At 61.9% G+C, this 115,343-nt stretch carries 104 protein-coding genes and 2 pseudogenes (1 of these 106 running past the window's edge); 69 read left to right on the top strand and 37 right to left on the bottom strand.

Features of this window, described 5'->3' with window-relative positions; genetic code table 11:
• The 6 genes from C266_RS00525 to C266_RS00500 form a co-directional block, all read right to left on the bottom strand.
• Positions 1-717, bottom strand: partial view of a formyltransferase gene (locus C266_RS00525; RefSeq protein WP_010803812.1) — the 5' portion only. It extends 189 nt beyond the left edge of the window; only the first 717 of its 906 coding nucleotides appear in the window; the start codon lies at positions 715-717; the stop codon falls past the left edge of the window.
• Positions 714-1,736 carry a glycosyltransferase gene (locus C266_RS00520; protein ID WP_010803813.1) on the bottom strand — a complete coding sequence of 341 codons (1,023 nt, stop codon included), beginning with the start codon at positions 1,734-1,736 and terminating at the stop codon, positions 714-716. Before C266_RS00520 ends, C266_RS00525 begins: the two co-directional genes overlap by 4 nt.
• Positions 1,733-2,899, bottom strand: coding sequence for a DegT/DnrJ/EryC1/StrS aminotransferase family protein (locus C266_RS00515; protein ID WP_010803814.1), 1,167 nt, complete (start codon positions 2,897-2,899; stop codon positions 1,733-1,735). Before C266_RS00515 ends, C266_RS00520 begins: the two co-directional genes overlap by 4 nt.
• An 85-nt stretch (positions 2,900-2,984) precedes the next feature.
• On the bottom strand, positions 2,985-3,356 hold the full coding sequence (locus C266_RS00510) for an SMR family transporter (RefSeq protein WP_010803815.1): 372 nt from the start codon (positions 3,354-3,356) through the stop codon (positions 2,985-2,987).
• A 141-nt stretch (positions 3,357-3,497) separates the two neighbouring features.
• On the bottom strand, positions 3,498-5,264 hold the full coding sequence (locus C266_RS00505; protein ID WP_144265660.1) for a glycosyltransferase family 39 protein: 1,767 nt from the start codon (positions 5,262-5,264) through the stop codon (positions 3,498-3,500).
• On the bottom strand, positions 5,261-5,647 hold the full coding sequence (locus C266_RS00500) for an Mth938-like domain-containing protein (RefSeq protein WP_010803817.1): 387 nt from the start codon (positions 5,645-5,647) through the stop codon (positions 5,261-5,263). Before C266_RS00500 ends, C266_RS00505 begins: the two co-directional genes overlap by 4 nt.
• A gap of 332 nt (positions 5,648-5,979) precedes the next feature.
• Between C266_RS00500 and C266_RS00495 the strand changes: the two genes are divergently transcribed.
• From C266_RS00495 to moaE, 6 genes are read left to right on the top strand one after another with little or no spacing between them, the layout of a single operon-like run.
• A complete protein-coding gene (locus C266_RS00495) occupies positions 5,980-7,206 on the top strand; it encodes a pyridoxal phosphate-dependent aminotransferase (protein ID WP_010803818.1) in 1,227 nt (408 codons plus the stop codon).
• Between the two features lie 37 nt (positions 7,207-7,243).
• Positions 7,244-8,554 (top strand): homoserine dehydrogenase, encoded by a 1,311-nt coding sequence (locus C266_RS00490; RefSeq protein WP_010803819.1) that lies wholly within the window; start codon positions 7,244-7,246, stop codon positions 8,552-8,554.
• 55 nt (positions 8,555-8,609) lie between these two features.
• On the top strand, positions 8,610-10,076 hold the full coding sequence (thrC, locus tag C266_RS00485; protein WP_010803820.1) for a threonine synthase: 1,467 nt from the start codon (positions 8,610-8,612) through the stop codon (positions 10,074-10,076).
• Between the two features lie 41 nt (positions 10,077-10,117).
• Positions 10,118-11,329 (top strand): gephyrin-like molybdotransferase Glp, encoded by a 1,212-nt coding sequence (glp, locus tag C266_RS00480; protein ID WP_010803821.1) that lies wholly within the window; start codon positions 10,118-10,120, stop codon positions 11,327-11,329.
• 39 nt (positions 11,330-11,368) lie between these two features.
• Complete coding sequence (gene moaD / locus C266_RS00475; protein WP_010803822.1) at positions 11,369-11,626, top strand: molybdopterin converting factor subunit 1; 258 nt, start codon at positions 11,369-11,371, stop codon at positions 11,624-11,626.
• A 54-nt stretch (positions 11,627-11,680) separates the two neighbouring features.
• Positions 11,681-12,163 (top strand): molybdopterin synthase catalytic subunit MoaE, encoded by a 483-nt coding sequence (gene moaE, locus C266_RS00470; RefSeq protein WP_010803823.1) that lies wholly within the window; start codon positions 11,681-11,683, stop codon positions 12,161-12,163.
• 65 nt (positions 12,164-12,228) lie between these two features.
• Here moaE and C266_RS00465 read toward each other — a convergent pair whose 3' ends face one another.
• Positions 12,229-12,639, bottom strand: a complete 411-nt coding sequence (locus C266_RS00465; RefSeq protein ID WP_246831122.1) for a group III truncated hemoglobin — start codon at positions 12,637-12,639, stop codon at positions 12,229-12,231.
• Between the two features lie 349 nt (positions 12,640-12,988).
• Here C266_RS00465 and clpB point away from each other — a divergent pair, with 349 nt between their 5' ends.
• The 4 genes from clpB (at position 12,989) to C266_RS00445 (ending at position 18,464) form a co-directional block, all read left to right on the top strand.
• Positions 12,989-15,616 (top strand): ATP-dependent chaperone ClpB, encoded by a 2,628-nt coding sequence (clpB, locus tag C266_RS00460; RefSeq protein ID WP_010803825.1) that lies wholly within the window; start codon positions 12,989-12,991, stop codon positions 15,614-15,616.
• Between the two features lie 282 nt (positions 15,617-15,898).
• A complete protein-coding gene (locus C266_RS25950; protein ID WP_010803826.1) occupies positions 15,899-16,444 on the top strand; it encodes a DUF2306 domain-containing protein in 546 nt (181 codons plus the stop codon).
• 5 nt (positions 16,445-16,449) lie between these two features.
• A complete protein-coding gene (locus C266_RS00450) occupies positions 16,450-17,613 on the top strand; it encodes a sensor histidine kinase (RefSeq protein WP_051126082.1) in 1,164 nt (387 codons plus the stop codon).
• A 26-nt stretch (positions 17,614-17,639) separates the two neighbouring features.
• Positions 17,640-18,464: a LytTR family DNA-binding domain-containing protein gene (locus tag C266_RS00445; protein ID WP_010803828.1), complete on the top strand. Its 825-nt coding sequence runs from the start codon at positions 17,640-17,642 to the stop codon at positions 18,462-18,464.
• On the opposite strand, the gene C266_RS00440 is transcribed toward C266_RS00445, so the two are convergent.
• Positions 18,427-19,326 (bottom strand): helix-turn-helix domain-containing protein, encoded by a 900-nt coding sequence (locus C266_RS00440; protein WP_010803829.1) that lies wholly within the window; start codon positions 19,324-19,326, stop codon positions 18,427-18,429. The genes C266_RS00445 and C266_RS00440 overlap by 38 nt on opposite strands.
• Before the next feature lie 297 nt (positions 19,327-19,623).
• Here C266_RS00440 and C266_RS00435 point away from each other — a divergent pair, with 297 nt between their 5' ends.
• Positions 19,624-20,070 (top strand): gamma-glutamylcyclotransferase, encoded by a 447-nt coding sequence (locus C266_RS00435; RefSeq protein ID WP_051126095.1) that lies wholly within the window; start codon positions 19,624-19,626, stop codon positions 20,068-20,070.
• 47 nt (positions 20,071-20,117) lie between these two features.
• Here C266_RS00435 and C266_RS00430 read toward each other — a convergent pair whose 3' ends face one another.
• Positions 20,118-20,921 carry a VUT family protein gene (locus C266_RS00430; protein ID WP_168162848.1) on the bottom strand — a complete coding sequence of 268 codons (804 nt, stop codon included), beginning with the start codon at positions 20,919-20,921 and terminating at the stop codon, positions 20,118-20,120.
• 5 nt (positions 20,922-20,926) lie between these two features.
• Complete coding sequence (locus C266_RS00425) at positions 20,927-21,691, bottom strand: 7-cyano-7-deazaguanine reductase (protein ID WP_010803832.1); 765 nt, start codon at positions 21,689-21,691, stop codon at positions 20,927-20,929.
• 342 nt (positions 21,692-22,033) lie between these two features.
• On the opposite strand from C266_RS00425, the gene C266_RS00415 reads away from it, so the two are divergent.
• The gene (locus tag C266_RS00415) at positions 22,034-22,945 is read left to right on the top strand and encodes a DMT family transporter (RefSeq protein ID WP_036661014.1); all 912 of its coding nucleotides are present in this window, start codon (positions 22,034-22,036) and stop codon (positions 22,943-22,945) included.
• A gap of 379 nt (positions 22,946-23,324) precedes the next feature.
• Positions 23,325-24,647: an isocitrate lyase gene (gene aceA / locus C266_RS00410; RefSeq protein ID WP_010803834.1), complete on the top strand. Its 1,323-nt coding sequence runs from the start codon at positions 23,325-23,327 to the stop codon at positions 24,645-24,647.
• Between the two features lie 235 nt (positions 24,648-24,882).
• On the opposite strand, the gene C266_RS00405 is transcribed toward aceA, so the two are convergent.
• A complete protein-coding gene (locus C266_RS00405; RefSeq protein ID WP_010803835.1) occupies positions 24,883-25,320 on the bottom strand; it encodes a universal stress protein in 438 nt (145 codons plus the stop codon).
• Positions 25,321-25,795: 475 nt separating this feature from the next.
• Between C266_RS00405 and pip the strand changes: the two genes are divergently transcribed.
• Positions 25,796-26,863: a prolyl aminopeptidase gene (pip, locus tag C266_RS00400; RefSeq protein WP_174979564.1), complete on the top strand. Its 1,068-nt coding sequence runs from the start codon at positions 25,796-25,798 to the stop codon at positions 26,861-26,863.
• A 112-nt stretch (positions 26,864-26,975) separates the two neighbouring features.
• On the opposite strand, the gene C266_RS00395 is transcribed toward pip, so the two are convergent.
• On the bottom strand, positions 26,976-28,754 hold the full coding sequence (locus tag C266_RS00395) for a DEAD/DEAH box helicase (protein ID WP_010803837.1): 1,779 nt from the start codon (positions 28,752-28,754) through the stop codon (positions 26,976-26,978).
• On the opposite strand from C266_RS00395, the gene C266_RS27175 reads away from it, so the two are divergent.
• The 5 genes from C266_RS27175 (at position 28,743) to C266_RS00375 (ending at position 32,626) form a co-directional block, all read left to right on the top strand.
• Entirely contained in the window at positions 28,743-28,979 is a 237-nt protein-coding gene (locus tag C266_RS27175) for a hypothetical protein (RefSeq protein WP_144265658.1), read from the top strand. The genes C266_RS00395 and C266_RS27175 overlap by 12 nt on opposite strands.
• A 204-nt stretch (positions 28,980-29,183) precedes the next feature.
• The gene (tsaB, locus tag C266_RS00390) at positions 29,184-29,945 is read left to right on the top strand and encodes a tRNA (adenosine(37)-N6)-threonylcarbamoyltransferase complex dimerization subunit type 1 TsaB (protein WP_010803838.1); all 762 of its coding nucleotides are present in this window, start codon (positions 29,184-29,186) and stop codon (positions 29,943-29,945) included.
• On the top strand, positions 29,945-30,424 hold the full coding sequence (rimI, locus tag C266_RS00385; RefSeq protein WP_010803839.1) for a ribosomal protein S18-alanine N-acetyltransferase: 480 nt from the start codon (positions 29,945-29,947) through the stop codon (positions 30,422-30,424). Before tsaB ends, rimI begins: the two co-directional genes overlap by 1 nt.
• A 37-nt stretch (positions 30,425-30,461) precedes the next feature.
• Complete coding sequence (locus C266_RS00380) at positions 30,462-31,478, top strand: uracil-DNA glycosylase family protein (RefSeq protein ID WP_371257012.1); 1,017 nt, start codon at positions 30,462-30,464, stop codon at positions 31,476-31,478.
• Positions 31,439-32,626 (top strand): DUF1853 family protein, encoded by a 1,188-nt coding sequence (locus C266_RS00375; RefSeq protein ID WP_010803841.1) that lies wholly within the window; start codon positions 31,439-31,441, stop codon positions 32,624-32,626. The genes C266_RS00380 and C266_RS00375 overlap by 40 nt, the downstream gene beginning before the upstream one ends.
• Positions 32,627-32,647: 21 nt before the next feature.
• Here the strand turns inward: C266_RS00375 and thiD are convergent, their stop codons facing one another.
• Both thiD and lplT read right to left on the bottom strand, forming a co-directional pair.
• Positions 32,648-33,472, bottom strand: a complete 825-nt coding sequence (gene thiD / locus C266_RS00370; protein ID WP_010803842.1) for a bifunctional hydroxymethylpyrimidine kinase/phosphomethylpyrimidine kinase — start codon at positions 33,470-33,472, stop codon at positions 32,648-32,650.
• 1 nt (position 33,473) lies between these two features.
• Entirely contained in the window at positions 33,474-34,766 is a 1,293-nt protein-coding gene (gene lplT / locus C266_RS00365) for a lysophospholipid transporter LplT (RefSeq protein WP_010803843.1), read from the bottom strand.
• Between the two features lie 338 nt (positions 34,767-35,104).
• Between lplT and alr the strand changes: the two genes are divergently transcribed.
• Both alr and radA read left to right on the top strand, forming a co-directional pair.
• Positions 35,105-36,175, top strand: a complete 1,071-nt coding sequence (gene alr / locus C266_RS00360) for an alanine racemase (protein ID WP_010803844.1) — start codon at positions 35,105-35,107, stop codon at positions 36,173-36,175.
• Positions 36,176-36,194: 19 nt separating this feature from the next.
• Positions 36,195-37,568, top strand: coding sequence for a DNA repair protein RadA (gene radA, locus C266_RS00355; protein WP_010803845.1), 1,374 nt, complete (start codon positions 36,195-36,197; stop codon positions 37,566-37,568).
• 100 nt (positions 37,569-37,668) lie between these two features.
• On the opposite strand, the gene C266_RS00350 is transcribed toward radA, so the two are convergent.
• The 7 genes from C266_RS00350 to dapC all read right to left on the bottom strand — a co-directional run bounded on the left by C266_RS00350 (position 37,669) and on the right by dapC (position 45,895).
• A complete protein-coding gene (locus C266_RS00350) occupies positions 37,669-39,609 on the bottom strand; it encodes an ATP-binding cassette domain-containing protein (RefSeq protein ID WP_010803846.1) in 1,941 nt (646 codons plus the stop codon).
• A 174-nt stretch (positions 39,610-39,783) separates the two neighbouring features.
• The gene (gene cls, locus C266_RS00345; RefSeq protein ID WP_010803847.1) at positions 39,784-41,211 is read right to left on the bottom strand and encodes a cardiolipin synthase; all 1,428 of its coding nucleotides are present in this window, start codon (positions 41,209-41,211) and stop codon (positions 39,784-39,786) included.
• A gap of 119 nt (positions 41,212-41,330) precedes the next feature.
• Positions 41,331-42,227 carry a 50S ribosomal protein L3 N(5)-glutamine methyltransferase gene (gene prmB / locus C266_RS00340; protein ID WP_010803848.1) on the bottom strand — a complete coding sequence of 299 codons (897 nt, stop codon included), beginning with the start codon at positions 42,225-42,227 and terminating at the stop codon, positions 41,331-41,333.
• A 19-nt stretch (positions 42,228-42,246) separates the two neighbouring features.
• Complete coding sequence (dapE, locus tag C266_RS00335; RefSeq protein ID WP_010803849.1) at positions 42,247-43,398, bottom strand: succinyl-diaminopimelate desuccinylase; 1,152 nt, start codon at positions 43,396-43,398, stop codon at positions 42,247-42,249.
• Between the two features lie 4 nt (positions 43,399-43,402).
• Positions 43,403-43,750, bottom strand: coding sequence for an ArsC family reductase (locus C266_RS00330; protein WP_010803850.1), 348 nt, complete (start codon positions 43,748-43,750; stop codon positions 43,403-43,405).
• Positions 43,751-43,840: 90 nt separating this feature from the next.
• Positions 43,841-44,668, bottom strand: coding sequence for a 2,3,4,5-tetrahydropyridine-2,6-dicarboxylate N-succinyltransferase (gene dapD / locus C266_RS00325; RefSeq protein WP_010803851.1), 828 nt, complete (start codon positions 44,666-44,668; stop codon positions 43,841-43,843).
• A gap of 24 nt (positions 44,669-44,692) precedes the next feature.
• Positions 44,693-45,895 (bottom strand): succinyldiaminopimelate transaminase, encoded by a 1,203-nt coding sequence (gene dapC / locus C266_RS00320; protein WP_010803852.1) that lies wholly within the window; start codon positions 45,893-45,895, stop codon positions 44,693-44,695.
• Positions 45,896-46,242: 347 nt separating this feature from the next.
• Between dapC and C266_RS00315 the strand changes: the two genes are divergently transcribed.
• From C266_RS00315 to def, 5 genes are all read left to right on the top strand, one after another.
• Entirely contained in the window at positions 46,243-47,229 is a 987-nt protein-coding gene (locus tag C266_RS00315; RefSeq protein ID WP_010803853.1) for a DMT family transporter, read from the top strand.
• 122 nt (positions 47,230-47,351) lie between these two features.
• Positions 47,352-50,867 carry a chromosome segregation protein SMC gene (gene smc, locus C266_RS00310; protein ID WP_010803854.1) on the top strand — a complete coding sequence of 1,172 codons (3,516 nt, stop codon included), beginning with the start codon at positions 47,352-47,354 and terminating at the stop codon, positions 50,865-50,867.
• A 39-nt stretch (positions 50,868-50,906) separates the two neighbouring features.
• Positions 50,907-52,412 (top strand): cell division protein ZipA C-terminal FtsZ-binding domain-containing protein, encoded by a 1,506-nt coding sequence (locus C266_RS00305; RefSeq protein WP_010803855.1) that lies wholly within the window; start codon positions 50,907-50,909, stop codon positions 52,410-52,412.
• Positions 52,413-52,585: 173 nt separating this feature from the next.
• A complete protein-coding gene (gene ligA / locus C266_RS00300; protein ID WP_010803856.1) occupies positions 52,586-54,679 on the top strand; it encodes an NAD-dependent DNA ligase LigA in 2,094 nt (697 codons plus the stop codon).
• Between the two features lie 16 nt (positions 54,680-54,695).
• The gene (def, locus tag C266_RS00295; protein WP_010803857.1) at positions 54,696-55,229 is read left to right on the top strand and encodes a peptide deformylase; all 534 of its coding nucleotides are present in this window, start codon (positions 54,696-54,698) and stop codon (positions 55,227-55,229) included.
• Between the two features lie 103 nt (positions 55,230-55,332).
• Here def and C266_RS00290 read toward each other — a convergent pair whose 3' ends face one another.
• The 3 genes from C266_RS00290 to map form a co-directional block, all read right to left on the bottom strand.
• Positions 55,333-57,093 carry a pseudouridine synthase gene (locus C266_RS00290; RefSeq protein ID WP_010803858.1) on the bottom strand — a complete coding sequence of 587 codons (1,761 nt, stop codon included), beginning with the start codon at positions 57,091-57,093 and terminating at the stop codon, positions 55,333-55,335.
• Entirely contained in the window at positions 57,090-59,654 is a 2,565-nt protein-coding gene (locus tag C266_RS00285; RefSeq protein ID WP_010803859.1) for a [protein-PII] uridylyltransferase, read from the bottom strand. Before C266_RS00285 ends, C266_RS00290 begins: the two co-directional genes overlap by 4 nt.
• A 79-nt stretch (positions 59,655-59,733) precedes the next feature.
• Entirely contained in the window at positions 59,734-60,561 is an 828-nt protein-coding gene (map, locus tag C266_RS00280; RefSeq protein ID WP_010803860.1) for a type I methionyl aminopeptidase, read from the bottom strand.
• A 518-nt stretch (positions 60,562-61,079) separates the two neighbouring features.
• Between map and rpsB the strand changes: the two genes are divergently transcribed.
• From rpsB to C266_RS00200, 16 genes are all read left to right on the top strand, one after another.
• Complete coding sequence (rpsB, locus tag C266_RS00275; protein ID WP_010803861.1) at positions 61,080-61,829, top strand: 30S ribosomal protein S2; 750 nt, start codon at positions 61,080-61,082, stop codon at positions 61,827-61,829.
• Between the two features lie 154 nt (positions 61,830-61,983).
• Complete coding sequence (tsf, locus tag C266_RS00270; protein ID WP_010803862.1) at positions 61,984-62,865, top strand: translation elongation factor Ts; 882 nt, start codon at positions 61,984-61,986, stop codon at positions 62,863-62,865.
• Between the two features lie 97 nt (positions 62,866-62,962).
• On the top strand, positions 62,963-63,676 hold the full coding sequence (gene pyrH, locus C266_RS00265; protein WP_010803863.1) for a UMP kinase: 714 nt from the start codon (positions 62,963-62,965) through the stop codon (positions 63,674-63,676).
• Positions 63,677-63,762: 86 nt separating this feature from the next.
• A complete protein-coding gene (gene frr, locus C266_RS00260) occupies positions 63,763-64,323 on the top strand; it encodes a ribosome recycling factor (RefSeq protein WP_010803864.1) in 561 nt (186 codons plus the stop codon).
• Between the two features lie 65 nt (positions 64,324-64,388).
• Positions 64,389-65,171 carry a polyprenyl diphosphate synthase gene (uppS, locus tag C266_RS00255; protein ID WP_010803865.1) on the top strand — a complete coding sequence of 261 codons (783 nt, stop codon included), beginning with the start codon at positions 64,389-64,391 and terminating at the stop codon, positions 65,169-65,171.
• Entirely contained in the window at positions 65,171-65,980 is an 810-nt protein-coding gene (locus tag C266_RS00250; protein ID WP_010803866.1) for a phosphatidate cytidylyltransferase, read from the top strand. Before uppS ends, C266_RS00250 begins: the two co-directional genes overlap by 1 nt.
• A gap of 2 nt (positions 65,981-65,982) precedes the next feature.
• On the top strand, positions 65,983-67,182 hold the full coding sequence (gene ispC / locus C266_RS00245; RefSeq protein WP_010803867.1) for a 1-deoxy-D-xylulose-5-phosphate reductoisomerase: 1,200 nt from the start codon (positions 65,983-65,985) through the stop codon (positions 67,180-67,182).
• 45 nt (positions 67,183-67,227) lie between these two features.
• Complete coding sequence (rseP, locus tag C266_RS00240; protein ID WP_010803868.1) at positions 67,228-68,619, top strand: RIP metalloprotease RseP; 1,392 nt, start codon at positions 67,228-67,230, stop codon at positions 68,617-68,619.
• Positions 68,620-68,690: 71 nt separating this feature from the next.
• Complete coding sequence (gene bamA / locus C266_RS00235) at positions 68,691-70,994, top strand: outer membrane protein assembly factor BamA (protein WP_010803869.1); 2,304 nt, start codon at positions 68,691-68,693, stop codon at positions 70,992-70,994.
• A gap of 124 nt (positions 70,995-71,118) precedes the next feature.
• Entirely contained in the window at positions 71,119-71,583 is a 465-nt protein-coding gene (locus C266_RS00230) for an OmpH family outer membrane protein (protein WP_051126094.1), read from the top strand.
• Between the two features lie 14 nt (positions 71,584-71,597).
• Positions 71,598-72,668, top strand: coding sequence for a UDP-3-O-(3-hydroxymyristoyl)glucosamine N-acyltransferase (lpxD, locus tag C266_RS00225; protein WP_010803871.1), 1,071 nt, complete (start codon positions 71,598-71,600; stop codon positions 72,666-72,668).
• The gene (gene fabZ, locus C266_RS00220) at positions 72,665-73,123 is read left to right on the top strand and encodes a 3-hydroxyacyl-ACP dehydratase FabZ (protein WP_010803872.1); all 459 of its coding nucleotides are present in this window, start codon (positions 72,665-72,667) and stop codon (positions 73,121-73,123) included. Before lpxD ends, fabZ begins: the two co-directional genes overlap by 4 nt.
• A 17-nt stretch (positions 73,124-73,140) precedes the next feature.
• Positions 73,141-73,932 carry an acyl-ACP--UDP-N-acetylglucosamine O-acyltransferase gene (gene lpxA / locus C266_RS00215; RefSeq protein ID WP_010803873.1) on the top strand — a complete coding sequence of 264 codons (792 nt, stop codon included), beginning with the start codon at positions 73,141-73,143 and terminating at the stop codon, positions 73,930-73,932.
• 3 nt (positions 73,933-73,935) lie between these two features.
• Complete coding sequence (gene lpxB, locus C266_RS00210) at positions 73,936-75,111, top strand: lipid-A-disaccharide synthase (protein ID WP_036660868.1); 1,176 nt, start codon at positions 73,936-73,938, stop codon at positions 75,109-75,111.
• Between the two features lie 110 nt (positions 75,112-75,221).
• The gene (gene rnhB / locus C266_RS00205) at positions 75,222-75,857 is read left to right on the top strand and encodes a ribonuclease HII (RefSeq protein WP_051126093.1); all 636 of its coding nucleotides are present in this window, start codon (positions 75,222-75,224) and stop codon (positions 75,855-75,857) included.
• Positions 75,854-76,633, top strand: coding sequence for an RNA methyltransferase (locus tag C266_RS00200; protein WP_010803876.1), 780 nt, complete (start codon positions 75,854-75,856; stop codon positions 76,631-76,633). Before rnhB ends, C266_RS00200 begins: the two co-directional genes overlap by 4 nt.
• 95 nt (positions 76,634-76,728) lie before the next feature.
• Here C266_RS00200 and C266_RS00195 read toward each other — a convergent pair whose 3' ends face one another.
• Positions 76,729-77,574 (bottom strand): pyruvate, water dikinase regulatory protein, encoded by an 846-nt coding sequence (locus C266_RS00195; protein ID WP_010803877.1) that lies wholly within the window; start codon positions 77,572-77,574, stop codon positions 76,729-76,731.
• Positions 77,575-77,872: 298 nt separating this feature from the next.
• Here C266_RS00195 and ppsA point away from each other — a divergent pair, with 298 nt between their 5' ends.
• The 3 genes from ppsA (at position 77,873) to C266_RS00180 (ending at position 82,022) form a co-directional block, all read left to right on the top strand.
• A complete protein-coding gene (ppsA, locus tag C266_RS00190; RefSeq protein WP_010803878.1) occupies positions 77,873-80,263 on the top strand; it encodes a phosphoenolpyruvate synthase in 2,391 nt (796 codons plus the stop codon).
• Between the two features lie 155 nt (positions 80,264-80,418).
• The gene (locus C266_RS00185) at positions 80,419-80,853 is read left to right on the top strand and encodes an NfeD family protein (protein ID WP_010803879.1); all 435 of its coding nucleotides are present in this window, start codon (positions 80,419-80,421) and stop codon (positions 80,851-80,853) included.
• A 185-nt stretch (positions 80,854-81,038) separates the two neighbouring features.
• Positions 81,039-82,022, top strand: coding sequence for an SPFH domain-containing protein (locus tag C266_RS00180; RefSeq protein ID WP_010803880.1), 984 nt, complete (start codon positions 81,039-81,041; stop codon positions 82,020-82,022).
• A 43-nt stretch (positions 82,023-82,065) separates the two neighbouring features.
• On the opposite strand, the gene C266_RS00175 is transcribed toward C266_RS00180, so the two are convergent.
• Both C266_RS00175 and smpB read right to left on the bottom strand, forming a co-directional pair.
• Positions 82,066-83,394, bottom strand: a complete 1,329-nt coding sequence (locus C266_RS00175; protein ID WP_036660865.1) for an IS4 family transposase — start codon at positions 83,392-83,394, stop codon at positions 82,066-82,068.
• Positions 83,395-83,565: 171 nt separating this feature from the next.
• Positions 83,566-84,015, bottom strand: a pseudogene (gene smpB / locus C266_RS00170) (SsrA-binding protein SmpB); the annotation flags it as partial.
• A gap of 154 nt (positions 84,016-84,169) precedes the next feature.
• Here smpB and C266_RS00165 point away from each other — a divergent pair.
• Both C266_RS00165 and C266_RS00160 read left to right on the top strand, forming a co-directional pair.
• On the top strand, positions 84,170-84,604 hold the full coding sequence (locus C266_RS00165) for a type II toxin-antitoxin system RatA family toxin (RefSeq protein ID WP_010803883.1): 435 nt from the start codon (positions 84,170-84,172) through the stop codon (positions 84,602-84,604).
• Complete coding sequence (locus C266_RS00160) at positions 84,594-84,929, top strand: RnfH family protein (RefSeq protein ID WP_010803884.1); 336 nt, start codon at positions 84,594-84,596, stop codon at positions 84,927-84,929. Before C266_RS00165 ends, C266_RS00160 begins: the two co-directional genes overlap by 11 nt.
• Before the next feature lie 30 nt (positions 84,930-84,959).
• Here C266_RS00160 and C266_RS00155 read toward each other — a convergent pair whose 3' ends face one another.
• Positions 84,960-85,889 (bottom strand): DMT family transporter, encoded by a 930-nt coding sequence (locus C266_RS00155; RefSeq protein WP_010803885.1) that lies wholly within the window; start codon positions 85,887-85,889, stop codon positions 84,960-84,962.
• A gap of 284 nt (positions 85,890-86,173) precedes the next feature.
• On the opposite strand from C266_RS00155, the gene guaB reads away from it, so the two are divergent.
• The 4 genes from guaB to C266_RS27980 all read left to right on the top strand — a co-directional run bounded on the left by guaB (position 86,174) and on the right by C266_RS27980 (position 91,256).
• Positions 86,174-87,634, top strand: coding sequence for an IMP dehydrogenase (guaB, locus tag C266_RS00150; RefSeq protein ID WP_010803886.1), 1,461 nt, complete (start codon positions 86,174-86,176; stop codon positions 87,632-87,634).
• A 6-nt stretch (positions 87,635-87,640) separates the two neighbouring features.
• Entirely contained in the window at positions 87,641-88,333 is a 693-nt protein-coding gene (locus C266_RS00145) for a hypothetical protein (RefSeq protein WP_010803887.1), read from the top strand.
• A complete protein-coding gene (gene guaA, locus C266_RS00140) occupies positions 88,308-89,891 on the top strand; it encodes a glutamine-hydrolyzing GMP synthase (RefSeq protein WP_010803888.1) in 1,584 nt (527 codons plus the stop codon). Before C266_RS00145 ends, guaA begins: the two co-directional genes overlap by 26 nt.
• 171 nt (positions 89,892-90,062) lie before the next feature.
• Entirely contained in the window at positions 90,063-91,256 is a 1,194-nt protein-coding gene (locus C266_RS27980; protein WP_010803889.1) for a serine hydrolase, read from the top strand.
• A 135-nt stretch (positions 91,257-91,391) separates the two neighbouring features.
• Here the strand turns inward: C266_RS27980 and C266_RS00130 are convergent, their stop codons facing one another.
• Positions 91,392-92,111, bottom strand: coding sequence for a peptidase E (locus C266_RS00130; RefSeq protein ID WP_010803890.1), 720 nt, complete (start codon positions 92,109-92,111; stop codon positions 91,392-91,394).
• 205 nt (positions 92,112-92,316) lie between these two features.
• Positions 92,317-92,670: a helix-turn-helix domain-containing protein gene (locus C266_RS00125; protein ID WP_010803891.1), complete on the bottom strand. Its 354-nt coding sequence runs from the start codon at positions 92,668-92,670 to the stop codon at positions 92,317-92,319.
• A 91-nt stretch (positions 92,671-92,761) separates the two neighbouring features.
• On the opposite strand from C266_RS00125, the gene C266_RS00120 reads away from it, so the two are divergent.
• Positions 92,762-93,511: an SDR family NAD(P)-dependent oxidoreductase gene (locus tag C266_RS00120; RefSeq protein ID WP_036660861.1), complete on the top strand. Its 750-nt coding sequence runs from the start codon at positions 92,762-92,764 to the stop codon at positions 93,509-93,511.
• A 234-nt stretch (positions 93,512-93,745) separates the two neighbouring features.
• Here C266_RS00120 and C266_RS00115 read toward each other — a convergent pair whose 3' ends face one another.
• Both C266_RS00115 and C266_RS00110 read right to left on the bottom strand, forming a co-directional pair.
• Positions 93,746-94,768: a polysaccharide deacetylase family protein gene (locus C266_RS00115; protein WP_010803893.1), complete on the bottom strand. Its 1,023-nt coding sequence runs from the start codon at positions 94,766-94,768 to the stop codon at positions 93,746-93,748.
• Between the two features lie 14 nt (positions 94,769-94,782).
• On the bottom strand, positions 94,783-95,340 hold the full coding sequence (locus tag C266_RS00110; protein ID WP_010803894.1) for an ester cyclase: 558 nt from the start codon (positions 95,338-95,340) through the stop codon (positions 94,783-94,785).
• Between the two features lie 130 nt (positions 95,341-95,470).
• Here C266_RS00110 and C266_RS00105 point away from each other — a divergent pair, with 130 nt between their 5' ends.
• Positions 95,471-96,397: a LysR family transcriptional regulator gene (locus tag C266_RS00105; RefSeq protein ID WP_036660859.1), complete on the top strand. Its 927-nt coding sequence runs from the start codon at positions 95,471-95,473 to the stop codon at positions 96,395-96,397.
• Here the strand turns inward: C266_RS00105 and C266_RS27170 are convergent.
• Positions 96,380-96,454: pseudogene (locus tag C266_RS27170) on the bottom strand (isochorismatase family protein); the annotation flags it as partial. The gene C266_RS00105 and the pseudogene C266_RS27170 overlap by 18 nt on opposite strands.
• 235 nt (positions 96,455-96,689) lie before the next feature.
• Between C266_RS27170 and C266_RS00100 the strand changes: the two are divergent.
• The 4 genes from C266_RS00100 to C266_RS00085 all read left to right on the top strand — a co-directional run bounded on the left by C266_RS00100 (position 96,690) and on the right by C266_RS00085 (position 100,181).
• Positions 96,690-97,436, top strand: a complete 747-nt coding sequence (locus C266_RS00100) for an SDR family oxidoreductase (RefSeq protein ID WP_010803896.1) — start codon at positions 96,690-96,692, stop codon at positions 97,434-97,436.
• Positions 97,437-97,593: 157 nt separating this feature from the next.
• On the top strand, positions 97,594-98,448 hold the full coding sequence (locus tag C266_RS00095) for a DJ-1/PfpI family protein (RefSeq protein ID WP_010803897.1): 855 nt from the start codon (positions 97,594-97,596) through the stop codon (positions 98,446-98,448).
• A gap of 49 nt (positions 98,449-98,497) precedes the next feature.
• The gene (locus tag C266_RS00090) at positions 98,498-98,962 is read left to right on the top strand and encodes a DUF4440 domain-containing protein (RefSeq protein ID WP_010803898.1); all 465 of its coding nucleotides are present in this window, start codon (positions 98,498-98,500) and stop codon (positions 98,960-98,962) included.
• Between the two features lie 172 nt (positions 98,963-99,134).
• Complete coding sequence (locus C266_RS00085) at positions 99,135-100,181, top strand: SDR family oxidoreductase (RefSeq protein WP_010803899.1); 1,047 nt, start codon at positions 99,135-99,137, stop codon at positions 100,179-100,181.
• Between the two features lie 150 nt (positions 100,182-100,331).
• On the opposite strand, the gene C266_RS00080 is transcribed toward C266_RS00085, so the two are convergent.
• Positions 100,332-101,279, bottom strand: coding sequence for a GlxA family transcriptional regulator (locus C266_RS00080; protein WP_010803900.1), 948 nt, complete (start codon positions 101,277-101,279; stop codon positions 100,332-100,334).
• A gap of 207 nt (positions 101,280-101,486) precedes the next feature.
• On the opposite strand from C266_RS00080, the gene C266_RS00075 reads away from it, so the two are divergent.
• A complete protein-coding gene (locus tag C266_RS00075; protein ID WP_010803901.1) occupies positions 101,487-101,906 on the top strand; it encodes a Rid family hydrolase in 420 nt (139 codons plus the stop codon).
• 33 nt (positions 101,907-101,939) lie between these two features.
• On the opposite strand, the gene C266_RS00070 is transcribed toward C266_RS00075, so the two are convergent.
• Entirely contained in the window at positions 101,940-102,683 is a 744-nt protein-coding gene (locus C266_RS00070; protein WP_010803902.1) for an SDR family oxidoreductase, read from the bottom strand.
• Between the two features lie 99 nt (positions 102,684-102,782).
• On the opposite strand from C266_RS00070, the gene C266_RS00065 reads away from it, so the two are divergent.
• A complete protein-coding gene (locus C266_RS00065) occupies positions 102,783-103,694 on the top strand; it encodes an AraC family transcriptional regulator (RefSeq protein WP_010803903.1) in 912 nt (303 codons plus the stop codon).
• Between the two features lie 253 nt (positions 103,695-103,947).
• On the opposite strand, the gene C266_RS00060 is transcribed toward C266_RS00065, so the two are convergent.
• Both C266_RS00060 and C266_RS00055 read right to left on the bottom strand, forming a co-directional pair.
• Entirely contained in the window at positions 103,948-104,652 is a 705-nt protein-coding gene (locus C266_RS00060; protein ID WP_010803904.1) for an SDR family oxidoreductase, read from the bottom strand.
• 214 nt (positions 104,653-104,866) lie between these two features.
• A complete protein-coding gene (locus C266_RS00055; RefSeq protein ID WP_010803905.1) occupies positions 104,867-106,018 on the bottom strand; it encodes an MFS transporter in 1,152 nt (383 codons plus the stop codon).
• Between the two features lie 219 nt (positions 106,019-106,237).
• On the opposite strand from C266_RS00055, the gene C266_RS00050 reads away from it, so the two are divergent.
• The 10 genes from C266_RS00050 to alc all read left to right on the top strand — a co-directional run.
• Positions 106,238-107,176: a LysR family transcriptional regulator gene (locus tag C266_RS00050; protein WP_010803906.1), complete on the top strand. Its 939-nt coding sequence runs from the start codon at positions 106,238-106,240 to the stop codon at positions 107,174-107,176.
• A gap of 19 nt (positions 107,177-107,195) precedes the next feature.
• Positions 107,196-107,810, top strand: coding sequence for an LON peptidase substrate-binding domain-containing protein (locus tag C266_RS00045; RefSeq protein ID WP_010803907.1), 615 nt, complete (start codon positions 107,196-107,198; stop codon positions 107,808-107,810).
• A gap of 147 nt (positions 107,811-107,957) precedes the next feature.
• The gene (locus tag C266_RS00040; RefSeq protein WP_010803908.1) at positions 107,958-108,830 is read left to right on the top strand and encodes a hypothetical protein; all 873 of its coding nucleotides are present in this window, start codon (positions 107,958-107,960) and stop codon (positions 108,828-108,830) included.
• Positions 108,831-108,832: 2 nt separating this feature from the next.
• Entirely contained in the window at positions 108,833-109,504 is a 672-nt protein-coding gene (locus tag C266_RS00035) for a GntR family transcriptional regulator (protein WP_051126079.1), read from the top strand.
• 187 nt (positions 109,505-109,691) lie between these two features.
• Positions 109,692-110,495, top strand: coding sequence for a 2,5-didehydrogluconate reductase DkgB (gene dkgB / locus C266_RS00030; protein ID WP_010803910.1), 804 nt, complete (start codon positions 109,692-109,694; stop codon positions 110,493-110,495).
• Positions 110,496-110,845: 350 nt separating this feature from the next.
• The gene (tadA, locus tag C266_RS00025) at positions 110,846-111,391 is read left to right on the top strand and encodes a tRNA adenosine(34) deaminase TadA (RefSeq protein WP_081636094.1); all 546 of its coding nucleotides are present in this window, start codon (positions 110,846-110,848) and stop codon (positions 111,389-111,391) included.
• Positions 111,388-112,320 carry a muramoyltetrapeptide carboxypeptidase gene (gene ldcA / locus C266_RS00020; protein WP_010803912.1) on the top strand — a complete coding sequence of 311 codons (933 nt, stop codon included), beginning with the start codon at positions 111,388-111,390 and terminating at the stop codon, positions 112,318-112,320. The genes tadA and ldcA overlap by 4 nt, the downstream gene beginning before the upstream one ends.
• A 347-nt stretch (positions 112,321-112,667) precedes the next feature.
• The gene (gene puuE / locus C266_RS00015) at positions 112,668-113,612 is read left to right on the top strand and encodes an allantoinase PuuE (RefSeq protein WP_010803913.1); all 945 of its coding nucleotides are present in this window, start codon (positions 112,668-112,670) and stop codon (positions 113,610-113,612) included.
• Between the two features lie 138 nt (positions 113,613-113,750).
• Complete coding sequence (gene uraD, locus C266_RS00010; RefSeq protein ID WP_010803914.1) at positions 113,751-114,284, top strand: 2-oxo-4-hydroxy-4-carboxy-5-ureidoimidazoline decarboxylase; 534 nt, start codon at positions 113,751-113,753, stop codon at positions 114,282-114,284.
• 97 nt (positions 114,285-114,381) lie between these two features.
• Positions 114,382-115,343 (top strand): allantoicase (gene alc / locus C266_RS00005; RefSeq protein ID WP_010803915.1); only part of this gene is annotated, 962 nt, incomplete at its 3' end.

Genomic DNA, 115,343 nt, shown 5'->3' with positions numbered 1-115,343 from the left:
GTCCGCTGCGTCGGTAAATGCGCCGGGATAGGGCGGCGCAACGGCGCGAATCAGGTTATAGACATCTTGTGCCGGCTTCGACCAGTCGATACGGCCGTCTTCCGGCTTGCGTCCGCCGAAGTAGCTGCCCGCGCTCAGATCGTTGAGATGACGCGGTGCCGTGCCGGCGATCAGGCCGGGCAGGCAGCGCCAGAGCGTCTGCTCGGCCGCGACCGTCACTTTCTCGAACACTTCGCCGGCCGTGTCATCCGGCAGGATCGGCACCGCCGTCTGGTCGATGATCGCCCCGGCGTCGGGCTTGGCGGCCATTTCGTGCAGTGTGGCGCCCGTTTCTATTTCGCCCTTCAAAACCGCCCAATTCACCGGTACGCGGCCACGATACTTCGGCAGCAACGAACCGTGCATGTTGAAGGCGCCTCGAGGGGCGACTTCGAGCACCGCCGGGGGAATCATGTGGCGGTAGTAGAACGAGAAGATGAAATCCGGCGCAATGGCACGAATTTGCTCGGCAAGCGCGGGATCGGCGGGATCGTCGGGGGTGACGACCGGGATGCCGTGCTCGGCGGCGACACTGGCGACACTGCCGAACCAGATGTTCTCGTTCGGATTGTCCTGATGCGTGACGACGAGTGCGACGTCGACGCCGCGCGCGAGCAGCACCCGAAGGCAGCGCACGCCAACGTTGTGATAGGCGAAAACGACGGCTTTGGCGCTCATGAGGCGTGCGATCCCAGTTCCGTCGCGCCGGTGGTCCGGCTGGCGCTTGAGGGGCCGCCGGCGGCGTTCTCCGAACGGCCCGACGGGTGTTCTTCAAGCACCGCCTGAACCAGATAGCGCGGGCGCTGACGAACCTGCTGATAAATGCGGCCGATGTATTCGCCGAGCAGACCCATGCCGAACAGAATCACGCCAAGCAGGCAGAACGTGACGGCGAACAGCGTGAACACCCCCTGGACTTCCGAGCCGAAGAGGAAGCGGCGGGCGATCAGCACAATGAACAACAGGCCGGAGGCGGCGGACAGTGTGATGCCTACGCCCGAGAGCCATTGCAGCGGCACCACCGAGAAGCCGGTGACGAGGTCGAAATTCAGACGAATCAGGCTATAGAGCGAATACTTCGACTCGCCCGCAAAGCGTTCCTCGTGAGCCACATCCACTTCCGTGGGGTTTTGCGCGAACGTGTAGGCCAGCGCCGGAATGAACGTGTTGATCTCGCGGCACTGATTGACCGTGTCGACGATGTGACGGCTGTAGCCGCGCAGCATGCAGCCCTGATCGGTCATGCGAATACGCGTGATGCGCTCGCGCAGGCGGTTCATGGCACGCGACGCATGGCGGCGGAACCATGTGTCCTGACGGTTCATGCGCACCGTACCGACATAGTCGTGACCTGCGGCCAACTGCTCGACGAGCTTGCCGATTTCTTCGGGCGGATTCTGCAGATCGGCGTCGAGCGTGATGACCCACTCGCCGCGCGTGTGCTCGAAGCCGGCCAGAATGGCCATGTGTTGTCCATAGTTGCCGTTGAACAGCACAACGCGCGTCACATCCGGACGCGCGCGGTACTGCTCGGCGAGCAGCGCGGCAGAACGGTCGCGGCTGCCGTCGTTGACGAACACCACTTCGTAAGTCACGCCCAGTTGGTCGAGCGCCGGGTACAGCCGGTCGAAGAGGGCGGCAAGTCCTGCCTCTTCGTTATAAACCGGGATGACGACGGAGAGTTGTGGACAATTCATTTTTGATGATCAGCGCAAATGGCATTAACGGCTTCGCAGACGCGCGCAACGTCGGCATGGGTCATGGCCGGGAACAGCGGCAACGTCAAGAGCGTGCGGCCGAGGCGTTCCGTATGCGGGAACTGCCCCTCATGGAAGCCGAGTGAACGATACATTGTAAACAGGTGGATAGCAGGGTAGTGGACGCCGCTGCCGATACCGCGCGCCTTGAGTTTTTCCATGACGCCGGCACGGGTGATCGTGAGCCGCTCCAGCGGCAACTCGACCTGGAACATATGCCAGTTCGAGTTCGTGAAGTCGGCATGCGGCAGACCGAGGCCCAACGCCACTGCGGGGCCTCCCGCGAGCGTATCGAAGTACAGGCGGACCAGTTCCTTGCGACGCGCGTTGAATGCCGCCAGGTGCGGCATCTGACCGAGGCCGACGCGGGCGGCGACATCCGTCAGGTTGAACTTGCCGCCGAGCACGTCGACGTCCATGCCGTCGAAGCCGGTGCGGGTCACGCCCTGCAGGCGGTACTTCTCGGCCAGACGTGCCTCGTCCTCATTGTTGAAGACGAGGGCGCCGCCTTCGATGGACGTCAGATTCTTATTGGCGTGGAAGCTGAACGACACGAGATCGCCCAGGGCGCCGATGCGCTCGCCGCGCCACGTCGATCCCATCGCTTGCGCGGCATCTTCGATCACGCGCAGGTTGTGACGGCGTGCAATGTCGTACAGCCGGTCCATATCGACCGGCAGTCCGGCGAGATAGACGGGGATAATGGCGCGCGTCTTGGGCGTGATCGCCTTTTCGAGCAGATCGAGGTCGATGTTGCGCGTGACCGGATCGACGTCGACAAACACGGGCGTCGCGCCGACTTCCAGAATCACGTTGGCCGTAGCGACCCACGACAGCGACGTGGTGATGACTTCGTCGCCGCCTTGGACGCCGGCGAGGCGCAGGCCGATCTCGAGCGTCGCGGTGCCGGAGTTGAAGGCGCGCACAGGGCGTCCGCCAAAAAACTCGGACAGCGCTTTCTCGAAGGCCTGCACTTGCGGGCCCGAGGTGATCCAGCCGGAACGCAGCACCTCGGCGACGCCAGCAATGGTGGCGTCGTCGATGCTCGGCCGCGTGAACGGCAGGAACGGTTGATTCGATTGGGAGGTTGCCGAGTCGCTCATGATGTAAGACAAAGCCTCAGGTAAGCATTGGGGGATGCGTCAGCACTTGATGCGGCGCACGCGTCGATTCCATCGGCTCACAGCCTTAGCTGCGCGCCAGAATATAAACACCGATCAGAATGATGCCGATAGCCACGACACGTTGCATCGACAGCGTCTCGCCAAACAGGTACCAGGCGGCGACCGCGTTCACGACATAACCGAGCGAGAGCATCGGATAGGCGATCGAGACTTCGACGCGCGAGAGCGCCAGAATCCAGACGACCACGCTAATGGCATAGCAGACGAGCCCACCCATGATCGGTACTTGTGTGGCGAGCTTGATGCCGATGGGGACGATATTGGCGCGCGTGAATTCGAGCGCGCCAATCGAGCCGGCACCGGCCTTGAGCAACAACTGGGCGCACGCGTTGAGCAGCACGCCCGTGAGAATAAGGGAAAACGTAGCGAGATTCATGGAACGTTTGTGAACGTTTGTGAACAATTATGGATGTTGCAAATTGGCTGGCGCTTAGCCCTGCTAAGCCTCCGGCCTCGTAATGCTGCCGCTGTGCGGCGCGAATGATCGGGGAAGCAAGTCAATCGACGGGCAAGCGCGCTATTTTACGTTGTCTCCCGGCTGCGGTTTCGAGATCACTATGCGGCGACTGTCACGCGCGATGATGTGCATCGGCAGATGTTGCGCTTCGAGCTGACCGAACGTGCCCGGGTCGACCAGCGCGAGGGCTTTGGGGTCGGCCCGCCAGCGGGCGTAGAAGTCATCAAGCGTCGGCAGCCACTTCTGCGGCTCCTGCGTCACGCCGAATTCGAGTTCGTCCGGATGCTGCACCATGATCATCGTGCGGCCGAGGTAATACGGCATGGTGTGATCGAGCACATTCACGGAATAGAAAGGCACGTTCGGCCCGAGACGCTGCATCTCCGACTCGATCGCCGGCACGAGCAGTACGCCCGAGCTTTGGCGGCCGAACACTTCATGCCCCATGCCGCCGACCATCACAAGCAGCAGCATGGCGCCGGCAAAGGTGAGCAGGGCGCGACGTGCGCTGTGCCGCGCCAGCCGCCAGGCCACGAGGGTTCCCGCCAGACCGATGCCGAGTGCGAAGTACAACCAGATCTGGAAGGCTTTGTACAACTCGTTCGGGTTGCGCACGCTGCCTGCGCGCCCCACGAAGATGGCCACCATGACCAGCGCTGCGATCAGGAAGATCGCGTAACCGGCCAGATGCAGGCGTACCGTTTCGCGGCGCAACTGTGCCAGATACAGGCCGAAGAGCAGGGCCATGGCGGGTGCGATGGGCAGCAGATACGAAATCAGCTTCGAGTGCGAGGCGCTGAAGAACGCAAAGATGAACAGCGACCACACCCAGAGCATCAGCGCCGGGGCAAAGCCGTTGGGCTGGCGCGGCATGCGCAGCGTGGCGCGCACGGTACCCGGCAGCACCGACAACCAGGGCAGGAAGCCGACGATGAACACGGGGACGAAGTACCACGGCGCGCCATCGCGATTGTGGCCCGCCATCGCGAAGCGGCGGAAGTGCTCGTTGATGAAGAAGAAGTCGAAGAATTCCGGATTGTGAATCTGCACGAGCACGAACCACGGGGCCGCAATCGCAAAGAAGACGATCAGGCCGCTGCCCAGATACAGGCGCCGCCACAAGGCCCAGTCGCGTGCGACGAACGTGTAGATGACGAGCACGCCGCCCGGCAGCACGATGCCGACCAGCCCCTTGCTCAGCACGGCGAGCGCCATGGCCGCCCAGCACAGCCACATCCAGCCGCGCACGGCGGCGCGCGCCAGCCCTGGGCGCTGGGCCAGCAGCAGTGCGCACAGTGAAAGGCCCATAAAGAACGACAGGCCCATGTCGAGCACGTTGAAGTGCCCGAGCAGCGACCACAGCGGCGCGCAGGCCAGCGCTGCGGCGGCGAACAGGCCGACACGCGCATTGAACACCCGGCGGCCGGTGAAGCCAACCATCAGCACACCGGCAAAGCCGGTGAGCGCTGTCCACAGCCGGGCTTGCCATTCGCCGAGTCCGAAGGCGACAAAGGTGAGCGCGTTCATCCAGGTTTGCAGCGGCGGCTTCTCGAAATATTTGTAGCCGTTGTAGCGCGGCGTAATCCAGTCGCCGGTGACCCACATTTCGCGTGCCATTTCCGCATAACGCCCTTCGTCGCTCGCAATCAGATGGCGATAATCGAGCGCGCCGAACCACACAAGCGCGAACGCCACAAGAAGCAGCCAGAAAGCAGCGGGGGACAGCGGATAGGACGAGGGGGGCGCGTTGGAGGCGTTGGACGCTGAGAGCGGAGGTGGAGCGAGGGGTTCGGCCGATAGGCCGGAGGCGAGCGGGCGGCGGCTCACTCAGCCGCCTCGGTCTCGATGAGCAGCGCGAGCACGACCCGGCGTCCTTCGCTCATCAGAATGTTGTAGGTGCGGCAGGCCGCCTGGGTGTCCATGGAGTCCACGCCGATACGGGTGCTGGTGAGCGTGCTGGTCAGCCGGGGATGGGCGAAGCGCAGGCGATTGCCGCTGCCGAAGATGACGACCTCGGGGTCGAGGGCGCGCAGCTTTTCGAAATGGGACGGATCGAGCGCGTCGAAGCGCGACACCGGCCAGGCCTGAATCTCGCCCTCGGGCGCAATGATCACACTTTGTTCGTGACGAACCTTGTTCACCTCGACGTAGCCGGGGCCGTAGCCGGTGACAGTGTTCAATGCTTGCGACGGGTCTTGATGCAGTTTCACTTTCGGAGATTCCCTACCCATGGGGTTAACCAATGGTTATCCAGTGGTCGACGAGCGTCGGCGGGTCGTGCAACGGTCGGGCATCTTGCCTCGCGTGGCGCAAACCGTCAATGATGCATTGCCGAACTCTGTCATAATTGGCTAAATTATAGCTTTTTGCCGTACGCAGCACGGCAAAACCGTTGCAGTGCGGCATTTGCCACGCCGAAACCGGGGGGGACGCGGTGTCATGTGCGCTTCGCGCACACGCTTGCGGACCGCCGGTCCGCCGTGCGTCCCGCCTGCTGCCGGCCCGTTCGGACGCTGCGCCGCCCGTCAAGACCACTACCGCCGTGAAACCGATCCTCAAATCGCAGAAATTGCAGAATGTCTGTTACGACATTCGTGGGCCCGTGCTCGAACATGCCAAGCGCATGGAAGACGAAGGTCATCGCATCATCAAGCTGAACATCGGTAATCTCGCGCCGTTCGGCTTCGAGCCGCCCGACGAGATCGTGCAGGACATGATCCGTAATCTGCCGAATTCGGCCGGTTATTCGGATTCGCGGGGCGTGTTCGCGGCGCGCAAGGCGATCATGCACTACTGCCAGCAAAAGCGCATCAAAGATGTGCGGCTCGACGACATCTACCTCGGCAACGGGGCGTCGGAGCTGATCGTGATGGCCATGCAGGCGTTGCTCAACGACGGCGACGAAGTCCTGGTACCTGCCCCCGATTACCCGCTCTGGACGGCTGCGGTCAGCTTGTCGGGCGGCACGCCGGTGCATTACCTCTGCGACGAGCAAGCCGACTGGCAGCCCGATCTGGCGGATATCCGCAAGAAGATCACCCCGAATACGCGGGCGATCGTCCTCATCAACCCGAACAACCCGACCGGGGCGCTGTATTCGGACGAACTCCTCAAGGATATCGTCTCGCTCGCCCGCGAGCACAAGCTCATCATTTACGCCGACGAGATTTACGACAAGATCGTCTACGACGGCGCAGAGCACACCTCGATCGCGTCGCTTTCCGAGGATGTCCTCACCATTACGTTCAACGGCCTGTCCAAGAGCTATCGCGCTTGCGGCTATCGCTCAGGCTGGATGGTGGTGTCGGGCGACAAGCGTCCGGCGCGCGACTACATCGAAGGGCTGAACATTCTGGCCTCGATGCGTCTGTGCCCGAATGTGCCGGGCCAGTACGCCATTCAGACGGCGCTGGGCGGCTATCAGAGCATCAATGACCTGATCGTGCCGGGCGGGCGCCTGTACGAGCAGCGCGAGATCGCCCACCGTATGCTCACCGACATTCCCGGTGTGACCTGCGTGAAGCCGAAGGCGGCGCTGTACTTGTTCCCGCGTCTCGATCCTGCGGTGTATCCCATCGCCAACGATCAGGACTTCATCCTCCAGTTGCTGCTCGAAGAGAAGGTCCTGCTGGTGCAGGGCAGCGGCTTCAACTGGATGCATCCCGACCATTTCCGCGTGGTGTTCCTGCCTCACGAGGGCGACCTGGAAGACGCCATCAGTCGCATTGCCCGCTTCCTGGACGGTTATCGCCGTCGCCACGGCAAGTGATGCGCGCCAACCGATTTCGACTTTTGAGTAAAACTGCATGAAACCGATCAAATTGGGCCTGCTCGGCCTTGGCACGGTGGGCTTCGGTGCCTTCCAGGTACTCGCTCGCAACCAGGAAGAAATTCAACGTCGCGCCGGCCGGGGCATCGAGATTACGAAGGTCGCGGTGCGCAACGTCGAACGCGCCCGCGGCCTCGTCGGCGATGCGGCCGTCGTGACGGGCGATCCGTTTGAGGTGGTCAACGACCCGGACATCGACGTCGTGGTCGAAACCATCGGCGGCTACGACCTCACCAAGGAATTGGTGCTCAAGGCGATCGAGAACGGCAAGCACGTGGTCACGGCCAACAAGGCGCTGCTGGCCGTCTATGGCAACGAGATCTTCGCCGCCGCGCGCAAGGCCAACGTGATGGTCGCTTTCGAAGCGGCAGTCGCCGGGGGGATCCCCATCATCAAGGCGCTGCGCGAAGGCCTGACCGCCAACCGCATCCAGTGGATCGCCGGCATCATCAACGGCACCACGAACTTCATTCTTTCGGAGATGCGCGACAAGGGCATCGACTTCGACGTGGCGCTGGCCGACGCGCAGCGTCTGGGCTACGCAGAAGCCGATCCGACCTTCGACATCGAAGGTGTGGACGCCGCGCACAAGCTCACGCTCATGAGCGCGATCGCTTTCGGCGTGCCGGTGCAGTTCGATCGCGCGTATATCGAAGGCATTACCAAACTGTCGGCACTCGACATCAAGTATGCGGAAGAGCTGGGCTATCGCATCAAGTTGCTGGGTATCACGCGTCACGTGGAGGCGGGCATCGAGCTGCGCGTGCACCCGACGCTGATTCCGGCCAAACGTCTCATCGCGAACGTGGAAGGGGCCATGAACGCCGTGCTGGTGCAGGGTGACGCCGTGGGCGCCACGCTGTATTACGGCAAGGGAGCAGGCGCCGAGCCGACCGCCTCGGCCGTGGTGGCCGACATCGTCGACGTGACGCGTCTGCAAACGGCCGATCCGGAGCATCGCGTGCCGCATCTGGCCTTCCAGCACGACGCGCTGTCGAATACGCCGGTGCTGCCGATCGACGAAGTCACCACGAGCTACTACCTGCGCTTGCGCGTGGTCGACCGTGCTGGCGTGATGGCGGCGCTCACGCGCATCCTCGCCGACCTGGATATTTCCATCGATGCGCTGCTGCAAAAGGAATCGCGCGAAGGCGAGCACCAGACCGACATCATCCTCCTGACGCACCAGACCCAGGAGAAGCACATCAACTCGGCGATCGCAAAGATCGAGGCCATGGAAACGGTGCTCTCGAAGGTCACGCGCATCCGTATGGAAGCGTTGAGCTGAGCGCCTGGGCGCCGGCGTCTGGCCACATGAACCGATACGACAGGACACGACCCACATGAAATACATCTCCACGCGCGGCGCGGGCCTGACCTCGGGCGAGCCGCAATCGTTTTCCAGCATTCTGCTCGGCGGTCTGGCACCGGATGGTGGCCTGTATCTGCCGACGCAATACCCGCAAGTGACTGCCGACGAGTTGCGCGCCTGGCGACAGTTGTCGTACGCCGATCTGGCCGCCAAGGTGCTGACCAAGTTCGCGGGCGATATTCCGGCTGAAACGCTGGCGGACCTGACGAAGCGCACGTACACCGCCGAGGTGTACTGCAACGTGCGTCCGGGGGAGGACGCCGCCGAGATCACGCCGCTGCTGCCGCTAGGTGTCGAGAAGGACTCGCAACTCTCGCTGCTGGCGCTCTCGAACGGCCCGACGCTCGCGTTCAAAGACATGGCCATGCAGTTGCTGGGCAACCTGTTCGAGTACGCACTGGCGCAGCATGGCGACGCGCTCAACATTCTCGGCGCGACGTCGGGTGACACGGGCAGCGCGGCCGAGTACGCCATGCGCGGCAAGGAAGGCATTCGCGTCTTCATGCTCTCGCCTGCGGGCAAGATGAGCGCGTTCCAGACGGCACAGATGTACAGCCTGCAAGACCCGAACATCTTCAACCTCTCGGTCGAAGGCGTATTCGACGATGCGCAGGATATCGTCAAGGCGGTCTCGAACGATCATGCCTACAAGGCGCGCTACAAGATCGGCACGGTCAATTCGATCAACTGGGCGCGTGTCGTGGCGCAGGTCGTGTACTACTTCAAGGGGTATTTCGCGGCCACGGGCGGCAAGGCAGGGCAGGACGGCGAAGTGTCGTTCACGGTGCCGTCGGGCAACTTCGGCAACGTTTGCGCGGGCCATATCGCGCGCATGATGGGCCTGCCGATCCGCAAGCTGGTCGTGGCGACGAACGAGAACGACGTGCTCGACGAATTCTTCCGCACGGGCCGTTACCGCGTGCGCAAATCCGCCGAAACGTTCCACACGAGCAGCCCGAGCATGGACATCTCGAAGGCATCGAATTTCGAGCGATTCCTGTTCGATCTGCTGGGTCGCGATGCCACGGCGACCGCCGGGCTGCTGTCGAAAGTGGAGCGCGAAGGCGGCTTCGATCTGTCGGGTACCGAGGCGTTTGCCCGAGTGGCGCAGTTCGGTTTCGTTTCAGGCCGCAGCACGCACGCCGATCGCGTGACGACGATTCAGGACGTGGCCAAGCGCTACGGCGTGGTCATCGATACGCACACGGCCGATGGCGTAAAGGTGGCTCGCGAAGCCCTCGAGCCCGGTGTGCCGATGGTGGTGCTCGAGACCGCGCAGCCCGCGAAGTTTGCCGAGACGATTCGCGAGGCGTTGCATCGTGAGCCGCCGCGGCCTGCCGGGTTCGAGCAGCTCGAATCGCTGCCGCAACGTTTCGAGACCGTGCCGAACGACGTGGCTCGCGTGAAGGCCTACATCGCGGAGCACACCGGCCTGTAAGCCGGCGATTGCTCTGTCCTCTGACTTCCGGGCCATTCGTCATGCTGAGTACACAAGAAGCGCTTGATGCCGTGCTGGCGGCCGCCCGCCCGCTCGATCGGAGTGAGACGGTCGACACGCTGGCGGCCAACGGCCGCGTGCTGGCGGCCGACGTGATCGCCACCCTCGACGTGCCCCCCATGGACACGAGTGCCATGGACGGTTACGCGGTGCGGGTGGCCGATTTGCCGGGGGGCGAGACGGTGTTGCCGGTCTCGCAACGCATTCCGGCGGGGCAGGCGCCCGAGCCGCTCGCCGGCGGTACGGCGGCGCGCATCTTCACGGGGGCGCCGGTGCCGCAAGGTGCCGATGCCGTCGTTATGCAAGAGCAGTGCGAGGCTCGCGGCGATGGTTCGGTCGTCATTCGTCATACCCCGGCCGAAGGTGAATTCGTCAATCGGCAAGGGGCGGATATTCGGCGCGACAGCGTTGTGCTCGCCGCAGGCATGCGGCTGCGGGCGCCTGCGCTGGGGCTGGCTGCCTCCATCGGTATGGCGAAGCTGCAAGTCGCACGCCGCCTGCGTGTGGCGGTGTTCTTCACCGGTGACGAACTGACGATGCCCGGCGAGACGTTGCGCGCGGGCAGCATCTACAACTCCAACCGCTTCGTGCTGCGTAGCCTGTTGGAGAATCTGGGTTGCGAGATGACCGATTACGGCATCGTCCCGGACAATCTGGCTGCCACGCGGGCGATTCTGCGCGACGCCGCACGTGCCAACGACCTGATCCTCACGTCCGGCGGTGTGTCGGTGGGGGAGGAAGATCACGTCAAACCGGCGGTGGAGGCCGAGGGCCGCCTCAGTCTGTGGCAGATCGCCCTCAAGCCGGGCAAGCCGCTGGCGTACGGTGAAGTCAATCGTGCGGGCGGCGAGACGGCGCACTTCATCGGCTTGCCGGGCAATCCGGTGTCGAGCTTCGTGACATTCCTGCTGTTCGTGCGTCCGTTCATCTTGCGATTGCAGGGTGTCACGGACGTGGCGCCGCGTCGCATCGCCATGCGCGCCGATTTCACGCAGACGAAGGCGGATCGCCGCAACGAGTTCGTGCGCGCCCGGATCAATGCTCAGGGCGGCCTTGACGCCTTTCCCAACCAGAGTTCGGCGGTCCTCACGTCGACCGTGTGGGGCGACGGCCTCATCGACAATCCCCCGGGCCATCGCATCGAAGCCGGGCAGACAGTGGCGTTCCTGCCGTTCTCCGACCTCCTATATTGAGAGACAGGCCCGTTGCATTTGCGGTGGGCCAGCCAGACTATGCAGATCGATCTTCGCTTTTTCGCCAGCGTCCGTGAGGCGCTGAATGTCGCTGAGGAGCGCGTCGAGGTTCCGGCCGGGATTGCCACGGTGGGAGACGTGCGTCAGTGGCTGTGCGGTCGCGGCCCGGTCTGGGCCGAGACGCTGGGGGCGCAGCGCTCGCTGCGCATGGCGCTAAACCATACGATGGTGCCGGCCGCCACGCGCCTGACCGAGGGGTGCGAAGTCGCGTTCTTCCCGCCCGTCACGGGCGGTTGAGCCGCAATCGCTTACCCGCCATAGCGAAACACTGAACAAGGAGACACCGCCACCATGCCGATTCGCGTACAGACGGAGGATTTCGACCTGTCGGAGGAGATTCGCCAACTGCGCGCGGGCGATCTGCGTGTGGGGGCTGTGGCGAGCTTTGTCGGCACGGTGCGTGATCTGAACGACGGCAAGGATGTTTCGCGCATGACCCTCGAGCACTATCCGGGCATGACGGAGAAGGCGCTGGAGGCGATCGTCGTGCAGGCCCGCGAGCGTTGGCGCCTGTTCGACGCGCTGGTGATCCACCGCTACGGCGATCTGGGGCCGGGCGATCAGATCGTGCTGGTCGCTGTCACGTCGGCCCATCGGGGGGATGCCTTCGCCGCGTGCGAGTTCATCATGGACTATCTGAAGACCGAGGCGCCGTTCTGGAAGAAGGAATCGACGCCGCAGGGCGAGCGCTGGGTCGATGCGCGCGAGACCGATACTGCTGCGCGGGACCGCTGGGTGACGGCCGAAACGTCTGGCTCGGCGGAAAATCGCTGATTTTCTGTTTTTTGCTAAAAAACGTCGGCAAACGTTCGGAATTTTCGCCGATCAGGTCATGCGAGTCATGCGTGGGGCTGCGTCGGTCTTGCCTGCTTCACGCTGTCGAGTAGCGCCTTCTGCGCCGGGGGCAGCGTGTACTCCCATCCGAACAGATTCAATTGAAGGCTCTCCGCGATACGGATGGCCGGCTCCGCAAAGGCGAAGGCGGCCTGCGGCTCGAACAGGTTATCCAGCGTATCGAAGAATAGGGCGAGCCAGCGGCTGAAATGCGCTCCGCTCAGGTGACCAAAGGGCTGGTGAGCCTGCGTCACGTTGCCGCGGTACCGTTTTGCGCCGAGCACGATGCTGGACCAGAACCCCACCATTTTTTCCAGATGCATGTCCCAGCGGCCTTCGAGCGCTTGCCGGAAAACCGGCCCGAGCATGTCGTCGTCGCGAATCCGCCCGTAGAACGTGTGGACGAGCAGGCGCACGGCATCTTCGTCAATCTCCGCGAGGCGCTTTTCGGGCCATTCGCCGGGTGTTTGGTGGGATGTTTCAGCAGGCATTGGGGGGAATCACCGGGGTGGGCGCCCGCGCCACTTCTCGTGTTTCGGCGCCGGAACGACGCATGGTGCGGCACGCTAAAAGTGGCTATTATGAGCTTCAAACCTGGGCGTGTCCTGCGGTTGTTTCACGCTGCCGAACCCTCCCGTCGCAAGCCCTGATACCGGCTTTCACCGGCGTGGCGCGAAATGTCAATCGTCGCGCTGTAATGCCCCTTGAAACCCCAGGGGATTGTCCGCACATCCGATCCAGAAAGATTTCTAACCGGAGCACTAGATGCGACAAGACAAATTCACCACGCAGTTCCTGGAAGCGCTGGCTGATGCCCAAAGCATGGCAGTCGGTCGCGATCAGCAGTACATCGAGCCGCTGCATCTTCTCGCGGCGCTGATCGCAGAGCCCGAGGGCGCTGCGCGCTCGTTGCTGCAACGCGCAGGCGTGCAGGTCCAGCCGTTGGCGCATGACGTCGAGACGGCCATTGCGAAGCTGCCGCAGGTGCAGGGCACCGACGGCAACGTGCAGGTCAGCCGAGAACTCGCGGGCCTGCTTAATCAGGCCGACAAGGAAGCGCAGAAACATGACGATAGCTATATCGCCACCGAAATGTTCCTGCTGGCGCTCGCCGACGACAAGGGCGAAACGGGCAAGCTCGCCCGCGCTCGTGGCCTGACGCGCAAGTCGCTGGAAGCGGCCATTCAGGGCGTGCGCGGCGGGCAGTCCGTGAACAGCCAGGAAGCCGAAGGCCAACGCGAAGCCCTCAAGAAATACACGCTTGATCTGACCGAACGCGCTGCCCTCGGCAAGCTCGACCCGGTGATCGGCCGCGACGACGAAATCCGCCGCACGATCCAGATTCTGCAACGCCGTACGAAGAACAACCCGGTACTCATCGGTGAGCCGGGCGTGGGCAAGACCGCCATCGTGGAAGGCCTCGCTCAGCGTATCGTCAACGGCGAAGTGCCGGAGTCGCTCAAAAACAAGCGCGTGCTCGCCCTCGACATGGCGGGGCTGCTCGCCGGCGCGAAATTCCGCGGCGAGTTCGAAGAGCGCCTGAAGAGCGTGCTGAGCGACATTGCCAAGGACGAAGGCCGCACGATTCTGTTCATCGACGAGATTCATACGATGGTCGGTGCCGGCAAGGCCGAAGGCGCGATGGACGCCGGCAACATGCTCAAGCCCGCGCTCGCGCGTGGCGAACTGCATTGCATCGGCGCGACCACGCTCGACGAATACCGCAAGTACATCGAGAAGGACGCCGCTCTGGAGCGTCGTTTCCAGAAGGTGCTTGTCGACGAGCCGAGCGTCGAGGCAACCATCGCCATTCTGCGCGGCTTGCAGGAAAAGTACGAACTGCACCACGGCGTGGAGATCACCGACCCGGCCATCGTGGCGGCGGCTGAACTCAGCCAGCGTTACATTACCGACCGGTTCCTGCCGGACAAGGCCATCGATCTGATCGACGAGGCGGCCTCGAAGATCAAGATGGAAATCGATTCGAAGCCGGAAGTGATGGACAAGCTCGACCGTCGTCTGATCCAGTTGAAGATCGAGCGTGAAGCCGTCAAGAAGGAAACCGACGAAGCGTCGCAAAAGCGCCTGGGGTTGATCGAGGAAGAGATTTCACGCCTGGAGCGTGAGTACGCCGACCTCGAAGAAATCTGGACGGCCGAAAAGGCTGCCGTGCAAGGCAGCGCTCAGGTCAAGGAAGAGATTGACCGGGTGCGTGCCGAGATCACGAAGCTGCAACGCGAGGGCAAGCTCGACAAGGTGGCCGAGCTGCAATACGGCAAGCTGCCGCAGCTCGAAGCGCAGTTGAAGGATGCCGCTGCCGCAGAGGCGGCGGGCCAGCAGGCGCATCCGCGTCTGTTGCGCACGCAGGTGGGCACTGAAGAAATCGCCGAAGTGGTCTCGCGAGCCACGGGCATCCCGGTCTCGAAGATGATGCAAGGCGAGCGCGAAAAGCTGCTCAATATGGAAGCCAAGCTGCATGAGCGCGTGGTGGGGCAGGACGAGGCGATTACCGCCGTGGCCGACGCCATCCGCCGTTCGCGTGCGGGGCTTGCGGACCCGAACCGTCCGTATGGGTCGTTCCTGTTCCTCGGGCCGACCGGTGTGGGCAAGACCGAGCTTTGCAAGGCGCTGGCGATGTTCCTGTTCGATTCGGATGATCACCTCATCCGTATCGACATGAGCGAGTTTATGGAGAAGCACAGCGTGGCGCGTCTGATCGGTGCGCCTCCGGGCTATGTCGGTTACGAAGAGGGTGGCTACCTGACGGAAGCCGTGCGTCGCAAGCCGTACAGCGTGATCCTGCTCGACGAAGTCGAAAAGGCTCATCCGGACGTATTCAATGTGCTGCTGCAAGTGCTTGACGATGGCCGGATGACCGACGGGCAGGGCCGTACCGTGGACTTCAAGAACACGGTGATCGTGATGACGTCGAACCTCGGTTCGTCGATGATCCAGTCGATGGTCGGCGAGCCTCAGGAGCGGATCAAGGACGCGGTGTGGACGGAGATCAAGGATCACTTCCGTCCGGAGTTCCTGAACCGGATCGACGAAGTCGTGGTGTTCCACGGGCTCGACCAGAAGCATATCGAGTCGATTGCCACGATCCAGATCGAGATCCTGCGTCAACGTCTGGCCAAGCTGGACATGACGCTCGAGGTCAGCAAGGCGGCACTCATGCACGTGGCGCGCGAAGGCTTCGACCCGGTGTTCGGGGCACGGCCGCTCAAGCGGGCGATTCAGCAGGAGATCGAGAACCCGGTCGCCAAGCTGGTGCTCTCAGGCAAGTTCGGGCCGAAGGACACCATTCCGGTCGACTGGCGCGACGGGCGCTTCACCTTCGAGGGCGAAAGCGCTCCGCAGGTGAGCAACGAGACCGAAGCCACCGCCGGGTAAGCCTGAGTAGGACAAACCTGATCGATCCCCGTGCTCCGAGAGGAGCGCGGGGATTTTTTTGTCTATTTTTTTACGCGTGACACCTGGCATCGTCGTGTCACAATCATCGGCGAAAATGCGCGGCCGCAGCACGTCACCGCGCGATGCCCGCCGCCCGTCGCTTGCCGTTCGCGCCGGCCGTTCGCCGTTGGCGGCGTGTTGACGCCATTCGTCGCAAGACGGCTGCGTGCGTCGGGACAGGTTTTTATCGTAGCGCCATGATCCGTACACAGCGAGGACGTCATGGCGACGATGGTGGGAATGCACTTGGGGGCTGCGGTAGCGGCCGTACTGTTGGGCGTCGGTATTCTGCTCATGCGACGCGGCACATCGCGGCACCGTTGGGTCGGCCGGTTGTGGGTGGCGGCGATGGCCGTGACGGCAGCGACGAGCTTCGGGATCCGTGAACTCGGCGGGGGCCATCTGTCGTGGCTGCACGCACTCTCGGCTTACGTGCTGACCGGTCTGGTGCTGGCGGTGGTGGCGATACGGCGGGGTAACGTGAGCGCACATCGCCGGCAGATGCTGGGCCTGTACGCCGGGCTAGTGATCGCCGGCGGCGCTGCCGTCCTGATGCCGGGGCGGGTGCTCAACAGCGCGCTGACGCAGATGTGGCACCATGAGGCAACCGCCGCGCCGGGGGGCGCAGGTGGGGCGAGCGGCACCGAAACGTCGGTCACCCGCAACGGCAGGAACAGCGATAAGCAAGCAGGGGCACTAAAACAAACGCAAAGGGCGCCAGAAGCCGGGCCAGGCTCGCTCGCCATGACAGGCGGGGCAGGCGCATGAAACGCATGTCGACGATGAGACAACCGCAATCCGTTGAGCGCGCACACGCAGGCCCCGTCAAAGTGACGAGAGGCCTGTGGCCGACGTTTTTTCGCGAACTCGTGGGTGTGGGGCTCTTCAACACGGTCATCGCCCTGATCCTCTTTTTTGTCGGTTTCGGTGGCACCTTCGTACAGAATTTCGTTTTCAGTCAGTGCATCGGCATTTCCATCACCGCGTTTGTCGACGGTGGACGGCGCGCGATCTGGCGTGACGGCGCGCCGGCGACGGCGCCGTTCCTGCTGCTCGTGGCGTTCGGTTGTGCGGCCGGGCTCGTGTCAGGCATCGCCATCGGTACCGCGCTGCTGGGACTGCCGATCTCGATGTGGCGGCCGTTGAACGGACACTCGCTGCCCATCGTGCTGCTCATCGCGTTGCTTGCCACCGGCATCGGCACGTATCACGGGTGGTCGCGCGCGCGGCTGTCGCAGTTGCGCGAAGCGACGGCGCAGCAGGCGCTGCGCGAGGCGGCGGCGGAAAAGGCACTCGTCCACGCACAATTGCAGACACTGCAGGCGCAACTGGAGCCGCACTTTCTGTTCAATGTGCTCGCCAATCTGGACTCGCTCATCGCGAGCGATCCGGCGCGCGCACGGACCTTGCTCGGGCATCTCAACCGGTTCTTGCGCGCGTCGCTCGCGGCCACACGGGCCAAGGTCACGACGTTGGCCGACGAATTCACGCTGCTCGAAGCCTTGATGGCGATCCAGCAAGTGCGCTTCGGCGAACGGCTGCGTTACACGCTCGATTTGCCCGAGGATTGCCGCACGTTGCAGGTGCCCCCGATGCTGGTGCAACCGCTTGTCGAGAACGCGGTCAAGCATGGTGTAGAACCGCTTGCAGGCGGCGCTTCGGTGGATGTCAGCGCCCGGCGCGAGCGTTCGGCGAACGGCGAATGGCAAGTGGTGGTGCGCGTGGCGGATGACGGCGCGGGCTTTCGTGCCGCCGTGCGAAGCAATGTGCCCGAGCCTGCGGGGGGCGTCGGCCTGACGAATATTCGAGAGCGCCTGCGGGTGCTCTATGGCGACACTGCGCGCCTCACGCTCACCGAGAGCGTGCCGCGAGGCGTTGTCGCAACGTTGCGTTTGCCTGTGGGGTTCTCCGGGCCGCAAACGGTGCCAACGGCATAGGTTTCCAGTCCCAGAGAGTGCAGTGCATGACATCCCCCGTTGCCCTGATTGCCGAAGATGAACCTTTGCTCGCCGACGCGTTGCGCACCATGCTTGCGCAGACGTGGCCCGGGTTGCATGTGCTGCCCGTAGCACCGGACGGGACGTCGGCGATTGCCGCCATCGCGCAGACACAGCCGGATGTCGTTTTTCTCGATATCTCCATGCCTGGCGCGACCGGACTCGACGTCGCTCGCGCATGCGCGCGGCTGGCCCGGCCGCCGCAGATCGTGTTCGTGACGGCGTTCGATCGGTTCGCGCTCGACGCGTTCGACGCGGCCGCCGTTGACTATCTGCTCAAACCGGTGGAGCCCGATCGTCTGGCGCGCACGGTGGCACGGGTGCGCGAACGTCTGGCCATGCCGGACAGCAACGCGCTTTCGCAACTGCTGACGACATTGCGCACGCATCTGGAGGCGGGAGCCCAGTCAGGGCAGCAGGACGGCGCGCCGGAGCCACGTATCGCCCCGCCCACGGATACCCGCGAGTATCTGCGGTTTGTCCGGGCCTCGGTGCACGACGAGATTCGCCTCGTCCCCGTCGAGGATGTGTGCTTTTTCGAGGCCGCCGACAAGTACGTCGTGGTGGCGACGACCGATGGCGATCTGCTGATCCGCACGAGTCTGCGTGAATTGATGCCGCAACTCGATCCGTCGCGCTTCTGGCAGGTGCATCGCAGTACGGTGGTCAACGTTGCCGAAGTCGTGAGCGCACAGCACACGCCGTTGGGCCGTCTCACACTCAAGCTCAAGCGTCGCAAGGATCGCGTGGCGGTCAGTCGTCAGTACGCGCATCTGTTCCGGCAGATGTAGCGTCGGGAACGGTGGCGAAGAACTCGCTGGGGGTGCGTCCGAAGGTGCGTTTGAACATCGCGGAAAACGCACTCTGACTTCGATAGCCCAATTCCCTGGCGATGCGGGCGAGCGGATATCCCTTCGATGCGAGCGGAATCGCCCGTGCCAACACAACATGCTGGCGCCATTGCACGAAACTCATATTGAGTTCCTGCCGGAACAGCCGTCCGATGGTACGCGGGCTGGCGCCTGCGTAGCGGGCCCATTGATCGAGTGTCCAGGCGCGCGCCGGATCGACCAGCATCGCGTTGCATAGGGTGAGCAACCGCTTGTCGCGCGGTAGCGGCACCTCCAGGGGCAACGGTGACGCACGCCGCAACTCGTCAAGAATCAAACCCCCCAGTAGTTGCTCGCGGGGGGCATCAAGGGTGTCCTCGGGCACGTCGATGGCCGCGATCAACTCGCGCAGCAACGGCGACACCTCCACGACTCGGCAATGATCGAGTCCCGCCGGGATGACGTCCGGATGGACGTAAAGCGTGCGCAGGTACGAAGGTTCGTTGACTTGCAGGCTGTGCACGACATTCGGCGGAATCCAGATCGCGCGCGATGGCGGTACGATCCACGCCGCATCGGCGACCGCAATCTGAATGACACCTCGTGGCGTGTACGCGACCTGAGCCCAGGCATGCTGATGGTCGGGCACGCGGATGCCGTCGCCCAACGGCCGTGCGCGCAGCCGCACCGGGCGCGCCTGGGTCGGCATGAATGCCGTGGGCAAAACATACGGTCCGGGGTCGACCGGTGATGACGTGGCGGCATCGGCGCCCGGTGGCTCGGCATCCAACAGGCCGGGTGACACGGGCATGAGGTTGGGCATGGCGTAATCGCGACAATTTGAGTTTCATAAGTGTAAATCAGCCGCGCATGGGCGTTAGGGTCTCTCGGTTTCCATCGGTCGCTCAAGGGCGCGTGCCACAGCTTTCCGGGCGGCAAAGACGCTATGATCCAAGTCAGTATGCGGCGGACGCCGCTATATGCAGCCACAGGCGGTTATCGGCGGCTATCGGCGGCTATAAATGGCCCGACGCCTTTTCCTTCGTTCCCTGACGTTCTTCTGATCTAACGTCAGCCAATTCCGATCTGGATGTTCGTGATGACAACGGTAACGCGTGAGATGTGCGACGCCCATGACGCCTCGGACGAGGCAATCTATGCCTTCGTCTATGGCACGCTGCGTGCGGGAGAAATCAACGACATGATGCGAGCGGCCGCACGTCACGGCATTGCGGCGCCGGTCTACGTCGGCAGCGCGTCACTCGGTGGGCGGCTGTATGATTTCGGACACTATCCGGGCATGGTGCTCGCTGAAGCGGGCCAACATGTGACCGGTGACATTTACCGGATTCCGGCGGCACTGATCCCCGTGCTCGACGAGATCGAGGCGGTCTATCCGGGCGAGGCGGGGTTGTTCGTTCGGGAGATGCACGACGTCGCGTGCGACGGCGCGACGTATGCATGCATCGTTTATCCAGTGAGCGAATCGGCGGTCAGTCAGTTGCCGCAGATTTCAGGAGGCGATTGGGTTGCCTACCGTCGCGAGCGCGATGCCAACGCCGCCTGACCTGAGGTCTTTGCGCCACCAGCGTTGACGTAGTTGCCCCGCGCGCGCTATCTGCCGATGGCGAGTTGCCGAAGCATCGACATCGGAAAGCCGAACGGATTCAGCGAGGTCGCTACGTCGTAATGGTCGATGCCGTCTGCGCGTTTGAGCAGACGCGCGAGACCGACTGTCAACGGCAGCACCAGCCATTGCAGCGCGCACTTGAAGACGAACTCGAGTCCGGCCATTCGGGCCATCGCGTCGATGTCGAGCACATAGGCGAATGCCACCGCCACAAACACGACCGTGTCGAGCATGGCGGCCAGCGCGTTGCCCATCATGAGGCGCACGCTCGCCAGCCGGCCGTGCATGGCCACCTTCATGCGAGCGAGGGTGGCGGCGTTCGCAAACTCCCCCACGAGGCACGCGGAGACCGACGCGAGGAACATGTGGGCAATGGCCCCGAACCAGTGGCGTTGCACCTCGTCGGTGAAGCCGGTCTGTGCTGCCCAGGCGGCATCGGTCGGCAGGCACGACATCAGCCATAGAAATCCGATCATCACTAGATTGGCCGAGAGACCGCTCCAGATCACGATACGGCTGATGCGGTAGCCGTAGACCTCCGTGAGCACCGACGAAAACAGATACGCGAACGGGAAGCTGATCAGCGCGGCGGAGAACGTCAGCCGGAGCGGCTCGTCCCCGATCGACCAGGGCAGCGTGACTTCACACACGCGCGCACCGAGCGCATTCGAGATCAGAAGGAAGCTCACGAAGGCAATCGCGAGCACGATCACGGCCGGCGTGATGCGTGTGGCCTGGCGCGAAGGGGGAGTGGTACAGGCGGGTGGCGTAGAGGCGGTATCGGTCATTGCAATCATTGGCGAACGGTGCGGACGTTGGAAATGGCAATGGCATGCGTGGCACGTACGGGGTTGATATCGATGCCGTGACGTCGCGTGAAGCGTGCGCCGACGGCCAGTCTTGTCGGGGCGCATTGGGCGAGCACGTCGGCGAAGAGCTGGTCGACACATTGTTCGATCAGCATGGCGCTATCGCGGTACGAGAGAATGTAGGCCAATAGCGAATGCCGACAAATCGGCTCTCCCGTGTAGTCGAACCAGACGGTTCCGTAGTCGATGCCATCGGTCAGCGGACATCGCACGCTCAGCAGGTCGGAGGTCAGGCACTCGTGAAGCGGCGATGCAGGTGAGGTGTCGGCGTGACGGGCATGGCGCAGGAGGTCGGCCTGTACGCCGCCGCGCACTACGCTGACCGGTGCCAGATCGAGGCTCAGCGCGCCGGGCCCGCATGCAGTGGTCGTGCGCACGGCTTGCCTCACGGGTGTCGTGCGCACGAGGACATAGGCTTGCAGGCCGCGCGATAACTCGCCCGCCAAGTGCGCTTCGACCGCGTCGGCCGATTCGAAGCATTGGTCGCGCAGTGTGAGGAAGTAGCGTTGCGCGTCCGACATTTCCAGTGTGTACGGAGAATCGCACGGGATCAGGAGTTCCACGACAGCGATCTGCGGCCGCTCATGCATGTCCAGCCACGTGACTTCGTAGTGATTCCAGAGGTCGTACCCGCGTGGCGTCACAACCGGCAGCGGACCAGTCGAAGGGGTTCGATGCGGCAAGCGCATGCGGGGTATTGGATGGATGCCAGCAGACTTGGGGGCGGGCGGCGCGGCGGCGCTATGGTGCCCCCTCAGCGGGGATAAAGAGCGCAAATCGTGATGCAGCATGGGTTGTGGGATCTCCGATGGGCGGCCGATCACCATATCGCGCAATGTCCTTCTGGTTCAATGCGTGGATTCTGAAAATGGGCCGGAGGGCGATCCGTGAGATCTCGCCGTCCGGTTTGACGATGGGCTGGCGGGTGCGCGTGCCGCCATGTCCGAATATGACCAGCGTGCCGGACATCGATGTGGGACGATTCACGCGTTCCCATGTTTCCGGCGGCCGGTCGCGCCGCCTTTTCGACCATGCGCTCATCTGACATTGCCCGTTTACTGACGCTCGCCGCCATCTGGGGCGCGAGCTTTCTTTTCATGCGCATCATCGTGCCCGCACTCGGGCCATTGCCTACGGCCTTCCTGCGCGTCACCTTCGGTGCCGTGGGGCTGGCGGTGATTCTGCTGGCGTTGCGGGTTCGCTGGGAGTTCAAGGGGCTGCTTGGGGCGTCGATGGTGCTCGGCGTGATCAACTCCGGCATTCCGTTCGTGATGTACTGCCTGGCCGCCCGTGTGCTGCCTGCCGGTTACTCTGCCATCCTCAACGCGACGACACCTCTCATGGGCGTCATCATCGGCGCCCTGTTTTTCCATGATCGCCTGACGGGGGCCAAGGCGCTGGGCGTGTTGCTCGGTCTGGTCGGGGTGGCCGTGCTGACGCGCACCGGCCCGGTCACGATGTCCGGGCCGGTGGTCATGGGGGCGCTGGCGTGTCTCGTCGCGACGTCCTGCTACGGTTTGGCGGGCTATCTGACCAAGCGCTGGATCACCGATCGAGGTGGCCTCGACGCCAAGCTCGTGGCGTTCGGCAGCCAACTGGGCGCCGCCATCGTGCTGCTGCCGTTCTTCGGCTACGTATCGGCGACGTCTGGCATTCCCGGCCCGGCCACGGGCGGTGTCTGGGCTGCAATGGCGGCGCTCGGCTTCCTGTGCAGTGCAGTGGCCTATATGTTGTTCTTCCGCCTGATTGCGGATCTCGGCCCGCTGCGCTCGCTGACCGTAACTTTCCTGATTCCGCCGTTCGGCGTGCTGTGGGGCGCCTTGTTCCTGAATGAGGCGGTCACGATGGCGCATTTCTTCGGCGGCTGTTTCATCGCGCTCGCGGTGTGGCTCGTGTGCAAGCCACCAAAGGCCGTGCCATCCACCCGTCGCGTGGCGTCATGACCTGAGCGCCGGGCAATTCTGCCCGCATGGAGGGCACCCCGATCCAAGCCGGTAACCACTGTTACCGGCTTTTTTCATGATGCGGAATGCCTTTGCGGTGCGTAAAAATTTGCGCTGCTTGGCACAACGCCGCAATTTCAGGAAGGGAAATATCGTTTCACATCAAGAAATTAACCTCATATCTATTTGATTTTAATGAATAAAAAATATTATTTAAGATGCTAATTTTCTCTGTTGCATCGCATGAGAAATGCCTACACTCTTATACAAGACCTGCCGATTTGGAAACGCCGAGAGTGGTCAACCGCAGTTTCGGCAACGACAAAGCAGCAAAGCGTCACCCCTCTTTATTTGTATTGAGAAACTAGGAGAGATCATCATGGCGACTCGTCAAGAGCAAGTGAAACAACTCGAGCAGGACTGGGCGAACAATCCGCGCTGGAAGGGTATCAAGCGTGGCTATTCGGCCGAAGACGTGGTGCGTCTGCGCGGCTCTATCCAGCCGGAACAAACGCTTGCCCGTCGCGGTTCGGAGCGCCTGTGGAGCATGATCAACGACGAGCCGTTCGTGAACGCGCTTGGCGCACTGACGGGCAATCAGGCCATGCAGCAGGTCAAGGCCGGCCTCAAGGCCATCTACCTGTCGGGCTGGCAGGTCGCCGGCGACGCGAACCTCGCAGGCGAAATGTACCCCGACCAGTCGCTGTATCCGGCCAACTCGGTGCCGCAGGTCGTGCGTCGCATCAACAACACCTTCACCCGTGCCGATCAGATTCAATGGTCGGAAGGCAAGAACCCGGGCGATGAAGGCTATATCGATTACTTCGCGCCGATCGTGGCCGATGCGGAAGCCGGCTTCGGCGGCGTGCTCAACGCCTTCGAACTGATGAAGGCAATGATCGAAGCGGGCGCCGGCGGCGTGCACTTCGAAGACCAACTCGCCTCGGTCAAGAAGTGCGGCCACATGGGGGGCAAGGTGCTCGTGCCGACGCGCGAAGCCGTGGCCAAGCTCGTGGCGGCGCGTCTGGCTGCCGACGTGCTCGGCGTGCCGACCGTCCTGATCGCGCGTACCGATGCGGAAGCGGCAGATCTGATTACCGCCGACGTCGATCCGACCGACCAGCCGTTCTGCACCGGCGAGCGCACCGTCGAGGGCTTCTACCGTACGCGCAATGGCCTGGATCAGGCAATCGCACGCGGTCTGGCCTACGCACCGTACGCCGATCTGGTGTGGTGTGAGACCGGCAAGCCGGATCTTGAATTCGCCAAGCGATTTGCCGAGGGCATCCACAAGCACTTCCCGGGCAAGATGCTTTCGTACAACTGCTCGCCGTCGTTCAACTGGAAGAAGAACCTCGACGACGCCACCATCGCCAAGTTCCAGAAGGAACTCGGTGCCATGGGCTACAAGTTCCAGTTCATCACGCTGGCCGGCTTCCACAGCCTGAACTACTCGATGTTCAACCTGGCGCACGGCTACGCCCGCCGTCAGATGAGCGCCTTCGTGGAGTTGCAGGAAGCGGAATTCGCCGCTGCCGACAAGGGCTTCACGGCAGTCAAGCACCAGCGCGAAGTGGGTACGGGCTACTTCGACGCCGTCACGCAGACGATTGAGCGCGACGCATCGACCACGGCCCTGAAGGGTTCGACGGAGGACGAACAGTTCTTCGACGAAAAGAAGGCACAGGTCAAGATAGCCTGACAGGGCTAAGGGAGGGCGCGGCGCGCCCGCCTGCAACGATGCGCGTGGGGGCACATCGTCGTGGGCGGAACGCCGCCGCGTCATGACCGCGCGTCCGGCTTATCCGGCCGGGGGCAGTCCTGACTGTGGTCCCGTCGCGGTGAGGGCTGCAATGCACGCCTGAACGAGAAAGGGCCCGTGAGCTTATCCCGCTCACGGGCCTTTTTTCATGAGTTGCCAGGTTGGCGCAGACGGATCACCGATAGACGAGTACGGGGATCTTCGAGTGCACGAGAACGCGCTGCGTCTCGCTGCCCAGCAACAGGCTGGTGAGTCCACGGCGTCCATGCGAGGCCATCAGGATAACGTCGCACCTGTGGCGTTCTGCTGCGTCAATGATGCCCAGATAGGGCGCAGGGAAAGTGGAGCTGTCGCGATCGAACGGCACACCCGCTGCTGCAGCGGCTTCGGCCAGCTTATCGAGGTGGGCGCAGGCTTCTTCGGCAATGCGCTCGCTGAACGTGGCAGGCGCTTCCAGCACGTACTCGCTGAAGGGGGAGTAAGGATACTCGGCGAGGCAGCAATAGCCCGTCACTCTCGCGCCGAGCGCACGCGCCAGTTCGAGTCCGCCAGTCACGGCCTTTTGAGATAGCTCCGAGCCGTCGGTCGGAATGAGGATGTGGGTAAATAACATATGACCTCCCGCAGTTGGCGTTGCTGAACACGCGTTCACAGGCTCGCGCAGGTATTACACGGTCTTGCACCCAGTCTGCTGTTCCGGCGATCTCGACACTTTTTCGGGTGTCGACATCTGCATCGCCAGCAAACCCTTCACTTCGATTCTATGGCTTTGGCGCGGCGCAACAACGGGGGCAAACCCGGTAGTGCTCGTCTGCGTGACGCCGCCCACCCGTGCAGTCAAGCCCGATCGGGGTGCCTCTGCACCCCGCACGCACTATAGGCGTGCGAATGCCGAAATTTCGGTACCCCAAACATGCGGCCCCCCTCCGCTTCATCCTCGTGTCGATGCGGGATGGGGAGTGCACGCAATAAGCGTTACTCACGCTACACTGAACTTCGACGTATTTGTCCCCGTCCTACTCATCCATGTTTTCACCGTCCGCGTCGCACGTAACTTGGATGACGCGCCGGCCAACGTTCACGTGAGGATGCCGATGTCAGCCGATTTTCCCGATGATGCTGTCCACAACATGCGGAACGATCCGCAGACGCAGACACTCGGCCCGAGACGTGCGCCCGGCAGGATCATAGAGACGCGCCCGGACACACTACGCGGTTTATATCCGCCTATCGAGCCCTACGAGAGTGGGATGCTCGATGTCGGTAACGGACATCGTATTTATTGGGAGCGGTGCGGCAATCCGCTAGGCAAGCCGGTGGTGTTTCTGCATGGCGGCCCTGGGGGCGGTTGTTCGCCGGAGCACCGGCGATTGTTCGATCCGGCCAGGTACTGCATCACACTGTTCGACCAACGTGGTTGCGGACGTTCGATCCCGCATGCGAGCCTTGAGCACAACACCACATGGGATCTGGTGGATGACATCGAGCGGTTGCGAGTCAAATTCGGATACGAACAATGGCAGGTGTTTGGCGGCTCGTGGGGCAGCACGCTGGCGTTGGCCTACGCGCAAGCGCATGTGAATCGTGCGAGCGAACTGATCGTGCGAGGCATTTTTACGGTGCGTCGCGAAGAATTGCAGTGGTACTACCAGACGGGCGCCTCGTGGCTGTTCCCGGATCGTTGGGAGGCGTTTCTGGCGCCGATTCCGCTCGAAGAGCGCGGCGATCTGATGCGCGCCTATCGGAAGCGGCTGATTCATCCCGACGAGGCGGTCAGAATTGAGGCGGCCCGTGCGTGGAGCATGTGGGAGGGCAGCACGATCACACTGCTGCCGGACGACCAGCTCGCAGAGGCCTTTGGCGACCCGCATTACGCGATTGCGTTTGCCCGCATCGAGAACCACTACTTCGTGCACGATGGTTTTCTCACGCCGAATCAATTGATCGACGGTGCGCACCGTTTGCGCGACGTTCCGGGGGTGATCGTTCAGGGCCGTTACGACATGGCGACACCTGCGCATACCGCATGGGCGTTGCACAAGGCATGGCCGGAGGCGGATTTCTATTGGGCGCCGGACGCCGGACATGCGTTTAGTGAGCCCACCATCCTGCATTGGCTGATCGAGGCGACGGACCGGTTCGCGTCGGCGTCCTGATTCAGACGCACAAAAGAGAAAACCCCGGCGTCGACGATTGATGTCGACATCCGGGGTTTTCAGACATTCGGGCAGGACTCGTCAATGACTCGTCCTGCCGGTGTCAGGCTATTCAGTCGCTACGACGCTTGCTGAAGCCGCTGCCGCCGTTGCGATTGCCGAAGCCACGGTCCTGACGCGGTGCGTCGAAGCTGCGGCTGCCACGATCCTGACGGTTGCCGTCGGCCGGACGCGGCGAGCGACGCTCGAAGCGGTCGGTCGCGCTGCCGTTCGAGAAGCCATTGCCACCGTTGCCGCCTTCACCTTGCTGGTAGCCACTGCTTTCACGGCGCTCGAACGGGGCACCGGCCGGCTTGGCGCCGCCGAAGCGTTGGCCGCCCTGATAGCCGCCATTGCCGCCATTACCGCTGTTGTTACCGTAACGCGGGGCGCTGCTGTTGCTCCAGCGGCTGTTGCCGCCGCCTTGACCATGACGCGGACCGCCACGGCCTTGACCCGGACGCTTGCTGCCAGCACCACTGCCACCCTTCGGCGGCGAGCGACGCGGTTCGAAACCGGCCACTACGTTCACCGGCAGCGGTTCACGCGTGTAGCGTTCGATGCGGCGCACGGCACCGATTTCACCGTGTGCGGCGAGGCTCACGGCCACGCCACGACGGCCGGCACGGCCCGTACGGCCAATGCGGTGGACGTAATCTTCTGCGAACTTCGGCAAATCGTAGTTGAACACGTGCGTGATGCCCGGCACGTCGATGCCACGTGCTGCCACGTCGGTCGCCACCAGCACGCGCACACGGCGCTCGCGCAATGCGCGCAGCGTACGGTTACGCACGCCTTGCGGCATGTCGCCGTGCAGTGCAGCGCTGTCGAAACCGGCTTGCTCGAGTTGGTCGGCGATCAAGTCGGCGTCGCGCTTGGTCGACGTGAACACGATGGCCTGATCGAGCGCGTCGTTGCCGAGCAAGTGCGTGAGCAGGCGATCCTTGTGGGCGCGGTCGTCCACATAATGGAGCGTTTGCTCGATGTTGGCGTTGGTGCGTTGTTCGCTGCCGCGCGTGATCTCGATGGTTTCCGGATCACGCAGCAGACGACGCGTGATTTCTCCCATGCGGCCGTCGATCGTTGCCGAGAACAGCAACGTCTGACGCGATTCGGGCGTAGCGTCGACGATGGTCTGGATGTCGTCGATGAAACCCATGTCCAGCATGCGGTCGGCTTCGTCGAGCACCAGCATCATCAGTTGCGACAGATCGATCTTGCCGCTCGAGATGTGATCGAGCAGACGGCCCGGCGTTGCCACAATGATTTCGGGCTGCTTGGCCAGCATTTCGAGCTGACGCGGGTAGGGCATGCCACCCAGAATGCTGACCGTACGCAGACGGCGCAGTTGCTTGCCGTACGTATCGGCAGCCGTCGAGACCTGTTGCGCCAGTTCGCGCGTCGGCGTGAGCACGAGCAGCAGCGGTTGAGCCGCCACGCGGCGCACGCGCTGGCCCTTGCGGGGCTTTTCGCCCGGGGCGGCCGGCTGGTTGCGCGGATGGGCGGCCGGAGCGCGGCTGCCCAACTCGCCGCTTGCTTGCATTTCGGCGAAGCGGTGGATAGCGGGCAGCATGAAGGCGGCCGTCTTGCCCGAACCCGTCGGGCTCGACACGAGCAGATCGCGACCGGCAAGCGCAGCGGGGATTGCGCGCTGCTGAACCGGCGTCGGGCTGGTGTAGCCTGCGGTGATAAGGGCCGTCAGAATTGCCGGGTTCAGGCCGAGTTCGGCGAACGAGGGCTGACCGTCGGTGCTGACTGCCGGCGTGGCGTCAACAACAATAGCGGCGGTGTTTTCTTCAGACGTAGGGAAATACGTCTGCGCGAGCGCAGACATTTTGGAATGCTGTTCCATGAATCCTCTTGCGGATTGAAAGGTGATGTCGGGGCGTTGGCGCCAATCGGCAAACCCAATTCGTCGCAAGCAGGAAGCAAATCGCGGATGGGGCAGAAAGCGGATCGAAATCCGTATCGTAAGCCAGGGACGGCGGCGGGTCGTTCCATCAGGAACGCCAGTACCGGCAAGAACTACAGCGGCTTATCACAGGATTGGGGCAAAACGCAGTTTTTCGTCGCCTGACGAGGTATTTCATAGAACCCCGCGAAGCGAAGCGCGGATTATACCTGTTTTTTTGGAAAAGTGCACGTTCGGATTTTCACGGGGTCGCGGGAGTCCCTTGGGCATGCATTTCAGGGGAGTACCGCAGTGGCTGCCGTCAGCTTTGGCGCGGGTTGCCGTCGATCCCGCTAGGTTGCTTGTCGCGCGCCCGATTACAATAGCGCCATGTCTTCGATTACGCTTCTCGCTCTGGATACCTCGACCGAGTTTTGTTCGGTCGCCTTGTATCGTCACGATCCCGCCAGTGGGGCGCCGGCCCTTGTGTTCGAGCGTCATCTCGATACCGGCCCCGTCTCCAGTACCCATATTCTTCCGGCTGTGCGCGATGTCTTGCGCGAGGCTGGTGTGACGCTTGCCGAATGCGATGCGATCGCCTTTGGCGCCGGCCCTGGCTCGTTTACCGGGCTGCGCACCGCGTGTGGCGTTGCACAGGGGTTGGCCTTTGGGGCCAAACTGCCCGTCGTGCCGGTGGGCACGTTACTGGCTTGTGCCGAAGCGGCGCGCGCTTTGCGCGTCGACACGCAGCGGGTTCTTGTCGCGCTCGATGCGCGGATGAACGAGGCTTACTGGGCCGACTATGCCTGGGACGCCGCGGCCGAAGACTGGCGCGAAGCGCAATCGCCGTCGCTCGACGCCGCCGAACAGGTGCGTGCCCCCGACGCCGCTTTCGTCGTCGCCGGTAATGCGGTGCTGGCGTTTGGCGAGCGTTTGCAGGCAAGCGTGCAGGCGCAGGCCGTGTTGGTCGATGCCATGCCGCGTGCGCGTTACGTCGCGACGCTGGCGGCGCGCGCCTTCGCTCGAGGCGAGGCGATTCCTGCCGATCAGGCCATGCCGTTCTACCTCCGTAACAAGGTGGCGCAGACGACGGCCGAGCGCGAGGCCATCAAGCAGGCGGCGGTGCAGGGCGCCGGCAAGGAGACGCCCTGATGCGCCAGACCGGTCCGAATCATTTTTCACCGATGACGTTGGCTGATCTCGATGAGGTTGTCGCCGTCGAGGTGCGCGCATACCCGTTTCCGTGGACGCGGCAGAATTTCGCCGATTCGATGGATGCCGGGCATCAGGGGGTCTGCCTGCGCGCGGTCGATGGCTCGTTGCTGGGCTATTTCCTGTTGATGCCGGTCGTCGACGAGTCGCATTTGCTCAACGTGTGCGTCGTGCCGGAAATGCAGGGTAACGGTCTGGGTGTGCAGTTGCTCGAAGAGGTGGTGCGCGTGTCGCGTGAGCAGGGTATGGGCGGGGTGTTGCTGGAAGTGCGCCCGTCGAATATGCGGGCGTTGCGCATCTATGAGCGTTTCGGTTTCGAGCAGATCGGCCGGCGCAAGGGATATTATCCGGCGAGTGGGCGTCGTGAAGACGCCATTGTGATGCGCCTGTCGTGGGAGACCGATCGTGCCGTGGCCTAAAGCGATTCTGGAAGAGTTTGGGCTGTGGCCGGTGTGGATGTCGCACGATGCCGTGGCCAGGGCGGCGGTGGTGACTGCCGAAGACGGCGATGTGGCAACGCTCGCCGAACCGGTGGCCCTTCGGGGCGGTCTGCCGGCTGACGATATGCCGCCATGGGATGTGTCGCCGTCCGTCGCGCAGGGCAGCGTGCGTGCCGCTGCGCGTGCTGCGAGCCTGGATGAGGCGCCGGCTGCACCTGTCACGCGTATAGCGCCTGTCCGCGCGGAAGTCGCGCGAGGGTCGCCCCAGAGCGGCGGTGCCAACCGTCGCATGGCCGATCTGCCGCCCGACGACATCCCGATGTGGCTAGATAGCGATGGTAACGGCGACGGCGATGCTGCCGCCGACGCCGCATTGTGGTCGATCGTGCGCGATGCGGGCGAGACCGGCGCGCCGTCACGCCCTGCATTGCCGGGCGTCGAGACGCTGGACTGGGAGGCGCTGACCGAGCGTGTCGCCAATTGCCGCTTGTGCGGCTTGTGCGAGAAGCGTACGCAGACGGTCTTCGGCGTAGGTGACCGCGAGGCCGATTGGCTGCTCGTGGGCGAAGCGCCGGGCCAGCAGGAAGACTTGCAGGGCGAGCCGTTCGTCGGTCAGGCAGGCAAACTGCTCGACAACATGTTGCGAGCCTCGGCGTTGCGGCGCGGTGAGAGCGTCTATATCGCGAATGTGCTCAAGTGCCGTCCACCGAACAATCGCGACCCGGAGGCGGACGAAGTCGCGAACTGCGAGCCATACCTGAAGCGTCAGGTCGCGCTGCTCAAACCGCGAGTGATCGTGGTGATGGGGCGCTTCGCGGCGCAAAGTATCCTGCGCACACAAGCGAGCATTGCCAGCCTGCGCGGGCGTGTGCATGAGTATGAAGGGGTGCCGGTGATCGTGACGTACCATCCGGCCTATCTATTACGCAGTCTGCCCGACAAGGCCAAAGCCTGGACGGATTGGTGCCTGGCGCGGGCTACCTACGAGGCAGTGTGCGAATCGACTCCGGCCAACAAGCCTACGGCGAACTGATCGAAACGCTACGCGAGGCGCCGGTGCGCGACCTCGCGTGGCTATTGCTGTCTGCCGACCTTCTCAGTGCTACCCGTTTTCCGGCGGCACTCGCCCATTTCGATAGTGTGCAGGCGGCGGCCGATGTGGCGCCCGACGACCCTGCCATTTCCGTATCCGGCATCTTGCCGGGGACACTGCCGAGTGTCTCGGAACCGGTCTTCCACTCCCGACTCCTGCACGATTGGCTGCAGGCTTGCGATGCGAATCCCGAGCCGTTGCGCGAATTTCTTGCGCGTGGCGAAACCAGCCGGCTGGGGCGTTATGCGGAGCAACTGCTGCATTTCGCGCTAATGCACAGCCCTCGGTTCGATCTGCTTGCCGCGGGTTTGCAAGTGCGCGATTCGCGGCGGGGCAACATGACGCTCGGCGAGTGCGACTTCCTGCTGACGCGTCGCGCCGACCACCAATTGCTTCATTGGGAACTGGCGGTAAAGCTGTACTTGTTCGTGCCGCCGGCGCTCCCGGCGCCGGTGCTCGACGAACGCGCCGCCCAGTTTCATTGGCTGGGGCCGAATCTGGCCGATAGTCTGGCCGACAAGGTCGCGCGCTTGCTCGGTCATCAACTGCGCCTGACGACACTCGAAGCTGCGCGCAGCGCGTTGCCTGCCGCCGGGCCATGGCTGCCGCAGGTGTATCTCAAGGGGTGGTTATTCCATCCGCTCACGCAACGCGGGCAGGTGCCGCAGGTGGCGTCTGAATCGCACGGTCGAGGCTGGTGGGCGACGCTCGACGAATGGTGGGCGCATGCGCAGTCGACGTCTCACGACGCCGTGGCGTCGGGCGAGCGGCGCTGGGCCATGTTGCCGCGGGCACGTTGGCTTGCGCCTGCCCGTGTGGACGACTCGGCCGCTTTATCGCTTGCTGCGATACATGTGCGCATCGAGACGCACTGGCGCGAACGTGGTATCGCCGAGCCATTGTTGATCGTCTCGTTGTCGCAGCGAGCGGGCAAGGAGGGGTGGTTCGAGTGCGAACGAGGATTTATCGTGCCGGACTACTGGGCGCCGCGCGCTCGCCATCGTATCGAGGAATTGAGCGAGCGGGCCGGTGCGGCGGCGCGTCGTGCGCTTGCGCGCAGTGTGGACGACGGCGCGCCGTCAATCTGATTCGGTGCCCGAGCGGGCGCCTCAATCCTTGGGCCAGACCGCGTGGAAGTGATGGACGGGGCCGATGCCGCGACCGATATGAAGCGCGTCGCTGGCGGCGAGTGCACCATTGAGATACGCCTTGGCGTCGCGCACGGTGTCCGACCAGTTGTCGCGACGGGGACGCAACGCGGCCAGTGCGGCGGAGAGCGTGCAGCCCGTGCCGTGCGTGTTGTGAGCGGCGATGCGCGGTGCGCTGAATCGTTCGACGCCTGCGGCGCTCACGAGCCAGTCCGGGCTCAGATCGCCGGCGAGATGGCCTCCCTTGACCAGTACATTGCGGGCACCGAGCGTGCGCAGCGCTTGCGCCTGTTGCTCCATCTCGCTTTCGTCGGTAGCGGGCGCGACACCGAGTAGCGCGGCGGCTTCCGGCAGATTCGGGGTAATCAGGTCCGCCAGCGGCAGCAGTTCATCGCGCAGCGCGGCAACGGCATCCGGTTGCAGTAACGCGTGACCGCTCTTCGAAATCATCACGGTATCGAGCACGACGAAGCGCGGTTTGTATCGCCGCAATCCGGCGGCCACCGCGCGCACGACCTCGGCGTTGGCCAGCATGCCGAGCTTGACCGCATCGACTTCGAGGTCCTGAAACACGGCGTCCATCTGGGCGGTGACAAAGCTCGCCGGCGGTGTGTGGATACCGGTCACGCCTTGCGTATTCTGCGCGGTGAGGGCGGTAATCACGCTCGCGCCGTATGCGCCGAGCGCGGAAAACGCCTTGAGGTCGGCTTGGATGCCTGCGCCACCGCTGGAGTCGGAGCCGGCGATGGTGAGGGCAATGGGTACGGGCGAATGACGCAAATTCATATCAATGCTTGACTTCGCCAATGAGCGAGACCGAATCGAATTCGCGCTGATTGGCCTGATGACGCTTCATGACAAGCCACATCGTGCCCGACACAAACACACCAAACAGAATGATGACGACCCCGACCGGCACGTTGAACCAGATCAGCAGTGCATAGAGGCACAGCATGATAAGTACGGACAGGTTCTCGTTGAAGTTCTGCACGGCGATGGAGTGGCCGGCCGAGAGCAGCACGTGGCCGCGATGCTGGAGCAGGGCGTTCATCGGCACCACGAAGAAACCTGCGAGTGCACCGACGATGATGAGGAAGATGTACGCGACGATCAGGTAGAGCGGCACTTTCCACTCGGTGCCGTACGGCAGCAGATCCTTCGAGAAGAACGCCATCGCCATCACCGCGAGGCCCATGGCGATGCCGACGGGCAACACCGAGAGAGAGCGCTTGAGCGGAATACGCGAGGCCGCCAGGATGGCGCCGACGGCGACGCCCACGGCCGATACGGCTTGCAGAATGGCACCTTCGGACAGCGACATGCCGAGCGCTTTTTCGGCCCAGCGCAGCACGATGAACTGCAAGGTTGCGCCTGCGCCCCAGAACAGTGTGGTGACGGCGAGCGAGATCTGGCCCAGCTTGTCGCGCCAGAGCGTGACGAAGCAGTCGGCAAAATCGGAGACGAGTTTGATCGGATTGCGTTCCTGACGCGCATAACGTGCGCCCGTGTCCGGAATGCGCAGATTGAACAGCGCGGCAATCACATAAATGGCCATGATGACGACCATCGCGGCCATCGCCGGCGAGCTGATCACCTCAGGAGTGCGCTGGAGAATCCACTCCGATATATGCGGACTGATCAGTGTGCCGCCGAGCACTGTGCCGAGAATGATCGAGCTGACGGTGAGGCCTTCGATCCATCCATTCGCGGCGACCAATCTCTCGGCGGGGAGTAGCTCCGTGAGAATGCCGTACTTCGCGGGCGAGTATGCCGCCGCGCCGAAGCCCACTACGCCATACGCTAAGAGAGGGTGCGAGCCGAACAGCATCAGCAGACAGCCTGCGACCTTGATCGAGTTGCTGATGAACATGACCTTGCCCTTGGGCATCGAGTCGGCGAAGGCGCCCACGTAAGCGGCAAGAATGACGTACGAGAGAACGAAGAAGAGTTTGAGCAGCGGCGTCATCCACTGCGGGGAATGCAAATCTTTGAGGAGTGCGATTGCGGCGATGAGCAATGCATTGTCGGCCAGCGACGAAAAAAACTGCGCGGCCATGATGGTATAAAAGCCTTTCTTCATCGGTACTTGAGTCGATCCCGTGCGGCGTAAAACTTGCGTGTCTCGGTTGTCGGAATCCGCGGTGCCCGCAAGGGGCTCCCACACGGGAAGAAACCGGGCTTAAACACAGGGGTATCTGCGCACATCAGTCGCTCAAATGTCGCTAATCGACCGTATATTCGGTCTTGCAGCCCCCGTGCCGGGCGCCCGTTCGCCCTCGGTCTGAGACCGATATTGTCATCGGGAAAAAGATTTCAGCAAAACAAGTTGTGCGCACGGCTTTATAACACGAAAATATGCCGATGCGTTATGCCGCCAGCCTGTCCTGGCGAGCTTCTCCTCTGATTCTGTATCCGCCCATGCCTCGTCCAATCAAAGTCTCGATTCATACTGCAGCCCTTGCCCATAATCTCGATGTCGCCCGTCGCCATGCCCCGAACGCCAAGGTGTGGGCGGTGGTCAAGGCCAACGCCTACGGGCACGGCATCGATAACGCATTTCCCGGATTGCGCGACACCGACGGCTTCGGCCTGCTCGATCTCGACGAAGCCGTGCGTCTGCGCGAACTCGGCTGGGCCGGCCCCATTCTGCTGCTCGAGGGCTTCTTCAAGCCCGAGGATCTGGCGATCGTCGACGAGTACGGTTTGACGACTACCGTGCATAGCGACGAACAGTTGCGCATGCTGGAGATGGCGCGTCTGAAGAAGCCGCTCAACGTGCAGCTCAAGATGAATTCCGGCATGAACCGCCTCGGCTTCTCTCCCGAGCGCTATCGCGCCGCATGGGAGCGTGCTCGTGCAATTCCCGGCGTGAGCCAGATCGTGCTGATGACCCACTTCTCCGATGCCGACGGCGCGCGCGGCATTCAGTATCAGATGGAAGCGTTCGAGCGCGGCGCCCGCGATGTGCCGGGTGAGCGCAGCCTTGCCAATTCCGCCGCCACGCTGTGCTATCCGGAGACGCATGGCGCGTGGGTCCGTCCCGGCATCATGCTCTATGGCTCCTCGCCGAAGGGGCTCGAGGTCCCGGCGGCGACGTTCGATCTGCAACCGACGATGACGCTCGAAACCGAGTTGATCGGTATTCAGGAGATTCCGGCGGGCGGCACGGTGGGCTATGGCAGTATCTTTACCGCCGAGACGCCGATGCGCGTGGGCACGGTCGCTTGCGGCTATGCCGACGGCTATCCGCGTGTCGCCCCCACTGGCACGCCGATCCTTGTCGACGGTGTGCGCACCCGCACGCTGGGCCGCGTGTCGATGGATATGCTGTCCGTCGATCTCACGCCGGTGCCGCAGGCGCGCGTGGGCTCGTCCGTGACGCTCTGGGGGCGTGGACTGAGCATCGACGAGGTTGCGGCCTCGGCAGGCACGCTCGGCTATGAGCTGATGTGCGCCGTGGCGCGTCGCGTGCCCGTGCACGCGAACTGAGCGTCGCCACAGGATTTCCATGGCCAAAGCCAAGACTGTCTACATCTGTACCGAATGCGGCGGACAGACACCCAAGTGGGCGGGGCAATGCCCCAACTGCAACGGCTGGAATACGCTCGTCGAGTCGGTGGCGGAAACGACGACGGGTCATCGTTATCAATCGCTCGCCAAGAGCACGCCGGTACTTAAGCTGGCGCACATCGAAGCGGCCGACGTGCCGCGCTTCTCCAGCGGCGTGAGCGAGTTTGACCGCGTGCTGGGCGGAGGGCTCGTGGCCGGCGGTGTGGTGCTGATCGGCGGCGATCCCGGCATCGGCAAGTCGACCTTGCTGCTCCAATCGCTTGCACATCTGGCGCGCGAGCGGCGTGCACTGTATGTCAGCGGCGAAGAGTCGGGCGCGCAGATTGCTTTGCGGGCGCAACGGCTCGGCCTTGGCGCGGCGGGAGAGGGCGGTGGCGAACTGGACCTGCTCGCGGAAATTCAGCTCGAAAAGATTCTAGGCGCGATCGAGTCCGAAAAGCCCGACGTCGTGGTGATCGATTCGATTCAGACGGTCTATTCCGAAGCGCTCAGCTCCGCCCCCGGTTCGGTGGCGCAGGTGCGCGAATGCGCGGCGCAGCTCACGCGAACCGCGAAGCAGAGCGGCGTGACCGTCATCATGGTCGGCCACGTGACGAAGGAAGGCAGCCTCGCGGGGCCGCGCGTGCTTGAGCACATTGTCGACACGGTGCTGTATTTCGAGGGAGATACGCACTCGTCGTATCGGCTGGTACGGGCGTTCAAGAATCGCTTCGGTGCCGTCAACGAGTTGGGTGTGTTTGCGATGACCGAGAAGGGGTTGCGCGGCGTAGCGAATCCGTCGGCGTTGTTCCTCTCGCAGCATGAACAGAGCGTGCCCGGTTCCTGCGTGCTCGTCACACAAGAGGGCACGCGGCCACTGCTCGTTGAGGTACAGGCGCTGGTCGATACCGCGCAGGTGCCCAACCCGCGGCGGCTGGCGGTAGGACTTGAGCAGAACCGTCTGGCGATGTTGTTGGCGGTGATGCATCGCCATGCGGGCATTGCGTGCTTCGATCAGGACGTGTTCCTGAATGCCGTTGGCGGTGTGAAGATCACCGAACCGGCGGCGGATCTGGCGGTGTTGCTGGCCATTCATTCGTCGCTGCGCAACAAGGCGCTCCCGCGCGGCATCGTGGCGTTCGGCGAAGTCGGGCTGGCGGGGGAGATCCGTCCTAGTCCGCGTGGTCAGGATCGTCTCAAGGAAGCCGCCAAACTCGGCTTTTCCATTGCGATCATCCCGAAAGCGAACGCGCCGAAACAGCCCATCGACGGCCTCGAAGTGCACGCCGTCGACCGGCTGGAGCACGCGATTTCGGTGGTCGCGGGGTTGTAAGCGCGCACGGCTAGCATGAAAAAAGCCCGGTCGGATCGACCGGGCTTTTCCTTTGGCGTCGCGGCATGGACTGCGTCGTGTGGCCGCTGCCGCTATCGGATCAAGCGATCTGCTCGAGGGCTTCCTGGGCTTCGAGCCATTCGGCTTCCACGTCCGAGAGCTTTGCCGTGACGTCGGCCTGTTGCTTGAGGCTATCGGTCAGCAAGGCCTTCCTGGCGTCTTCATAGGTGCTGCTGTCCGCGAGGATAGCGTCGAGCCGGGCTTTTTCGTCCGAGAGCTTCGCGATGGACTGCTCCAGCTTCTCGATCTTCCTTTGCAGCGGCTTGCGCAGTTGTGACAGCCGCTGACGTTCCTGCGCCTCGGCCCGCTTCTGATCCTTGCGGTTGACGCCGTCGGCACCGTCGCTACCTTCGCCATTGCCGCTGCTGGCGTCTCGTGCTGCCGCACGTTGGTCGGCTGCGTGTTGCAGCAACCAATCGCGGTAGTCATCGAGATCGCCGTCAAACGGCTGCACTTCGCCGCCGGCCACCAGCAGAAACTGATCCGTGGTCGCGCGCAGCAAGTGCCGATCGTGCGAGACGAGAATCAGCGTGCCGTCGAACTGGGCGAGCGCCATCGTGAGGGCATGGCGCGTCTCGAGATCCAGATGGTTGGTCGGTTCATCGAGCAACAGCAGGTTCGGCTTGCGCCAGATGATGAGCGCCAGCGCCAGACGCGCCTTCTCGCCACCGGAGAACGGCGCAATCGACGACGTCGCCATATCGCCGCGGAAGTTGAATCCGCCAAGAAAGTCGCGCAATTCCTGTTCGCGCGTGTCGGGGGCGAGGCGTTGCAAATGCTGCAACGGAGAATCGTCATGGCGCAGGGTTTCGACCTGGTGCTGGGCGAAATAGCCGATCTGCAAGCCCTTGCCGGTCTTCACCTCACCCGCCAGTGGCGCAAGCGTGCCGGCGAGTGTTTTGATGAGCGTCGATTTGCCCTGACCGTTGGCGCCCAGCAGGCCGATACGCTGTTCGTTCTGCACCGACATCGTGACATGCGGGAGGATGACCTTCTCGCTGCCGTCTTCGAGCGGATAGCCGCAACGCACCGCATCAAGCACGAGCATCGGGTTCGGCGCGCTGTCGGCCGGACGGAACTCGAACGTAAACGGCGACGCGATATGCGCGGGCGCGATGCGCTCCATCTTTTCGAGCGCCTTCATTCGGCTCTGCGCCTGACGCGCCTTCGTTGCCTTGGCCTTGAAGCGCGTGATGAACGATTCAAGGTGCGCAATCGTCTTCTGCTGCTTGTCGAACGCGCTTTGTTGCAGCACCAGTTGCTGGCCGCGCAGAATCTCGAACTGGCTGTAGTTGCCGCCGTAACGCTTGATCTGTTGATTCTCGATATGCAGTGTGACGTTGCAGACTTCGTCGAGAAACTCGCGATCGTGTGAGATCACGATCAGCGTGCCGGGGTATCGCTTGAGCCAGTCTTCGAGCCAGACGATGGCGTCGAGATCCAGGTGATTGGTCGGTTCGTCGAGCAGCAATAGATCGGACGGGCACATGAGCGCCTGCGCCAGATTCAGGCGCATGCGCCATCCGCCCGAGAAACTGGCGACAGGCAACTGCGTTTGCGCAAGCGTGAAGCCGAGTCCGAGCAGCAGGGCTTCGCCACGGGCGGGGGCCGTGTAGCCGTCTGCGTCGGCGAAGGCGGCGTGCGCCTCGGCTTGCGCGTGACCGTCATGCGCAGCTTCGGCGGCCGCGATGGTTGCTTCGATCTCGCGCAGCCGCGTGTCGCCGTCGAGCACATAGTCGAGGGCAGTGCGCTCGACGGCGGGCGTCTCCTGCATCACGTGGGCGACGCGCCAGCTGCTGGGCACGAAGACATCGCCGCCATCGGCGTGCAACTGACCGCGCAGCAACGCGAAGAGGGTGGATTTACCCGCGCCGTTGGCGCCGACGAGGCCAACGCGCTCGCCTGGATTGAGCGTTACGGAGGTGTCCTCGAAGAGCGGCTTGGTGCCGCGTGCGAGGGTGAGATGTTCGAATCGGATCACGAAAAAGGCCGAAGGGAAAGCGGGTCAGTTCGTCCTGGGTCCGCGTGGCGAGCCGGGTATCGCCGACCCAACGGGGAGCGAACGAGCCGTGCATCGAAACCGTGGTGCGGGGGGACGGCAAAACCGGCATTTTACCGGTCTGAGCGCATGAAAGCGATGCGCACCCCGCCGCGCCTACAGAATTGGGGCGAAAAGCCGCGCCAGACGCATCACAATCTGACGCCATCTCGGAATCTTCCGGAAATCGTCCTTGTTCAGCAGGGCGCCCTGCTCGAAGTCGTGCGCCAGCATGTACGCGACGTCGTCGGCGAAGGCGCGGTCAACGGTGAGCAGCATGATTTCGAAGTTGAGACGGAACGACCGGTTGTCGAGATTGGCGCTGCCGACGGCGGCTGCGCTGTCATCGATCAGCACGACTTTCTGGTGAAGGAAGCCATGTTGATAGCGATAGACGTGGATGCCGCTGCGCGCGGCCTCGAACGCGTACGAGGTGGTCGCCTCGAACACGACATAGTGATCAGCCCGATCCGGGATCAGAATGCGCACGTCTACGCCGCGCAGCACCGCCAGACGCAACGCGGAGAACACGGCTTCATCGGGCACGAAGTAGGGCGTGGTGAGCCAGACTCGCTTCTGTGCGGCGTTGATGGCGGTGACAAAGAAGAGGGACGACGTCTCCAATCGGTCAGCAGGGCCGCTCGGCACGACCTGACAGTGCATGTCTTCGCCGGAGGCGGCTGGCAGGCGGTTGAGTTCCGGTACCGTACCCGTGCTCCAGTGCCAGTCTTCGGCAAATGCGCGCTGGATACCCACCACCGCAGGTCCACGCACGGAGATATGCGTATCGCGCCATGGGGCCAACGGCGGTTTCTCGCCGAGATACTCGACCCCGACGTTGTGTCCGCCGATAAACGCTTCGTTGCCGTCGATCACCACGATCTTGCGGTGATTGCGAAAGTTGAGCTGAAAGCGGTTGACGAAAATGCCGCGTTTCGCAGCCGCGAACTCGTGCACCGTCACACCGCCCAGGCGCAGCTTCTCGCAATAGCTGCTCGGCAGATCGTGGCTGCCGATACGATCGTAGAGGAAGTACACCTTCACGCCCGTCGCGGCGCGCGCGAGCAGACGCGCGGACAAGGCGCGTCCGAGCGCGTCGTCCTTGACGATGAAGAACTGAACGACGACGTAGTCACGCGCGCGATCGATAGCGGCAAAGATGGCGTCGAACGTGGCCCGGCCGTTCACCAGCAGACGCACCCGATTGCCCGCCACGAACGACATCCCCGTCATGGCGGTAAGCGCGGCAAACTCCGGGTGCGCTTCCATCGCGACGGGCGGCTCACCGCTCCACTGCGTTTCGCCCATGCGTGATTGCAGCGCCTCGTTGCGCGCACGGCGCGCCTCGACATAGCCGATGAATTTCGACCGGCCAAGGAACAGATAGGGGATGAGGGTGAGGTAGGGTATCGTCACGAGCGATACTGCCCATGCCACCGCGCCTTGCGACGTCCGTACCGTTAGAACGGCATGGATGGCGGCGATGGCTCCCATCACGTGAAGACAGGCGACGGCAAAGCCGACGTCGAGCAAATTGAACGCCATGACGGACTACCTTCCTCCATGCCGAGAGTCGCGCGGACCCGGGAACCCGAGTGTAACCGGGGTACGTGGACTTAGACGAGGGCTCGCGGCAAAACGCGAGCCCCGAGGGAGTTACTGCATTACGGCAGATCGGCTGCCTGCACCAGGAAGACCATATCGTCGCCGGCACTCGTCGCCAGCCACGTCATCGGCAGATCCGGGAACGCCGCCTCGACGAAGTGACGTTCGTTACCGACTTCCACGACCAAAACGCCGTCATCGGTCAGATGCTCTCGGGCACCGGCAATGATGCGGCGAACCACATCCATGCCGTCGTCGCCGCCGGCCAATGCCAGACGTGGCTCGTGACGGTATTCGGCCGGCAGTGCCTGCATCGAACCTTCGTTGACGTACGGCGGATTGGTGAGAATGACTTCGTAGCGCTTGCCCTGTGGCAGCGGCGCATAGAGATCGCCCAGATGGAGCGCGATGCGGTCGTCGAGACCGTAGTCGGCCACATTGATCTTGGCCACGGCCAATGCGTCTGGGGAAATGTCGACCGCATCGATCTGCGCCGCCGGGAAGGCTTCGGCGGCGAGGATCGCAAGGCAGCCGGAGCCGGTGCACAACTCGAGCACGTCCGCGACGTCTTCGGCGTGATCGACCCATGGCTGCAAGGCGTCTTCGAGCAACTCGCCCACGAACGAACGCGGCACGATGACGCGTTCGTCTACATAGAACCGGCGGCCATGCATCCACGCTTCATTCGTGATGTACGACGCCGGCACGCGCTCGCCTGCGCGACGGTTGATGACTGACAGCACGCGCTCGATTTCCTCGGGCAGCAAACGCGCGTCGAGAAACGGGTCGAGCGTATCGATGGGCAGGTGCAGCGTATGCAGCAGGAGATAGGCGGCCTCGTCGTAAGCCGTGGCCGTGCCATGCCCGAAGGCCAGTTCGGCCTCGGTAAAGCGCGAGACGGCGTAGCGCAGCAGATCGCGCAGCGTCCGGAACGGGTGGGGTGCCTGAGTCGTCATGATGATTACCTCGCGCGCCTTAGGCCACCAGGCGCTTCAACACGCCGCGGTAGATGTTCTTAAGCGGCTCGATATCGGCCACGGCAATGTGTTCGTCGATCTTGTGAATGCTGGCATTGCACGGACCGAATTCGATGACCTGCGGGCAAATGCGGGCGATGAAGCGCCCGTCCGACGTGCCGCCTGTGGTCGAAAGCTCGGTCTGAAGCCCCGTTTCCTCGTGGATCGCGCTAGAGAGGGCTTCCGACAGATCGCCGCGCGGCGTGAGGAAAGGCTGGCCACTGATCGACCAGTCGAGCGTGTAGGTCAGGCCATGACGGTCGAGTAGTTCGTGCACGCGCTGCTGGAGACCCTCGGACGTGCTGGCCGTCGAGAAGCGGAAGTTGAACATCACCGTCAACTCGCCGGGGATGATGTTGGTTGCCCCGGTGCCTGCGTGAATGTTCGAGATTTGCCACGTGGTGGGCGGGAAATAGTCGTTGCCGTTGTCCCAGACCGTCTGCGTCAGTTCGGCGAGTGCCGGCGCGAACAAATGCGTCGGGTTCTTGGCGAGATGCGGATAGGCGATATGACCTTGGACCCCCTTGATCACGAGCTTGCCCGACATCGACCCGCGGCGGCCGTTTTTGACCATGTCGCCCAACTGCTGGCTCGACGTCGGCTCACCGACCACGCAGTAGTCCAGGCGCTCGCGGCGCGCTGTGAGCGCTTCAACAACCTTCACGGTGCCGTCGGTGGCCGGGCCTTCTTCGTCGCTCGTCAGCAGAAAGCCGATGGCGCCGGTGTGATTCGGATGCTGGGTGACGAATTCCTCCGAAGCGACCACAAATGCCGCGAGCGACGTCTTCATGTCGGCGGCGCCGCGACCGTAGAGCATGCCGTTACGATGCGTCGGTGCAAACGGATCGGAATGCCATTGTTCGAGCGGGCCGGTCGGCACCACGTCCGTGTGGCCGGCGAAGACGAGCAGTTTGCCCTCGGTGCCACGCGTGCCGCGCTTGACCGCCCACAGGTTGGTCACGCCGTTTGATGCGATGGTCTCGCACGCGAAGCCGATCGCTTCGAGGCGGCGCGCCAGAATGGCTTGGCAGTCACGGTCTTCGGGCGTCACCGAGTGACGGGCGATCAGTTGCTCGGTAAGCGCCAGCGTGGCGCCTTGGGAGGAAGTCATGAAATCAGAATCGTGAGGCGTAACTGTCGGGCGTGAAGCCCACGGAAACCTTGCCGTCGGCCACCAGCACAGGGCGTTTGATGAGCGACGGGTTTTCGATCATCAGGGTGCGGGCGACCGACTCGTCGGCCGCCGCAGCCTGTTGCTCCGGCGAGAGCTTGCGCCACGTTGTGCCCTTGCGGTTGAGCAATGTGGTGAGGGGTACCTGGGCGAGCCAGTTACCCAGCAGTGCGTCGTTCACGCCCGCCTTTTTGAAGTCGTGGAAGTCGTACGCCACGCCGCGCTCGTCGAGCCACACGCGCGCCTTCTTCACGGTATCGCAGTTGGGAATGCCATACAGCACTGCCGTCATCGCCAGAACTCCTGATGTCGCGATTACAAAAGAACGAGGCGCAACATCGCAGTCAGGACTGCGACTGCGCCTCGTCGGTGCCGCGTGGACTTATTCGCCGCGCAGCAGGTCGTTGATTGCCGTTTTGGCGCGCGTTTGCGCGTCGACCTTCTTCACGATCACGGCGCAGTACAGGCTGTACTTGCCGTCCTTCGACGGCAGGTTGCCCGGCACGACGACCGAACCGGCCGGCACACGGCCGTAATGCACTTCACCCGTTTCGCGGTCGTAGATCTTGGTCGACTGACCCAGATACACGCCCATCGAGATCACCGAGTTTTCTTCGACGATCACACCTTCCACGACTTCCGAGCGCGCGCCGATGAAGCAGTTGTCTTCGATGATGACCGGATTGGCTTGCAGCGGCTCGAGCACGCCGCCGATACCGACGCCACCCGAGAGGTGAACGTTCTTGCCGATCTGTGCGCACGAACCGACGGTGGCCCACGTGTCGACCATCGTGCCTTCGTCAACGTAGGCGCCGATGTTCGTGTACGACGGCATCAGCACGACGTTCTTGCCGATGAACGAGCCGCGGCGTGCCACTGCCGGGGGCACCACGCGGAAGCCGCCGCGCGCGAAGTCTTCTGCGGTGTAGCTGGCGAACTTGCTCGGCACCTTGTCGTAGAACTGGCTGAAGCCGCCGGCGGGCATCACGGCGTTGTCTTCGAGGCGGAACGACAGCAGCACGGCCTTCTTGATCCACTGGTTCACGATCCACTGGCCGTCTTGCTTCTGGGCCACGCGCAGGGTGCCCTTGTCCAGCTCGGCGATGACGTGGGCGACAGCCTCACGCACGTCGGCAGGTGCCGACTTGGCCGAAATCTCGGCACGGTTTTCCCAGGCTTGGTCGATGGTGGTTTGCAGTTGTTGCGACATGGCGAGAATCAGTTGCAGTAAGGATTAAAGGGATTGGCAGAACTGCACGATGCGCTGGGCGCCTTCGGTGCATTCGTCCACATCGGCCACGAGGGCGATGCGCACATAGTGCTCGCCCGGGTTGGCGCCGTGCGCCGCGCGGCCGAGGTACGACCCGGGCAGTACGGCCACATTGTATTGCGCCAGCAATTGGCGTGTGAATTCCGTGTCGGACAGGCCGGTTTTCGCGTCAACCTTGGCCCACAGGTAGAAGCCCGCGTCCGGCAGGCGCACGTCGAGCACTTCGGCGAGCATCGGCGTGACGGTCTGGAATTTCTTCAGGTACTTGCTGCGGTTCAGGCGCACGTGGGCTTCGTCGTTCCACGCCGCGACACTCGCCGCCTGCACGGCCGGGCTCATCGCGCAGCCATGGTACGTGCGGTACAGCAGGAATTTCTTCAGAATGGCGGCGTCGCCGGCCACGAAGCCCGAGCGCATGCCGGGCACGTTCGAACGCTTCGACAGGCTGGAGAACACCACCAGACGCTCGAAACCACGACCCAGTTGGTGGGCTGCCGCAAGACCGCCCAGCGGTGCGCGCTCTTCGTCGAAATAGATCTCGGAATAGCACTCGTCGGACGCAATCACAAAACCGTACTGGTCCGAGAGTTCGAACAGACGCTTCCACTCGGCAAGACCCAGCACGGCACCGGTCGGATTGCCGGGCGAGCAGAGATAAACGAGCTGGACATCGCGCCAGACATCCGCCGGCACGCTATCGTAATTCGGGGCGAAGTTGCGCGCCGGATCGCTATCGACATAGTAGGGCGTGGCGCCGGCAAGCAGCGTTGCCCCTTCGTAGATCTGATAGAACGGGTTCGGGCACAGCACCCGTGCACCGGGCTTACCGCCGTCGACCACCGCCTGTGCGAACGAGAAGAGTGCCTCGCGCGAGCCCGTGACCGGCAACACTTCGGTGGCCGGATTCACGTTGGGCAGCGCGTAGCGGCGCGCCAGCCACTGGGCAATCGCCGCGCGCAGCGGTTCGCCGCCCGCCGTGGCGGGGTAGTTCGAGAGGCCGCCCAGCCCTTCGATCAAGGCTTCCTTGATGAACTGCGGCGTCGGGTGCTTGGGCTCACCGATGCCGAAGCTAATGGCCTTGTATGCACTGGCGGGCGTCACATCCGCTACCAGCGACTTCAGGCGTTCAAAGGGATAGGGCTGGAGCTTGTCGAGTAATGGGTTCACGAGAATTCAAACAGACTCAGGGCTAGGGTTCGCGATGCCACTCAGGGCAACGCTCGAGGCAATTCGGACCGCGCAAGGCGGCTGGGCCGGATCTCCCGGGGCGCCGGTGCGCCATGATGCGATTTCCGGCGCCGGGCTTGCGGATGGCATGCCACATATGGGTTCGCACTTATCCAGTACATCACGCAACGGGGTTCCCGGACGCGCTCAAGAATGGCAAGATCGGCAAAGCGAAAATTATACCGTTACGGCGCCCACAAAGCGCGGCCGCCGCGTAATTCAGCACATTCCGGGGCGCCAATGAGGCAAGTCTGCGGAGTATCTCAGGTTTTTCAGGAGTCAATAGTATGACCGTAGCCGGCAACGGCGCGCACGGCCCGGCATCGAACGCCGGCGCTTCGCTGCGCACCCGGGCGGCACCCGCCTTGAGCATTCTCATCGGTTCCTCCGTGTGGGGACTGGCCTGGTTTCCCTACCGCATGCTTGGCCAGTGGGGTGTTGCGGCGGTGCCTGCACAGATTTGTACCGCGAGCGTGGCGCTGCTGCTGCTCACGCTGGTTTATCGCCGCTCGCTTGGTACGCTGCGCTGGTCGTGGCTGCTGGCCGGTGTGGCGTTCGCGGGAGGCACGACCAATGTGGCGTTTGTCTGGGGGACGACGCATGGCCATGTCATGCGTGTGCTGCTGCTTTTCTATCTGACCCCAGTTTGGACGGCGCTTTTCGCTCACTGGCTGCTCGGCGAGCGCGTCGGCTTGCGTGGCGCGGGCCTGATCGCGCTGGCGTTGGGCGGGGCGGGGCTGATGCTCTGGTCGCCCGAGTTGGGCTGGCCCGTGCCGAATAACCCCGGTGAATGGGCCGGAGCCATTGCCGGTGCGGCTTTCGCCCTCAATAACGTGCTGCTGCGACGCGTCAGTCAGTCGTTGCCGGGGGTGCGCGCGGAAATGCGCAGTTGGGCGCTCTATCTCGGCTGCGCGGTCGGCGGGTTGCTGGTGCTGCCGTTCGACGGCGGCGCCGAAGCCGGCCGTGCCACCGTCGCGGCCCTCACGTCGAGCGCCGCGACCGCTGCGGTTGCGCTGGCGCTGGGTTGCGCCATTGCGGCAACCAATGTCGTCGTGCAGTTCGGCCTGGCGCGTGTGCCGGCCAATCAGGCGGCGCTCATCATGCTGTTTGAAATTGTCGTGGCGGCCATTTCATCTTGGTGGCTTGCCAGCGAAGGGCTGGGCGTGCGTGAAATCGCCGGCGGGCTGTGCATTGTGGCGGCCGGCGTTCTGTCAGGTATTTTGCCGGATTCGCGTCGTTGTAAATCCGCGACGGCAGGGGATGCGATGGTATGATGCGTACCGATGTTATATCGATGTAAGCGGCCTGCGCGCGCCAGCGTGCGCAAGGCCCGACAGGACCAGCTAGCGCGTCTGCGTCTTTCCCATCATTCAATGACCGATAAAGCGAACCTGCCGTGCGTCTGACCTCCATCAAACTCGCTGGCTTCAAGTCATTCGTCGATCCGACGAACTTCGCGGTACCTGGCCAATTGGTCGGGATCGTCGGCCCGAACGGGTGCGGCAAATCCAACATCATCGATGCCGTGCGCTGGGTGCTCGGCGAGTCGCGCGCCTCCGAGCTGCGCGGCGAATCGATGCAGGACGTGATTTTCAACGGGTCAACCGCCCGCAAACAGGCGAGCCGCGCGAGCGTCGAACTCGTGTTCGACAACAGCGCCGGGCGCGCTGCCGGGCAGTGGAGCCAGTACGCCGAAATCGCCGTCAAGCGCGTGCTCACGCGCGACGGCACCTCCAGCTATTACATCAACAATCTGCCGGCTCGCCGCCGCGACATTCAGGACATCTTCCTTGGTACCGGCCTCGGGCCGCGCGCCTACGCCATCATCGGGCAGGGGATGATCTCGCGCATCATCGAGGCCAAGCCGGAAGAGTTGCGCGTGTTCCTCGAAGAAGCCGCGGGCGTGTCCAAGTACAAGGAACGCCGTCGCGAGACCGAGAATCGCCTGCAGGACACGCGTGAAAATCTCACGCGCGTTGAAGACATTCTGCGTGAGCTCGGTACCAATCTCGAGAAGCTCGAATCGCAGGCCGTTGTCGCCAACCGATTCAAGGACTTGCAGCGCGACGGCGAAGAGAAGCAGCAGTTGTTGTGGCTGCTGCGCAAGAACGAAGCCCAGAACGAACAAGAACGTCAGCAACGCGCCATCGAATCGGCTCAGGTCGATCTCGAAGCACAGATGGCGCGTCTGCGCGGTTCGGAAGCCGATCTTGAAACGCTGCGCGCCGCCCACTATACGGCCACCGACGCCGTACAGGCCGCGCAAAGCGCCATGTACGAGGCGAATTCGGAAGTCAGCCGTCTGGAAGCCGAGATTCGCTACGTTGTCGAGTCGCGCAATCGCGTGCAGGCCCAATTGGCCGCGCTCACTTCCCAGCGCGAGCAGTGGCAGGCCCGTTCCGCGCAATCGGAAGAAGAACTCGCGCTTGCCGAAGAAGAACTCGTCATTGCCGAAGAGCGCGCGGCCACCGCGCAAGATCAGGCGGCCGATCAGAACGACGCGCTGCCTGCGCTCGAAGCCGGCTGGCGCGATGCGCAGAATCTGCTCAACGAGCAACGCAGCGAGATCGCGCAGGTCGAGCAGAGTCTGAAGCTCGAAGCGGCGCACCAGCGCAACGCCGATCAGGCGTTGCAGCAGTTGCAGCAGCGTCAGGAGCGTTTGCAGGGCGAGGCGCGCGGGCTCGACAAGCCCGATGAAGCCGAACTGGAAGCGCAACGCGCCGACCTTGCCGAACATCAGGCGATGCTCGAGGATGCACAGGCCGAACTCGCCGATGCACAGGAGCGGCTGCCGCGACTGGAAGCCGAGCGTGCCGAGGCGCAGGCTCGCGTGCAGTCGGAAGCCGCGACCATTGCGCAACTCGAGGCGCGTCTGACGGCGCTCAAGCAGTTGCAGGAAAGTGTGCAGACGGAAGGCAAGGTTCAGCCTTGGCTCGACAAACACGAACTGGCGCAACTGCCGCGTCTCTGGAAGAAACTGCATATCGAGCCGGGCTGGGAAAACGCGCTCGAGTCGGTGCTGCGTGAGCGTCTTGCCGCACTGGAAATCAGCAATCTGGACTGGGTGAAGGCCTTCGCGAGCGATGCGCCGCCGGCCAAGCTGGCGTTCTATTCGCCGCCGTCAGCGGCCCGTCCGCTCGAAGCCCCGGCCGCGTTGCGCCCGCTGCTCTCGTTGCTCCGAATCGACGATCCGGGCCTGCGCGCCGTATTGCAGGAATGGCTCGGTCACGTTTTCGTGGCCGACGATCTGACGCAAGCCATGGTCGCCCGGGCGCAACTGCCCGAAGGGGCATCGATTGTCGTCAAGGCGGGCCATCAGGTCACGCGCGTCGGCGTACAGCTTTACGCCGCCGACTCCGAACAGGCCGGTTTGCTGGCCCGTCAGCAGGAAATCGAGAATCTGGGCAAGCAGCTGCGTGCCCAAGCCTTGCTCGCCGATGAAGCCAAGTCGAGTGCTGTGCGCGCGGAGGCGGCCTATAGTCAGGCGGCGCAGTCCCTGACCGAGGTGCGCGGACGTGCGGAGCGGGCCACGCAGCGCGTGCACGCACTGCAAATGGATGTGCTCAAGCTCACGCAAGCCTATGAGCGCTACAACGCCCGCAGCACGCAGATCGACGAAGAACTGAGCGAGATTGCCGCACAGATCGAAGAGCAGGTCGCGTTGCGCGCCGAATCGGAAGCGAATTTCGAGCAAAGCGATTCGCGTTTGGCCGAATTGCAGGCGACATTCGAAGACGGTCAACTCGAATTCGAATCGCTCGACAGCCAGCTCTCCGACGCCCGCAACCGTGCACGCGAACTGGAGCGCCTGGCGCAGGAAGCGTCTTACGGTCAGAAAGGGATTTCGAGCAAGATCGACGAACATCGCCGTAATATTCAGACGGCGCTCGAGCAGGCCGAACGTCTGGTGGTGTCGATTGAGCAAGCGCAGGCCGAACTCGCGCAGATCACGGAGCAGACGGTCGAGAATGGCTTGCAGGACGCACTCGAATTACGCGCCGAGAAGGAAGAGATTCTTGGGGCTGCCCGTATCGAACTCGATGCGCTGACGCAAAAGCTGCGCCAGAGCGACGAAGAACGTCTTGCTGCGGAGCGCGGGCTGCAACCGCTGCGCGACCGCATCACGGAATTGCAGTTGAAGGAACAGGCGGCACGCCTGAATCGCGAGCAGTTCGTCGAGCAATTGACGACGGCCGAAGTCGATGAGGAGGCGCTCTCCGCCAAGCTCACGCCGGATCTGAAGCCGTCGTATCTGCAAGGTGAAGTCACCCGCATCAACAATGCGATCAATGCGTTGGGTCCGGTCAACATGGCTGCGCTCGAAGAGCTGGAAACGGCGCGCGACCGCAAGGTTTTCCTCGACGCGCAGTCGGCCGACCTGAACGACGCCATCGAAACGCTCGAAGGCGCCATTCGCAAGATCGACGAAGAGACGCGGGTGCTGCTGCAAGGCACGTTCGACGAAGTGAACAAACATTTCGGAGAACTCTTCCCGATGCTGTTCGGCGGCGGACAGGCCAAGCTCATCATGACCGGCGACGAAATTCTCGACGCGGGCGTTCAGGTGATGGCGCAACCGCCGGGCAAGAAGAACTCTACGATTCATTTGTTGTCTGGTGGTGAGAAGGCGCTCACGGCGATTGCGCTGGTGTTCGGGATGTTCCAGCTCAACCCGGCGCCGTTCTGTTTGCTCGACGAGGTGGACGCACCGCTTGACGATGCCAACACCGAGCGCTACGCCAAGATGGTGGCGCGCATGTCGGACCGTACCCAATTCGTATTTATTTCGCATAACAAAATCGCGATGGAAATGGCCAATCAGCTCATCGGCGTCACCATGCAGGAACAAGGGGTGTCGCGGATCGTTGCGGTGGACATGGAGTCTGCGATCAATCTGGCCGAGATCGCCTGACCCCGCGCCCAAGATGGAGAAGAGAGAGGAACGCCGCGCATGAATGAACTGCAGCTGAGTTTGATTGCCGCAGGGGTAGTGGTACTGCTGGGGGTCGTGGCATATAACGCCTGGCAGGGCAGCAAAGCACGCGCACGCATTCCGCGTCGCATGCCGGTCGATGGTGCCGGTATCGACGCGACTGCTGGGACACCCGACGCCGACGACGATCGCCCATTCATCGAACCGACGCTTTCGCCCCCGCGCGTGCCTGCGCATTCGGGCGAGCGCCGTGAGCCGACCCTGGGCGGCCCGGTTGCAGCGTCCGGTACGTCGGTGCAGGATGCCTTTGCCATTAACGAAGACGCCTGGGATGCGCCGCCTGCCGCACGCAAGCGTGCCGCACAGGAAGCGGCCGCTCTCGCGGCGCAAACCGATGAAGCGGGCGCGGCTACGGGCGAAACGCCATCGGTGACCGACTCCCCCCTGCCGGGTCATCAGGACGCGCAAGCACGCGACGCGGAACAAGCCGCCGTCGTGAGCACGGTGGCGCGGGTTGACGCCGAACTCGCGTCCGACGACACCGTGGATGCCGCTGCAGCCGGCGCGGTTGCTGCGGCTGCCGCTGCGCCCGATGCGGAAACCCTTGCACACGCTGAAGGCGCTGCGGAGCCGGTTGCTTCGGTTGTTCCGGTGGCGCCACCGGCACCCATCGCGGCAGCTCGTCCTGCAGTGCCGAGCGGCCCGCCGCCGGTTATCGACGAGCGCATCGACTGCATCGTCGAACTGCCTTTGGCAAACATGGTGGCTGCGGAGCGTCTGATGCCGTTGACTGTGCGCATGCGACGTGCAGGCAGCAAGCCGGTCAACGTCGAAGGCCGTGCCGACGAGCATTCGCCGTGGGAGTTGATTCGCACCGGTGGGCGCTACCATCAGTTGCGCATGGCCGTGCAGTTGGCCAACCGCGCGGGCGCGTTGAACGAAGTCGAGTTCTCGGAGTTCTCGAACCTCGTTCAGACGCTCGCCGACGCGGTTGACGCCTTACCGGAACTGCCCGACATGATGGAGACGGTGGCCCGTGGCCGTGAACTGGACAATTTCGCCGCGCAATGCGACGCGCAACTGTCGGTCAACGTGCTCTCGGACGGCGCCCCCTGGTCGGCGAACTACGTTCAGGCGGTGGCAACGCAGGATGGTCTGCTGCTCTCGCGCGACGGCATGCGTTTCGTCAAACTCGATGCTCGCCAGAATCCGGTGTTCATGCTGCAATTCGGCGACACCAACTTCCTGCGCGACGATTTGACGTACAAGGGCGGTGATCTGATTACGATGCTGCTCGATGTGCCGGTGGCCGACGAAGACCTGTTGCCGTTCCGCCTGATGTGCGATTACGCCCGTTCGATTGGGCAGCGCATCGGTGGGCGCGTCGTGGACGATCAGCGCCGGCCGCTTTCGGATGCTGCGCTGCAAAACGTCGACAAGCAATTGCTCAAGCTCTACGAGCGTCTCGAGGCGCGGGGTCTGCCGGCAGGCTCGCCGGTGACGCGCCGCCTGTTCAGTCAGTAACGACGAGTGCGGTGCACGGCAGACGACGATCTGTCAGGCACCGCGTTCGATGCACGCCGTTCACCGTCGGGTGAGCGGCGTTTTCATTCCGATTGATTGCTGCTATCGGCGACGCGCAGGTGCGTACGTCGAAGGCATAATGTTCTGACTTCTCGTATCCCGAGTTTCCAAGCATGTCCCAAACTTCAGTTCCGGGTCAGGGTGCGAACGCGCCAAAGGCGGCCGATGTCACGGCGGCTGCGCAACGTGCTGCCGAGTTGCGCATCGAATTGGCGCGTCACAATCGCGCCTATTACGAAGAGGATGCGCCGCTGATTCCCGATGCCGAGTACGACCGCCTGTTTGGCGAACTGGTCGCGCTCGAGACCGACTATCCCGAATTGCAGCGCCCCGATTCGCCCACGCAACGCGTAGGCGGTAAGCCGTTGGAGGGCTTCGCGCCGGTTGTGCACCGTGTGCCGATGCTTTCGCTGAATAACGGCTTCGCCGACGAGGATGTCGAGGCGTTTGATCGCCGTGTGTCCGATGGGCTCCGCGATGGTAACGCGCCCTCTGGTGACCTGTTCGGTGCACCTGTCGAATACGCCGTCGAGTTGAAATTCGACGGTCTGGCGATTGCGCTGCGCTACGAGCATGGCGTGCTCGTGCAGGCGGCAACGCGCGGCGATGGCACGACCGGCGAGGATGTCACCGCGAACATTCGTACGATCAAAAAAATCCCGCTGCGTCTCGATGCCGACAATCCGCCGGAAGTGTTGGAGGTGCGAGGGGAGGTGCTGATGTTCCGCGCCGACTTCGACAAACTCAATCGGGCTCAGGAAGCGGCGGGCGAGAAGGTCTTCGTCAATCCGCGCAACGCCGCCGCAGGCAGTCTGCGACAGCTCGATTCGAAGATCACGGCCAAGCGGCCGTTGTCGTTCTTTGCTTACGGGGTGGGCGAATTGGTGGGCGCTCCGATGCCGGAGACGCACTCGGCCCTGCTCGACTGGTATGTGACGCTCGGGATTCCGGTGAACGATCGCCGCGAAGTCGTGCAAGGCGCTGCCGGACTACTCGCGTTCTACCGGTCGGTCGGCGAGGCGCGTGAGACGCTGCCGTATGACATCGATGGTGTGGTTTATAAAGTCAATCGCCGTGACGAGCAGGACCGCCTTGGGTTCGTCTCGCGCGCTCCCCGTTTCGCGCTGGCACACAAGTTCCCGGCACAAGAAGCGCTGACGACATTGCTGGACATCGAAGTGCAGGTGGGACGCACCGGCGCGATGACACCAGTGGCACGGCTTGCGCCGGTATTTGTCGGCGGGGCGACTGTGACCAACGCAACGCTGCATAACGAAGACGAGATCCGCCGCAAGGACGTGATGATCGGCGACACGGTGATTGTGCGTCGCGCGGGGGATGTGATTCCTGAAGTCGTCGGGTCGGTGCTCGAGCGCCGGCCGGCCGATGCGCGGGCGTTCGTCATGCCGACGGCGTGCCCGGTGTGCGGGTCGGCCATCGAGAAGCTGCCGGACGAGGTGATCGCACGATGCACCGGCGGATTGATTTGTGCGGCGCAGCGCAAGCAGGCGTTGTTGCACTTTGCCCAGCGCCGGGCGCTCGACATCGAGGGGCTTGGCGACAAGCTCGTTGAGCAACTGGTCGATCAGCAGATTATTCGGACACCGGCGGACCTGTTCAAACTGGGCGTGGCAAAGCTCGCGGTGCTTGACCGGATGGCCGACAAGTCGGCGTCGAATCTGGTCGCAGCATTGGAGACGGCGCGTCACACGACGCTGGCGCGGTTCATCTTCGCGCTGGGTATCCGTCATGTGGGCGAAGCGACCGCGAAGGACCTCGCACGCCATTTCGGCAAGCTCGACAACGTGATGGCGGCCAGCGTCGATGAACTGCTGGCGGTGCCGGACGTCGGCCCCATTGTGGCCCAGTCCATCGCCAATTTTTTCGGTGAGCCGCATAATGTCGAGGTGATCGAACAATTGCGGGCGGGCGGCGTCACCTGGCCGGAGTCTGAACCTGCGGCTGTGGCACCGCTGCCGTTGGCGGGCAAGACGTTCGTACTGACGGGCACATTGCCGACGCTCTCGCGCGACGAGGCGAAAGCCATGCTCGAGGAGCGAGGCGCGAAGGTGGCTGGCTCGGTTTCGGCGAAGACCGACTATGTCGTGGCGGGCGCCGATGCGGGCAGTAAATTGGCGAAGGCAGAGGCACTTGGCGTGCCCGTGCTGGACGAAGAGGCTATGCGGGCAATGTTGGCCGCGCTTTGATGTGAGGACCCAACCGATGATTCGCGACATACTGAAGATGGGTGATCCGCGCCTGCTGCGTATCGCCAAACCGGTGGAGCATTTCAATACGCCGGAGTTGGACCAACTTGTCGAAGACATGTTCGACACCATGAAGCATGCGAACGGCGCCGGTCTCGCGGCCCCGCAAATCGGCGTCGACCTGCAGGTGGTGATTTTCGGCTTCGAGCACAACGAGCGCTATCCGGATGCGCCGGAGGTGCCCAAAACCGTGCTCATCAATCCCGTCATCACGCCGCTGACGCAGGACATGGAAGAGGGGTGGGAAGGCTGTCTGTCGGTGCCGGGGCTGCGCGGTGTGGTCAATCGCTACTCGATGCTGCGCTATGAAGGATTCGATCAGACAGGCAACCCCATCGACCGGGTGGCCGAGGGCTTCCACGCCCGGGTGGTGCAGCACGAATGCGACCATTTGATCGGAAAGCTCTATCCGATGCGGATTACCGACTTCAGCAAGTTCGGCTTCACCGAGATTCTCTTCCCCGGACTCGATCCGAATAGCGACGACTGAGGTTTGATGCGGTTGGCCAACGTTATTCGTCAATGTGTCAGCATCAATGGTCACGAAAAAGCCCGCCTCGATGGCGGGCTTTTTCATGCGCGGCGCAGTTGATTCAGAAGCCTTCGCCGGTGCGCAGGTAACGCCACTCACCCACGGGCAGGTTGCCCAGCGTGATGCGCCCCATGCGCACGCGCTTGAGGCCAGTCACATGCAGGCCGACGAGTTCGCACATCCGGCGAATCTGACGCTTCTTGCCTTCCTTGAGCACGAAACGCAGTTGCTCCGGGTTCTGCCATTCGACCTGTGCGGGCTTGAGCGGCTGATCGTCGAGTTCGAGGCCTTGACGCAGAAGGGCCAGACGCTCGGCAGGGAAGTGCGCCTCGACGTTTTGCTCATGCTCGTTGTACGACACGCGCACGAGGTATTCCTTCTCGATATCCGAATCTTCGCCGATCAGTTGCTTGGCGATGCGGCCATCCTGCGTCAGGACGAGCAGACCCGTCGAGTCGATGTCGAGGCGGCCGGCCGGTGCAAGGCTGCGCAGGTGCGACGGCGAGAAGCGCACGCCGGCATCGTCTTCGGACCAATGGTGTTCACGTGTCACCAGTACGACTGCGGGTTCGTAGCCGTCTTCGGCTTGCCCGGAGACATAGCCCACGGGTTTGTGCAGCAGGATAGTGACGCGATTGGCCTGTTCCTTTCGTGCGGCTTGCACCACGGTGATTTCCTGCGTCGGCAGAATCTTCGTGCCGAGTTCGGTGATGACCTTGCCGTCAACGCGCACCCATCCCTTGGCGATCCACTCATCGGCTTCGCGGCGCGAGCACAGACCGAGCTCCGACATGCGTTTGGATAGGCGCAGCGACCCGGCCGCATCGTGATGGACCTTGATGTCGTCGTCATCGTCGCGGGTTGCACGCGGCGCGCGTGCGGGACGCGTCGATCGCCCGGCCTGGGTGTCTCGATCGTCACGAGCGAAGCGGCTGCGTGGCGCGTTGTCGGCGGCACGGCGCGGGCGGTCTTCGTCGAAGCGTCGCGGAGCGCGGTCGTCGGTACCGCGTTTGGCGGGACGAGCGTAATCGTTGCGGGCACCACCTTCGGTGGCACGGCGCGGGCGGTCTTCGTCAAAACGACGCGGTGCGCGGTCGTCTGTGCTGCGCTTCACCGGACGGGCGAAATCGCCGTGGGCACCGCCCTCAGCGCTGCGGCGCGGGCGGTCTTCGTCGAAACGACGCGGTGCGCGATCATCCGTGCCGCGTTTAGCAGGGCGCGCGAAATCGCCGCGGGCACCGCCTTCGGTGGCACGGCGTGGGCGGTCTTCGTCGAAACGACGCGGGGCACGATCATCCGTGCCGCGTTTGGCGGGGCGCGCGAAATCGCCACGCGCGCCACCTTCGGTGGCACGACGTGGGCGGTCCTCTTCGAAACGACGTGGAGCGCGGTCATCTGGGCTGCGTTTGGCGGGGCGGGCGTAATCGCCACGCGCTCCGCCTTCGGTGCTGCGACGCGGACGGTCTTCGTCCAGACGTGCAGGACGTGCTCCTGCAACGCGCTCACGTTGACCGCGCACCGGCGGGCGTTCACCCATGGGGCGCTTTTCATATGGCTTCGGCGCGCCGGTTGCGGGTTGGCGCGGCGCGGCGCCACTGCCGGCAGGGCGTCGCGCGCCGCCGGGCGTCGCGGCATCGTTTGCCGGACGCGGACGTGCCGGTTTTGCCGCAGGCTTCCTTTTCGCGCCGTTGGCGTCGAGCATCGACGCGGGCACGGCCTTGGTCGTACGACGCAGCGCGCCGGACGAACGCACCGGTGCGCGGGTCTTGTCGAGCGTGCGGGGATGTTTGGCGCCGAGTTTGGCGCGCGGGGTATCGCTCATGGTTCCAATGCTTCTAGTAATTCGGTCTCGACGGCAATTTGCAGGCGATTGTCCTGCAAACGGCTGCCATCAAGCAGGAACGTATCTTCAACACGTTCGCCGAGGGTATTGATGCGGGCGGTACGCACGCTCACGCCATGACGCGCAAGTACGCGGGCGACCGCATAGAGCAAGCCGGTGCGGTCGTTAGCCGACACCGACAGCAGGTAGTACTGGCCACGTTCGTCGGGCCGCAAATCGACGCGCGGCGTGACCGGGAAGCTACGCGAACGTCGTGGCAACCGTCCCTTGTTCGGCTCCGCCATCGGCTCGACGCGCGTGAGCAACGACACCAACTCGCTTTCCACCAGATTGATGATGTCACGGTAGCTGGTATCGAGGCCTGGGTCCGTCAACAGGAAACTATCCAGTGCGAAGCCGTGGCTGGTCGTGTGCACCTTGGCATCGAGAATCGACAGCCCCTTGCGCTCGAAATAGCCGCAGATGCGAGCAAACAGATCGACCTGATCGCGCACGTACACCATGACCTGAAGCCCTTCGCCAATCGGCGACGGGCGCGCCTTGACAATCGGAACGGCGCTGTCGACCTGTCGCCACAAATGACGCGTCTGCCATGCGACGTCCGCCGGATCGTTGCGCAGGAAGTACGCTACGTCGAGTGTGTTCCAGAGCGCTTCCTGCGCGCGCTCAGGCACGGTGTACAGTCGCAGCAGCCCGAGCGCTTCCTCCTTGCGCGTTTTCAACTGCGAACGCGGATCGGGGTTCGCACCGCCCAGCACCTGCAAGGTAAGCCGATAAAGGTCTTCAAGCAGCTTGCCCTTCCAGGCGTTCCAGACTTTGGGGCTGGTGCCGCGAATATCGGCGACCGTCAGAAGATACAACGCTGTCAGACGTCGTTCGTTACCGACCTTCTCCGCAAAACGCCGGATGACCTCGGGATCGGTTGTGTCCTGCTTTTGCGCGACGGTGCTCATCGTCAGATGCTCACCGACAAGCCAGACGATCAACTCGGTATCTTCCTTGTCGATGCCATGACGCGTGCAGAAACGTCGCGCGTCGGCCATGCCGAGTGTGGAATGATCGCCGCCACGGCCTTTCGCGATGTCATGGAAGAGGGCCGCAATCGTCAGTACCCATGGCCTGTCGAAGTTCGCGATCAACTGGCTGCAGAACGGATACTCGTGCGTGTGTTCCGCCACGGCGAACCGGCGGATGTTGCGCACGACCATCAGGATGTGCTGATCGACCGTGTACACGTGATACAGATCGTGCTGCATCTGTCCGACCACGCGACGGAAGTTGATCAGATACCGGCCAAGCACGCTCGTCTGATTCATCAGGCGCAAGGCATGCGTGATGCCCTGCGGTTGCTGAAGAATTGCCAGAAACGTACGGCGGTTCTCCGGATCGGCGCGCCATTGCGCATCCATCAATTCGCGCGCATTGTACAGCGCCCGTAACGTCCGCGCCGACAGGCCTTTTACGCCCACGACCTGTTCGTATAGCAGGAATGTCTCGAGGATCGCGTTTGGATGACGTTGGTACAACTCGTCATCCACGATTTCGATCATTCCCTGCTTCTCGACGAAGCGCTCGTTGATCACACGGGTGACACCGCTGGTCTGCGGGAACAGACGAGCCTCGACATTGAGCAGTAGCACCGTATTGAGCTGGGAGACGGCCTTCGCCGCCCAGTAGTAGCGGCGCATCAGTTGCTCGCTGGCGCGCTTGGTCGTTGTCGCGTTGAAGCCCAGACTCTGCGCGAGCGATGTCTGCATGTCGAACACGAGCACATCCTGACGCCGCCGTGCGAGCAAGTGAAGCCGCGCCCGCAGCCCCTTCAGGAATTGTTCGTTGCGGCGCAATTCCTTCAGTTCGCGGTCGGTCAGCAAGTCTCGTGCGAAGAGTTCCGACCAGCTATTGCCAAGGCCCGCCGCTTTCGTCATCCAGAGAATGACCTGCAGATCGCGCAGACCGCCGGGGCTTTCCTTGCAATTCGGCTCGAGGCTGTAGGGGGTGTCCTGATACTTCGCGTGACGCTGGCGAATTTCCAGTTGCTTGCTGCGGAAAAATGCACGCGGATCGAGGTCTGCCGAAAAGCGCTGCTCGAATTCGTCGAAGAGGGCACGGTTGCCTGTCAAAAGCCGCGCTTCGAGCAGGCTTGTTTGAACCGTAATGTCGGCGTGCGCTTCAATGATGCACTCGTCGACCGTACGCACCGACGAGCCGATTTCCAGTCCGATGTCCCAAAGGAAGCCGATGAACGGCTCTACGTGCGACGTGAGCGCCGCTCCCTCGGCATGCCGATGCAACAGGAGAATGTCGACGTCCGAGTGCGGATACAGTTCGCCGCGGCCATAGCCACCGACTGCTACGAGCGCGAGATCGCCGGGCATCTGACACTCGGCCCATGCTTCGCGCATGGCCTGATCGACGGCCTGACACATGCCGTGCAACAGGGTGTCGATCTTGCCGTGCGCGGAAAAGCGTTCGACAAGCTCGGCCTTGCGTTCTTTGAGGGCCTGACGTAGCGGAGAAGGGGCGTGCGCACGCGCGTGCATGACGGCTTCCTGAGTATGTAAGTAATGAGCCAGGCCGGGTAGCCGCCCGTTCGGCAGGCGGCAGGACGGATATGAATGCTCAGGCTGCTGCCGCGAACGATGTTACGTACGACGAGCCGGGCGGCGGCGGGGGCGTCAGGGCCGAATGCGTCAGCACTTCGTGCCCTGTCTCCGTCACCAGCACGGTGTGCTCCCACTGCGCTGACAGGCTGCGATCGCGTGTCTTGACCGTCCATTGGTCGGGCATCGTCCGAATCTCGCGCTTACCGGCGTTGATCATCGGCTCGATAGTGAAAATCATCCCGGTTTGCAGCACGAGCCCGGTACCCTGCCGGCCGTAATGCAGAATCTGCGGATCTTCGTGGAACACCTGGCCGATGCCGTGGCCGCAGTATTCGCGCACCACGCTATAGCCCTGGGCTTCGGCGTGGGTTTGAATCGCCTGACCGATATCGCCAAGATGCGCACCCGGGCGTACCTGATTGATGCCGAGCCACATGCATTCATATGTGACCTGCGTCAGACGCTTGGCGAGGATCGAGCCTTCGCCGACGATGAACATCCGGCTGGTGTCGCCGAAGTAGCCGTCCTTGATGACGGTGATGTCGATGTTGAGTGCATCGCCGTTCTTGAGCACCTTGTCGCCGGGAATGCCATGGCAGATCACATCGTTGACCGAAATGCAGGTGGCCTTGGGGTAGGGCGGATAGCCCGGCGGCTGGTAATTCAGCGGCGCCGGTACGGTGCCCTGTTCCTTGGTCATGTACTCATGGCAGAGGCGGTCGAGTTCCCCGGTGGAGACGCCAGCGCGCACGTGCGGGGTAATGAAATCGAGCACTTCGCTGGCCAGTCGACAGGCGACGCGCATCATTTCAATATCGTGGGCATTCTTGAGGGTGATGGCCATTGCTGAATCGGGCAAGTTGCTTGAACAGTGTCGCATTATCGCACCAATGGACGGTTTTCGCCCCGTCTGGCGCGGATTTCGGAGCGTTCCGACAATGAATTGCCGATGTTCCGGCGCGCGGCGGGCCACGGAGCGAGTCGGGTCGAATGCCGCGCGAACCGGGCGTTTCCGGCTTGTCATCACAAGTTCACGCGCCGCTTGAGTGCCAGCGTGGTGCGATGCTATAATCTCGGGCTAAGTCGAGGACGAGTTGCTGATAAACCCAAGGGTTTTCCCTTGGGTTTTAAGGGTCTTCGCCGGGTTTTGCGGGTATTATTTGCCCCAATGTTGTGCCGGAGGGCGCTGCACCCGGTGAGGTGCCAGGTGGCAAATGTCGTCATCGGCTTGGAAATCTTGAAATCGCGGGCCGGCGCACCCAGGGTGCCCGATCTTCCCCGGCGGGCCATGCAAAGCTGTATGGCAGTCTGGCGAAACGGGTACGGCAGCCGGTCTAAGACCTAACCCTCACGGAGAATCACATGTCTGTCACGATGCGTCAGATGCTGGAAGCGGGCGTCCACTTTGGTCACCAAACCCGTTTCTGGAACCCCAAGATGGCCCCGTATATCTTCGGCCATCGCAACAAGATTCACATCATCAACCTCGAAAAGACGTTGCCGATGTACCAGGACGCACTGAAGTACGTGCGTCAACTGGCAGCAAACCGCGGCACGATCCTGTTCGTGGGCACGAAGCGTCAAGCGCGTGAAATCGTGGCGGAAGCCGCAGGCCGCGCCGGTATGCCTTTCGTCAACAACCGTTGGCTGGGCGGCATGCTGACGAACTTCAAGACGCTGAAGTCGTCGATCAAGAAGCTCAAGGACATGGAGCAGGCTCTGGAAGCCGGTGAGCAAGAGCGCATGAGCAAGAAGGAAGCGCTGCTGTTCGATCGCGAAATGGCCAAGCTGCAGAAGTCGATTGGTGGCGTGAAGGAAATGGGCGGCATGCCCGACGCCATCTTCGTCGTCGACGTTGGTTACCACAAGATTGCCATCACCGAAGCCAACAAGCTGGGCATTCCGGTGATCGCCGTGGTCGATACGAACCACTCGCCGGACGGCGTTGACTACGTCATCCCGGGTAACGATGACTCGAGCAAGGCAGTTGAGCTGTACGTGCAAGGCGTTGCCGATGCGATCCTCGAAGGCCGTGCAAACGCCGTCAAGGAAGTCGTGGAAGCCGTTCGCGGAGATGGCGACGAGTTCGTCGAAGTGAACGAAGAGGCGTAAGCGGCCACCGCTGCGTAACAAAGGGGGCTGCTTGTGGCGCCCCTTTTTTTTAGTCCGATTTTCCCGCGTCGGGTGCGCGGGGCGCCGAGAGCGGGCAGTGCGGCCGTTCGGGTGCCATCCTCTCCCGACTGATTCGATATACAGGAGTAACGATATGCCGGCAATTACTGCAGCAATGGTGGGCGAACTGCGCGCCAAGACCGATGCGCCGATGATGGAATGCAAGAAGGCGCTGACCGAAGCCGACGGCGACATGGTCCGTGCTGAAGAAATCCTGCGTGTCAAGCTGGGTAGCAAGGCCAGCAAGGCCGCCAGCCGTATCACGGCAGAAGGCGTGATCGCTGCCTACATCGACGGCAGCAAGGGCGCCGTTGTCGAAATCAACTGCGAAACCGATTTCGTCTCGAAGAACGATGACTTCCTGAAGTTCGCCAACGACGTGGCCAAGCTGGTCGCCGAGAACGGCCCGGCCGACGTGGCGGCTCTGTCGGCGCTGCCGCTCGAAGGCAAGACCGTCGAGCAGGTGCGTGCCGACCTGATCGGCAAGATCGGCGAAAACATGACGATCCGTCGCTTCCAGCGTTACGAGACGTCGGGCAAGCTGGCTGCGTACCTGCACGGCACGCGTATCGGCGTGGTCGTCGAGTACGAAGGTGCTGACGCTGAAGTGGGCAAGAACGTCGCCATGCACATCGCCGCCATGAAGCCGGTGGCCGTGTCGGGCGATCAGGTCTCGCCGGAGCTGATCGAAAAGGAGCGTAAGGTCGCTGCCGAGAAGGCTGCCGAATCGGGCAAGCCGGCAGAGATCGTCGCCAAGATGGTGGAAGGCAGCGTGCAGAAGTTCCTGAAGGAAGTCTCGCTGTTCAACCAGGCTTACGTGAAGGACGATAAGTCGACCGTCGAGCAGATGCTCAAGGCCAACAACACGTCGGTGAAGAGCTTCACCATGTTCGTGGTTGGCGAAGGCATCGAGAAGAAGCAGGACGACTTCGCTGCCGAAGTGGCCGCACAAGTGGCCGCTGCCAAGCAGTCGTAATTCGCGCAGTATCGCAGTATCCGGGGGCGGCGGTGCCGTCCCCGTTGTTTCATCCAGAATACCCAACAGTGCCCGACCAGACTTCTTAAGGACCGCCATGTCTACTCCTTACAAACGCGTACTTCTCAAGCTCTCTGGTGAAGCCCTCATGGGTGACGATGCATTCGGCATCAATCGTGCGACCATCGAGCGCATGGTTGGCGATATTGCCGAAGTCGTTCGCCTGGGCACGCAATTGGCCGTCGTGATCGGCGGTGGCAATATTTTCCGGGGTGTGGCTGGCGGAGCCGCCGGTATGGACCGTGCGACTGCCGACTATATGGGCATGCTGGCCACCATGATGAACGCCCTGGCGCTGCAAGATGCCATGCGTCACGCCGGTATCGAGGCGCGTGTACAGTCCGCGCTGCGCATGGACCAGGTCGTTGAGCCGTACATCCGCCCGCGTGCGATCCGTCAGCTCGAAGAGGGCAAAGTCGTGATTTTCGCCGCAGGCACGGGCAACCCGTTTTTCACGACCGACACGGCGGCTGCGCTGCGCGGCTCGGAAGTCGGCGCCGAAGTGGTGCTCAAGGCGACCAAGGTCGACGGCGTGTACTCGGCTGATCCCAAGAAGGACCCCAACGCGGTAAAGTATTCGACCATCAGCTTCGATGAGGCCATTTCGAAGAACCTGCAGGTCATGGACGCGACGGCTTTCGCGCTGTGCCGCGATCAGAAGATGCCGGTGCGCGTTTTCTCGATTGTGAAGCCGGGCGCGCTCAAGCACGTTATCCTCGGCGAAGACGAGGGAACGCTCGTCCACGTTTGAGCTCAAATTGCGGCGTTGGCGTGCATTGGCGCGCCAACGCCGTATCATTTACGTTTTGCGTAACAATTCAAGGTTTGGAGGTTGTCATGAGCGTTGCTGACATCAAGAAAAATGTCGAGCAAAAGATGAAAAGCTCGATCGAGTCGTTCAAGAACAACCTGGCGAAGATTCGTACCGGTCGCGCGCACGCCGGCCTGCTCGATCATGTGCAGGTGGATTACTACGGCTCGATGGTGCCTATCTCCCAGGTCGCTAACGTGAACCTCGTGGACAGTCGTACGATCGGCGTGCAGCCGTGGGAAAAGAAGATGGTCCCCGTGGTCGAGAAGGCCATTCGCGAATCGGACCTGGGTCTGAACCCCGCCACGCAAGGCGATCTGATTCGTGTGCCGATGCCCATGCTGACTGAGGAGCGTCGTCGCGAACTGACCAAGCTGGTCAAGTCGGAAGGCGAGTCCGCCAAGGTTGCCGTGCGTAATCTGCGCCGTGATGCCAACGAGCAACTCAAGAAGCTCGTCAAGGATAAGGAAGCCTCGGAAGACGATGAGCGCCGTGGCAGCGACGAAGTTCAGAAGCTCACGGACAAGTTTGTCGCCGAGATCGACGAGTTGGTGAAGCAGAAAGACGCCGAGATCATGACGGTTTGAGTGCCCCTGGCACTCACCGTAAGATCTCCGCCGACTTTCGCGCTCGACTCCCGCGCCGTATCTCAATGGGTTTTCTCAGCTCTTCGCTCTCTGTTCCCGAATCAGCGAGCATTCCGCGCCACGTCGCCATCGTCATGGATGGCAACGGGCGTTGGGCTACCAGTCGTAAATTGCCCCGTGTCGCAGGGCATAAGCGTGGCGTCGATGCCGTGCGTGAAGCGGTGACGGCATGCGCCGAACTCGGCATCGAATACCTGACCCTGTTCGCGTTCAGTTCCGAGAACTGGCGTCGTCCGCAGGATGAGGTCTCGACGCTGATGCAGCTTTTCATCCTCGCGCTCGAGCGCGAGGTGGGGAAGCTGCACAGTAATGGAATTCGTCTGCGTGTGATCGGAGCGCTCGAAGCGTTCGAACCGCGCATTCAGGAACTGGTCAAGCGTGCGGAAGCGCGTACGCGGGACAACAAAGGTCTCACGCTGACCATCGCAGCCAACTACGGCGGGCGGTGGGACATTCTGCAAGCCGCACAGAAGCTCGCTGCCGCGCGTGTCGCGCAGGGTGGGGCCGCTGCGCTCGAGACATCGTTCAGCGAAGACGACCTCGCGCCTTACCTGAGCATGGCGTATGCGCCGGAGCCGGATCTTTTCGTTCGAACTGGCGGCGACCAGCGTGTCAGTAATTTTCTGCTCTGGCAACTGGCGTACACTGAACTGTATTTCACCGAAGAATTCTGGCCGGACTTCAACGCCAATACGCTCAAGCGGGCCGTCGCCGAGTTTCAACAGCGCGAGCGCCGCTTCGGCCGTACCAGCGCGCAAGTTCAGAACCCCTCGGGACAATCCGCCTGATGCTCAAGACACGCGTTATTACCGCTGTCGTACTTCTCGCCATTCTCTTGCCCGTGATCTTCGTCGGTACGCCGGCGCAGTTCGCATTGCTTGCGGCCGTGATTGTGGCTGCCGCCGGTTGGGAATGGGGGCGGCTCGTCGGTCTGAACGGAACAGGTGCCGTCTTCTATGGTGCGCTCGCGCTGCTGGGCGTGGGCTTCACATGGGTGGGCGGCTGGACACTGTCGTCGATCTGGCTCAAGCCCGCCGCCATCTTCTGGCTGCTGGCCGGACCCTATACGCTGGCACGTAAGCCCGCAACCAAGGGGGCATGGCGCGGTTTGCTGCTTGTCGCCGGTCCGGTGTTGCTGATTGCGGCGTGGCAGGCGCTGTGTCTTGCGCGTGAGCGGGGCGTGGCATTTCTTCTCTCGGTACTCGTGATCGTTTGGCTCGCCGATACCGGTGCCTATTTTGCCGGTCGCGCGTTCGGCCGTCGCAAGCTTGCCCCCTCGATCAGTCCTGGGAAGTCTTGGGAAGGCGCTGTCGGAGGGTGGCTGTTGGTGCTCGTGGCCGCCGCGGCGGTGCTCGCGAGCGGCTTGCAGGCGCCGACCATCGTTTCTCATCTCGCAGGCGCGCTCGGCCTGGCACTTGGCGCATTGGCGCTGACGGTGCTGGTGGCTTTTTCGGTCGTGGGCGATCTGTTCGAATCTCAACTCAAGCGGCAAGCCGGTGTGAAAGATTCCAGCGCGCTGCTGCCTGGCCATGGGGGCGTGCTCGACAGAATCGACGCATTGCTTCCTGTGCTCCCACTGGCTCTGCTCTTCGTCTGATCATGTCGCAACATCTCTCTATTCTTGGCTCCACCGGCTCCATCGGCGTTAGCACGCTGGATGTAGTGGGGCGTCATCCCGACCGATTCTCCGTCTATGCGCTGTCGGCGCACCGCAATCTGGATCGCCTGTTCGAGCAATGTGTCGCCCATCGCCCGAAGGTGGCAGTGGTGGCTGATGCGCAAGGCGCTCGCTCGCTTGCGGCGCGTCTGGCCGATGCCGGGCTGAAGATCGAAGTGACTTACGGTCCGCAGGCGTTGATCGAGATTGCGCAAGCATCTGAAGTCACCATGGTCGTGGCTGCCATTGTCGGTGCCGCCGGGCTCCAATCGACCCTCGCCGCCGCTCGCGCCGGCAAGCGCATTCTGCTCGCGAACAAGGAGTCGCTCGTGCTCTCCGGCGCGCTGTTCATGGCAACGGCCGAGCGCGCGGGAGCTATGTTGCTGCCGCTCGATAGCGAGCACAACGCCATCTTCCAGTGCTTGCCGCAAGTCGCCGGGGAAAACCGGGTTTCGACGCGCGGTGTAGAAAAGCTGGTCTTGACTGCTTCGGGTGGCCCGTTCCGCGAGCGCGAACTGGCCTCGCTCGAGAACGTCACACCGGATGAGGCGTGTGCGCATCCGAACTGGGTGATGGGCCGCAAGATTTCGGTGGATTCCGCAAGCATGATGAACAAGGGGCTCGAGGTTATCGAAGCCCGCTGGCTGTTCAACATGCCGCCCGAGAAGATCGAGGTGCTGATTCATCCGCAGAGCGTGATCCACTCGATGGTGACGTATGCCGATGGTTCGACGCTCGCGCAGCTCGGGAACCCCGATATGCGCACGCCGATTGCTCACGCACTTGCTTTCCCGGATCGCGTAACGTCGGGCGTGACGGGGCTCAATCTCGCCGATATCGGCAAACTGACTTTCGAAGCGCCGGATCTGCGCCGTTTCCCGTGTCTGCGTCTGGCGTTCGACACGCTGCGCAGCGGCGGCACAGCCGGCGCATTGCTCAATGCTGCCAATGAGATTGCAGTCGCGGCATTCCTGGAAGGACGCATTCGCTTTACCGCCATCGCGCAAGTCGTCGAGCAAGTGCTCGATACCGTCGCGGTTGGCGAAGCCACCTCGCTCGACGTCGTGCTCGAGGCGGATCGTCGTGCCCGTGAGTTGGCGGCGGGTATCGTCGCCAAGCTGCCGGCGCCTGCGTCGTCCTGACGCTCAGGTGTATGTCGTAATGTCCCCTGGGGCTCGAATTCGCTCATGACTCTGTTGACCACGTTGCTCGCGTTTGCCGTCGCCATTGGCGTGCTGGTGGTATTCCATGAGTTGGGCCATTACTCCGTGGCGCGTCTGTGTGGCGTTAAGGTTCTGCGATTCTCGGTTGGGTTCGGCGTGCCGTTGTTCAAGTGGACGATGGGCCGCGATCGCACGGAGTGGACCGTCTGCGCCTTGCCGCTCGGCGGCTACGTCAGAATGCTCGACGAACGGGACGAGACGCAGATTGTCGCGCCGGAAGATCGGGCGCGCGCCTTCAATCAGCAGTCCGTCTACAAGCGCTTTGCCATCGTTGCGGCCGGTCCGATCGCAAACTTCCTCCTTGCCATTGCGCTGTACGCGGGACTGAATCTGGCTGGCGTGACCGAGCCCGTTGCGCGTATCGCACCGCCGGCGGCAGGGACGTTGGCGGCGCGCGCAGGCATGTCTGGCGGTGAACTGATTACCGGCGTCCGCGAGAACGGCAGCAGTCCCGACGAAGCGGTCGGCGACGAAGTACCCGTGCGTTCCTGGGAGGATCTTCGCTGGCGTTTGGTCGATCCGATGATCGACGGACAGCGTGTCACGCTGGTGGCGCGTACCCGCGACGGTCGCGCCGAGTTCATGCTGGATGCCGCCGGTCAGCATTTCGATGCCGACGGCGAGCAAGACTTCATGCAGCGCCTCGGGCTGGTGCCGTCGGCACGCGTCAAGGTGGGGCAACTGATGGCCGGCGGGGCCGCCGGTCTTGCCGGGTTGCGCGTCGGGGACGAAATCACTGCAATCGACGGTAGCCCCGTCGGATCGGCGAAGGCCCTTGTGGACGCCGTGCGTGCTCATCCGGGTAAGCCGATGACCCTTACTGTGCGGCGCGACGGTGCGCTACGCAACGTGCCGCTGACACCGAGTGCGGAGGCCGATCCGGCCGAGGCGGGCGGAGCGAGCGTTGGCAAGATCGGTGCGGCGCTGGCCAGTCAGGTCGACACGGTGACGGTGCGCTACGGGTTATTCGAGGCGATTGGGCGTGGTGCGCAGCGCACGTGGGACGTCACGGCGTTCAGCGTTCGGATGTTCGGAAAGATGATCACCGGGCAGGCATCGCTGAAGAATTTGAGCGGGCCGGTGACGATTGCAGACTATGCAGGGCGTTCGGCCAGACTCGGGCTGGATTATTTCGTTGCCTTTCTCGCGCTTGTCAGCATTAGCCTTGGCGTATTGAATCTGTTACCAATTCCAGTTTTGGACGGTGGCTATCTGTTATATTATGCGGTCGAAGCGATAACCGGTCGGGCAGTTTCCGAGCGGTGGCAAAGCGCACTGCAACGAGTGGGCATCGTTTGCATCCTTGCGCTCTCCGCCGTAGCACTTTTCAATGACCTGTCGAAGTTGCTGCACTAGACAGCGTCACGAGCCTGCCGTCGCAGGCAAATCCGAGTTTTTACGATTCAATTGTTTCTTGGGGAAGCAAGTTGTCGAATAAATACCACCTTGTTCCGAAGACCCTGGTGATTGCGGTTCTGGCGGCACACAGTTTCCTGGCACGCGCCGTCGAGCCGTTCGTGGTCAAGGATATCCGAGTGGAGGGCTTGCAGCGCATCGAACCCGGTACCGTGTTCTCGTACTTGCCAGTCAAACCCGGTGACAAGTTCAACGACGATAAGGGCACCGAAGCAATTCGTGCCCTTTATGCAACGGGCCTGTTCTCGGACGTGAGCGTTGAAGCGCAAGGCAGCGTGCTGGTGGTGCACGTCAACGAGCGTCCCGCGATTGCATCCATCGACTTCCTTGGTATCAAGGAATTCGATAAAGACGGTCTGAAGAAGGCGCTGCGTTCGGTCGGCCTGACCGAAGGCCGCACCTTCGACCGCAACCTGCTCGACAAGTCGGAACAGGAACTCAAGCGTCAATACCTTACGCGCGGTTACTACGCTGCCGAGGTGAAGACGACGGTCACGCCACTTGAGCGTAACCGCGTGGGTATCCAGTTCGCCGTGACCGAAGGCCCGAAGGCGACGATCCAGCAGATCAACTTCGTCGGCAACAAGGCGTTCTCGTCGTCGGATCTGACGGCGGAGATGGAACTCGGCACGCCGAACTGGCTGTCGTGGTACTCGAAGAACGACCTGTACTCCAAGGACAAGCTCACGGGCGACCTGGAAAAGCTGCGCTCGTTCTATCTGAACCGCGGTTATCTGGAATTCAACATCGACTCCACCGACGTTTCGATCACGCCGGACAAGGACGAGATGTTCCTCACGATCAACCTGCATGAAGGCGAACCGTACAAGGTGTCGGACGTCAAGGTTGGCGGCGAGATGCTGGGCAAGCAGGATGACATTCAGAAGCTCGTGCAGTTGAAGCCAGGCGACACGTTCTCTGCGGCCAAGCTGCAAGCCAGCACGAAGGCGATTTCCGATCTGCTGGGTAACTACGGCTTCGCATTCGCCAATGTGAACGCCCAGCCGACGATCGATCGCAACAACCACACGGTGGCGTTGGCGCTGACGATCGATCCGGGCCGTCGCGTGTACGTTCGCAAGATCAACATCGTGGGCAACTCGCGCACGCGTGACGAAGTGATCCGCCGCGAACTGCGCCAGCTCGAAAGCTCGTGGTACGACGCCGACCGCCTCAAGCTTTCGCAGGATCGTATCAACCGTCTCGGCTACTTCACCGACGTGAACGTGACGACCGAGCCGGTAGCCGGTTCGAACGATCAGGTCGACCTCCAGGTGAAGGTGGAAGAAAAGCCGACCGGTACGATCAACGTGGGTGCGGGTTTCTCGTCGACTGACAAGGTGGTGCTGCAAGCCGGTATCAGCCAGGACAACGTGTTCGGTTCGGGTACGTCGCTGTCGGTGAACGTGAATACCGGTAAGACCTACCGTACGTTGGCTGTCACGCAGGTCGATCCGTACTTCACGGTCGACGGTGTGAGCCGTATTACCGACATCTACTACCGTACGTATCAGCCGCTGCTGCTCACGAGCGATTCGGATTTCCGTATCAACACGCTAGGCGGTAACCTGAAGTTCGGTGTGCCGTTCTCGGAAGTCGACACGGTGTTCTTCGGTATCGGCTTCGAACAGACGCGTCTGCACCTGACGAGTGATGGCACGACGCCGCAGCGCTATATCGATTACGCCAACCAGTTCGGTTACATCAGCAACAACTACCCGCTGACCGTGGGCTGGTCGCGCGATTCGCGTGACAGCGCACTGATCCCGAATCGTGGCCATTATCAGCAGGCCAACATCGAAATCGGTACGCCGATCGGGACGACCAAGTACTTCCGTGCCTACTACCAGCACCAGTACTACTACCCGGTGAGTCGTGGCTTCACGCTGGCGCTCAACGGCGAAGTCGGCTACGGCCACGGGATGGGCGGCCAACCGTTCCCGATCTTCAAGAACTACTTCGCGGGTGGTATCGGCTCGGTGCGGGGTTATGAGCCGAGTTCGCTGGGTCCGAAGGACACCAACGGCGAGCCGCTGGGTGGTGCTTCGAAGCTGATCGGTAATGTTGAACTGACGTTCCCGCTGCCGGGCACGGGTTATGACCGTACACTGCGTATCTTCACGTTCCTGGACGGTGGTAACGTGTTCGATAACGGCCAGGCGATTACCTTCAATAACCTGCGCTATTCTTACGGTTTCGGCCTGTCGTGGATTTCACCGATTGGCCCGCTCAAGCTCTCGATGGGCTTCCCGCTCGTCAAGAAGACCGGCGATCAGTATCAGAAATTCCAGTTCCAGGTCGGTACGTCGTTCTAACGACGGCACATCGACCGGTTCCGAACGTTTCATCGTTGTAAGGGGTAATACATTGAACGGTATCCGTAAGCATTGCCTTCGCGGCGTCGCCGCGGCGTTGCTGGCTGGCGCGGCATTTGCCGCCATGGCTCAGGATGCGCGCATCGCCGCTGTCAACTCGGATCGCATTCTTCGCGATTCGGCGCCGGCCAAGGCCGCACAAGCCAAGCTCGAAGCCGAGTTCTCCAAGCGGGACGCGGATCTGCAGGCGATGGCGCAACGTCTCAAGGCGATGTCGGACAAGCTCGACAAGGACAACCCGACGTTGTCCGACACCGAGCGTGCCAAGCGTCAGCGTGATCTGGCTGCCGCCGACACTGAGTTCCAGCGCAAGCAACGCGAGTTTCGTGAGGACCTGAATCAGCGTCGCAACGAAGAACTCGCAGCCGTGCTTGATCGCGCCAACCGTGTCATCAAGCAGATTGCGGAAGTGGACAAGTACGATCTGATCGTGCAGGAGGCGGTCTACGTGAGTCCGCGTATCGACATTACCGACAAAGTGCTCAAGACGCTGAACGCAAGTTCGGGCAGCGGCACTGGCGGCAAGTGACGGGCGCGTCGTCCATGCCGGCGTTGCCGTCGGTGTCGCTGGCTCAATTGGTCGCTCGCTTCGGCGGCGACCTCGTGGGTGACGGCGATGTCGCGGTCGATGGTCTGGCACCGCTCGATCGCGCGAGCGCCAAGCAACTCGCGTTCCTGTCCAATCCGTTGTATCTCGCCGAAGTGCCCAATTCGGGCGCGGCGGCTGTGATTCTCTCCAAAGCCGACTTCGACAAGCTGCCGTCGCATGAAGGGCGTGCGTGGATCATCGCGCCGAATCCTTATGCGTACTTTGCGCGCGTGGCTCAGATGTTCGCGCAAGCTGCGGCACCTGTGCCGCCTGCCGGTATTCATCCGAGCGCAGTCGTCGATCCGACGGCCGTGGTGCCGGCGTCGTGCGTTATCGGTCCGAATGTCGTGATCGAGGCGGGGGCGCGTCTGGGTGAGCGGGTTCGTCTGGTGGCGAACGTGTTCGTCGGTCGCGGCACGACGTTGGGTGACGACGTGCTCGTCTATCCGAATGCCACGCTGTACCACACGAGCGTGATTGGCGCGCGTTGCGTGATTCACGCGGGTGCGGTGATCGGCTCGGACGGTTTCGGATTTGCGCCCGACTTCTCTGCCAATGGCGGTGAGTGGGTAAAGATTCCTCAGGTGGGACGTGCGGTGATCGAGGACGACGTCGAAATCGGCGCGTCGACCTCCATCGATCGCGGCGCGATGGCCGATACGGTGATCGAGCGCGGTTGCAAGATCGATAATCAGGTGCAGATCGCGCATAACGTGCGCGTGGGGGCCTACACGGTGATTGCCGCATGTACGGGCATCGCCGGCAGCAGTACCATCGGGAAATTCTGCATGCTGGGCGGCGCCGTGGGCGTGGCCGGGCATGTGACAATTGGCGACCGGGTCATCGTGACGGCCAAGTCGGGGGTGTCGAAGTCGATTCCTGGCCCGGGCACCTATACCAGCGCGTTTCCGGCCATCCCGAATGCCGAATGGAACAAAAACGCGGCCATCATGCGTAATCTGGACAAGATGCGCGACCGCGTGCGTCAACTTGAAGCGAAGGTCAAAGACCTGCAGGACAAATGAGCGAGACCACTATTACCATCGACATCCACAAGATCATGAAGCTGCTGCCGCATCGGTACCCGATGCTGATGGTGGACCGCGTGATCGGCCTGGAGCCGCACAAGAACATCAAGGTCATCAAGAACGTTACGATCAATGAGCCGTACTTCACGGGCCATTATCCGCAACGTCCGGTGATGCCGGGCGTGCTGATCGTCGAAGCGCTGGCGCAAGCCGCTGCGCTGCTCACGTTCTCGGAAGAGGCGGTGCACGACGAGAACACGCTTTACTACTTCGTGGGTATCGAGAGCGTTCGCTTCAAGCGTCCGGTCGAGCCGGGTGACCAACTCGTGCTCGACGTCGATTTCCTGAGCGAGCGCCGCGGCTTCTACAAGTTCAAGGGCAAGGCGCTGGTAGACGGCAAGATCGCGGCGGAAGCCGAGTTCATGTGCATGGTCAAGAAGAACGGCGAATAACCGGAATCGAGATGCTCATGACCCATATTCATCCCACCGCAGTCGTCGATCCGAAGGCGCAACTCGCTGAGGACGTTGCCGTCGGTCCCTACGCAATTGTCGGGCCGAATGTGACGATCGGCGCCGGCACGCAGATTCTTGCGCATACGATTGTCGACGGCCATACAACGCTGGGCGAGGGCAACAAGATCGGCCCGTTCGCGTCGATCGGCGGTAGCCCGCAGGATATGAAGTACGCTGGCGAGCCGACGAAGCTTGTCATTGGCGATCGCAACACGATCCGCGAATTCACGACCATCCACACCGGTACGGTGCAGGACGGTGGCTTGACCGGTGTCGGCAACGACAACTGGATCATGGCCTACGTGCACATCGCTCACGACTGCCACGTGGGCAACCACACGGTGTTTTCGAGCAATGCGCAACTGGCCGGCCACGTACAAGTCGGTGACTGGGCAATCATTGGTGGCATGACCGGTGTGCATCAGTTCGTGCGCATTGGTGCGCATTCGATGGTGGGCGGGGCTTCGGTACTCGTGCAAGACGTGCCGCCGTTCGTGATTGCGTCGGGCGACCGCGCGGTGCCTTATGGCATCAATGTCGAGGGGCTGCGTCGCCGTAACTTCACCGCCGATGCCATTACCGCGCTGCGTCACGCGTATAAGCTGCTCTACAAGAGCGGTTTGACGCTCGACGAAGCGAAGGTGCAGATCGAGGCCTTTGGCAACGCAGGTGCGCCGGATGTCTTCGACGCCGTGCGCTCGCTGCTCGATTTTCTCAACACTGGCACGCGCGGTATCGTGCGCTAATCTATGCCGCCGACCCTTCCCGGCGCCGGCCAGCGAACCCTGGCGATGGTGGCCGGGGAGCTGTCTGGCGATCTCATTGCCGGCAACGTCCTTGCCGGTCTCAAGCAGAGTCTTCCGGCCGGCATCGCGTACGCGGGTGTCGGTGGTCCGCATATGGCGGAGGAGGGCTTCGACGCCTATTGGCCGATCGACAAGCTCTCCGTCATGGGCTATGTCGAAGTCATCAAGCATCTGCGAGAGATTCTCTCGATTCGCAAGCAACTTCGCGAGCGTTGGCTGGCGGACAAGCCGCTGGCATTCGTGGGCTTCGACGCGCCAGACTTCAATTTCGATCTCGAAATCAAGCTGCGCGAAGCGGGCATTCCCACGATCCATTTCGTGAGCCCGTCGATCTGGGCTTGGCGAGGTGGGCGCATCAAGAAGATCAAGCGCGCGGTCGATCATATGCTGTGCCTGTTCCCGTTCGAGCCGGAAATTTATCACCGGGCGGGTATCGATGCGACGTTCGTCGGCCATCCGATGGCCGACAAGATTCCAATGGTGCCCGACGTCGCCGGTGCGAGGGCCAAGCTGGCGCTCCAGGGAGATGGCCCGGTCGTCGCCATCCTGCCGGGCAGCCGGACATCCGAGGTGCAACGTCTCGCGCCGGTGTTTTTCGCGGCGATGCGTTTGCTGGCCAGGCGCGACCCGTCGATTCGCTTCGTCCTCCCGGCCGCGACGCCGCGTCTGCGCGTGCTGATGCAACCGATTCTGGACGCCCACAGCGATCTCAATCTGACCGTGACCGATGGTCGAGCGCCCCTTGCCCTGGAGGCCGCAGATAGCGTGCTACTTGCCAGCGGAACGGCTACGCTGGAAGCAGCGCTGTACAAGAAGCCGATGGTCATCTCGTATAAAGTGCCTTGGCTGACGGCGCAGATCATGAAGCGTCAGGGATATCTGCCGTACGTCGGGTTGCCGAATATCCTGTCGGGCGAGTTCGTCGTGCCGGAGTTGCTGCAGCATTTTGCGACCCCTGAAGCCCTCGCCGACGCCGTCTGGAAGCAATTGACTGACCCGGCGTTGCGTGAATCCTTGCAGGCGCGCTTCACGAAGATTCATGAACAACTGCGCCAGAACACGGCGGCGCGTTCGGCCGAAGTCATCGAGCGCGTGTTGCGTGAGAAAGGGCGGATATGAGCGAGGAAGTCAAAGTGCGCCGTGTCGCGCGTAAAGTCTCATCGGGCGAAAGCAGTGCGCCCGGCGCTGGCAGGCCGCGTACCCGTGCCGCCAAAGCGGCGCTGCCGCAGATGGCGTTCGACCTGTTTGCCGATGTAGCCGCCGATCTGACCTGTGGCGTGGACGAAGTCGGGCGCGGGCCGCTGGCCGGGCCCGTCGTGACGGCAGCGGTAATTCTCGATCCGTCGCGTCCGATCAAGGGCTTGGCCGATTCGAAGAAGCTCACGGCCCAGCGTCGTGAGGCGCTCTATGAGGAGATCGTCGAACGCGCGCTCGCGTATTGCATTGCCGAGGCGAGCGTGGCGGAGATCGATTCTCTGAATATCCTCCATGCGACGATGCTCGCGATGCAGCGTGCCGTGAATGGTCTGTCGCGCGTGCCGACGCTGGCGCTGATCGACGGCAATCGCTGTCCCGTGCTGCCGATGCGTGCCGAGGCCGTTATCAAAGGCGACGATACGGTGCCTGCGATTTCGGCGGCGTCGATTCTTGCGAAGGTCACGCGCGACCGTCAGTTGGTCGCCCTGCACGAAGAATTCCCGCAATACGGTTTCGACGAACACGTCGGTTATGGCACGCCGCGCCATCTGGAGGCGCTTCGCCAGCACGGCCCCAGCCCGCATCATCGCCAGTCCTTCGCGCCGGTTCGAGAGGCGTTTGAAGTCTTTGGCGTGCTTACTGTTTCTCGCCTGGCGCGTTCGTCATGAAGCTCATCAGTTCCAAAGACAATCCGTTCTACAAGCGCCTGAAGCAACTGGCACAGTCGAACCAGCAGCGGCGCAAGCTCGGTCAGACATTGCTCGAAGGCGTGCATCTGGCCGACGCTTATCTCGGCGCGCTGGGGCAACCGCTCGTTTGCGTGGCAGCGGAACCGGCGCTTGAGAACGATGAAGTCGCACAGATCTGGACGAGGGTAGAGGCCGAGCGTCGCGTGTGTTTGCCGCAGGCACTCTTCGAGCCGCTGTCGACGCTCGTCAACGGCGTGCCGCTACTGTTCGTCGTGGAGGTGCCCTCGGGGCATCTGCCGACGTCGCAAAAGACGGACTGCATCATCCTGGATGCGGTGCAGGATGCAGGTAATGTGGGTTCGATTCTCCGCAGTGCAGCGGCCGCGGGCGTTCGCGACGTGTATTGTATGTCGGGCACAGCGCTCGCCTGGTCGAGCAAGGTGCTGCGTGCCGGAATGGGCGCGCATTTCTCCCTGAATATCGTGGAGCATTGCACGCCGGATTCGCTCGCGCCGCGTCTGTCGGTGCCGTTGCTGGCGACGAGTTTGCAGGCGAGCACATCGCTGTACGAGCAGGATTTACGCGCACCTGTGGCATGGGTCTTCGGCAATGAAGGTGCCGGCGTATCGCCACATTGGCTCGAGCGCGTGCAGACGCCGATCCGTATTCCGCAGCCGGGCGGTATGGAGTCGCTCAACGTGGCGGCGTGCGCGGCCATCTGCCTGTTCGAAGCGGTGCGTCAACGACTGTCCTGAGCGGGTTCGCGAGTGTGCGTGGTGCAAACAAAAAGGGACGCCGATGGCCTCCCTTTTGTCATCAGCGCAGCCGCAAATCGCACGGCTGAAAGACGTCAATAGACGTCACGCTCCAGTTTGATTTCCTGCAGAATGGTCGTGGCGATTTCTTCGATCGACTTGTGCGTCGACGACAGCCATTTGATCCCTTCGCGGCGCATCATCGCCTCGGCCTCGTTGACCTCGTAGCGGCAATTTTCCAGCGACGCGTACTTGCTGCCCGGACGGCGCTCGTTGCGAATCTCCGAGAGCCGTTGCGGATCGATGGACAACCCGAAGATCTTGTCCTTGTACTGGTCGAGCGTAGAAGGCAGCTTTTCGCGCTCGAAGTCTTCCGGGATCAACGGATAGTTTGCGGCCTTCACGCCGTATTGCATGGCGAGATAGAGCGTGGTCGGCGTCTTGCCGCTGCGCGATACGCCTACGAGGATCACGTCGGCGCTTTGCAGATTCTTGTTGGACTGACCGTCGTCGTGCGCGAGCGAGAAGTTCACCGCCTCGATCCGGTTCTTGTAAGCCTCGCTGTCGGCGTTCTGGTGAACGCGGCCGATGGCATGCATCGACTTGAGGCCCAACTCCACCTCGAGCGGTTCGATGAACGTCTGGAACATATCGAGAATCACGCCGTGGCAATTGCGCAGAATCTCGTTGGCCCGCGCGTCGACGAGTGTGCTGAAAATGATCGGCCGGACATTCTCCGTTCGATACATTTCATTGATCCGTTGTGCCGTTTCATAGGCTTTATCGACGGAATCCACGAACGGAACGCGAATCTGACGGAAACGCATTTCGAATTGTGCGAGGATCGAATGCGCGAACGTTTCGGCGGTAATCCCGGTGCCGTCGGACACGATGAAGACCGGGCGTGCGGCAACCGGTGTGGCCGCTGCGGCGGGGGACATAGGGGAATTTCCGGTAGTCGAGGAGTCGCTCATGCGCAGAATCGCAAATTGGTGCATTGCACGGTAGAATAGCGGCAACTTGTTGGATAAGCAATTGTGCAACCATCGCGCGCTGCCCGGCCTCAGGCCCGTCTGGCGGGGCGCAGCGGGCAATTCCGATGGTTCGATGCAGGTCGTCGGGTGCTAGCCCCTGGTTCTCGACGCAGCCAAAGCGCGATTTCTTATCCAACAGGTCGATCGGTCCACGTCAGTCCCAACCGATCCTCCGAGAATTTTTTTTCTTACCTTAGGGGCTTTTATGACTAACGCAGCACACGACGGCGCCTACGTGGTGCCGTTTGAGCATCTGCGCATGACCGACGTCGAGTCGGTCGGCGGCAAGAATGCATCGCTTGGCGAAATGATCAGCCAACTGGCCAGCGCCGGCGTGCGCGTGCCGGGTGGTTTCGCCACGACGTCTTTCGCCTTCCGCGAGTTTCTCCACCACAACAATCTGACCGAGCGCGTTGCCCAACGCCTCGAGGGCCTGGACGTGGATAACGTCAAGGCGCTCGCGGAAGCCGGTGCCGAAATCCGTCAGTGGATCGTCGACGCACCGCTGCAGCCGCAACTCGAGAAGGAGATCCGCGAGCAGTTCGCGCGCATCGCAGACGGCCAGCCGGACGCCTCGTTCGCCGTGCGTTCGTCGGCAACCGCCGAAGATCTGCCGGACGCCTCGTTCGCCGGTCAGCAGGAAAGCTACCTGAACGTGGTCGGTATCGAAGACGTGCTTGATCGTATGAAGCACGTCTTCGCCTCGCTGTACAACGACCGTGCCATCTCGTATCGCGTTCACAAGGGCTTCACGCACGCCGAAGTGGCGTTGTCGGCCGGTGTGCAGCGCATGGTTCGCTCGGACTGCGGCGCGTCGGGTGTGATGTTCACGATCGACACCGAGTCGGGTTTCCAGGACGTCGTCTTCATCACGGCCAGCTACGGCCTGGGTGAGACGGTCGTGCAGGGCGCCGTGAACCCGGACGAGTTCTACGTTTTCAAGCCGACGCTCAAGGCGGGCAAGTACCCCATTATTCGCCGCACGCTTGGCTCGAAGCTCCTCAAAATGGAATTCACGCAACCGGGCGAGCCGGGCCGCGTGAAGACCATCGATGTGCCGATGGAGCTGCGTAACCGTTACTCGATCACCGACGACGATTGTGTCGAACTGGCCAAGTTCGCGCTGATCATCGAGAAGCACTACGGTCGTCCGATGGACATCGAGTGGGGCAAGGACGGCAAGGACGGCAAGATCTACATCCTGCAAGCGCGCCCCGAGACGGTCAAGAGCCAGGCCGTCGGCAAGGTTGAGCAACGCTTCAAGCTCAAGGGCGATGCCCCGGTGCTGACGAGGGGCCGAGCCATCGGTCAGAAGATCGGTGCAGGTCCGGTGCGCGTGATCATGGACCCGAGCGAGATGGAGCGTGTGCAGCCGGGCGACGTGCTGGTGGCCGACATGACCGACCCGAACTGGGAGCCGGTGATGAAGCGTGCATCGGCCATCGTGACCAACCGTGGCGGCCGTACCTGCCACGCGGCGATTATCGCGCGTGAGCTGGGTGTGCCGGCAGTGGTCGGCTGTGGCGACGCGACCGACGTGCTCAAGGATGGCGCGCTCGTGACCGTCTCCTGCGCCGAAGGCGACGAAGGCAAGATTTACGACGGTCTGCTCGAGACCGAAATCACCGAGATCCAGCGCGGCGAAATGCCGAAGATCCCGGTGAAGATCATGATGAACGTGGGCAACCCGCAACTCGCCTTCGACTTCGCGCAACTGCCGAACGAAGGGGTAGGCCTGGCGCGTCTGGAATTCATCATTAACAACAACATCGGTGTGCACCCGCGCGCGATTCTCGAGTACCCGAACATCGACGCCGACCTGAAGAAGGCGGTCGAATCGGTGGCGCGTGGTCATGCATCGCCGCGCGCGTTCTATGTCGACAAGCTGGCCGAAGGCATTGCCACGATCGCCGCAGCCTTCTATCCGAAGAGCGTGATCGTGCGTCTGTCGGACTTCAAGTCCAACGAGTACAAGAAGCTCATCGGCGGTTCGCGTTACGAGCCGGACGAAGAAAACCCGATGCTGGGTTTCCGCGGTGCTTCGCGTTATATCTCGGAAGACTTCGCCGAAGCGTTCGAGATGGAATGCCGTGCACTCAAGCGCGTGCGTGACGAAATGGGTCTGACCAACGTCGAGATCATGGTGCCGTTCGTGCGTACGCTGGGTCAGGCCGAGCGTGTGGTCAACATGCTGGCTGGCTACGGTCTGAAGCGTGGCGAGAACGGTCTGAAGCTGGTGATGATGTGCGAAGTGCCGTCGAACGCCATTCTGGCCGACGAGTTCCTCGAGTTCTTCGACGGCTTCTCGATCGGTTCGAACGACCTGACGCAGCTCACGCTGGGTCTGGATCGCGATTCGGGCATGGAACTGCTGGCCAAGGACTTCGACGAACGTGACCCGGCCGTGAAGTTCATGCTTACCCGCGCGATCAAGGCGTGCCTGTCGAAGGGCAAGTACGTCGGCATCTGCGGTCAGGGCCCGTCGGACCATCCGGATCTGGCCGAATGGCTGGCGAAGGAAGGCATTGCTTCTATGTCGCTCAACCCGGATACGGTCATCGAAACGTGGCAACAACTCGCCAAGCTGGCGAAGTAATCGTCACGATCACGACCTGAGTTGGGACGCGTCCGAGCGGCATCTCGGACGCGACCGAAAGGCAGCGCAGTCCTTGGGATGCGAGCGCCGGCCGGTTGGTTTCGTGCTATAAACCCCGGTAATACACCGGGGTTTTTTTATGTCTGGGAGTTGTGATGGAGCAAGCTTGGCTTTGGTTCGGCGTTGCCGGATTGACCGTGGTGCTGGAGCTGGCAAGCGGAACGTTCTATCTCCTGATGGTGGCGCTCGGAATGACGGCTGGCGGCATCGCGGCGGTATTACGCATCGATTGGCCGCTGCAGCTGGTGATCGCAGCAGTGGTGGCCGGCGTGGCCGTCTGGTTCCTGCGTCGCAGCCGGTTTGGCCGGCGGCGCATCAAGGTTGACGCAACGGCAGATCCCAACACCAATCTGGACATCGGGCAGCAATTGCATGTCGAGGCGTGGCAGGCTGACGGCCGCGCACGGGCGATGTACCGCGGCGCCGAGTGGGACGTCGAGCTAATGCCCGGTGAGACCGCAGATGCAGGTTGGTTTGTCATCCGGGAGGTGCGTGGCAGCCGATTGTTCGTTGCCCACGTGACGGTGTGATTGCGGGACGACTTCAGTCCATGCATCCACGTGAGAGTTAGGCATTACCTCATTACCCGCTAGGGGATAGCTCATTTTCGAGCTTCTACGTCGCATCGGGTCTGTGTTCCGTTACGATGCATGGCCTGCCATCGCGGGTGACGGGGAACCAGCCTGCCGTAATGGCGGGCGCTTCAGGGGGAAACATGTTCGATCTATCCAACGTCGCGTTTATTGTTTTTATCATCGCCGTGGTCATTGCGGCGCGTTCGATCAAGATCGTGCCGCAGCAGCATGCGTGGGTGATCGAGCGTCTCGGTAAATATCATGCGACCCTCACGCCGGGGCTCTCGATTGTCGTGCCGTTCGTGGATCGCGTGGCCTATAAGCATTTGCTCAAGGAAGTGCCGCTCGACGTACCGAGTCAGGTTTGTATCACCAAGGACAACACGCAGTTGCAAGTCGACGGGATTCTGTACTTTCAGGTGACCGATGCGATGAAGGCATCGTACGGCTCAAGCAACTACGTCGTGGCCATCACGCAACTTGCGCAAACGACACTGCGTAGCGTGATCGGCAGGCTTGAACTCGACAAGACGTTTGAAGAGCGCGCGTTCATCAACCACAGCGTGGTCAATGCGCTTGATGAAGCAGCGTCGAACTGGGGGGTGAAGGTGCTGCGTTACGAGATCAAGGATCTCACTCCGCCGAAAGAGATTCTGCACGCCATGCAGGCGCAGATCACAGCCGAGCGTGAGAAGCGTGCACTGATCGCGGCATCGGAAGGGAAGCGGCAGGAGCAGATCAACCTGGCAACCGGCGCACGCGAAGCGGCTATCCAGAAGTCCGAAGGTGAGCGTCAGGCGGCAATCAATCGGGCGCAAGGTGAGGCGTCGGCCATTCTGGCGGTGGCAGAGGCGAACGCCGAGGCCATTCAAAAGGTTGGGACGGCGATTCAGACGCAGGGCGGCATGGAAGCTGTCAACCTCAAGGTGGCCGAGCAATACGTCAATGCGTTCGGTAACCTCGCCAAAACGAACAACACGCTGATCGTGCCGGGCAATCTCACGGATTTGAGCGGCATGATTGCTTCGGCGCTCAAGATCGTGCGCGGCACCGAAGGGGGATCGATCCCGGGAGGTGATGGCGGCGGTGTTGGTGGCTTCGGTAATTCGACTCCCCGGCGCTAAACTGGCGCAACAATGAAAAACGGCCCAGATGGGCTAATGCCGTTCAGTTAAGCGATTTTTTGAGGAATCGCACGGTATATTTCGAGGGTCTTGCTTTGACGGCTCGGGGGCATCGTCTCCCGGGCCGTTTTTGTATAGTGCATTCGAGTAGGCGCTGATGCATGGAAGCGAGCCACGCAGGCAGTTTTGCCAGAGCGCGAGTCCTGGCCGCCCACCAAAGTTCGTGTTGCATGGCATGCAGGGCGCGGATAAAGCTGATATCGGTGGGAGCGATTTTCCCTGTGCGTGCCGCAGCAGCCATCTCGACTCGAATCAGGTTATAGCCGATCAGCGCGCCCCAAATCTCTTGGTAGATCCCGTCAACAGTACGGCTTCTGAGGGTCAGGGCAGAGCCGAGCATGACCTGCTTGAGTTCGCGGTAGCTTGTCTCTATTTCCCAGCGCCGCTGGTAAAGCTTCTCGATATCACTGGCTCGCCACTGCGTGCGCTCGCTCAATGAGGTGAGCAATACCCGCTCACGGCCATGCGCATCGACGCCGGTGATGCACCGCGCCTGCCACGTCTCGCCCAGTTCAGGGCACTTCTTTCGAGCTTGGGGCGAGACTCGCATTCGCACAATCTGGTCGCGAGGGCTGCCCGACACCCGTTCCCATTGCGTATTGCAACGTGCTGGAATCACAAAGTGCCGCTGCTCGCCGTTTGCACGCAAGGCGCAGAGGATTTCCGCGCTTAAAAAACCCTTGTCGAACACCGTGATCGAGTGATTGGGCACATCGGAGATTAACGACTTGGCATACAGCATCTCGTTGGTACCGTAGGGACCAAAGCGCACAGCCCCCACAAGATGCGAAGGCAAAGACGTCAGGCTCACGGCCCGGACTTGCGGGGAGCTTGCCACGCGGTCGTTTTTGTAGATTTGTGCGCCGAAGTGCTCACGGTTTTCCGGGCTATCGGCCGCGCGCAGTGTGGTGCCGTCGATGGCCCACAGCGAAAGCCCTTTGAGTGAGTAATGACGGGATTGCTGCCCAATCCACGCGCAGGCGCTAATCTGAAATAGACTCTGCATCGGCGCTTGGCCGCAACGCTGGCGTGCTTGCGTGACAGCGCTTTTGCTCAAACAAGCCGAGTCGGAAGGTGACAGGACCAGCCCTAGGTCATGCACAACCTCATCGATTGAAGTCGACCGATAGATTGCCAGAGCAATGACAAGCCACAGCACCCGATCAGCGGGCAGGCGCCTGCGTCGCAGACTGGCCGTGCCCGTAGTCGAGAGTGCCTGATGAATCCACTCGTACGGCAAATGCTCAGCCAGCCGACTATAGTCGGCTGGTTCAGATATTCCAACAAGACAGGTGAGGTGTTCTCCAAGCATAGAGCATCACCCTACCGACGATGCCGTAGCTCTACTTTCGACTATCTGCCCTCAGATATAAAAATGCCGTTCAGTGGCTTAACTGAACGGCATTAGCCCAGATGGGCCGTTTTCTTTGGGTGGTTGGCAAACGTGTTGGCTGTATCGCGCGCACCATGCCGATGCCGCGCCTCAGGTGGGCGTGCGCATCAAACGTGCTTTTTCGCGATCCCAGTCGCGCTTCTTTTCCGTCTCGCGCTTGTCGTGAAGCTTCTTGCCCTTGGCTAGCCCGATCTCGCATTTCACCAGACCTTTGCTGTAGTGCAGGTTGATGGGAACGAGCGTGTATCCGCGTTGCTCCACCTTGCCGATGAGTTTCTTGATTTCGTCGGCTTTCAGCAGAAGCTTGCGGGTGCGCACGGGGTCGGGCTTGATGTGCGTCGACGCGGTCTGCAGCGGGCTGATGTGCGTGCCGATCAGGAAGATCTCGCCATTCTTGATGACGACATAACCCTCCTTGATCTGCGCCCGCCCGGCGCGAATTGCCTTGACTTCCCACCCCTCGAGCGCGATCCCGGCTTCGTATCGCTCCTCGATGAAGTAATCGAAGAAGGCCTTCTTGTTGTCAATGATGCTCATGGATCCTTGGCGGGTAACTTGGTCGGACCCGGTGAGTCGGGCTCGGGTAAAATAGCGATTTTAACAAAGAGTCTCGGCAAGAGGCGGCTTGCGACGCGCGGGGGTCGATACAGCATCGATCGCAGGCGTGTCGTGCGAACACCTCGCCCGACAGACGATGGCCGAAGTCAGTAAAACCGTTCTCGTGCATTTCTCCGATGAGCAGATGTACGACCTGGTGACCAATGTCGCCGATTACCCCAAATTCCTGCCCTGGTGCGGTGGTGTCGAGATTCGGCATCAGGACGAGCACAGCATGGAGGCGTCGCTGATGATTGACTTCAAGGGTCTGAAGCATTCATTCGCGACGCGCAATATTCAGACGCGTCCGGACTCCATTCAAATGACGTTCGTCGAAGGACCCTTCAAGCGTTTTCACGGCACGTGGAAGTTCACCGCGCTGCGCGAGAACGCCTGCAAGATCGAGTTTGGCCTTCACTACGAATTTGCGAATTTTCTGCTTGAGAAGGTCATCGGGCCGGTGTTCAGTCACATTGCCAATACGTTCGTCGACGCGTTCGTCAAGCGCGCGGAGGCCGTGTATGTCGAGTGAGCTGAATGTCGAAGTCTGCTATGCGCTGCCTGACGAGCAGACGATCATTCCGTTGACGTTGCCGCAAGGCGCCACAATGCGTGATGCGATCGAGCGTAGCGGCGTGCTGCAACGCTTTCCCGAGCTGGATCTCGCGCGCATGAAAGCGGGCGTCTTCGGCAAGGTGCGAGCGCTCGACGCCGTAGTGGAAGCGGGCGATCGCGTCGAGATCTACCGCGTGCTCAAGGCTGACCCCAAGGTGGCGCGTCAGCGACGTGTCGAGAAGGTGCGTAACGAAGGAAGCCGGGAAGGGCAGAAGTGGCTGGGGAGCCGTCGCGGGAGCTAGGCCGGCGACAGACTTCCGATTCTGCACCGGTCAGTGTGTCGATCCCCGCGAATGTAGCCGTACCGACGCGCTGACGCCCGCGAGCAGCAGCACGATGGCCGCGAGTTCCAGCAGACGCGGTACGCGCTGTTCGTAAATGAAGCCGTAGATCAGCGCGAACAGCGTTTCAAACACGATCATCTGGCCCGACAGGGTCAGGGGCAGCCGCCGGCTCGCCGCATTCCAGAACGCGTTGCCGATAGTCGATGCGCCTATCGCTACCGCGATATTCACGATCAGGAACATTTGCCAGTCGCGCGGCACGTCGGTCGCTGCCGGGTGTGGCAGCAACACGGCCGGGATAGCCAGCGCCAAGGCCAGAACGCCAGTGGCGACGCCCGTCAGCAACGACCATTCCTGACTCGTGAAGTGCCCGAATTGCGCCAGATAGCGGGCATTGGCCACGGCATACCAGGTCCAGCTCACCAGAGCGCCGACGGCGCAGGCGATGCCTGCGAGCGTCAGCCGCCAGTCCCCGCCACTTGCCGAGGCATGGGCGAACACGTCGACATTGATGCAGACGATACCCGCGGCCACCAGTGCCAACGGGCCCGCCAGACGGGACAGGGGCATCGCGCCGTGATCGCGGCTGCCGACCAGCGTGACCGTCACGGGCAGCACGCCAACGATCAGCGATGCGGGGGCGATGCCGGCCATCTGCACGGCACCTGCGAGGAACAGGTAATAGATGAGGTTGCCGACCAGACTTAGCCGGAATAACGCGCGCCAGTCATGGCCTGAGACGGTATGTCGCAGGCGCGCCCAGAGCGGTGCGAGCAGTACGGCTGACACCAGCCCGTAAAGCACGTAACGGGCAGCCGACAGTTCCAGCGGCGAGAAGCCGGGCAGCAGGCGAGGGGCCAGAAAGACCAGTCCCCACAATGCGCCCGCCGCCAATCCGAAAGAAATGCCTTGCCCCATGAAGTTCGTGCCCGTGGTTCGTGGTATCGAGATGCCGGTGATCCGTGCCGCCCGGTGCGCCGGTTGTGCCGGTCAGGGCGGTGCAGGAAGGGCGCAAGAATAGCATGGGGCCGGAGCGTGCCGATTGTGAAATCCGGCATTCGGCGGGCCAAGGCGCCGACCCATAAGGGGGTGAAACATACGCGAGTCGTCTCTCGGGGAAAAAGCCCCTTGACATGTGGGGCACACGTTCCATGCAACTCGCGATTTCTGTATAATTCGATTTTGCGCCTATAGGATTTGCCATGCGTCTGATCCAAAAAGCACTCACTTTCGATGACGTGCTCCTCGTCCCGGCGTACTCCGCCGTTCTCCCGCGCGACACCAAGCTGAAAACCAAGCTCACGCGCAACATCGTCCTGAACATGCCTTTGCTGTCGGCCGCCATGGATACGGTGACCGAAGCGCGTCTGGCCATTGCCATGGCACAACAGGGCGGTATCGGCATTATTCACAAGAATCTCAAGCCGGCCGAGCAGGCGCGGGAAGTCTCGAAGGTCAAGCGATTTGAGTCGGGCGTTCTGCGTGACCCGATCACGATTCCGCCGCACATGAAGGTTCGCGACGTGATCGCGCTGTCGCGCCAGCATGGCATTTCCGGTTTCCCGGTCGTCGAGGGCGCACAGCTCATCGGGATCGTGACCAACCGCGACCTGCGTTTCGAGAGCCGTCTGGATGAGCCGGTGCGCGCGATCATGACGCCGAAGGAGAAGCTCATCACCGTGCGCGAAGGCGCGTCGCCGGCCGACGCCGAGCAACTGATGCACAGCCACCGTCTGGAGCGCGTGCTGGTCGTCAACGACGCTTTCGAGCTGCGTGGCCTGATGACGGTCAAGGACATCATGAAGGCGACCGAGCACCCGCTCGCGAGCAAAGACGAGCACGGCAAGCTGCGCGTTGGCGCGGCAGTGGGTGTGGGGCCGGACAATGAAGAGCGCGTCGAGTTGCTGGTGGCTGCCGGCGTCGACGTGATCGTGGTCGATACGGCTCATGGCCATAGCCAGGGCGTGCTCGACCGCGTGCAGTGGGTCAAAAAGCATTTCCCGCAGATTGAAGTGGTGGGAGGCAACATCGCCACGGCGGGGGCTGCGCGGGCCCTGATGGAACACGGTGCAGATGCGGTCAAGGTCGGTATCGGCCCGGGCTCGATCTGCACGACGCGTATCGTGGCCGGTGTCGGTGTGCCGCAGATCACGGCAATCGCCAATGTGGCCGAAGCCCTCGAAGGTACGGGTGTTCCGCTGATTGCCGACGGCGGCATTCGCTACTCGGGCGACATCGCCAAGGCGCTGGCCGCAGGGGCGCACACGGTGATGATGGGCAGCATGTTCTCCGGCACGGAAGAGGCGCCGGGCGAAGTGTTCCTGTATCAGGGCCGTTCGTACAAGAGCTACCGCGGCATGGGTTCGGTGGGCGCGATGAAGGACGGGGCTGCTGACCGTTACTTCCAGGATCCTGCGAACAACGCCGACAAGCTGGTGCCGGAAGGTATTGAAGGCCGTGTGGCCTACAAGGGCAGCGTGAACGCCATTCTCCATCAGTTGACCGGCGGTATCCGCTCGTCGATGGGGTATCTGGGTTGCCAGACGATCGAAGAACTGCACAAGAACGCCGAGTTTGTTCAAATTACGGCTGCTGGCATGCGCGAATCGCATGTGCACGATGTTCAGATCATGAAGGAAGCCCCCAACTACCACGTGGAGTAATCGCCCATGAAGGCCATGTTGCGTACGGTACTGTTCCTCGATGCGGCGCTGAATCTGGCACTCGGTGTGCTGCTGATCGCGTCGTTCTGGTCATCGCTGTACGCGGCCATTGAAGTGCCCGCACCATCGCCCGTGCTCTATGCGCAGGCGCTTGGTGTAGCCTTCATCGGCGTGGCCTGGCTGCAATGGCACGCCACCGTGAACGGCCAGTTGACGGCGACTGTTGCGAAAGTGACGGGGCATATCAATTGGGTGATCGGTGCGTTCGTGCTGGGCTGGCTGATCTCCGGCCAACTGGCGGTGACGGGGGGCGGCAAGTTGTTGATGCCGGCGCTTGGTGCTGTCCTGTTGGTGGTGGGTGCCATTCTCGTCAAGCTGGCGTCGAGCGTGCGCACGAAAGAGCGCGTGCAGGCGGTGCAGCATGCCGGCGGACGAGTGCGTGGGGGTGCCGTGAGCGACACCCGGCGCAACGCACCGTACGATGACGCGGATGCCCGGGCTCTCGACGATGCCCGAGGCACGCGCGCTGAGCCGCGCATGGAGACGCCTGGGGGCGGCTCCACCTCCGTCAACACTACGCCGGTCGCGCCTGTGGGCAGCACCGGTACTGTCACGCCCGTGCCTTCCGCCACGGCGCCGACGTCCAACGAATCCACTTCTTCCGTACCTCACGATGCACGACAAAATCCTCATTCTTGACTTCGGCTCGCAAGTCACCCAGCTCATCGGCCGCCGCGTTCGCGAAGCGCACGTCTACTGCGAGATCCACCCGAACGACGTTTCGGACGAGTTCATTCGCGAATTCAATCCGAAGGCCGTCATTCTGTCGGGTAGCCACGCGAGCACATATGAGGATCAGGATCTGCGTGCCCCGCAGGCGGTGTGGGATCTGGGTGTGCCGGTGTTGGGCATTTGCTACGGCATGTTCGCGATGACGGTCCAACTGGGCGGTCAGGTCGAGGCGAGCAACCATCGCGAGTTCGGTTACGCCGAGGTGCGTGCGCATGCGCATACGCCGCTGCTCGAGGGCCTTGAGGATTTCCGTACGACCGAAGGTCACGGCATGCTCAAGGTGTGGATGAGTCACGGTGACAAGGTCACGCAATTGCCGCCGGGCTTTGCGCTGATGGCGTCGACGCCGAGCTGCCCGATTGCCGGTATGGCCGACGTGGTGCGCAACTACTACGCAGTGCAGTTCCACCCGGAAGTCACGCATACGGTGAAGGGCCGCGAGTTGCTCGAGCGTTTCGTGCTGCAGATTGCCGGCGCGAAGCCGGACTGGATCATGCGCGACCACATCGAGGAAGCCGTCAAGGCGATTCGCGAGCAAGTGGGCGACGAAGAAGTGATTCTGGGGCTGTCGGGCGGTGTGGATTCGAGCGTTGCGGCGGCGCTGATTCATCGCGCTATTGGTGATCAACTGACGTGTGTGTTTGTCGATCACGGTCTGCTGCGCCTGAATGAAGGCAAGATGGTGATGGAGATGTTCCAGGGGCGTCTGCACGCGAAGGTCGTGCATGTCGACGCCGCTGAGCAGTTCATGGGCCATCTGACGGGGGTGACCGATCCGGAGCAGAAGCGCAAGATCATCGGCCGCGAATTTGTCGAAGTGTTCCAGGCCGAAGCGAAGAAGCTGAAGAACGCGAAGTGGCTGGCGCAGGGCACGATTTATCCGGACGTGATCGAGTCGGGTGGCGCGAAGACGAAGAAGGCGACGACGATCAAGAGCCACCATAACGTTGGTGGCCTGCCGGAGACGCTGGGGCTGAAGCTGCTTGAGCCGCTGCGCGACCTGTTCAAGGACGAAGTGCGCGAGCTGGGCGTGGCGCTGGGCCTGCCGCATGACATGGTCTATCGTCACCCGTTCCCGGGGCCGGGGCTGGGCGTACGGATTCTGGGTGAAGTGAAGCGCGACTACGCTGACCTGCTGCGTCGCGCCGATGCCATCTTCATTGAAGAGTTGCGCAACACGGTCGAGCCGAACAGCGGTAAGACGTGGTACGAACTGACGAGCCAGGCGTTCGCGGTATTCCTGCCGGTCAAGAGCGTGGGTGTGATGGGCGATGGCCGCACGTATGAATGGGTCGTGGCACTGCGCGCCGTGCAGACGCAAGACTTCATGACGGCGCACTGGGCACACTTGCCGCATGACCTGCTTGGCAAGGTCTCGAACCGCATCATCAACGAGGTTCGTGGTTTGAACCGCGTTGTTTATGACATCTCGGGCAAGCCACCGGCAACGATTGAGTGGGAGTAATTCGGCGTCCGGCACCGGCCGGCATCCGCTGGTAGTAAAACACACCTAAGCCCGCGATTTTGCGGGCTTTTTTGCATCCCTGTTTGGCAATGGCTGGTGTCTTCCGGCACCCTTAAGCACGTTTTCCTTACGCTCAGATCATGGTATTTGTACCGAATCTGAACACCGATCATGCTGACCGATACCAAGCTGCGCAACCTCAAGCCGAAGGACAAGCGGTACAAAGTGAACGACCGCGATGGCCTCTATGTTTGCCGAACGTCCGATCTTGGCCGAGCCGAGGCGAACTACGCCGGAAGGCTTCGCTGGCGTCGCAACCGGTACAATTCGGGGAAAAAAATGCTGATGCGTGAACCGATGACCGACCTCAGCCGATTTCTGGCAGAAGCGACTGCCAGCGGCAAGATTCCTGGCGTATCGCTTGCCGCTCTTCGTGCGGGGACGAGAAGTGCCGAACATTACTTCGGCGTTCGCGGTACGCACGACCGCGCCGGTGTCGATGCGGCGACCGTCTTTGAGGCTGCGTCTCTCACCAAACCGCTTGTCGCCTACATCGCGCTCCAGCTTGTCGAAGAAGGGCTGCTGGATCTGCAAAAACCCCTGTTCGACATCTGTGGAGAGTACGTATCAGGCGACTCGAATTCTCTGCGAATAACGCCTCTTCATGTGCTGACACACACGAGTGGTCTTCCGAATATTGTCAGCGACAAAGCTCCACTTCGCACATATTTCATCCCCGGCGAGCGGTTCAGCTACGGCAGCAGCGCGTTTGCATGGCTTCAGCGCGCGATGGAGGCCGTCAGCGCACGCCCACTAGAAATGTTGGCGCGAGAGCGCGTATTTGAACCGTTGGGCATGCGTCATTCGAGCCTGGAGTGGCAGGAGCGCTTCGCGGTCAACCATGCGCAGGGCCATGAATGGGAAGGCCAGCCGGTACCTAAGCGTCGTGTTCAAACGGCGCAGGCCTCGTGGTCGCTTCTGACGACAGCATCCGACTACATCAGCTTTGTTCAGCATGTACTGGCTCGCCAAGGCTTGGCGGCCACGAGCTACGATCAATGGTTCATGCCGCGCATCAATGCGCGGCAAGGCGACGACGCAGAAGACCTTGTCGGTCAGAACCCGCCTGATCCGAACGTTGCCTGGGGATTGGGTTGGGGTCTCGAACCCTTCCAAGGTTGCTTCTTTCACTGGGGAAACAACCCGGGATTCCGGGCGCTTGTTCTCGCCAATCGGGCGACTCAGGATGCGGTCGTCTGGTTCGCCAATTCGGCCCGAGGAATGAGGCTGATACATACCGTCGTACCGGAAGCTGTTCCCGGCGAGCATCCCGCCGTCGAATGGCTTCGGATCGGTAGCTTGTGATCCATTGTCACGGGCGTAGAACGACCGAAACCGGCAACCCCATCCTGACACGATGGGTTCGCCGACACGGGTGATTAAAGTCGACCCTGAGCGGTGCCCCGGCAAATATCCACAACGACCATTGGATCGTTGGCGTTATCGGCCAATTCGTTTGGCCGGCAACGCGGTCTCGATCACCGTCTCGTGTTCGCGATAGACTTGATACGCGGTTGCTCCCTCTCGCCAGGAGAGCACGCTGTCGACGGAGGTACTCATGTACAGAGCGGCCGCAAAGTCATCAATGGCAATTGATGGTGGGACCGCATCTGCTTTTTGTGCGGCGTGCAGCGTCTCGCGTCTCTTTGGATCGCTGCTGTAGTGAACAGCGCAGCCACCGGGCAGCAAACCCAGGCAGTCGAGCGGACGATAAGCTGCTCCCCAAAACGAATCGGTCAAACCGGCCTCGTACCAACACATCGCGCCCGCACTCACGCCTGCGAGCAGCACGCCGTTCTCCCACGCCTCTCGTAGAACCGTATCAAGCCCCCATTCGCGCCAGACAGCCAGTGCAGATTTTGTATTTCCACCGCCTACATAAATGGCGTCCTGCTCAAGCAGCCGTGCGCGGAAATCGGCGGTAAGAATCGACCTCGAGTCGGGTTGCCGAAAGAACGCAAGATGAGACGTCTCGCAGTCCATATCGCCGTAGGCGGCGTGAAACTTGTGGAGATGCTCGGGCAGGTCTCCGCTTGGCGTGGCCAGGTAGCAGATACGTGGTCGCGCCTGTCCTGTGAGACCAACGATATGCCTGTCAATGGGTGATGGTGTGTGTTCCATCATAAAGCCGCCACCACCTATGGCAAGGATACGTCGCATGGATGCTCCGGTCGTTGATCGTCGGTCGTCGCGCAAATCCGTTAGGCGGCGTTCATAACCGGCCGTTCAATTGGCGGCTTTCCGACAGAATCCTGCCGGCGGCCCTTCAATTATGATCGCTTCAACGAGAGCTAAATATGATCAGGATGTCGTTTAGTGTCAGGAGATTTGTCGCCCATGACCCCCTGCGCCCCTGTCATCCGTGTCAAGCTGATGTCGACTGAGCTTCCTTTTGCGACTCGGTAATCCGCGACCGGTTTTCGTCGCCCCACGCGCAAAGCGGTTTCAGCGCTATTGCCAAAGAGTGACCAAATGGGGTCATTTCGTAGTCCACCTTGGGCGGCACCGTCTGATAGTCCCGACGAATGACGACCCCGTCGTCCGCAAGCTCTCGCAACTGCTGAATCAGGACCTTCTCGCTGATACCTGTTACGAGCCGCTTCAGCTCACCAAATCGACGAGGGCCATGGTTGAGATGGAATAAAACGAGGGGCTTCCACTTGCCGCCGATAATCGTCAACGCCACCTCTAACCCGCAACTGTCTGAACGCAGTTCCATCAAAAAACCTCATACTTACCTTTAGGTAGGTACTATCTTATCAGAGTGTGCTGTTCCATAATCCGACCTCGAACGTAACTGGAGTGTCGAAATGGGTAGGCTTACAGGTAAGGTTGCATTGGTCACTGGGGCGAACAGCGGTATCGGACTCGCAATCGCAAAGCGCTTTGTGGCGGAGGGCGCGCGTGTTTTCATGACCGGCCGTCGTCAGCAAGCGCTGGACAAGGCAGTCGCAGAGGTCGGCGGTGACGCTCGTGGCGTCCAGGGGGACGTATCAAACCTTGCAGACCTCGACCGCCTCTACGCGATCATTAAGGAAGAAGCGGGTGTCATCGATGTCCTCGTTGCGAACGCTGGCGGTGGCGAGTTCGCCGCACTCGGCAACATCACCGAAGAGCATTTTGACAAGACATTCGCGACTAACGTAAAAGGAACGCTCTTCACGGTGCAGAAGGCCTTGCCGCTGCTCAAGGATGGGGCATCTGTCATCCTCACGGGCTCGACGGCAGCCGTCACTGGCATCCCGGCATTTAGCGTCTACAGTGCGAGCAAGGCGGCCGTCCGTAACTTCGCACGCGGCTGGATTCTGGACCTCGCGCCGCGCAAGATTCGCGTGAACGTACTTGCGCCCGGGTCGACTTCGACACCCGGTTGGCACGACCTTGCGCCGTCGAATGACGTACACGAAGGCATGGTGAGCTCGGTTGAGGCGACGACCCCGCTAGGACGCTTGGCATACCCCGACGAAACCGCGAGTGCTGCACTATTTCTGGCATCCGATGAGAGTAGTTTCGTCAACGGCAGCGAACTGTTTGTCGACGGCGGCTCGGCTCAGATTTGATTTGCGTCTGCGGTGGGTGGGGGCGGACGAAAACTTGGACTACCTGGAGGTCGTTCATGTACTCGTATGAAGAGCGTCTTCGAGCGGTTCGCCTTTATCTAGAGTTGGAAACCGGCCTCAGATGGTTTTCAATGATTTAACACCGGGTGAATCTTCCCGAAAACACAGCCTTCGGCCATCGGCCGAAGGCATTCAAACGAAGATGCCGTTGACGTCTCCGCCATGCGGTATGCGTCAAATGGTTTCGTTCTCGCGTAGGGTCAGTGGGCTGCTGGCTGCGAATCGGGCGATCTCGTCTTTGCGCATGAAGGCGACGCCGGACTTGCGCTTTGCATAGGTGATGAATTCGTCCCACACGCTCACCATCTGCGGTGAGCCGCTGATGCGGTCGTGTGCGCTGATCGACATCATGCGGCGTCGCGATCCAGCCTCCTCATACAACGCATCGAAGTCCCGCTTGATCTGTGCCAGGAATTTGTCCGGCGAGTAGTGGCGTCCCTCAATCAACAGGATGTCGTTGTTGCGCAGGGTGTAGGGGACGACGACGAAGTCCTTGCCGTTGACCTGCTCGATAAAAGGTTCGTCGCGGCTGACGTCGTCGATGTGATAGAGATAGCCGAGTTCCTGCAGAAGCGATAGCGTATTGGGACCGCGACGTAGCCAGTTGCAGTTGTAGCCCACGGGGCGCTGACCGGTGACTTCCTCGACCATGCGAGTTCCCTCGGCAATGAATCGATTCTCTTCCTCGCGGTTCATCGCGTACTGAGAGCTCCAGCGCGGGCCGTGGCCGGCTGCTTCGTGTCCTCTGGCCACAATATCGCGAGCCAGATCCGGGTGCTTCTTTGCTGCCTCGCCGATCATGTGGGAGGTCACTTTCACACCGTGGCGGTCCCAAAGATCCAGCATGCGGGGAATACCTTCCCGATAGCCGTAAGCGAACCAGGTGTTCGTTGCGGGATCGGAAGGTACGTTGGCCGGGAAGTCCACTGTTGGGAAAGGGCTGTCAGTCCCTTTCGGTGGCTGGCCCCCCGCCTCGAACTGCATGGAAATGGAAACCACAAGGCGGGTGTTGCCTGGCCAGAACTTGCCGTTGTCATTACGAGGCTGAGTGGACTTGGTCATTGGTTTCTCTGTATTTGCTTGAACGCTGGGGAGCATCGAAGCGGTTGCGATGCCACCGGCAATCACGCCTGTCTGCTTGAGGAATTGACGCCGCTTTGCATCCGGCGCCTGCGGGGATTCCCGTGTCGAGGCCATGGGGGCGATCTCCGTTACTTGGCCGCCAGGCCAGCCTGTTGGAGGAAGGTGAGGTTGTCTTCCAGATGCCAGTCCTCGGCGATGCGCCCGTCGGCGATCCGATAGATGTCGGTCGCAATGAAGTCGATGTTCTGGCCGCTCCCCTGCTTGCCCATGAAGGTGCCGGTGAAATGACCAGTGAAGTGGAGGTGGGTGACCACGCGGTCGCCGGCCACGATCATCTGACGAACTTCGCAACGCAGGTCCGGCACGGCAGCACGGAAACCCTTCGAGGCGGCAAGCACGCCTTCGATGCCTTGAGGACGACCGTCAGGCAGGGTGTTGTCGAAGAACGTCGGTGCAAGGGCGTTCCGCGCCATGGCCTCGTCACCAGTGTTCCAGAACGTGCCGTAGCGGCGTGCCGCGAGAATTTCTGCTTCGAGCGTCTTCTTCGGAAGACTTCTATCAACGACCAAAGTACCGGGTTTGACCAGGTCGTCAAATTGAGCAAATGCCGGTGTGATCACGGTTCCCAAGATAAGGGCCGGGATCAGGGCGGCCGTGTGAAGCCATCGGTGTGTCTTAGCGTGCATGAGGATCTCCAGGATTTGAGAGGTCGTGGCACCGGTGTCGGTGTCCGGTCTGTTGCAATAGTTACTCAACAAATCGTGGATAAATACGGGTATTCTTTGAATGGATCCTTTCCAATAATTCAAGAATTGAATGATGATCGACAACCTCCCGAGCCTGCGTACCTTTGTGCGCGTTGTGGCCGCTGGAAGCCTGTCTGCTGCTGCGCGAGAAATGGATATGTCGCTTGCGATGGTCAGCAAACGGCTCACGCAGCTCGAGCGTGAGCTAGGTATCCGCCTGCTCCAACGCACCACGCGAAAGCAGGTGCTGACAGAGGAGGGGGTGCTGTTTCACGCCGAAGCTGTTCGAATACTCGAGGCTATTGAGCAGGCGGAGGCGGTCATCTTGGGGAGGTCTCAAGCTATTGATGGGACGGTTCGTCTGAGCGCTCCCGTAGAGTTTGGCCGGCAGTGGATCGCCCCCGCCATTGCGGCCTTCCAGAAGAAGCATCCCAAGGTGCTCGTCCAACTGACACTTTCCGATGTTGTCGTGGATCTTCTCGATGCGAACATCGATCTGGCCATCCGTTTCGGCAACCTGGCGGATTCATCACTTATCGCCCGTCCGCTGGCCCCCAATTTCCGGGTGCTTTGCGCATCGCCGGCGTACCTAAAGCGGTTCGGAGTACCCAATCACCCAAATGAGTTAATCCACCACCAGTGCATACTGATCGGTAACCACGCCCGAGCGGTATGGACATTTGATGGCGAGGAGCATCTCTCGGTGCAAATCATCGGAACCTTCCTCACGAACGACGGCAGTGCGGCCCATACGTTGGCGCTCGAAGGTGCGGGCATTGCACGCAAGTCAATCTGGGACGTGGGCGATGAAATCGCCAACGGCCGGTTAAAGAGGGTGCTTCCGGCGTTTGCAATCCCCGCTGCACCGTTGAATGCGATCTACCCGACTGGGCGTCATCTCGCGCCGCGTGTGCGTGCCCTGGTGGAGTTTCTGGGTGACAGGCTGAGCAAAGCGTGGCGGTGGGAAAGCATGCGGGAAGCTGACGTTAAAGCCTAGTTCATGGGCTTGGCGGGCAGTTGATTCGACGCCAATACTCGTTGCGACGCCGCAAACTGGCCCTGGTCCGTTCGGCCCGGCGCCATCCCGTCGACATTCCAAGGGGGGGGCAGGTCAGTCGATTACTGCCTATCAACTCACCTGCTACGTGTGTCGTTTTTTGAGGGATATAAGTCCTTTGCGTCATTCTGTGTGGATTCCATAATTTGCTCACGAAATCGAGTTGAAGCAAGCGCAGTAGCACTTGATTCTTCGGCTCGATCGATAACGAAGCAGAGAAAGGAACATAGACATGAGGCTTAAAAACAAATCGGCGTTGATCACGGGTGGCACGAGTGGCATTGGTCTTGCCACTGCCAAGCGCTTCATTGCAGAAGGCGCCAAAGTGGCGGTAACGGGTCGCGATGAGGCCGTGTTTGATCGCGTAAAGGCAGAACTTGGCGAGAACTCGCTCGTCCTCAAGGGCGATGTACGTTCGCTCAAGGACATGCGAGCGATTGCTGCCGAGGTGAAAGAGAAGTTTGGTGGTTTGGATGTCGTTTTTGCCAATGCTGGCTGGGCTTTCCCATCCGCACTCGACGACATCGACGACGAACGCTACAGCGAGATCATGGACATCAACGTCAAGGGCGTGGTGTTCACGCTTCAAGCGGTGCTGCCGGACTTGAGAGAGGGCTCCTCGGTCATTCTCACGACATCGTTCGTCGATCAGACCGGCAAGCATGGCATTTCGTTGACTGCGGCGGCAAAGGCCGCGGTGCGATCGCTTGCCCGTAGCTGGTCCTACGAGTTTCTCGATCGCAAAATCCGCTTTAACGCGATCGCTCCCGGCGCAATAGAGACGCCCCTGATTGGCAGATGGGGTATGGCCGACGAGGAGGTTCGCAACCTCAAGGTGGAACTCGCGAAAGCCATTCCGGTGGGCCACATGGGCAGGGCCGAGGACATCGCCCACGCGGCGCTTTATCTCGCTAGTGACGAATCCTCCTACGTCGTCGGCACCGAACTGGTCGTCGATGGTGGCGCTTCGCAGCTTTAAGTCTTCGGTGCCCGATTTCAGCCTCTGAACCTCATCGCTGTCTGTCCAAACCCGCAAACCCAATTAACGCCCGCCAGGATTTTCGCCGTGGCGGTTCTTCAATCTGGCCCAACCTGGCTGTGCTTGGAGCGGGGCCAAAGTGCAAGGAGAAATTGTCTTGACCGACCATAGCAAAAATAACGCCTCTGGAGAGCAACTTACCAGAGCAGGTCATTCCCGCCGAGGTGCCCTCAAGTTTGGAAGTGTCGCCGCGCTCGGCGCCGTAGTGGGTGGTGGCGCATTGTTTGGCGGCGCCACTCCCGCTTTTGCGCAGGCGGGCAGTAAGGCGGAGCTTGCCCCGAATGAACCCCTCAATATTCTGATCGTGAATTACGACGGGGGCACGCTTCTCGATTTCGCTGGCCCTAGCGAGATTTTTCATCGACTACCCAATACGAACGTTCGCTACGCGAGTCTCAATGGCGGTAACGTCACCCTCGAGTTCGGGGTTGTTTATGGCAACACGGAACGACTGGCCGATATCGAGAAGACCGACCTGATCCTGGTGCCCGGTGGTTCCGATTTGTCGGCGCCTATGCGTCCGGAATACCTGAAGCAGATTCGACGCCTGGCCGACGGTGCCAAACACGTTACGTCGGTTTGCAATGGATCGCTCGTACTCGCTGCAACTGGCATCCTCAAAGGTAAGCGAAGTGCCTGCCATTGGGCCTTCGTCAACAAGCTCGCCGAATATGGCGCGATCGGTGTTCCGGATCGTTTTGTAGAAGACGACAATGGCCGGTTCATGAGCGGTGGAGGCGTGACAGCGGGCATCGACTTCGCACTTCGCGTTGCCTCGAAGATGAGGGGGCAACAGGCCGCCGAATTTACGCAGCTCGTGATCGAATACGATCCCGCTCCGCCATTCCATTCCGGTCATCCCAGAGACGCACGGCCGGAAGTCGTCGCGATGGTCGACAAGGAATTGCCCGGCGCGTCCAAGGGCCTCGCCAGAATTCCAGGCGTTCGCTGAAATATTCGCGCTCACCTTCACTTCCCCCTCTTTGACTGGAAACAGATCGATGCGACAAATCCGTTATTTTGCTGCTGCCGTTGCAGTTTGCCTTTCGCCTTTCGTGGTTGCCCTGCCTGCGTATGCCAATGGCCCGCAGCCTCAAACCGAAGCGGCCATCAAGGCCGAGAACGCCCGATGGGTGCAAGCCTATATGCGCGGCGATTACGAGGCGATAGGCCGCCTCTATACAAAAGATGGCTCGCTCCTGCCGCCCGGAGGCAACAGGATCGTCGGGGCCGCAGCAATCGTCGAGCACTTCACGAAAGCCAGCGCCGGATCTCAGCCTGACACCGTATCTTTCAGCAATTACGAATTCTATGGTGACGATCGGGTCGTGACCGAGGTGTCGGATGCCGAGATCCACGATCAGAGTGGAAAGCTCAAATACCGAGGCAAGCAGATCCTCATCTTCTTGAAGCAGGGCGGCACTTGGAAGCTGCATCGCGACATGTGGAACGATTCCGCACCCTAACCGGCGTTAGCGCCCCTGCATTTTGCTGACGGGAGCCGTTCTGTTCCGGACTCAGGCCGGCGCCCCCTTTCTCACACACGTCGCTGCGGGCATGCGGCGACGTGTTGAAAGGCCGAAAAGGGCAGGTTGCCCGTGCGGAAATTAACGTATTCGTCTTGCGAGTGACCTGACCATGAAGACAGTTGTCGTTGCAGGTGCGGTGGGCGTCATAGGCCGGGGAGTTCTCGCGTTCTATGAAAACAAGGACGTGAACCTGGTAGCCGTCTCCCGCCGGACACCGGATTTCCCCACGCGCGCGAAGCACTTGCCGGCCGACCTGCTCGATCGCGATTCCTGCGAAAGATATTTCTCTCAGGTTCCGCACGCGACCCTCCTCGTGTTCGCTGCCTATCAAGAGAAATCCTCCCCCGCAGAACTCGTCGACGTGAACCTGCTGATGCTCAGGAACATGGTCGAGGTTATGGAGAAGCACGCACCGAATCTGCGGCACATCACGCTGATGCAAGGTGGCAAGGCTTACGGCGTGCATCTCGGTGCAATGCCACTCTCGCCGGCGAAAGAGAGCGATCCTCGCCATATGCCCCCCAACTTCTATTACGACCAAGAGGATTTTCTCAGAGACCACTCGGTCGGGAAGGCGTGGTCTTGGACCGCGCTTCGTCCGGAAGGCGTTGCTGGTCTGGCGGTTGGGAATCCGATGAACCTGCTTATGGTGATTGCCATTTATGGGACTATCGCAAAAGCCCTTGCCGTTCCCATGTCGTTTCCCGGACCTCGTGCTGCCTACGACGCGCTGTATCAGGTGACGGACACTCGGCTCCTCGCTCGAGCCGTCGATTGGGCCGGAGAAACCGCGCACTGCCGCGGTGAGGTCTACAACATCACCAATGGTGACTACTTCCGATGGGCCCGGGTCTGGCCACGTTTGGCTGAATTCTTCGATGTTCCCGCAGGGGAGCCGATCCCGATGTCGTTGCACCAAATGATGGCGGGCAAGGCCGGACTATGGGGTGAACTGGTCAGACAGCATGGTCTGCGCCCGTACGCCTACGAGGAAATCGTATCGTGGAAGTTCGGCGACCTGATTTTCAAGTCCACCTTCGACAACATCACGAGCACCATCAAGGCACGCACGCACGGATTCCACGATTGCCTCGATAGCGAGGAGATGTATCTCGAGATGCTGGAAGACCTACGGCAGCAGCGGTACATCCCGTGACGTGGAGACGATGCCTGAAAATTGGCATTTGAAGACCGGCGGCTTGATCTTCCCGAAGGTGGGCCAATGTGATTTCGCAGGTCCCTTTGAAGTGCTGTCGCGCATTCCGAACTCGACGTTCCACACCGTGTGGAAAGACAAAGGGACCGATCAGCGGTTGCCGCTGAGCCTGCTTTCACGTCGAATTGATTGCGGCGGATGCCCATACAGTTTGACGAAGGCTCTGCGCATTCGCTCCGGATCGGTGAACCCCACAGCGAGAGCAATCTGCTCGATGGGTTCGCTACCGTCTTGCAAGCGCAGCCGCGCGGCTTCAACTCGCAAACGCTCGACCGCCTTAGCAGGGGTTTCACCCGTTTCTCGGCGAAATGCTCGCCCGAATTGTCTCGGACTCAAATTTGCAGCATCCGCGAGTCGCTCGACAGGTAGTGCTTCGGTCAAATGTTCCCTGGCAAAATTCAGCGCGATGCGAATGCGATCCGATTCCGGATCCATTTGCGACATGGCCGAGAATTGGGACTGACCTCCTGGCCTGCGATACGGAACAACTAAAAGCTTCGAGACGTTGCGCGCAGTTTCCGCGCCCATATCTTTTTCGATCATGGCTAGCGCCAAGTCTATTCCAGAGGCGATGCCTGCCGACGTCCACATGCGACCGTCCGCGATGTAGATACTATCGCCCTCGACTCTGGTGCGAGGGTAGCGAGACTGCAATTGAGCGGTGTAGCGCCAGTGCGTTGTTGCTCGCAGTTCGTTCAATAGGCCGGTTTCCGCAAGCAAAAATGCCCCCGTACACACGCTTGCCACCCGCGACGCTTTGGCACTCAATTTCTTGGCAGCAGCGATGTTCTCCGATTCCTGCATGGGGTCTATATCGCCACCTACGAAGATGACAGTATCAAACGCGCGTCTTCCGCTTGGCTTTGTTTCGATCGAAAGCCCCGCATTGCCAGGAACCAATCCTCCCGCCTGTGAGATGACATGAAGATCATATGGAGTGTGACCAACGGCTGTGGCCACCTGATTAAAAGTCGAAAGCGGGCCAGCAAGATCAAGCGCGTCGTAGCCACGGCAAACGAAGAATCCAATTCGATGCATGAAGATATTGTCAACCGAGAAGCCTGAGTTGTCGCATTTTAAGGGAAGTTTGAAGATAGAACTGTTTGTCCTAAATCGAGGGAAAAACGTCTTTTGAGACTTAATCAATCAGGCGTATGGTGGATGGCCTGAGCGGTGCGGGCAAGTCATCGGAGATCTAGCCGTTCATGTCGCTCGATAGAGAGAATCAAGACAAGGACATAAGGAATGACCAAGAAAGCGTTTCAGATCCCTGCGGATCATCCGATGTTTGCTGCGACGCAAAGCGGCTACGAGAGTTATGGTTATTCGCCAGCCGTTCGCGCGGGCAACTTCCTTTTCATCGCTGGTGAAGTCGGTTTCCGATCCGACGGCTCGGTTCCCGAGAGCGTTGCTGAACAGACTGAGGTTGCCCTGGAGCGAACCAAGGAAATCTTACGGCTGCAGGGGCTTACGATGGCCGATCTTGTCGAGGTGGTGAGCTATCACGTCAATCTTAAAGATACGGTCGATGAGTTCTTGCCGGTCAAGGCGCGCTACACCGAGCGTCCGTTCCCTGCCTGGTCGATAATCGGGGTCGAGGCGCTCGCGCTTCCTCAACTCAAGATTGAAATTCGAAGCGTCGCTGTTTTTCCCGAAGGGAAATAACCAGGAGGGATACGGACGCTGCTGGTGTCCGGTTCAGTGTCCGCCGGCCAACATCTCAGCGTCAGCGCCGGCGGGAATCCGCATGGCGCTTGACGGATCGGTCACCGCGCGCCACACCGCTTCGGCCACATCCCGCGCATGGGTGATCGGTCCCGGTTCACGCAATCCCGCCATGAAGCGCTGTACGACCCCGGCATACGCCTCGTGGTCGAGACCCTGCATGTGGGCGCGTCCGTTCTCGCCGAAGCGGGTCTCCGGCGCACGCCCTGGCAGCACCAGGTGTGCGCGCACACCGAACGCCCCGAGTTCCAATGCCATCGACTCGGTGAACGCGTTCACCGCCGCCTTGCTCGCGGTATAGGCGGCGATCAGCGGAATCGCTTTCAAGGTGACGCTCGACGTGACGTTCACCACGACGCCGGCTCTGCATTCCCTGAACTGAGGCAGCACCGCCTGCGTCACAGCCATCGTGCCGAAGGTATTGGTCTCGAAGAGTTCGCGTATCGTCGGCATCGGGGTGACCTCAAAAGGCGCTGCCGAGCCGAAGCCTGCATTGTTGACGAGAGCATCTAGCGGCCCCGCGGCCTCGACCGCCTGCCGGATGCTTTCCGGATCCGTCACGTCGAGCGCGAGTACGCGTAGATTTGCGGAGCTGGGCAGCACGTCCTCTCGCGGCGTGCGCATTGTCGCGACAACCTTCCAGTTGCGCTCGAGGAAGTACCGGGCGGTTTCAAGGCCGAAGCCGGAAGAGCATCCGGTGATCAAAACGGTTTTCATTGGGTGGCTCAAAGGTGAGTTGCAACGCCAAGACGATAGACCACTGCGACCGGACTTTCTATAATTGGGCGTCCAGAATTAATTTGCAGGAGTCCGGGTATGGTTGACCCGTTGGCAGAGGTGGTCACGCTTCTCCAGCCACACGCCAGGCACGCCAAGCTCGTCGTCGGCGCTGGGCCATGGCATATCCACCGCTCGGATGCCGGGCAGCCGTTTTATTGCGTCGTTCTTGAAGGCGCCTGCCGCCTCGCGGTTGACGGGGGGGAAACGATTGAACTCAGCTCGGGGGATTTCATCCTGGTCCCTGAGGCTTACGGATTCGCAATGTCCAGCATGCTGCCGCTCCCGGCCGATATGCCGGAAGCCGTACCGGTTGCCCTGGCCGTCGGGGAATTCCGGATCGGCGATCAGAATGGATCGCCAGACCTGAGCATGCTGGTGGGCCATTGCAGCTTCGACTCTCCCGACGCGGACCTGCTGGTGTCGCTGCTTCCGCAGGTCGTGCATGTACGTGGCGAGCCGCGACTCACCACTCTTGTTCAGCTTGTCAAAGACGAGTTTCGCGACCGGCGTCCGGCGCGCGAAGTCATTCTCGACCACCTGCTCGAAGTCCTGCTCATAGAAGCCCTTCGCTCGACGACCGGGACACCCGCGTCGCTCGGCCTCGTGCGGGGGCTTGCCGACGAACGCCTTGCCGTCACCCTCCGCCGGATGCATGAAAGCCCGGCCAGAGCGTGGACGGTGGCAGAGTTGGCCAGGGAGGCTGCACTCTCTCGTTCAGTCTTCTTCGAGCGTTTCAGCCGTGCGGTAGGCCTCGCGCCGATGGCGTATCTGCTGACCTGGCGCATGGCCTTGGCGAAGAACATGCTTCGGCGGAGCAACCGTGGCATCGCAGAGATTGCGGAGTGCGTCGGCTATGGTTCTGCGAGCGCGTTCAGCGTTGCGTTCGCCCGTCACGTCGGATTGCCGCCGGCACGCTACGCGCGGGAGCAGGCGATGCCTGCCCTCTGACTTCACCGAAGGTAAGTATCCGGCCAGAAGCGCGTTCGGCGTGAATGGCATGGCTTTCGATGAACGCGTCGAAGTCGAGTGCATGGCGTCCAAGTCACCGGAAGCCTGCGGGCGTTGACGAGCGGGCAAGGCAACCGTCCTTACCCTGATAACCCGCCCGAGCCCAAGGTCGTCACGCTGTAATGCAAGTTGGCGACCGATGCGCTGCGCACCCCGGAATGTCTGCAATGCGTTCTGCGGGTGCGCGCCTGCCTCAAACCGAGCGTGTCAGTCCACCGTCGACGCGAATGTTCTGGCCGGTGATGTAACCGGCACCATCGGACGCCAGAAACGCCACGGTCGCCGCGATCTCTTCCGCCTTGCCGTAACGCTGCATCGGTACGCTCTCACGTCGCGTCTCTTGCTGCGGCAGGCTGTCGATCCATCCCGGCAGGACGTTGTTCATCCGCACGTTGTCCCTTGCATACTTGTCCGCAAACAGCTTCGTGAACGAGGCCAGTCCGGCACGAAACACGGCGGATGTCGGGAACATTTCGCTCGGCTCGAACGCCCACGCCGTCGAGATGTTGATGATCGTGCCCGAGCCTTGCCTTTGCATGATCGGGGTCACGAGTCGCGTGGGGCGGATCACGTTCATCAGATACGTGTCCATACCGCGATGCCAATCCTCGTCGCTGATTTCCAGAATCGGCGCGCGTGGGCCGTGGCCTGCACTGTTCACGAGCACGTCGATACGGCCCCAGCGCTCGACGGCCAACGCGACCAGCTTCTCCAGCGCATCGTTCGACTGGTTCGATCCGGTGACGCCCACACCGCCCAGCGCCGTGGCCAATGCCTCGCCCTTGCCAGACGACGACAGGATGCCGACCTTGAAACCGTCCGCCGCGAGACGCCGAGCAGCCGCCGCACCCATGCCGCTGCCCCCGGCCGTAATCAACGCCACTTTTTCTACTGTCATGCCGATATCCTCCGAATACGCTGACGAACACCCCGGTGGTGGTCAGCCTTCATGATTTGCGTGCGTCAGCGTAACATTGCCGCGCACGCTCGGCGCACCGGATTTCAACGCATCACTCAGTAGAAAAATCAGAACGTGATGCAAGCCCTCCGCCGATTGCCGTCGCTTAACGTGTTGCCCCCCTTCGCTGCGGCTCGTCGGCAGTGGCCAGAATTTACGCCTGAATACGCTGCACGAAGCCATGCCGTCTGGCCGCAAATGCGACACCCCATGCAGCCAGTGCGAGCACTACCAGCACATGTGGCAGCGCGGCGGCACCCCATGTCGACAGTACTGCGCCACCGAGGATCCCGCTGCCCGCGAACGACAGATTGAACACCGTCACGAGCATCGATTGCGCAACGTTCTCGTGCTTGCCCGCCGCGTTGCCCAGCGCCGTTTGCAAGATCGTCGGTGCGCCGCTGAAGCAGAGGCCCCAGAGTATCGCGCCCGTGATGAGTACCGGCCACGACGTCGGCCATGCCCCGAAGACGATGATGACAATCGTGAACCCGGCGAGGGCCAGCAGCACAAGTCGGCGCAGCCAGCGATCCACCCACAGCCCGACGCCCCAGAGTCCCACGAGCGTGCAGATGCCGAACGTCGACAAGATGGCGGCGAGCCGGTCGCCCATGCCTGCCGACGCCAGAAACGGCGCGATGTAGGTATAGAGCGTGTAATGCGCGATAACCCACAGCATCACCACCGCGAGCACCGGACGAACGCCCGGCAGACGAAGCACGTCGATCATCGAGGCCCGCGCGCCGGAGGCGCTGCCGGTGTCGTTCGTGCTCGGCACGTCGGGCACGAACAGGCGTATCCAGCCGACGAGAATCAGCGCGACGGCCGCCAGAGCACCGAACACCCAGCGCCAGCCGATGAGATGCCCGAGCGCGGTGGCTGCGGGGACACCGATCGCCAACGCGAGAGGGACGCCGAGCATGGCGATCGCGAGCGCGCGTCCTTGCCGCGATGGGCTAACAAGGCGGCGCGCATAGGTTGCGATCTCACTCCATGCGAGCCCCGTTGCCAGACCGACGACGAAGCGCGCGGTCAGCGTCAGTGTGAAATCGGTCGAGACAGCGGTGACCGCATTGCAGACAGCAAAGCCGAGCAGGGCGGCCAGCAATACCGTGCGGCGCGACCAGCGATGCATCAGCACGGTCAGGGGCACGGCCCCAAGGCCCGCGCCAAGCGCGCACAGGGTGACCATCTGGCCTGCCCATGATTCCGAGATGTTGAAGCCGTCGGCCAGTTGCGGCAGCAGGCCGGCGGGCACTGTTTCGTTCGCGGCCGCCACGAACGTGGCGAGCATCAATGCGGTCATCGATGCCCAGGGCGTTGCGTCGGCTAACGTGGACGATGTTGCCGCGCGGCCGGGCGATGGCGTTGGGGAGGAACGTGGGGAGGAGGTGGGGGAGGTTGGCATAACGGCGGCGTCCAAACATGAAGTGTCCCGGGCGGGACGATGTGACGTAGTCTGCCAACGCGCGCTATATTTGATAATTCGCGGGAAATTTGAATGACTTTCAAATCTGGATGAAAGATGGCGACGGACAAACTTGGCGACATGCGTCTTTTCACGAGTGCGGCGACGCTCGGCAGCCTGTCGGCGGCCGGGCGCAAGCTGGGCCTGTCGCCCGCTGCGGCGAGCGCGCGTCTGGCGAAGCTCGAGGCGTCGTTGCAGACGCGTCTGTTCGTGCGCACGACGCGTCAGTTACGTCTCACGGACGAGGGGCGCGTCTATCTTTCGCATTGTCTCGTCGCCTTGCAGGCCATTGACGACGGCGAAGCGGCGCTACAGGCAGGGTGCGCAGCAATACGGGGCAAGATCCGGTTGTCTGCCTCGACCGATTTTGGACTGCACAAACTGTCGCCCTGGCTCGACGAATTCACGGCGCGTCATCCTGATGTGCGGCTATCCCTGACCTTGACCGACTCCATTTCCAATCTTGTGCAGGACGACGTCGATCTGGCGATTCGCTTTCGCGAGCCGAATGACGGCACGCTCGTGGCGCGGCGTCTTGCGCCGATGTGCCGCGTGCTGTGTGCGTCGCCGGATTATTTGGCCCGTCATGGAGAGCCGGCGACCCCGGAGGCACTCTCGGCGCATCGGTTCATCGTGTTGGTGACATCGTCGGGGCCGCTCAACGAGTTTTATTTTCGTCAGGCGGAGGCGGTCTGGCAATTCACGGTGCCGATGGCGCAGGCGTGGGAGACGAACGACGGGACGCTGGCGCGCCGCTGGGCGCTTGACGGACGGGGGATTGTGCGCAAAACGCTGTGGGATGCCGCCGACGATGTGCGGGCGGGGCGGCTGAAGATCCTGCTGCCCGATTACATCGTCAAGGAGCCGGGGGTGTATGCGGTGCGGCACCGTACGCGATACATGGTCCCGCGCGTGCGCGCGCTGCTCGATTTCCTGATCGACCGGTTCGCGCAGGAGGCATCTGCCTGGCCGGACATCGGCACTTGCCGCGTGTGACTTCGTGTCATCATATGGCATGGCCCAGATCCCGCTCTTCCCGCTCGGTAATGCCCTGTTTCCCGCTGGGGTATTGCGTTTGCGCATCTTCGAGGTGCGCTATCTCGACCTGATCAAGCGATGCCTTGCCGACGGCACCGAATTCGGTGTCGTCGTCTTGCGTCAGGGTAGCGAAGTCCGTCTGCCCGACAGCGTCGAGGAACCCGCCATGATCGGCACGATGGCACGCATCGACGACTGGCATGCGACCATGCCGTCGTTGCTCGAAATCGTGTGTCGCGGCACGACCAAGTTCCGTCTCTCGTCCGTCGAATTGGGGAAATACGGGTTATGGATGGGAGAGGCGCAGATGTTGCCGGACGATGCCAATGTCGCCGTCCCCGATTCGCTCCAGATCAGCGCCGATACCTTGGGCAAACTGATCGCCGGGTTGCAGCGCGATCCGGCGCGTGCGGCGAAATTGCCGTTGGCGCCGCCGTACCGGCTCGACGAATGCGGATGGGTTGCCGATCGCTGGGCCGAGTTGCTACCGTTGCCGGCACACGAAAAGGAGACGCTGCTGGGCATGGCGGACCCGGTGGCACGTCTGGCGCGCATCCAGGCCTTCCTGACGGATCACGGCGTGCTGTCCTGAGCGCCCGGACGGGCAAGGTGTGGCGGGGACGTTTCGTCAATGCCGGTCAGACAGGCGATAATGCGGCCTGCAAAGTCTCTCCCTGCCGGCGTACCACGTCGTGCCGCTGCCAGCGGCATCGGGTACGGGGCATCGTTACAAAAGTCCATGACAGTCCAGATCAACGAAGAACTCAAGGCGTACATCGATCCGTTGACGCCTGATGAATATGCTGCGCTCGAACAGAGTCTGCTTGCCGAAGGTTGCCGCGACGCGCTCGTCCTGTGGGGCGATGTGCTGGTTGACGGCCACAATCGCTACGAGATCTGCCGCAAGCACAACATCGAATTTCGAACCGTCCAGAACCCCTCGTTCAAGTCGATGGACGACGTGCGCCTGTGGATGATCGACAACCACCTGGGCCGGCGCAGCGTGTCCGATTACCAGCGCGGCGTGCTGGCGTTGCGCAAGAAGACGATTCTCGAAGCGCGCAGCGGCGCACAAGCTCCCGCGCCGGCGGAAGCCCCGCACGCCGCGATGGCGAACGATGGCGCCGCACAGGACGACGGCAAGACCTCGATTCCGGCGCACACGATGGCGCTCACGCGCGCGGCGCTGGCTCGGGCGGCACGTCTGTCGAGTAATACGCTGGGGCAAATCGAGCAGATCCACAATGCGGCGGCGCCGGAATTGGTGGATGCAGTCAAGCGTGGCGAAGTGTCGATCAATGCGGCGGCAGCCGTCTCGACCTTACCGGCCGCGGCGCAAGTGGCAGCGGTGGTGGCGGGCAAGCAGGAGTTGCGCGAGTTGGCACGTCAGGTGCGTGAGGCGCGCCCGGTCAAACCGCGCAAAAAGAAGGACGAAGAGATCGTTGAAGACGACGATGACGGTACCCCGCCGTGGGACACCAGCGCCGATCCGTCCGACGAACTGACGCGTCTGTCGAAAGAACTCAAGGCCATGACCGCCGAGCGCGATGCGCTCAAGAAAAAGGTGGCCCATCTGACGATTGCGCTCGCGGAGGCGCGAGCGGGTAAGTGATCATGCGAACTTCCGGACCCCAGGCACGTCATCAGGCCATTCGCGACACGCTTCGCCACGAGATATTGAGCGGCGTGCTCCCGGGTGGGTATCAACTTCGTCAGGAAGCGCTGGCCGAGCGCTTCAACGCCAGCCGAGTGCCGGTGCGCGAAGCGTTGCGCCAACTGGAAGCGGAAGGATTGGTCACGCACCATCTGAACCGTGGCGCAACGGTAGCGAGCATGAATCTCGAACAGTTGTGCGAGTTGCTCGATATTCGCGTGGCGCTCGAATGCCACGCCGCCAAGCTCGCCGTGCCCAATATGGCGGAGCACGACTTTCAGGTGATGGAGCAGATCCTGGCCGAGTACTCGGCGTCTGAAGTCGTCTCGGAGTGGGCCGAGTACAACCGGCGTTTCCATCTGGCACTCTGCGCGCCGGCCAACAACCGGCGCCTGCGGATGCTCATCGAAGAATACTGCCTCAATACCGACCGTTATTCCCATTTGGCCATGTCGCAGGCCACCGGCAAAGAGAAGCCGCAGCACGATCATTACGAGATTCTGGCTGCATGCCGGCGTCGCGACGTCACGGCGGTGGTGTCTCTTCTTGAGGCACACATCCTCAGAACGCGTAATGAAATCAAGGCGATGGCACGCGATGACGTCAGCTTTCTTTCGCGCGCCGCCATCTGAGCTCATTCTCCCGATTGCAGAGAGCAACATAGTAAGTCGCACGGATTTATGAACCCGAGGCACGAATCTTGTGCGTCTGCGGGGACTTTTGGCGCGAGCGGGAATCCGACACACTGTGGTCTTCAGTCAAGCCATTCAACCGACGTTGATTTTTTCTGGCATGACGTTTTCGACAGGAGTTGCACTCATGAGTCTTCCCGCCTTCGGCCTCGGCACGTTCCGTCTCAAGGGCCAAACGGTATTCGACACCGTCACCAACGCGCTGGAGTTGGGTTATCGCGCCATCGACACGGCGCAGATCTATGAGAATGAGGCCGACATCGGCCGTGCGCTCGCGGCATCGCCCGTCAAGCGTGACGAGCTGTATCTGACGACCAAGATCTGGATCGACAACTTTTCCCACGACAAGCTGATTCCGAGTCTGAAAGACAGTCTGTCGAAGCTGGGCACCGACCGCGTCGATCTGACGTTGATTCACTGGCCGTCGCCGGCCAATGCCGTGTCGATGGAGGAATATCTCGGTGCGCTGCGCGAGGCGCGTGAACAGGGGCTGACGCGCGCCATCGGCGTGTCCAATTTCACCATCGCGTTGCTTCGGCAGGCCATCGGTATTGTTGGCGCGGGTGAATTGGCGACCAACCAGATCGAACTGAGTCCGTATCTTCAGAACCGGAAGGTAGCGGAATTTGCCCGCTCGCAGGGGGTGCCCATTACGTCGTACATGACGCTGGCGTACGGGAAAGTGCTGAACGATCCGGTACTGGCGAAGATTGCCGGCGCCCATGGGGCGACTACGGCGCAAGTGGCGCTGGCGTGGGCGATGCAGCAGGGGTATGCGGTGATTCCGTCATCGACCAAGCGTGAGAATCTGGCCAGCAACATGAAGGCGCGCGATTTGCGTCTGAGCGATGAGGACATGGCGCAGATTGCAGCGCTGGATCGCAACGATCGTCAGGCCAACCCGGCATCGCTCGCCCCGGCCTGGGATTGAAATATTCGGTAATACGGGCCTGGCATCGTCCGAGCACGGGAGAGATTTTTCGTTCGATCGTGCAGAACCCGGGGGCTGGCCGTGGCCGGCACCATGCTGATGGCGCTGACCGAGGTTGCGACGCTTGTGCTGTATCGCAAGCGCCGTGTACCGAACGCCGTGACGTGATGGCGTGAGGGGGTGATGGCTGGCTGCGAATGCGGGATATCGCGGGTGACGGGATGTGGCGAAGGGCGTGGTGGTAGCGGGGGGCTGTGCGAGAATAGCGCATTGCCGATAGCGGCCAATTGCGCTGTGCGGGGCGAGTCCGGAAGGGGTGGCAACGCGCAGCGGCTTTTCGTCAACGTTTCATGAATCGAGATTTACCCGCGACCGACGAGACCTACATGGGCCTGGCGCTCCAGCAGGCTCGCGCCGCGATGGCGCAGGGAGAGGTGCCGGTCGGCGCCGTAGTCGTTTGCGACGGGCAGGTCGTCGCCGTCGGGCACAACTGTCCGGTGGGCGGGCACGATCCGTCTGCGCATGCCGAGATGCAGGCGTTGCGGGCTGCGGCGCAGGCGTTGGGCAACTATCGTTTGCCGGAGTGCGAGTTGTACGTGACGCTCGAACCGTGCGTCATGTGTGCGGGTGCCATCATGCATGCGCGAATCAAGCGGGTGGTGTATGGCGCGATGGACCCCAAAACGGGGGCCTGCGGCAGCGTGGTCGACCTGTTTGCGGAGCCGCGCCTCAATCATCATGCCGAAGTCATTGGCGGTGTCATGCGCGATGAGTGCGTCGGCATTCTCCAGACCTTCTTCAGCGAACGGCGTGCTGCAGCGAGGGCACGACGTTTGTCGGCCGCCGCCGAGGCAGCGAGCGAGACGCCGACGCCTACACCGGGATCTTCCAATTGACGCAGACCAAGCATCTCCAACTGATTGCCCCGTCCGGCTATGCGCCTGATGCCGAGGTTGCCACGCGTGGCGTCGAAACGCTGGAGCGGCTTGGCTACACCGTGGCCAATCGTGAAGCACTTGAGCGCCGGTATTTGCGCTTTGCGGGCACCGATGCCGAGCGCGTGGCCGAAATCAATCAGTTGGCGCAACGAGATCACCCTGTTCCCGATGTCGTACTCGCGGTGCGCGGCGGCTATGGGGCTGTGCATCTGCTCGATCATCTCGACTATGAGGGACTGCATCGCCGGCTCTCGGGCGCGCCGGTGGCGATGATCGGTCACAGCGACTTCACCGCAGTGCAACTGGCGCTGCTGGCGCGGGCGCATCTGAGCACCTTTGCTGGGCCGATGTTGCTGGCGGACTTCGGTGCGGAGTCGCTGAGCGACTTCACCGTCACGCAATTTCAATCGGTGCTGCACTCACCGAGTCACGTTGCTCAGTGGCAGGGCGATGGTGCGAGCGGGGACATCGACGTCTCCGGCACCTTATGGGGCGGGAATCTGGCGATGGTATGCAGCCTGATCGGCACGCGGTATCTGCCGCAGATCGATGGCGGTGTGCTGTTCGTCGAGGACGTGAACGAGCCGCCTTATCGGGTTGAGCGGATGCTGTATCAGTTGCATCAATCCGGCATTCTGGCGCGGCAGCGGGCGTTGGTGCTGGGAGACTTCTCGCAGTATCGCGTGACCGACTACGACAACGGGTACGACATGCCGACCATGATCGAGAGTGTGCGCAAGGTCATCGGTATTCCGGTTGTGACGGACATGCCGTTCGGTCATTGTCCCGACAAACTGACCTTGCCGGTCGGGGGGCATGCCAGATTGCAGACATCCGGGGCAGAGGTCACGCTGACGCTTACGGGATATCCCTATATGGCGGCGTGATGCCGGGCTGAGGGTTCGGGAGCACATAAACGCGGCATACGAAAGCACGCCGGGTCGATTCGACGGCCCGGCGTGCTTTTTTTGTTGTCTTGCCGGTTTGATGATGGTTGCGCGAAATTTGTGGTTGTTTGGCGGGTACTTCGGGGGAGTTGACGTTCCAGAGGACGGGGTGGAGAGGGCGATGTAAAGCGCAGTCTGGCGGCGTGCAGGGTTGTGGGCGAATGGCAGAGATGGGGCGACTATACGTCCAGGCGCAGCCTGAATATCTGAATATGGCTATGTTTCCGGGGAGTGGATTTGGCTACACTTCTTCGATCGTTCCGCCATCAGAAGGACGCCAAGACATCATGGCCAGCAACAACGCAAGCTCCAAGGACTATCCCCGCGACCTGATCGGTTATGGCCGCCACGTACCGTTTGCCGACTGGCCGGGGCGTGCGCGAATCGCCGTTCAGTTTGTTCTGAATTACGAAGAAGGCGGCGAGAACTGTGTTTTGCACGGTGATCGGGCGTCCGAGCAGTTCCTGTCCGAGATCATTGGTGCGGCGGCTTACGAGGCGCGTCACATGAGCATGGAGTCCATCTACGAATATGGCTCGCGTGCGGGCGTGTGGCGCCTCTTGCGTGAATTCGAGCGTCGCGGGCTGCCGCTGACCGTCTTCGGTGTGGCGATGGCTATGCAGCGTCATCCGGAAGTGACAGCGGCGTTTCAGGCGTTGGGGCACGAGATTGCGTGTCACGGCTGGCGTTGGATTCACTACCAGAACGTGGATGAGGCGACCGAGCGCGAGCACATGCGTATCGCCATCGACATCTTTAAGGAAATGACGGGGAGCGCGCCGCTTGGCTGGTACACGGGCCGCGACAGCCCGAATACGCGCCGTCTGGTGGTTGAGCAGGGCGGGTTTGTCTACGACTCGGACAACTATGGCGACGACCTGCCGTTCTGGACACAGGTGCAGACGAGTGGCGGCGAGGTCAAGCCGCATCTGGTCGTGCCGTACACCCTTGATTCCAACGACATGCGCTTTGCTGCGCCGCAGGGTTTCAACACGGCGGACCATTTCTTCCATTACCTGCGCGATGCCTTCGACGTTTTGTACGCGGAGGGGGACGAGGCGCCGAAGATGTTGTCCGTCGGCATGCATTGCCGGTTGCTGGGCCGTCCGGGGCGCTTCGCTGCGCTACAGCGATTTCTCGATCACATCGAGAAGCATGATCGCGTGTGGGTGTGCCGTCGCATTGACGTGGCGCGTCACTGGCAGGCGCGTCATCCGTTCGTGGCGGCTTAGGCGAGTTGATGCGTGAGGTGCTGCGCCTGGAGGGGCGTAGTGCCTAGTGGTTGGTATCCAGATTGAATCCGGCAGGCGTCATCGGGCTGTGCGAGAAGCACGGCGGGGCGTCATCTTTGTTTCCCAGGAGAGCGGTTGATGAACGCCCCGTTGCCTATGACACAACGTACTGTTGCCGAATTGTCGGTGCTGCTGCGCGCCGAGTTCGTTGCCGCGCTCGACGGCATTTTCGAGCATTCCCCGTGGGTGGCAGAAGCGGCGTGGGAAGACCGGCCGTTTGCCACCGTCAATGCGTTGCATGACGCCATGTGCCAGGCTGTGATCGATGCGGGTGAAGGCCCGCAGCTTGATCTCATACGTGCTCACCCGGAGTTGGCGGGCAAGGCGGCGGTGCGTGGCGAGTTGACGGCTGAGTCTACGCGAGAGCAGGCGGGGGCGGGGCTCGATCAATGCAGCGCTGAAGAGTTTGCGCGTCTGACCGAACTGAATGACGCGTACAAGGCCAAGTTCGGTTTCCCGTACATTCTGGCCGTGCGTGGTCACACGCGCAGCAGCATCATCGAGAACTTTGCCGGGCGCCTTGAAAACAGCCGGGCGGACGAGATCGAAGAATGTCTGCGACAGATCTTCCGGATCGCAGGATTCCGTCTGGAGGATCTGGTGCGCGACTAAGGCGCGGGCAGATCGGGCGGGCGGGTGTTCGCCACAGTGTTTCAAACAGGTTTCGTATTTATCCGTTTCAGACTTTACCGAATCATCAGGAGTTGGCATGGCCCTCGTTCCGCAAGATCCGAACGCACCGGAATTCGTGCGCCGTTACGTCAATCTGGCCGATCCGCGCCTGGGTGCGCAGGCATTGGAGGCCAGCGACGAATTCTTCGCGGCCAAAGAGCGCATGCTCAATCCTGAGCCGGCCGTCTTCATCCCCGGCAAATACGACGACAACGGCAAGTGGATGGATGGTTGGGAGACGCGTCGCAAGCGCGTGAACGGCTACGACTGGTGCGTGGTCAAGCTCGCGCGTCCGGGCGTGTTGTTCGGCGTCGATTTGGACACCAGCCACTTCACCGGCAACTTCCCGCCCGCGGCGTCGCTCGAGGGCTGCTACAGCCCGGATGGCGCACCGGGCGAGGCGGCCGAATGGTTCGAACTGCTCGCCTCGACCACGCTGCAGGGCAACTCGCATCACTACCACGCGATCATCAACCCGCGTGCGGCGACCCATGTGCGTGTGAACCTGTACCCCGACGGCGGTCTGGCGCGACTGCGCTTGTATGGTTTGCCGCAGAGCGATTGGGCGGGGCGTTCGCGTGACGAGTTGATCGACCTGATTGCGATGGAGAACGGCGGTTACGTGGTGGCGGCGAACAACCAGCACTTTGGGGTGGCGTCGAGCCTGCTGATGCCGGGTCGTGGCGTGAACATGGGGGATGGGTGGGAGACGCGGCGGCGTCGTGAGCCGGGCAACGACTGGGCGATCATTGCGTTGGCGCAGCCGGGCGAGATTGGCAAGATCGAAGTCGACACGGCGCACTTCAAGGGCAACTTCCCGGATCGCTGCTCCCTTCAGGCGGCGTATGTGACGGGGGGCACCGAGCAGTCGTTGATTACGCAGTCGATGTTCTGGCCGGTGTTATTGCCTGAGCAGAAGTTGGCGATGGACAAGCAGTTCTTCTTTGAAGAGCAGGTGCAGAAGTTGGGGGCGATTACGCATATTCGCTTCAACATCAT

The sequence above is a fragment of the Pandoraea sp. SD6-2 genome, from assembly GCF_000389825.1.
GTDB classification, from domain to species: domain Bacteria; phylum Pseudomonadota; class Gammaproteobacteria; order Burkholderiales; family Burkholderiaceae; genus Pandoraea; species Pandoraea communis.
Note: the sequence above shows the minus strand (reverse complement) of the source record. Positions and strands in the feature narration are given on the sequence as shown.

Excerpts from the sequence above, each read along its gene's own strand:
- C266_RS00520 (WP_010803813.1), bottom strand. The coding sequence starts at position 1,736 with ATGAATTGTCCACAACTCTCCGTCGTCATCCCGGTTTATAACGAAGAG.
- C266_RS00515 (WP_010803814.1), bottom strand. The coding sequence starts at position 2,899 with ATGAGCGACTCGGCAACCTCCCAATCGAATCAACCGTTCCTGCCGTTC.
- C266_RS00510 (WP_010803815.1), bottom strand. The coding sequence starts at position 3,356 with ATGAATCTCGCTACGTTTTCCCTTATTCTCACGGGCGTGCTGCTCAAC.
- C266_RS00490 (WP_010803819.1), top strand. The coding sequence starts at position 7,244 with ATGAAACCGATCAAATTGGGCCTGCTCGGCCTTGGCACGGTGGGCTTC.
- thrC (WP_010803820.1), top strand. The coding sequence starts at position 8,610 with ATGAAATACATCTCCACGCGCGGCGCGGGCCTGACCTCGGGCGAGCCG.
- glp (WP_010803821.1), top strand. The coding sequence starts at position 10,118 with ATGCTGAGTACACAAGAAGCGCTTGATGCCGTGCTGGCGGCCGCCCGC.
- moaD (WP_010803822.1), top strand. The coding sequence starts at position 11,369 with ATGCAGATCGATCTTCGCTTTTTCGCCAGCGTCCGTGAGGCGCTGAAT.
- moaE (WP_010803823.1), top strand. The coding sequence starts at position 11,681 with ATGCCGATTCGCGTACAGACGGAGGATTTCGACCTGTCGGAGGAGATT.
- clpB (WP_010803825.1), top strand. The coding sequence starts at position 12,989 with ATGCGACAAGACAAATTCACCACGCAGTTCCTGGAAGCGCTGGCTGAT.
- C266_RS25950 (WP_010803826.1), top strand. The coding sequence starts at position 15,899 with ATGGCGACGATGGTGGGAATGCACTTGGGGGCTGCGGTAGCGGCCGTA.
- C266_RS00450 (WP_051126082.1), top strand. The coding sequence starts at position 16,450 with ATGTCGACGATGAGACAACCGCAATCCGTTGAGCGCGCACACGCAGGC.
- C266_RS00445 (WP_010803828.1), top strand. The coding sequence starts at position 17,640 with ATGACATCCCCCGTTGCCCTGATTGCCGAAGATGAACCTTTGCTCGCC.
- C266_RS00440 (WP_010803829.1), bottom strand. The coding sequence starts at position 19,326 with ATGCCCAACCTCATGCCCGTGTCACCCGGCCTGTTGGATGCCGAGCCA.
- C266_RS00435 (WP_051126095.1), top strand. The coding sequence starts at position 19,624 with ATGTGCGACGCCCATGACGCCTCGGACGAGGCAATCTATGCCTTCGTC.
- C266_RS00430 (WP_168162848.1), bottom strand. The coding sequence starts at position 20,921 with ATGACCGATACCGCCTCTACGCCACCCGCCTGTACCACTCCCCCTTCG.
- C266_RS00425 (WP_010803832.1), bottom strand. The coding sequence starts at position 21,691 with ATGCGCTTGCCGCATCGAACCCCTTCGACTGGTCCGCTGCCGGTTGTG.
- C266_RS00415 (WP_036661014.1), top strand. The coding sequence starts at position 22,034 with ATGCGCTCATCTGACATTGCCCGTTTACTGACGCTCGCCGCCATCTGG.
- aceA (WP_010803834.1), top strand. The coding sequence starts at position 23,325 with ATGGCGACTCGTCAAGAGCAAGTGAAACAACTCGAGCAGGACTGGGCG.
- C266_RS00405 (WP_010803835.1), bottom strand. The coding sequence starts at position 25,320 with ATGTTATTTACCCACATCCTCATTCCGACCGACGGCTCGGAGCTATCT.
- pip (WP_174979564.1), top strand. The coding sequence starts at position 25,796 with ATGCCGATGTCAGCCGATTTTCCCGATGATGCTGTCCACAACATGCGG.
- C266_RS27175 (WP_144265658.1), top strand. The coding sequence starts at position 28,743 with ATGCTGTTCCATGAATCCTCTTGCGGATTGAAAGGTGATGTCGGGGCG.
- C266_RS00395 (WP_010803837.1), bottom strand. The coding sequence starts at position 28,754 with ATGGAACAGCATTCCAAAATGTCTGCGCTCGCGCAGACGTATTTCCCT.
- tsaB (WP_010803838.1), top strand. The coding sequence starts at position 29,184 with ATGTCTTCGATTACGCTTCTCGCTCTGGATACCTCGACCGAGTTTTGT.
- rimI (WP_010803839.1), top strand. The coding sequence starts at position 29,945 with ATGCGCCAGACCGGTCCGAATCATTTTTCACCGATGACGTTGGCTGAT.
- C266_RS00380 (WP_371257012.1), top strand. The coding sequence starts at position 30,462 with ATGTCGCACGATGCCGTGGCCAGGGCGGCGGTGGTGACTGCCGAAGAC.
- thiD (WP_010803842.1), bottom strand. The coding sequence starts at position 33,472 with ATGAATTTGCGTCATTCGCCCGTACCCATTGCCCTCACCATCGCCGGC.
- lplT (WP_010803843.1), bottom strand. The coding sequence starts at position 34,766 with ATGAAGAAAGGCTTTTATACCATCATGGCCGCGCAGTTTTTTTCGTCG.
- alr (WP_010803844.1), top strand. The coding sequence starts at position 35,105 with ATGCCTCGTCCAATCAAAGTCTCGATTCATACTGCAGCCCTTGCCCAT.
- radA (WP_010803845.1), top strand. The coding sequence starts at position 36,195 with ATGGCCAAAGCCAAGACTGTCTACATCTGTACCGAATGCGGCGGACAG.
- cls (WP_010803847.1), bottom strand. The coding sequence starts at position 41,211 with ATGGCGTTCAATTTGCTCGACGTCGGCTTTGCCGTCGCCTGTCTTCAC.
- prmB (WP_010803848.1), bottom strand. The coding sequence starts at position 42,227 with ATGACGACTCAGGCACCCCACCCGTTCCGGACGCTGCGCGATCTGCTG.
- dapE (WP_010803849.1), bottom strand. The coding sequence starts at position 43,398 with ATGACTTCCTCCCAAGGCGCCACGCTGGCGCTTACCGAGCAACTGATC.
- C266_RS00330 (WP_010803850.1), bottom strand. The coding sequence starts at position 43,750 with ATGACGGCAGTGCTGTATGGCATTCCCAACTGCGATACCGTGAAGAAG.
- dapD (WP_010803851.1), bottom strand. The coding sequence starts at position 44,668 with ATGTCGCAACAACTGCAAACCACCATCGACCAAGCCTGGGAAAACCGT.
- C266_RS00315 (WP_010803853.1), top strand. The coding sequence starts at position 46,243 with ATGACCGTAGCCGGCAACGGCGCGCACGGCCCGGCATCGAACGCCGGC.
- C266_RS00305 (WP_010803855.1), top strand. The coding sequence starts at position 50,907 with ATGAATGAACTGCAGCTGAGTTTGATTGCCGCAGGGGTAGTGGTACTG.
- ligA (WP_010803856.1), top strand. The coding sequence starts at position 52,586 with ATGTCCCAAACTTCAGTTCCGGGTCAGGGTGCGAACGCGCCAAAGGCG.
- def (WP_010803857.1), top strand. The coding sequence starts at position 54,696 with ATGATTCGCGACATACTGAAGATGGGTGATCCGCGCCTGCTGCGTATC.
- C266_RS00290 (WP_010803858.1), bottom strand. The coding sequence starts at position 57,093 with ATGAGCGATACCCCGCGCGCCAAACTCGGCGCCAAACATCCCCGCACG.
- C266_RS00285 (WP_010803859.1), bottom strand. The coding sequence starts at position 59,654 with ATGCACGCGCGTGCGCACGCCCCTTCTCCGCTACGTCAGGCCCTCAAA.
- map (WP_010803860.1), bottom strand. The coding sequence starts at position 60,561 with ATGGCCATCACCCTCAAGAATGCCCACGATATTGAAATGATGCGCGTC.
- rpsB (WP_010803861.1), top strand. The coding sequence starts at position 61,080 with ATGTCTGTCACGATGCGTCAGATGCTGGAAGCGGGCGTCCACTTTGGT.
- tsf (WP_010803862.1), top strand. The coding sequence starts at position 61,984 with ATGCCGGCAATTACTGCAGCAATGGTGGGCGAACTGCGCGCCAAGACC.
- pyrH (WP_010803863.1), top strand. The coding sequence starts at position 62,963 with ATGTCTACTCCTTACAAACGCGTACTTCTCAAGCTCTCTGGTGAAGCC.
- frr (WP_010803864.1), top strand. The coding sequence starts at position 63,763 with ATGAGCGTTGCTGACATCAAGAAAAATGTCGAGCAAAAGATGAAAAGC.
- uppS (WP_010803865.1), top strand. The coding sequence starts at position 64,389 with ATGGGTTTTCTCAGCTCTTCGCTCTCTGTTCCCGAATCAGCGAGCATT.
- C266_RS00250 (WP_010803866.1), top strand. The coding sequence starts at position 65,171 with ATGCTCAAGACACGCGTTATTACCGCTGTCGTACTTCTCGCCATTCTC.
- ispC (WP_010803867.1), top strand. The coding sequence starts at position 65,983 with ATGTCGCAACATCTCTCTATTCTTGGCTCCACCGGCTCCATCGGCGTT.
- rseP (WP_010803868.1), top strand. The coding sequence starts at position 67,228 with ATGACTCTGTTGACCACGTTGCTCGCGTTTGCCGTCGCCATTGGCGTG.
- C266_RS00230 (WP_051126094.1), top strand. The coding sequence starts at position 71,119 with ATGGCTCAGGATGCGCGCATCGCCGCTGTCAACTCGGATCGCATTCTT.
- lpxD (WP_010803871.1), top strand. The coding sequence starts at position 71,598 with ATGCCGGCGTTGCCGTCGGTGTCGCTGGCTCAATTGGTCGCTCGCTTC.
- fabZ (WP_010803872.1), top strand. The coding sequence starts at position 72,665 with ATGAGCGAGACCACTATTACCATCGACATCCACAAGATCATGAAGCTG.
- lpxA (WP_010803873.1), top strand. The coding sequence starts at position 73,141 with ATGACCCATATTCATCCCACCGCAGTCGTCGATCCGAAGGCGCAACTC.
- lpxB (WP_036660868.1), top strand. The coding sequence starts at position 73,936 with ATGCCGCCGACCCTTCCCGGCGCCGGCCAGCGAACCCTGGCGATGGTG.
- rnhB (WP_051126093.1), top strand. The coding sequence starts at position 75,222 with ATGGCGTTCGACCTGTTTGCCGATGTAGCCGCCGATCTGACCTGTGGC.
- C266_RS00200 (WP_010803876.1), top strand. The coding sequence starts at position 75,854 with ATGAAGCTCATCAGTTCCAAAGACAATCCGTTCTACAAGCGCCTGAAG.
- C266_RS00195 (WP_010803877.1), bottom strand. The coding sequence starts at position 77,574 with ATGTCCCCCGCCGCAGCGGCCACACCGGTTGCCGCACGCCCGGTCTTC.
- ppsA (WP_010803878.1), top strand. The coding sequence starts at position 77,873 with ATGACTAACGCAGCACACGACGGCGCCTACGTGGTGCCGTTTGAGCAT.
- C266_RS00185 (WP_010803879.1), top strand. The coding sequence starts at position 80,419 with ATGGAGCAAGCTTGGCTTTGGTTCGGCGTTGCCGGATTGACCGTGGTG.
- C266_RS00180 (WP_010803880.1), top strand. The coding sequence starts at position 81,039 with ATGTTCGATCTATCCAACGTCGCGTTTATTGTTTTTATCATCGCCGTG.
- C266_RS00175 (WP_036660865.1), bottom strand. The coding sequence starts at position 83,394 with ATGCTTGGAGAACACCTCACCTGTCTTGTTGGAATATCTGAACCAGCC.
- C266_RS00165 (WP_010803883.1), top strand. The coding sequence starts at position 84,170 with ATGGCCGAAGTCAGTAAAACCGTTCTCGTGCATTTCTCCGATGAGCAG.
- C266_RS00160 (WP_010803884.1), top strand. The coding sequence starts at position 84,594 with ATGTCGAGTGAGCTGAATGTCGAAGTCTGCTATGCGCTGCCTGACGAG.
- C266_RS00155 (WP_010803885.1), bottom strand. The coding sequence starts at position 85,889 with ATGGGGCAAGGCATTTCTTTCGGATTGGCGGCGGGCGCATTGTGGGGA.
- guaB (WP_010803886.1), top strand. The coding sequence starts at position 86,174 with ATGCGTCTGATCCAAAAAGCACTCACTTTCGATGACGTGCTCCTCGTC.
- C266_RS00145 (WP_010803887.1), top strand. The coding sequence starts at position 87,641 with ATGAAGGCCATGTTGCGTACGGTACTGTTCCTCGATGCGGCGCTGAAT.
- guaA (WP_010803888.1), top strand. The coding sequence starts at position 88,308 with ATGCACGACAAAATCCTCATTCTTGACTTCGGCTCGCAAGTCACCCAG.
- C266_RS27980 (WP_010803889.1), top strand. The coding sequence starts at position 90,063 with ATGCTGACCGATACCAAGCTGCGCAACCTCAAGCCGAAGGACAAGCGG.
- C266_RS00130 (WP_010803890.1), bottom strand. The coding sequence starts at position 92,111 with ATGCGACGTATCCTTGCCATAGGTGGTGGCGGCTTTATGATGGAACAC.
- C266_RS00125 (WP_010803891.1), bottom strand. The coding sequence starts at position 92,670 with ATGGAACTGCGTTCAGACAGTTGCGGGTTAGAGGTGGCGTTGACGATT.
- C266_RS00120 (WP_036660861.1), top strand. The coding sequence starts at position 92,762 with ATGGGTAGGCTTACAGGTAAGGTTGCATTGGTCACTGGGGCGAACAGC.
- C266_RS00115 (WP_010803893.1), bottom strand. The coding sequence starts at position 94,768 with ATGGCCTCGACACGGGAATCCCCGCAGGCGCCGGATGCAAAGCGGCGT.
- C266_RS00110 (WP_010803894.1), bottom strand. The coding sequence starts at position 95,340 with ATGCACGCTAAGACACACCGATGGCTTCACACGGCCGCCCTGATCCCG.
- C266_RS00105 (WP_036660859.1), top strand. The coding sequence starts at position 95,471 with ATGATGATCGACAACCTCCCGAGCCTGCGTACCTTTGTGCGCGTTGTG.
- C266_RS00100 (WP_010803896.1), top strand. The coding sequence starts at position 96,690 with ATGAGGCTTAAAAACAAATCGGCGTTGATCACGGGTGGCACGAGTGGC.
- C266_RS00090 (WP_010803898.1), top strand. The coding sequence starts at position 98,498 with ATGCGACAAATCCGTTATTTTGCTGCTGCCGTTGCAGTTTGCCTTTCG.
- C266_RS00085 (WP_010803899.1), top strand. The coding sequence starts at position 99,135 with ATGAAGACAGTTGTCGTTGCAGGTGCGGTGGGCGTCATAGGCCGGGGA.
- C266_RS00080 (WP_010803900.1), bottom strand. The coding sequence starts at position 101,279 with ATGCATCGAATTGGATTCTTCGTTTGCCGTGGCTACGACGCGCTTGAT.
- C266_RS00075 (WP_010803901.1), top strand. The coding sequence starts at position 101,487 with ATGACCAAGAAAGCGTTTCAGATCCCTGCGGATCATCCGATGTTTGCT.
- C266_RS00070 (WP_010803902.1), bottom strand. The coding sequence starts at position 102,683 with ATGAAAACCGTTTTGATCACCGGATGCTCTTCCGGCTTCGGCCTTGAA.
- C266_RS00065 (WP_010803903.1), top strand. The coding sequence starts at position 102,783 with ATGGTTGACCCGTTGGCAGAGGTGGTCACGCTTCTCCAGCCACACGCC.
- C266_RS00060 (WP_010803904.1), bottom strand. The coding sequence starts at position 104,652 with ATGACAGTAGAAAAAGTGGCGTTGATTACGGCCGGGGGCAGCGGCATG.
- C266_RS00055 (WP_010803905.1), bottom strand. The coding sequence starts at position 106,018 with ATGACCGCATTGATGCTCGCCACGTTCGTGGCGGCCGCGAACGAAACA.
- C266_RS00050 (WP_010803906.1), top strand. The coding sequence starts at position 106,238 with ATGGCGACGGACAAACTTGGCGACATGCGTCTTTTCACGAGTGCGGCG.
- C266_RS00045 (WP_010803907.1), top strand. The coding sequence starts at position 107,196 with ATGGCCCAGATCCCGCTCTTCCCGCTCGGTAATGCCCTGTTTCCCGCT.
- C266_RS00040 (WP_010803908.1), top strand. The coding sequence starts at position 107,958 with ATGACAGTCCAGATCAACGAAGAACTCAAGGCGTACATCGATCCGTTG.
- C266_RS00035 (WP_051126079.1), top strand. The coding sequence starts at position 108,833 with ATGCGAACTTCCGGACCCCAGGCACGTCATCAGGCCATTCGCGACACG.
- dkgB (WP_010803910.1), top strand. The coding sequence starts at position 109,692 with ATGAGTCTTCCCGCCTTCGGCCTCGGCACGTTCCGTCTCAAGGGCCAA.
- tadA (WP_081636094.1), top strand. The coding sequence starts at position 110,846 with ATGAATCGAGATTTACCCGCGACCGACGAGACCTACATGGGCCTGGCG.
- puuE (WP_010803913.1), top strand. The coding sequence starts at position 112,668 with ATGGCCAGCAACAACGCAAGCTCCAAGGACTATCCCCGCGACCTGATC.
- uraD (WP_010803914.1), top strand. The coding sequence starts at position 113,751 with ATGAACGCCCCGTTGCCTATGACACAACGTACTGTTGCCGAATTGTCG.